The sequence below is a fragment of the Zwartia vadi genome, assembly GCF_030410375.1.
In the GTDB taxonomy this organism is placed as follows: Bacteria; Pseudomonadota; Gammaproteobacteria; order Burkholderiales; family Burkholderiaceae_B; genus Zwartia; species Zwartia vadi.
The window spans coordinates 1-115343 of sequence record NZ_JAUHHE010000003.1 but is presented as its reverse complement, the minus strand read 5'-3'; the positions used below and the strand labels follow the sequence as shown (position 1 = coordinate 115343).

The 115343-nt window shown below is 49.4% G+C and carries 107 protein-coding genes and 2 pseudogenes (1 of these 109 running past the window's edge); 52 read left to right on the top strand and 57 right to left on the bottom strand.

Annotated elements, in window-relative coordinates; genetic code table 11:
• Positions 1-594: the 5' portion of an NADH:flavin oxidoreductase/NADH oxidase gene (locus QWY27_RS03590; RefSeq protein ID WP_290194804.1), read on the bottom strand. It extends 519 nt beyond the left edge of the window; the window shows 594 of its 1113 coding nt (coding positions 1-594); it begins with the start codon at positions 592-594; its stop codon lies beyond the left edge, outside the window.
• Between the two features lie 50 nt (positions 595-644).
• Positions 645-1178, bottom strand: coding sequence for a methylated-DNA--[protein]-cysteine S-methyltransferase (locus QWY27_RS03585; RefSeq protein WP_290194801.1), 534 nt, complete (start codon positions 1176-1178; stop codon positions 645-647).
• Positions 1179-1364: 186 nt separating this feature from the next.
• On the opposite strand from QWY27_RS03585, the gene otnK reads away from it, so the two are divergent.
• From otnK to denD, 3 genes are read left to right on the top strand one after another with little or no spacing between them, the layout of a single operon-like run.
• Positions 1365-2651: a 3-oxo-tetronate kinase gene (otnK, locus tag QWY27_RS03580; RefSeq protein ID WP_290194800.1), complete on the top strand. Its 1287-nt coding sequence runs from the start codon at positions 1365-1367 to the stop codon at positions 2649-2651.
• A complete protein-coding gene (locus QWY27_RS03575) occupies positions 2648-3337 on the top strand; it encodes a class II aldolase/adducin family protein (RefSeq protein WP_290194798.1) in 690 nt (229 codons plus the stop codon). Before otnK ends, QWY27_RS03575 begins: the two co-directional genes overlap by 4 nt.
• Positions 3338-3348: 11 nt before the next feature.
• The gene (gene denD, locus QWY27_RS03570) at positions 3349-4332 is read left to right on the top strand and encodes a D-erythronate dehydrogenase (protein WP_290194795.1); all 984 of its coding nucleotides are present in this window, start codon (positions 3349-3351) and stop codon (positions 4330-4332) included.
• Positions 4333-4338: 6 nt separating this feature from the next.
• Here denD and QWY27_RS03565 read toward each other — a convergent pair whose 3' ends face one another.
• Both QWY27_RS03565 and QWY27_RS03560 read right to left on the bottom strand, forming a co-directional pair.
• Positions 4339-5139, bottom strand: coding sequence for an SDR family oxidoreductase (locus QWY27_RS03565; RefSeq protein WP_290194793.1), 801 nt, complete (start codon positions 5137-5139; stop codon positions 4339-4341).
• A gap of 2 nt (positions 5140-5141) precedes the next feature.
• A pseudogene (locus QWY27_RS03560) lies at positions 5142-6335 on the bottom strand (CaiB/BaiF CoA transferase family protein); the annotation flags it as partial.
• Between the two features lie 97 nt (positions 6336-6432).
• On the opposite strand from QWY27_RS03560, the gene QWY27_RS03555 reads away from it, so the two are divergent.
• From QWY27_RS03555 to QWY27_RS03530, 6 genes are all read left to right on the top strand, one after another.
• On the top strand, positions 6433-6924 hold the full coding sequence (locus tag QWY27_RS03555; RefSeq protein ID WP_290194790.1) for a GNAT family N-acetyltransferase: 492 nt from the start codon (positions 6433-6435) through the stop codon (positions 6922-6924).
• Positions 6925-6934: 10 nt separating this feature from the next.
• On the top strand, positions 6935-7315 hold the full coding sequence (locus tag QWY27_RS03550) for a thiol-disulfide oxidoreductase DCC family protein (RefSeq protein ID WP_290194788.1): 381 nt from the start codon (positions 6935-6937) through the stop codon (positions 7313-7315).
• Between the two features lie 87 nt (positions 7316-7402).
• Positions 7403-8104 (top strand): GTP cyclohydrolase I, encoded by a 702-nt coding sequence (gene folE, locus QWY27_RS03545; protein ID WP_290194786.1) that lies wholly within the window; start codon positions 7403-7405, stop codon positions 8102-8104.
• A gap of 2 nt (positions 8105-8106) precedes the next feature.
• A complete protein-coding gene (locus QWY27_RS03540; protein WP_290194784.1) occupies positions 8107-8532 on the top strand; it encodes a BLUF domain-containing protein in 426 nt (141 codons plus the stop codon).
• Positions 8533-8550: 18 nt separating this feature from the next.
• Positions 8551-9765, top strand: a complete 1215-nt coding sequence (locus QWY27_RS03535; RefSeq protein ID WP_290194783.1) for an MFS transporter — start codon at positions 8551-8553, stop codon at positions 9763-9765.
• 37 nt (positions 9766-9802) lie between these two features.
• Positions 9803-10102 carry a 4a-hydroxytetrahydrobiopterin dehydratase gene (locus tag QWY27_RS03530; protein ID WP_353958761.1) on the top strand — a complete coding sequence of 100 codons (300 nt, stop codon included), beginning with the start codon at positions 9803-9805 and terminating at the stop codon, positions 10100-10102.
• A 40-nt stretch (positions 10103-10142) separates the two neighbouring features.
• Here the strand turns inward: QWY27_RS03530 and QWY27_RS03525 are convergent, their stop codons facing one another.
• From QWY27_RS03525 to QWY27_RS03460, 14 genes are all read right to left on the bottom strand, one after another.
• Positions 10143-11672 carry a cryptochrome/photolyase family protein gene (locus QWY27_RS03525; protein WP_290194782.1) on the bottom strand — a complete coding sequence of 510 codons (1530 nt, stop codon included), beginning with the start codon at positions 11670-11672 and terminating at the stop codon, positions 10143-10145.
• A complete protein-coding gene (locus QWY27_RS03520; protein ID WP_290194779.1) occupies positions 11669-13015 on the bottom strand; it encodes a DASH family cryptochrome in 1347 nt (448 codons plus the stop codon). Before QWY27_RS03520 ends, QWY27_RS03525 begins: the two co-directional genes overlap by 4 nt.
• The gene (locus tag QWY27_RS03515; RefSeq protein ID WP_290195045.1) at positions 13012-13161 is read right to left on the bottom strand and encodes a DUF2256 domain-containing protein; all 150 of its coding nucleotides are present in this window, start codon (positions 13159-13161) and stop codon (positions 13012-13014) included. Before QWY27_RS03515 ends, QWY27_RS03520 begins: the two co-directional genes overlap by 4 nt.
• A 17-nt stretch (positions 13162-13178) precedes the next feature.
• On the bottom strand, positions 13179-14738 hold the full coding sequence (locus tag QWY27_RS03510) for an FAD-binding domain-containing protein (protein WP_290194777.1): 1560 nt from the start codon (positions 14736-14738) through the stop codon (positions 13179-13181).
• A 36-nt stretch (positions 14739-14774) separates the two neighbouring features.
• Positions 14775-16148: an MmgE/PrpD family protein gene (locus QWY27_RS03505; protein WP_290194774.1), complete on the bottom strand. Its 1374-nt coding sequence runs from the start codon at positions 16146-16148 to the stop codon at positions 14775-14777.
• Positions 16149-16222: 74 nt separating this feature from the next.
• A complete protein-coding gene (locus QWY27_RS03500) occupies positions 16223-17407 on the bottom strand; it encodes an acyl-CoA dehydrogenase family protein (protein ID WP_290194772.1) in 1185 nt (394 codons plus the stop codon).
• A gap of 12 nt (positions 17408-17419) precedes the next feature.
• Complete coding sequence (locus QWY27_RS03495; protein ID WP_290194770.1) at positions 17420-18220, bottom strand: enoyl-CoA hydratase/isomerase family protein; 801 nt, start codon at positions 18218-18220, stop codon at positions 17420-17422.
• Entirely contained in the window at positions 18217-19383 is a 1167-nt protein-coding gene (locus tag QWY27_RS03490; RefSeq protein ID WP_290194769.1) for a CaiB/BaiF CoA transferase family protein, read from the bottom strand. The genes QWY27_RS03495 and QWY27_RS03490 overlap by 4 nt, the downstream gene beginning before the upstream one ends.
• Positions 19384-19485: 102 nt before the next feature.
• Positions 19486-20175, bottom strand: a complete 690-nt coding sequence (locus tag QWY27_RS03485) for an MBL fold metallo-hydrolase (protein WP_290194767.1) — start codon at positions 20173-20175, stop codon at positions 19486-19488.
• Between the two features lie 25 nt (positions 20176-20200).
• Positions 20201-21271: a tartrate dehydrogenase gene (locus QWY27_RS03480; protein WP_290194765.1), complete on the bottom strand. Its 1071-nt coding sequence runs from the start codon at positions 21269-21271 to the stop codon at positions 20201-20203.
• A gap of 70 nt (positions 21272-21341) precedes the next feature.
• A complete protein-coding gene (locus QWY27_RS03475; RefSeq protein WP_290194763.1) occupies positions 21342-22217 on the bottom strand; it encodes an isocitrate lyase/PEP mutase family protein in 876 nt (291 codons plus the stop codon).
• Positions 22218-22229: 12 nt separating this feature from the next.
• Entirely contained in the window at positions 22230-23861 is a 1632-nt protein-coding gene (locus QWY27_RS03470) for an amidase (protein ID WP_290194761.1), read from the bottom strand.
• Positions 23858-24592, bottom strand: coding sequence for a molybdate ABC transporter substrate-binding protein (locus QWY27_RS03465; protein WP_290194759.1), 735 nt, complete (start codon positions 24590-24592; stop codon positions 23858-23860). The genes QWY27_RS03470 and QWY27_RS03465 overlap by 4 nt, the downstream gene beginning before the upstream one ends.
• Before the next feature lie 54 nt (positions 24593-24646).
• Positions 24647-25588, bottom strand: a complete 942-nt coding sequence (locus tag QWY27_RS03460) for a LysR family transcriptional regulator (protein WP_290194757.1) — start codon at positions 25586-25588, stop codon at positions 24647-24649.
• Between the two features lie 110 nt (positions 25589-25698).
• Between QWY27_RS03460 and QWY27_RS03455 the strand changes: the two genes are divergently transcribed.
• Genes QWY27_RS03455 through QWY27_RS03445 form a run of 3 tightly spaced genes read left to right on the top strand, consistent with a single transcriptional unit; the run spans position 25699 to position 28977 of the window.
• Positions 25699-27114, top strand: coding sequence for an MmgE/PrpD family protein (locus QWY27_RS03455; RefSeq protein ID WP_290194754.1), 1416 nt, complete (start codon positions 25699-25701; stop codon positions 27112-27114).
• Between the two features lie 46 nt (positions 27115-27160).
• Entirely contained in the window at positions 27161-27841 is a 681-nt protein-coding gene (locus tag QWY27_RS03450; RefSeq protein WP_290194752.1) for a DUF1007 family protein, read from the top strand.
• Positions 27838-28977 (top strand): nickel/cobalt transporter, encoded by a 1140-nt coding sequence (locus tag QWY27_RS03445; protein WP_290194750.1) that lies wholly within the window; start codon positions 27838-27840, stop codon positions 28975-28977. Before QWY27_RS03450 ends, QWY27_RS03445 begins: the two co-directional genes overlap by 4 nt.
• On the opposite strand, the gene QWY27_RS03440 is transcribed toward QWY27_RS03445, so the two are convergent.
• Positions 28978-29343, bottom strand: coding sequence for a Fur family transcriptional regulator (locus tag QWY27_RS03440; RefSeq protein WP_290194747.1), 366 nt, complete (start codon positions 29341-29343; stop codon positions 28978-28980).
• A 69-nt stretch (positions 29344-29412) separates the two neighbouring features.
• Between QWY27_RS03440 and QWY27_RS03435 the strand changes: the two genes are divergently transcribed.
• The 10 genes from QWY27_RS03435 (at position 29413) to QWY27_RS03390 (ending at position 38905) form a co-directional block, all read left to right on the top strand.
• Positions 29413-29676, top strand: a complete 264-nt coding sequence (locus QWY27_RS03435) for a hypothetical protein (RefSeq protein WP_290194746.1) — start codon at positions 29413-29415, stop codon at positions 29674-29676.
• Complete coding sequence (locus QWY27_RS03430; protein WP_290194744.1) at positions 29669-30475, top strand: metal ABC transporter ATP-binding protein; 807 nt, start codon at positions 29669-29671, stop codon at positions 30473-30475. Before QWY27_RS03435 ends, QWY27_RS03430 begins: the two co-directional genes overlap by 8 nt.
• Positions 30472-31365, top strand: a complete 894-nt coding sequence (locus QWY27_RS03425; protein WP_290194741.1) for a metal ABC transporter permease — start codon at positions 30472-30474, stop codon at positions 31363-31365. Before QWY27_RS03430 ends, QWY27_RS03425 begins: the two co-directional genes overlap by 4 nt.
• Positions 31362-32294: a metal ABC transporter substrate-binding protein gene (locus tag QWY27_RS03420; RefSeq protein ID WP_290194739.1), complete on the top strand. Its 933-nt coding sequence runs from the start codon at positions 31362-31364 to the stop codon at positions 32292-32294. Before QWY27_RS03425 ends, QWY27_RS03420 begins: the two co-directional genes overlap by 4 nt.
• An 81-nt stretch (positions 32295-32375) precedes the next feature.
• Entirely contained in the window at positions 32376-32597 is a 222-nt protein-coding gene (hemP, locus tag QWY27_RS03415) for a hemin uptake protein HemP (protein ID WP_290194738.1), read from the top strand.
• A 96-nt stretch (positions 32598-32693) separates the two neighbouring features.
• On the top strand, positions 32694-35000 hold the full coding sequence (locus tag QWY27_RS03410) for a TonB-dependent hemoglobin/transferrin/lactoferrin family receptor (RefSeq protein WP_290194736.1): 2307 nt from the start codon (positions 32694-32696) through the stop codon (positions 34998-35000).
• 44 nt (positions 35001-35044) lie between these two features.
• Entirely contained in the window at positions 35045-36142 is a 1098-nt protein-coding gene (locus QWY27_RS03405) for a hemin-degrading factor (RefSeq protein WP_290194734.1), read from the top strand.
• Positions 36130-37062: a heme/hemin ABC transporter substrate-binding protein gene (locus QWY27_RS03400; RefSeq protein WP_290194732.1), complete on the top strand. Its 933-nt coding sequence runs from the start codon at positions 36130-36132 to the stop codon at positions 37060-37062. The genes QWY27_RS03405 and QWY27_RS03400 overlap by 13 nt, the downstream gene beginning before the upstream one ends.
• Before the next feature lie 14 nt (positions 37063-37076).
• On the top strand, positions 37077-38099 hold the full coding sequence (locus tag QWY27_RS03395; protein WP_290194731.1) for a FecCD family ABC transporter permease: 1023 nt from the start codon (positions 37077-37079) through the stop codon (positions 38097-38099).
• 2 nt (positions 38100-38101) lie between these two features.
• Positions 38102-38905 (top strand): ATP-binding cassette domain-containing protein, encoded by an 804-nt coding sequence (locus tag QWY27_RS03390; RefSeq protein ID WP_290194728.1) that lies wholly within the window; start codon positions 38102-38104, stop codon positions 38903-38905.
• Between the two features lie 18 nt (positions 38906-38923).
• Here the strand turns inward: QWY27_RS03390 and QWY27_RS03385 are convergent, their stop codons facing one another.
• The 9 genes from QWY27_RS03385 to QWY27_RS03345 all read right to left on the bottom strand — a co-directional run bounded on the left by QWY27_RS03385 (position 38924) and on the right by QWY27_RS03345 (position 50344).
• A complete protein-coding gene (locus QWY27_RS03385) occupies positions 38924-39439 on the bottom strand; it encodes an anti-virulence regulator CigR family protein (protein WP_353958760.1) in 516 nt (171 codons plus the stop codon).
• A gap of 54 nt (positions 39440-39493) precedes the next feature.
• Positions 39494-39898, bottom strand: coding sequence for a ribonucleotide reductase subunit alpha (locus QWY27_RS03380; RefSeq protein ID WP_290194726.1), 405 nt, complete (start codon positions 39896-39898; stop codon positions 39494-39496).
• A gap of 17 nt (positions 39899-39915) precedes the next feature.
• Positions 39916-40710 (bottom strand): peptidylprolyl isomerase, encoded by a 795-nt coding sequence (locus QWY27_RS03375; RefSeq protein ID WP_290194724.1) that lies wholly within the window; start codon positions 40708-40710, stop codon positions 39916-39918.
• 6 nt (positions 40711-40716) lie between these two features.
• Positions 40717-41466: a respiratory nitrate reductase subunit gamma gene (gene narI, locus QWY27_RS03370; protein WP_290194722.1), complete on the bottom strand. Its 750-nt coding sequence runs from the start codon at positions 41464-41466 to the stop codon at positions 40717-40719.
• Between the two features lie 2 nt (positions 41467-41468).
• Entirely contained in the window at positions 41469-42170 is a 702-nt protein-coding gene (narJ, locus tag QWY27_RS03365) for a nitrate reductase molybdenum cofactor assembly chaperone (RefSeq protein ID WP_290195041.1), read from the bottom strand.
• Between the two features lie 7 nt (positions 42171-42177).
• On the bottom strand, positions 42178-43710 hold the full coding sequence (narH, locus tag QWY27_RS03360) for a nitrate reductase subunit beta (RefSeq protein WP_290194721.1): 1533 nt from the start codon (positions 43708-43710) through the stop codon (positions 42178-42180).
• A gap of 27 nt (positions 43711-43737) precedes the next feature.
• Complete coding sequence (locus tag QWY27_RS03355) at positions 43738-47547, bottom strand: nitrate reductase subunit alpha (RefSeq protein ID WP_290194719.1); 3810 nt, start codon at positions 47545-47547, stop codon at positions 43738-43740.
• A gap of 153 nt (positions 47548-47700) precedes the next feature.
• Complete coding sequence (locus tag QWY27_RS03350; RefSeq protein ID WP_290194717.1) at positions 47701-49089, bottom strand: NarK family nitrate/nitrite MFS transporter; 1389 nt, start codon at positions 49087-49089, stop codon at positions 47701-47703.
• Positions 49090-49111: 22 nt separating this feature from the next.
• On the bottom strand, positions 49112-50344 hold the full coding sequence (locus tag QWY27_RS03345; protein WP_290195039.1) for an MFS transporter: 1233 nt from the start codon (positions 50342-50344) through the stop codon (positions 49112-49114).
• 213 nt (positions 50345-50557) lie between these two features.
• On the opposite strand from QWY27_RS03345, the gene moaA reads away from it, so the two are divergent.
• The 4 genes from moaA to QWY27_RS03325 are packed head-to-tail and all read left to right on the top strand — an operon-like array spanning position 50558 to position 54919.
• Positions 50558-51550 carry a GTP 3',8-cyclase MoaA gene (moaA, locus tag QWY27_RS03340; protein WP_290194715.1) on the top strand — a complete coding sequence of 331 codons (993 nt, stop codon included), beginning with the start codon at positions 50558-50560 and terminating at the stop codon, positions 51548-51550.
• A gap of 15 nt (positions 51551-51565) precedes the next feature.
• On the top strand, positions 51566-52231 hold the full coding sequence (locus QWY27_RS03335; protein ID WP_290194713.1) for a carbonic anhydrase: 666 nt from the start codon (positions 51566-51568) through the stop codon (positions 52229-52231).
• Positions 52232-52272: 41 nt separating this feature from the next.
• The gene (locus tag QWY27_RS03330) at positions 52273-54261 is read left to right on the top strand and encodes a type IV pili methyl-accepting chemotaxis transducer N-terminal domain-containing protein (RefSeq protein ID WP_290194711.1); all 1989 of its coding nucleotides are present in this window, start codon (positions 52273-52275) and stop codon (positions 54259-54261) included.
• A 4-nt stretch (positions 54262-54265) separates the two neighbouring features.
• Positions 54266-54919 carry a response regulator gene (locus QWY27_RS03325; RefSeq protein ID WP_290194709.1) on the top strand — a complete coding sequence of 218 codons (654 nt, stop codon included), beginning with the start codon at positions 54266-54268 and terminating at the stop codon, positions 54917-54919.
• On the opposite strand, the gene QWY27_RS03320 is transcribed toward QWY27_RS03325, so the two are convergent.
• From QWY27_RS03320 to ytfE, 6 genes and pseudogenes are all read right to left on the bottom strand, one after another.
• A complete protein-coding gene (locus QWY27_RS03320) occupies positions 54819-55613 on the bottom strand; it encodes a Crp/Fnr family transcriptional regulator (protein ID WP_290194707.1) in 795 nt (264 codons plus the stop codon). The genes QWY27_RS03325 and QWY27_RS03320 overlap by 101 nt on opposite strands.
• A 4-nt stretch (positions 55614-55617) precedes the next feature.
• Positions 55618-56322 (bottom strand): anaerobic ribonucleoside-triphosphate reductase activating protein, encoded by a 705-nt coding sequence (locus tag QWY27_RS03315; RefSeq protein WP_290194705.1) that lies wholly within the window; start codon positions 56320-56322, stop codon positions 55618-55620.
• Positions 56285-56443, bottom strand: a complete 159-nt coding sequence (gene nrdD / locus QWY27_RS03310) for an anaerobic ribonucleoside-triphosphate reductase (protein WP_290195037.1) — start codon at positions 56441-56443, stop codon at positions 56285-56287. Before nrdD ends, QWY27_RS03315 begins: the two co-directional genes overlap by 38 nt.
• Positions 56444-56485: 42 nt before the next feature.
• A pseudogene (locus QWY27_RS03305) lies at positions 56486-58180 on the bottom strand (ribonucleoside triphosphate reductase); the annotation flags it as partial.
• Between the two features lie 123 nt (positions 58181-58303).
• Positions 58304-58867: a hemerythrin domain-containing protein gene (locus QWY27_RS03300; RefSeq protein WP_290194702.1), complete on the bottom strand. Its 564-nt coding sequence runs from the start codon at positions 58865-58867 to the stop codon at positions 58304-58306.
• Positions 58864-59562, bottom strand: a complete 699-nt coding sequence (gene ytfE, locus QWY27_RS03295) for an iron-sulfur cluster repair protein YtfE (RefSeq protein ID WP_290194699.1) — start codon at positions 59560-59562, stop codon at positions 58864-58866. Before ytfE ends, QWY27_RS03300 begins: the two co-directional genes overlap by 4 nt.
• A gap of 197 nt (positions 59563-59759) precedes the next feature.
• Here ytfE and norR point away from each other — a divergent pair, with 197 nt between their 5' ends.
• The gene (gene norR / locus QWY27_RS03290) at positions 59760-61322 is read left to right on the top strand and encodes a nitric oxide reductase transcriptional regulator NorR (protein ID WP_290194697.1); all 1563 of its coding nucleotides are present in this window, start codon (positions 59760-59762) and stop codon (positions 61320-61322) included.
• Here norR and QWY27_RS03285 read toward each other — a convergent pair.
• Positions 61309-62265 (bottom strand): LysR family transcriptional regulator, encoded by a 957-nt coding sequence (locus tag QWY27_RS03285; protein WP_290194695.1) that lies wholly within the window; start codon positions 62263-62265, stop codon positions 61309-61311. The genes norR and QWY27_RS03285 overlap by 14 nt on opposite strands.
• Positions 62266-62385: 120 nt before the next feature.
• On the opposite strand from QWY27_RS03285, the gene QWY27_RS03280 reads away from it, so the two are divergent.
• From QWY27_RS03280 to QWY27_RS03265, 4 genes are read left to right on the top strand one after another with little or no spacing between them, the layout of a single operon-like run.
• The gene (locus QWY27_RS03280; protein ID WP_290194693.1) at positions 62386-63324 is read left to right on the top strand and encodes a dihydrodipicolinate synthase family protein; all 939 of its coding nucleotides are present in this window, start codon (positions 62386-62388) and stop codon (positions 63322-63324) included.
• A 44-nt stretch (positions 63325-63368) separates the two neighbouring features.
• The gene (locus QWY27_RS03275) at positions 63369-64334 is read left to right on the top strand and encodes a Bug family tripartite tricarboxylate transporter substrate binding protein (RefSeq protein WP_290194691.1); all 966 of its coding nucleotides are present in this window, start codon (positions 63369-63371) and stop codon (positions 64332-64334) included.
• Positions 64324-65022 (top strand): SDR family NAD(P)-dependent oxidoreductase, encoded by a 699-nt coding sequence (locus QWY27_RS03270; RefSeq protein ID WP_290194690.1) that lies wholly within the window; start codon positions 64324-64326, stop codon positions 65020-65022. The genes QWY27_RS03275 and QWY27_RS03270 overlap by 11 nt, the downstream gene beginning before the upstream one ends.
• A 12-nt stretch (positions 65023-65034) precedes the next feature.
• Positions 65035-66201: a mandelate racemase/muconate lactonizing enzyme family protein gene (locus QWY27_RS03265; RefSeq protein WP_290194688.1), complete on the top strand. Its 1167-nt coding sequence runs from the start codon at positions 65035-65037 to the stop codon at positions 66199-66201.
• Position 66202: 1 nt separating this feature from the next.
• Here the strand turns inward: QWY27_RS03265 and QWY27_RS03260 are convergent, their stop codons facing one another.
• The 7 genes from QWY27_RS03260 to QWY27_RS03230 all read right to left on the bottom strand — a co-directional run bounded on the left by QWY27_RS03260 (position 66203) and on the right by QWY27_RS03230 (position 73458).
• Positions 66203-67027: a hypothetical protein gene (locus QWY27_RS03260; protein ID WP_290194686.1), complete on the bottom strand. Its 825-nt coding sequence runs from the start codon at positions 67025-67027 to the stop codon at positions 66203-66205.
• Between the two features lie 341 nt (positions 67028-67368).
• The gene (locus QWY27_RS03255) at positions 67369-68631 is read right to left on the bottom strand and encodes a threonine/serine exporter family protein (protein ID WP_290194684.1); all 1263 of its coding nucleotides are present in this window, start codon (positions 68629-68631) and stop codon (positions 67369-67371) included.
• The gene (locus QWY27_RS03250) at positions 68621-70249 is read right to left on the bottom strand and encodes an NAD-dependent malic enzyme (RefSeq protein ID WP_290194682.1); all 1629 of its coding nucleotides are present in this window, start codon (positions 70247-70249) and stop codon (positions 68621-68623) included. The genes QWY27_RS03255 and QWY27_RS03250 overlap by 11 nt, the downstream gene beginning before the upstream one ends.
• Positions 70250-70336: 87 nt before the next feature.
• A complete protein-coding gene (locus QWY27_RS03245; RefSeq protein WP_290194680.1) occupies positions 70337-71014 on the bottom strand; it encodes a cysteine hydrolase family protein in 678 nt (225 codons plus the stop codon).
• Between the two features lie 2 nt (positions 71015-71016).
• Entirely contained in the window at positions 71017-71634 is a 618-nt protein-coding gene (locus tag QWY27_RS03240) for a hypothetical protein (RefSeq protein ID WP_290194679.1), read from the bottom strand.
• Positions 71635-71663: 29 nt separating this feature from the next.
• Entirely contained in the window at positions 71664-72632 is a 969-nt protein-coding gene (locus QWY27_RS03235) for a Bug family tripartite tricarboxylate transporter substrate binding protein (RefSeq protein ID WP_290194677.1), read from the bottom strand.
• A gap of 25 nt (positions 72633-72657) precedes the next feature.
• Positions 72658-73458: an SDR family NAD(P)-dependent oxidoreductase gene (locus QWY27_RS03230; RefSeq protein ID WP_290194675.1), complete on the bottom strand. Its 801-nt coding sequence runs from the start codon at positions 73456-73458 to the stop codon at positions 72658-72660.
• 176 nt (positions 73459-73634) lie between these two features.
• Here QWY27_RS03230 and QWY27_RS03225 point away from each other — a divergent pair, with 176 nt between their 5' ends.
• From QWY27_RS03225 to QWY27_RS03170, 12 genes are all read left to right on the top strand, one after another.
• The gene (locus tag QWY27_RS03225; RefSeq protein ID WP_290194673.1) at positions 73635-74357 is read left to right on the top strand and encodes a FadR/GntR family transcriptional regulator; all 723 of its coding nucleotides are present in this window, start codon (positions 73635-73637) and stop codon (positions 74355-74357) included.
• A 133-nt stretch (positions 74358-74490) separates the two neighbouring features.
• Positions 74491-76083, top strand: coding sequence for an ABC transporter substrate-binding protein (locus QWY27_RS03220; RefSeq protein ID WP_290194671.1), 1593 nt, complete (start codon positions 74491-74493; stop codon positions 76081-76083).
• 89 nt (positions 76084-76172) lie between these two features.
• Entirely contained in the window at positions 76173-77162 is a 990-nt protein-coding gene (locus QWY27_RS03215) for an ABC transporter permease (protein WP_290194669.1), read from the top strand.
• Position 77163: 1 nt separating this feature from the next.
• Positions 77164-78003 carry an ABC transporter permease gene (locus tag QWY27_RS03210; protein WP_290194667.1) on the top strand — a complete coding sequence of 280 codons (840 nt, stop codon included), beginning with the start codon at positions 77164-77166 and terminating at the stop codon, positions 78001-78003.
• Between the two features lie 4 nt (positions 78004-78007).
• A complete protein-coding gene (locus QWY27_RS03205; protein WP_290194665.1) occupies positions 78008-79660 on the top strand; it encodes an ABC transporter ATP-binding protein in 1653 nt (550 codons plus the stop codon).
• Positions 79661-79667: 7 nt separating this feature from the next.
• Positions 79668-81374 (top strand): thiamine pyrophosphate-binding protein, encoded by a 1707-nt coding sequence (locus QWY27_RS03200; protein WP_290194663.1) that lies wholly within the window; start codon positions 79668-79670, stop codon positions 81372-81374.
• A gap of 10 nt (positions 81375-81384) precedes the next feature.
• Complete coding sequence (locus QWY27_RS03195) at positions 81385-82629, top strand: Zn-dependent hydrolase (RefSeq protein WP_290194662.1); 1245 nt, start codon at positions 81385-81387, stop codon at positions 82627-82629.
• A 13-nt stretch (positions 82630-82642) separates the two neighbouring features.
• Positions 82643-84157, top strand: a complete 1515-nt coding sequence (locus QWY27_RS03190; RefSeq protein WP_290194660.1) for an aldehyde dehydrogenase — start codon at positions 82643-82645, stop codon at positions 84155-84157.
• A gap of 11 nt (positions 84158-84168) precedes the next feature.
• A complete protein-coding gene (locus QWY27_RS03185) occupies positions 84169-85056 on the top strand; it encodes a DMT family transporter (protein WP_290194658.1) in 888 nt (295 codons plus the stop codon).
• 7 nt (positions 85057-85063) lie between these two features.
• A complete protein-coding gene (locus tag QWY27_RS03180; RefSeq protein ID WP_290194656.1) occupies positions 85064-86080 on the top strand; it encodes a histone deacetylase family protein in 1017 nt (338 codons plus the stop codon).
• A gap of 42 nt (positions 86081-86122) precedes the next feature.
• Complete coding sequence (gene gabT, locus QWY27_RS03175; RefSeq protein WP_290194655.1) at positions 86123-87412, top strand: 4-aminobutyrate--2-oxoglutarate transaminase; 1290 nt, start codon at positions 86123-86125, stop codon at positions 87410-87412.
• Positions 87413-87546: 134 nt separating this feature from the next.
• The gene (locus QWY27_RS03170; protein ID WP_290194653.1) at positions 87547-88425 is read left to right on the top strand and encodes a hypothetical protein; all 879 of its coding nucleotides are present in this window, start codon (positions 87547-87549) and stop codon (positions 88423-88425) included.
• A 119-nt stretch (positions 88426-88544) separates the two neighbouring features.
• Here QWY27_RS03170 and QWY27_RS03165 read toward each other — a convergent pair whose 3' ends face one another.
• The 6 genes from QWY27_RS03165 to QWY27_RS03140 form a co-directional block, all read right to left on the bottom strand.
• On the bottom strand, positions 88545-89006 hold the full coding sequence (locus QWY27_RS03165) for a MaoC family dehydratase (protein ID WP_290194651.1): 462 nt from the start codon (positions 89004-89006) through the stop codon (positions 88545-88547).
• Between the two features lie 26 nt (positions 89007-89032).
• Positions 89033-90223 carry a CaiB/BaiF CoA transferase family protein gene (locus QWY27_RS03160; RefSeq protein WP_290194649.1) on the bottom strand — a complete coding sequence of 397 codons (1191 nt, stop codon included), beginning with the start codon at positions 90221-90223 and terminating at the stop codon, positions 89033-89035.
• Between the two features lie 110 nt (positions 90224-90333).
• Complete coding sequence (locus QWY27_RS03155) at positions 90334-91320, bottom strand: FAD:protein FMN transferase (RefSeq protein WP_290194647.1); 987 nt, start codon at positions 91318-91320, stop codon at positions 90334-90336.
• Positions 91301-93508, bottom strand: a complete 2208-nt coding sequence (locus QWY27_RS03150) for a PepSY domain-containing protein (protein WP_290194645.1) — start codon at positions 93506-93508, stop codon at positions 91301-91303. The genes QWY27_RS03155 and QWY27_RS03150 overlap by 20 nt, the downstream gene beginning before the upstream one ends.
• Positions 93509-93530: 22 nt before the next feature.
• A complete protein-coding gene (locus tag QWY27_RS03145) occupies positions 93531-94001 on the bottom strand; it encodes a DUF2271 domain-containing protein (RefSeq protein WP_290194643.1) in 471 nt (156 codons plus the stop codon).
• Positions 94002-94059: 58 nt separating this feature from the next.
• Positions 94060-94377, bottom strand: coding sequence for a PepSY domain-containing protein (locus QWY27_RS03140; RefSeq protein WP_290194641.1), 318 nt, complete (start codon positions 94375-94377; stop codon positions 94060-94062).
• Between the two features lie 132 nt (positions 94378-94509).
• Here QWY27_RS03140 and QWY27_RS03135 point away from each other — a divergent pair, with 132 nt between their 5' ends.
• Together QWY27_RS03135 and QWY27_RS03130 are read left to right on the top strand one after the other, a co-directional pair.
• The gene (locus QWY27_RS03135) at positions 94510-95169 is read left to right on the top strand and encodes a response regulator transcription factor (protein ID WP_290194639.1); all 660 of its coding nucleotides are present in this window, start codon (positions 94510-94512) and stop codon (positions 95167-95169) included.
• On the top strand, positions 95169-96506 hold the full coding sequence (locus tag QWY27_RS03130; RefSeq protein ID WP_290194637.1) for an ATP-binding protein: 1338 nt from the start codon (positions 95169-95171) through the stop codon (positions 96504-96506). The genes QWY27_RS03135 and QWY27_RS03130 overlap by 1 nt, the downstream gene beginning before the upstream one ends.
• Positions 96507-96557: 51 nt before the next feature.
• On the opposite strand, the gene QWY27_RS03125 is transcribed toward QWY27_RS03130, so the two are convergent.
• The 7 genes from QWY27_RS03125 to QWY27_RS03095 all read right to left on the bottom strand — a co-directional run bounded on the left by QWY27_RS03125 (position 96558) and on the right by QWY27_RS03095 (position 105462).
• Positions 96558-97358: an FUSC family protein gene (locus QWY27_RS03125; RefSeq protein WP_290194635.1), complete on the bottom strand. Its 801-nt coding sequence runs from the start codon at positions 97356-97358 to the stop codon at positions 96558-96560.
• On the bottom strand, positions 97346-98242 hold the full coding sequence (locus tag QWY27_RS03120) for a hypothetical protein (protein WP_290194633.1): 897 nt from the start codon (positions 98240-98242) through the stop codon (positions 97346-97348). Before QWY27_RS03120 ends, QWY27_RS03125 begins: the two co-directional genes overlap by 13 nt.
• Complete coding sequence (locus tag QWY27_RS03115) at positions 98223-99233, bottom strand: HlyD family secretion protein (RefSeq protein ID WP_290194631.1); 1011 nt, start codon at positions 99231-99233, stop codon at positions 98223-98225. The genes QWY27_RS03120 and QWY27_RS03115 overlap by 20 nt, the downstream gene beginning before the upstream one ends.
• Positions 99220-100656, bottom strand: a complete 1437-nt coding sequence (locus QWY27_RS03110) for a TolC family protein (RefSeq protein WP_290194628.1) — start codon at positions 100654-100656, stop codon at positions 99220-99222. Before QWY27_RS03110 ends, QWY27_RS03115 begins: the two co-directional genes overlap by 14 nt.
• A gap of 273 nt (positions 100657-100929) precedes the next feature.
• Complete coding sequence (locus QWY27_RS03105; protein ID WP_290194626.1) at positions 100930-102207, bottom strand: MFS transporter; 1278 nt, start codon at positions 102205-102207, stop codon at positions 100930-100932.
• 5 nt (positions 102208-102212) lie between these two features.
• Positions 102213-103847, bottom strand: a complete 1635-nt coding sequence (locus tag QWY27_RS03100) for a thiamine pyrophosphate-binding protein (RefSeq protein WP_290194624.1) — start codon at positions 103845-103847, stop codon at positions 102213-102215.
• A gap of 25 nt (positions 103848-103872) precedes the next feature.
• On the bottom strand, positions 103873-105462 hold the full coding sequence (locus QWY27_RS03095; RefSeq protein WP_290194623.1) for an amidohydrolase family protein: 1590 nt from the start codon (positions 105460-105462) through the stop codon (positions 103873-103875).
• A gap of 199 nt (positions 105463-105661) precedes the next feature.
• Between QWY27_RS03095 and QWY27_RS03090 the strand changes: the two genes are divergently transcribed.
• Genes QWY27_RS03090 through QWY27_RS03080 form a run of 3 tightly spaced genes read left to right on the top strand, consistent with a single transcriptional unit; the run spans position 105662 to position 108558 of the window.
• Entirely contained in the window at positions 105662-107038 is a 1377-nt protein-coding gene (locus QWY27_RS03090; RefSeq protein ID WP_290194621.1) for a M20/M25/M40 family metallo-hydrolase, read from the top strand.
• A 50-nt stretch (positions 107039-107088) separates the two neighbouring features.
• Complete coding sequence (locus QWY27_RS03085; protein WP_494338393.1) at positions 107089-107850, top strand: bestrophin-like domain; 762 nt, start codon at positions 107089-107091, stop codon at positions 107848-107850.
• Between the two features lie 18 nt (positions 107851-107868).
• The gene (locus QWY27_RS03080) at positions 107869-108558 is read left to right on the top strand and encodes a response regulator transcription factor (protein WP_290194618.1); all 690 of its coding nucleotides are present in this window, start codon (positions 107869-107871) and stop codon (positions 108556-108558) included.
• A 29-nt stretch (positions 108559-108587) separates the two neighbouring features.
• Here QWY27_RS03080 and QWY27_RS03075 read toward each other — a convergent pair whose 3' ends face one another.
• On the bottom strand, positions 108588-110552 hold the full coding sequence (locus QWY27_RS03075) for a sensor histidine kinase (RefSeq protein ID WP_290194616.1): 1965 nt from the start codon (positions 110550-110552) through the stop codon (positions 108588-108590).
• Between the two features lie 179 nt (positions 110553-110731).
• Between QWY27_RS03075 and QWY27_RS03070 the strand changes: the two genes are divergently transcribed.
• The 3 genes from QWY27_RS03070 to QWY27_RS03060 all read left to right on the top strand — a co-directional run bounded on the left by QWY27_RS03070 (position 110732) and on the right by QWY27_RS03060 (position 114170).
• Positions 110732-111349 (top strand): carbonic anhydrase, encoded by a 618-nt coding sequence (locus QWY27_RS03070; RefSeq protein ID WP_290194614.1) that lies wholly within the window; start codon positions 110732-110734, stop codon positions 111347-111349.
• 129 nt (positions 111350-111478) lie between these two features.
• Positions 111479-112798 (top strand): TAXI family TRAP transporter solute-binding subunit, encoded by a 1320-nt coding sequence (locus tag QWY27_RS03065; protein ID WP_290194613.1) that lies wholly within the window; start codon positions 111479-111481, stop codon positions 112796-112798.
• Positions 112791-114170: a TAXI family TRAP transporter solute-binding subunit gene (locus QWY27_RS03060; protein ID WP_290194611.1), complete on the top strand. Its 1380-nt coding sequence runs from the start codon at positions 112791-112793 to the stop codon at positions 114168-114170. Before QWY27_RS03065 ends, QWY27_RS03060 begins: the two co-directional genes overlap by 8 nt.
• Here QWY27_RS03060 and QWY27_RS03055 read toward each other — a convergent pair.
• Positions 114165-114959, bottom strand: a complete 795-nt coding sequence (locus QWY27_RS03055; RefSeq protein ID WP_290194609.1) for a bestrophin-like domain — start codon at positions 114957-114959, stop codon at positions 114165-114167. The genes QWY27_RS03060 and QWY27_RS03055 overlap by 6 nt on opposite strands.
• A gap of 58 nt (positions 114960-115017) precedes the next feature.
• Between QWY27_RS03055 and QWY27_RS03050 the strand changes: the two genes are divergently transcribed.
• On the top strand, positions 115018-115248 hold the full coding sequence (locus QWY27_RS03050; RefSeq protein WP_290194607.1) for an HD domain-containing protein: 231 nt from the start codon (positions 115018-115020) through the stop codon (positions 115246-115248).
• The last annotated feature ends 95 nt before the right edge of the window (positions 115249-115343 follow it).

The following is a 115343-nucleotide window of genomic DNA, read 5'->3' as shown; positions in this document are numbered from 1 at the left end:
TTCATCTGTACGCTGATTGGCGACAGGTGACAGGAATTGATGTAACAGATAGCCATGCGCGCCATGCAATTCGATGCCATCGAAACCGATACGGATCGCGCGTTTGGCTGATTCGACAAAGGCCTCGCGAATACGAACCAAACCGGCTTTATCCAGGGCGAGAGGCGGAGTCTCTGTGGGCAGCTGCGGAATCGCAGAGGGTCCGACAGGCAGCCAGCCGCCATCTTTCTGAGCAATCAGTTGTCCCCCCTCCCAAGGACGAGCGCTTGAACCTTTGCGTCCAGCGTGAGCCAGCTGAATCATGATAGGCATTGATGCGTATTTTCGAACGGAATCAATCGTTTGTTGGAGTGAGCGTTCTGTTTCATCGGAATAGAGTCCGACACAGCCATGTGTAATGCGCCCGATGGCTTCCACCGCAGTCGCTTCGATGATGAGCAAACCCGCACCAGACAGGGCCATATGTCCCAGATGGATCGTATGCCAGTCAGTGGTGTTGCCGTTTTCAGCTGAATATTGACACATCGGCGCAATCACGATCCGGTTGGGAAGTGAGAGCGGGCCGATTTTGATGGGCGTAAACAGCTGACTCATGAGTCTGTATCCTTGTTCTGCGATATTGTTTGATAAAAAGTGACCAAATGCTAACAGTCGGCGTTCGAGTCTGCAAGTTGCTGTGCCTCCCAAGCAAGCATGCGCGTTTTTTGGTCGGCTCCCCAGCGGTACTGGCCACTTTCTCCCGTGGCGCGAACGACGCGATGACAGGGAACGACAAAAGCCAGTTTGTTGGCGGCGATGGCAGTACCGACCGCACGCGCGGCACCTGGATGGCCCAGAGAGTTGGCAAGCGCCCCGTAGGTGCGTACTTGACCAAAGGGGATCTCCAGGAGTCCTTGCCAGACCTTTAGCTGAAAGGGGGTGCCCACGAGGAGGAAGGGGCAGCGCTGTTTAAAAGCTTGATCGAGTAACGCCTGCGCTTCTCGATCCCGGTGCTCCAAGGGGTTGTCCGGAAATGACGCGGCAATGATGTGCGCGCATTCAGGTTCCCCGCGTTGCTGCAAGTGCAGCATGACGATGCCTTTTGGGGACCAGACAATCAGGCCCGGCCCAAAAGGCGTTGCACCCATACCGTAGGAAAGGGGCTCACGAGACGAGAGTGATGAGTGTGTGGAGAACATGTGCATGGCGTTCTACCCAGCTAAAAAGAGGTATGCCCGAAACGGGATGATGATCGAGTGTATTAGCTCGGGCACCAGAGGAAAAGTCTTTAATGTAGCAAACGGTGGGATGGGCGGGCATATAATTTCCCGTGCAGCCAGCGGGCTGGAAGAAATGGGCTGGTGCGGCCTCGAGGCGGATAAATAATGAAGCAGGTCTTGTTAGGATGTATAGCGGATGACTTTACCGGCGCAACGGATTTGGCCAATAACCTTGTCCGCGCCGGCATGCGGGTACTGCAGACGATTGGCGTGCCCCAAACGCCTGTTGATACTGAGGTCGATGCGATCGTGGTGTCGCTGAAAAGTCGGACGATCGCACCCGCCGAGGCGATTGCGCAGTCCCTGACTGCATGCGATTGGTTGAAAGCGCAAGGCGCCCGACAGATTTATTTCAAATATTGCTCAACCTTCGATTCGACCCCGCAAGGCAATATCGGCCCAGTGATTGATGCGTTGATGGCGCGCTTGGAAACTAAGTTTACGATCGCAACCCCTGCTTTCCCCGATGTGGGGCGTGCCGTATTCAAAGGGCATTTGTTTGTCGGGGATGTGCTGCTCAACGAGAGCGGTATGCAAAATCATCCTCTGACGCCGATGCGGGATCCGAACCTCTTGCGTGTACTGACTCCTCAAACCCAAAATCGTGTGGGACTCATTGACTATTCAGTCGTGGCGCAAGGGTCGACTGCGATCCGCGCGCGCATGGCCGACCTGCAAGAGCAGGGCATCGGGATCGCAATCGTTGATGCGATCAGCAATGACGATTTATATCGACTGGCACCCGCTTTGGCGGATCTGCCACTCGTGACGGCAGGCTCGGGCGTGGCGATCGGATTACCTGCCAATTTTTCGATTCAACCGAACGCACTCGCCGCGGTGTTGCCGCCCGCTTCAGGTGCGATGGCCATCTTGTCGGGCAGCTGCTCGCGCGCAACAAACGCGCAGGTGGTTGACTTTATCAGCAAGGGTGGTGAGAGTCTTCAGCTCGATCCGTTAGCGTGTGTCGACGGCTCGTCCGCAATACAGGCAGTCGTGCAAGGCGCGCTTTCCTGGGCGCGTCCCAGGCTGGGCAAGAAACCGATCCTGATTTATTCGACCGCTACACCTGAGGCCTTGAAAGCGGTTCAAGAACGCCTGGGTGTTGAGCAAGCGGGCGTATTGGTCGAGATGCTACTCGCTAACATTGCTCAAGGTTTAGTGGAGGCGGGGGTTGGACAGCTGATCGTCGCAGGGGGAGAAACCTCCGGCGCAGTGGTTCAGGCCTTGGGTATTTCACAGCTGCAGATTGGTGCGCAGATTGATCCCGGCGTACCCTGGTGCGCTGGTCGTATTGTTCCCTCTGGCAGATTGCTTCACCTCACACTTAAATCTGGCAACTTCGGAAGCGTGGATTTTTTCACTAAAGCATTCGACAGGATCAAGCTGTCATGACGGATTCACTTCAGACCGCCGAGGAAAAATTGCGTCAGGATATCTGTCGGATCGGGCGTAGCCTGTTTGAGCGGGGCTATGTTCATGGCTCTACTGGCAACATCAGTGTCAAACTCTCTGATGCAGGACAAGGTTCCAGGTTTTTGATTACGCCTACCGATGCGTGTTTGGGTTTTCTCGAACCAGACAAGTTAGCGTTGGTGAACGATCGTGGCGAACAGCTTTCCGGTGAGCGCGCCAGTAAGACCTTAACTCTACACCGACGGATTTACCAGTGTGCACCTGAGGCGCAAGGTGTCATTCATACGCACTCTTCCTGGTTGGTGGATTTAACGCTCAGAGGAGTGTGGAGCACACAGGATATTGTGCCCCCGCTGACACCTTATTACGTGATGAAAGTCGGTCATGTGCCGTTGATCCCGTATTTCAGGCCAGGTGATGTGCGCGTGGCAGACCACGTTGCACAACTGATCGATACGCATCGTCAGCGTGGTCTGAGTTTACGCGCAGTTATGTGCGATCGCTTGGGCCCCCAGGTGTGGGGAACCAGTCTTACTGCAGCCATGGCCGTGCTAGAGGAGTTGGAGGAAACTGCCCGACTCTGGTTGCGCAGTGGATGCACGGTGGCACCGCTTTCCGAAGAAGCGATAGAAGAACTCAGACAACACTTTAAAGCCTCTTGGTAACGCTTGGTCATATGAATATTCTCATCACAGGTGGTGCTGGTTTTCTTGGAAGCTTGCTTGCACGCGAGCTGTTAAAGCGTGAAAGATTGCGCGGTCAAACGCTGACACGTCTATTGCTTACGGATCAATCAGCTTGTACCAACCCTGAGATCGTCAATCATCCTAAAGTACAAATTGACACAGGTGACTTGCTCGAGCGTCTGCCTGAGTTGCTCAAGCAGGATTATGATGCGGTCTTTCATTTGGCCTCAGCCGTGTCGGGAGAGTGTGAGATCGACTTCGGGCTGGGCTTGCGCTCCAACCTTGACACGACACGTGCCTTGCTGGAGGGCCTGCGCGCGCAGCATGGACGAACCGGACTGGCACCGATTTTTTTCTTTTCCAGTTCTGTAGCCGTGTTTGGATCGGACCCCGCGATCTCATTGCCCTCAGTCGTGACAGACACTTGCTTGCCCACCCCTCAGTCAAGCTATGGGATTCACAAATTTATTTGCGAGCAACTCGTTGCCGATTACACCCGCAAAGGTTTTATCGATGGTCGGGTGGCTCGGCTCATGACCGTCTCGGTGCGTCCGGGAAAACCGAATGGCGCCGCCTCCAGCTTTTTATCAGGCATTATTCGCGAACCGCTCGCAGGGCTTGAAGCGCGTTGCCCCGTGAGTTTGGATACCGCCGTTGCGCTTTCATCCCCCTTGACTTCGATTGCCGGTGTGCTGGCTGTCGTCGAGGCCTCACGCGAAAGCTTCGGAGGACGCACGGCGCTTAATCTCCCCGCACTCACCGTCACGGTTGGCCAAATGCTGCAAGCGCTGCGCGAAGTGGCAGGCGATCAGGTGGCAGAGCGCGTGCGAGTCGAGCCCGAAGAGCAAATCATGCGCATTGTGGGTGGCTGGCCTTCGCGTTTTAACTGTCAGCGCACCCAGAGGTTGGGCCTCAAAGCAGATGCATGTTATCGGGATATCATCATCCAATATCTAGAGATGACGCGGGCTTGACTGCCGCTACACCACAACGGGGTGAGCCGCTCCGTCCATCGTGATCACTGTGCCGGTGACATAGCTTGCCCGGCTGGAGGCGAGATACACCACGGTATCGGCGACTTCTTCCGGGCTGGCGAGTCTGCCCATCGGAACTTGTGCGGTCATGCGCTGGAGGACTTCTTCCGGACTGATTTTTTCATGCTCGGCATTGACTGCCAGTCCCTCCACCAGGCGGTCAGTCAGCGTGCCAGAGGGATTGACAGCATTGATACGTACCCCACGCGCTCCGTATGCGACGGCTAAACCAGCTGTTGTCAGCATCAGTGCGGCATTAGCACTACCACCTGCGATATGCACGGTGCTGGGGACTTTGCCGCCTGCGCCGACAACGTTCACGATCACGCCCGCGCCTCTGGCACCCATGCGCTTGATCACCGGGTCGATCATGTTGATATAGGTAAAAAATTTGGCCTCCATCGCATCGCGAAAGAAGGCCGGACTGAGGTTTTCGGCCGGCGTGCGCTTTGCCGCACCTGCTGAATTCACGAGTACATCCAGCGCACCAAATTTTTTCTCAGCTTCGTTGAGCGCATGTTCGGCTGCGTCTGCATGTTGCAGCTCCGCAGAAAATGAAGCGATGCGGGCTTCACTGTCAGGCACTTGGGTGCCGAGCAGCGTCTTGGCTTTTGCAAGGTTGATCGGGTCGCGAGAGACCAGACTGACTTTGCAGCCCTCCTCGAGGAAGACTTTCGCGCAGGCCAGGCCAATCCCGCGGCTGCCGCCAGTAATCAGGACATGTTTGTTTGCGAGATTTAATTCCATGTGATGACTCCGGTGTCTTTGAGAGCTGAAATTTCGTCTTGGGAATAACCAATGCTTTTTAAGAGTTCAATCGTGTCAGCACCGATTTTCGGAGGCGCTTTACGCACTTGCAGACGTTCGCCTTCGAGTGCGATGGGGAGCAAGGCGACACGGGTTTCAATTTCACGTCCGGCGCCCGTGTTATCTGCCGCGATGGTCACTGGGGCCAGACCGCCGGTCGCAAGCAAATGCGGATCATCAAACAAGTCGTGTGGACGGGTGATTGGCGCATAGGGCAGACCACACTTCTCAAAGCGACTGCTCAGTTCTTGCGCACTCATGTCGCCAAACCGTTCCCGCAAGATGGGGATCAGCCAGCTACGTGCTTTGACGCGATCGTTGTTGGTCACAAGCCTGTCATCGGCTTTTAAATCATCAAAACTGAATTCTTTACACAAAATCGCCCATTGCGTGTCGCTGACCGCCGAGAGGAATATTTGCTCACCATCTTTGACAGTAAACACATCGTAGACAGCCCAGGCACTCAGTCGGTTGGGCATCGGATTGGCGGCCACTCCCGTGACGGCAAATTGCATCATGTGCTGCGCGACTAAAAAAACGTTGTTTTCAAACAAGGCGCTTGCGACTTCCTGACCCTTGCCGGTGCGATGACGTTTTTGCAACGAGGCCAGAACCCCAATCGCACCAAACATTCCTCCCATGATGTCGTTGACGCTCGCGCCTGCTCGCAAGGGTTGTCCGACAGGGCCGGTCATGTAGGCTAATCCACCCATCATCTGCACGACTTCATCGAGCGCAGTGCGGTGCTCATAGGGCCCGGGCAAAAAGCCTTTGTGCGAAACATAAATGAGGGCAGGGTTGAGTTTGGAGAGTGCTTCATAGCCAAAGCCAAGCTTTTCCATCGTACCGCTTTTGAAATTTTCACTGAATACGTCCGCGGTACCCAGAAGCTTGAGCACAATTTCTTTACCCGCTGGATGTTTGACATCCACTGCGATGCTTTTTTTGTTGCGATTAAACATCGGAAAAAACCCCGAACCCGAGCCCAACAGTTTGCGCGTGTTATCGCCCGCCAGAGGTTCTACTTTAATGACTTCTGCGCCAAGATCTCCAAGGATCATGCCACAGGTCGGGCCCATGACCATATGAGTGAATTCAACTACGCGTATGCCTTCAAGTGGCAGGGAGTCTGACATCGTGCACCTTTGATTTGGGTCTGCAAACGAGTTGTTATACCATCGACCAAGTGGTCGCAGGCTTGTCAGTCAGCACCAACACTCAGGAGTAGTTTTTATGCAGTGCAACATTTTTGTAAAAGTCGTGGATTATCTTGATCCGTCCGACCGTTTGGCGCTGATTACGATGTTGGATATGTACGCCCGTGACCCAATGGGGGGAGGAGAGCCCTTGTCAGAGGATACGCGACAGCGTTTATGCGATGACCTGGCTAAAGTACCCGGTGCGATCAGTTGGTTGGCGTATCAGGACGGTCAGCCGGTGGGCTTGCTCAATGCCTTGCCCGGGTATTCAACCTTCAAGGCCCGCCCATTGATGAATGTGCACGATATCGCGGTGGTTCCGGCTTGTCGCGGTCAAGGGATCGGACAGGCGTTACTGGGCGCGCTTGAAAACCATGCCCGCGCGCAAGGCTGTTGCAAAATCACCCTTGAAGTCCTCAGTGGTAATAGACAGGCCATGCGCGCATACGAGCATAATGGCTTTGAGCAATATGCGCTCAGCCCGGAGACGGGTCAAGCGCTCTTCATGCAGAAGTGGTTGTCATAATGTGGTCTTTATGGACAAAGCATTTGTGAACACAAATAATCAGGTCACTGTTTACTTTGATGGGTCATGCCCGCTTTGCAGGCGAGAGATTGGTTTTTATAAAAAGAGTGCTGGAGCGGATCAGATTATTTGGCATGATGTCAGCCTTGCGCAGCATGGCTTGGTTGCGGCTGATTTAAACTGTCAGCAAGCGATGGCACGGTTTCATGTGCGCGCTTCCGATGGGTCACTTAAAAGTGGCGCCGCAGCTTTTGTCGAACTGTGGTTAAGCCTGCGGAATTGGCGATGGTTTGGAAAAATCTTTGCCCATCCCCCCGGTGTCTGGTTGTTAGAAAAGTGTTATGTTGGGTTTCTTCGTATACGCCCAGCCATTCAGCGTCGGATCAAGTAGTACTTAATTAAAAAACGTTTAATTCATAACGTTTAAGTTTGATCCTTTCATTTTTTCAGAGCTTACAACGCGATTAAACTTTCATTTATGAACTCATCAGATCAAGACAAAGGCACACCGGTTTCGGTCGTGATCCGCAACCGCTTAAAAGAAGCGCGCAAACGCTTTCATGCAAACGATAATATTTCTGATTTCATTGAGCCAGGTGAACTGGCTTTGCTACTTGACGAGGTCGAGGGCAAAATGAAAGGTGTATTGGAAAGTCTTGTCATCGATACGGTTTCGGACCATAACACCAACGATACCGCTCGTCGTGTGGCCAAAATGTACCTCCAAGAGGTCTTTGGAGGGCGCTATCGCCCCCAGCCACCTATTACCGAGTTTCCCAACGTCGAGCATTTGAGTGAACTGATGATTGTGGGACCGATTACAGTCCGTAGCGCCTGCAGCCATCATTTCTGCCCTGTGATCGGCAAGGTCTGGATCGGCGTGATGCCCAACGAGCATACCAACGTCATCGGCCTGTCCAAATATGTCCGTTTGGCGGACTGGATCATGAGTCGTCCCCAAATTCAAGAAGAAGCGGTGGTTCAGCTCGCTGATCTGATTCAGGACAAAACTCAGCCCGATGGCCTGGCAGTCGTGATGAGTGCGACGCACTATTGCATGTCATGGCGTGGCGTTAAGGACATGGATAGTCGTATGATTAACTCCGTTATGCGTGGCGCCTTTTTGAAAGATTCAAATTTGCGTCGTGAATTTCTGTCCCTGATACCCCGAGAGGCTTGATCATGCTGGTTCGTTTGTTATATGTCAGTCGCGCGCTTGATCCAAGCGCAAACGATGTGACTGAATCCATTTTGGACTCGGCACGCAAATTCAATATGGCCAATGGCATCACCGGCATTCTTTGCTACGGTGGAGGTATTTATCTGCAGGCGATCGAAGGTGGCCGCAAACAGGTGAACGAGCTTTACGGTCACATAGTGCGTGATACGCGCCACAAGGATGTCGCACTGCTTCACTATTCAGAGATCAGGGAGCGACGGTTTGGCGGCTGGACGATGGGTCAGGTGAATCTTTCAAAATTAAACACCTCAATTGTTTTAAAGTACTCCGAGCAGCCTGAGCTTGACCCGTATGCTGTGTCTGGCGAAGTTTCACTTGCTTTGCTCGAAGAGCTCATGCTGACTGCCTCGATTATTGGCCGAGCCTGATAGGACAAACAAAATAATATGAATGCGGACACTGCATCACTTGAGACAAAAGACCACTCTCTGGTCGTCAGACTATTACTGAACGTGGGGCATGGACTTGATCACATGTTCCTCCTGATTTTTGCGGCATCGGTCGGAGTGATCGCGATTGATTTCGGGTTTGATAGCTGGGAGGACCTGATGCCTTATGGCGTCGGTGCTTTTGTGCTGTTTGGCCTGGGCTCAATTCCGTCAGGGCGTCTGGGTGACCTTTGGGGTCGCCGCCGCATGATGATCGTGTTTTTTGTTGGTATGGGTGTATCGACCTTGCTCGCCGCGTTGAGCCAAAATGCTTGGCAAATGGCGGCCGCACTCACCTTGGTGGGAGCGTTTGCTTCGATCTACCATCCTGTGGGGATTCCCTTTCTGGTACAAAAATCGACGAATCCCGGCTATGCGATTGGTGTGAATGGTTTGGCAGGTAATCTCGGCGTGGCGCTTGCCGCAGTGTTGAGCGGATTTTTGATCAAATGGCTGGGTTGGCGTGCTGCCTTCGCGATTCCCGCATTCATGTCCATCGCTTTAGGCATCTGGTTTGCCTATGTGTGCCCCGCGGAGACAGAGGTGCCTGCCAAGCGCAAGGCCAAAGCCGCAGTCAATTTCCCTCCTGGCTTGGTTGCACGCGCACTCGCCGTGATGACCGTAAGTGCAGCAACCGGCAGCGTGCTTTTTAACTTCACAACCAATGGCAATGGCCAGTTATTGCTAGAGCGCTTTAAAGGGATTGTTGAAGATCCTGCGACTTTGGGCATCATGCTGGCCGTGATCTACACTGTCGCCTCCTTGATGCAGGTTGTTGTTGGAAAGCTGCTGGATCGTTTCGCTGTCCGCCCCCTGTTTCTTGGTATTGTTTTATTGCAAATCCCTCTTTTCTTGCTGGCTTCCTATGCGCAGGGCTGGTGGTTGTTCGCCGCGCTGTTGGGAGTGATGGTGTTTATTTTCGGCGCGATCCCTTTTGTCGATGTCATGGTAGTGCGCTACGTCGATGACAGGATGCGATCGCGTGTAGCCGGGATTCGTTTGGCGATTTCGCTAGGTTTGAGCTCGCTGGCAGTTTGGGCGCTTGGCCCCTCAGTGAAAAGTTTGGGCTTTGAGGTGATGTTGATGGTGATGGCTGGCTTTGCCGCATGCACGGCTTTGGTGGTGATGTTGTTGCCGCGAGAACCTGCCGCCCCCAACTCGCAAATTTCTTAGCATCTTCAGCGATGTATATCGAAGGGAATATCATGTCATGCGTGTGATGAAACTGCAGGACGATGAAATTGCTGCTGCTTGCGCGCGTTGCCCAAATTGGCAATACGAGCCTCAAAATGGTGGTGCTTTACTCAGGAATTGGGTATTTAAAGACTTCAGCGAGGCTTTTGCTTTTATGGCGCGTGTGGCCCTTCTCGCTGAGAAGCATGATCATCACCCTGAGTGGTCCAATGTCTATCACAAGGTATCCATCAAGCTGACGACTCACGATGCTGATGGTTTGTCTTTGAGGGATATTGAGTTGGCTTGCGCCATCGATCAACTCTTGCCGGCATGACAAGGCCTTCGCCAGGTTGACACTCTGGGCAAGTCGTCACTTAGTATTCATTCAATGCGCGCTTGATGTCCTGGGCTCTTTGTTGCAGGGCATTGACTGCGCTTTCATCCATTTTTTCTATATTTCGGTACACCATTCCCAGACGATGATTGTTTGAGAGTGTCGATTCGTGCCGGATAAAAAAATCCCAATACAAAGCATTAAAAGGGCATGCCCGTTCGCCTTCCCGTTGCTTCTTGTCGTAATGACAACCCTTGCAGTAATCGCTCATACGATCCACATAGGCCGCGCTCGAGACATAGGGTTTGGTGGCGAGCAACCCGCCGTCGGCAAACTGACTCATACCGACTGTGTTTGGCAGCTCTACCCATTCAAATGCGTCGATATATATCCCAAGATACCAGCGATGCAGGGCCCCGGGATCGAGCCCGGCAAGCAGGGAAAAGTTACCGATGATCATCAGTCGCTGAATGTGATGGGCGTAAGCGTGCTCAAGTGATTGACCGATCGAACGAGAGAGGCATTGCATCTTGGTCTTGCCAGTCCAGAACCAATCGGGCAGAGGGGTCGTGTGATCAAACTTGTTGTGTGAGGCGTACTCGGGCATGTGATGCCAATACATTCCCCGAATGTATTCGCGCCAACCCAGAATTTGCCTGATAAAACCTTCAGCCGTGGCAATCGAGACTTTGCCGTCTCGCCATGCCTGCTCGGCGCGCGCGACAACCTCCCGGGGGTTAAGCATCTTGGTGTTTAAGGCAAATGACAGTAGAGAATGAAACAGCCTCCAATGTCCGGTACTCATGGCATCCTGATAGTCTCCGAAGTACGGCAAGATGTCTTCGATGAAACGATCCAGATCGCGGAGTGCTTCCTGGCGATTCAGGGGCCAGGCAAAGGAGGCAGCCTGCGGGGCACCAAAAGTTTCAACGCCGCAACGCTCAATAGTCTCCCACAGCTCAGTGTGATCATGTCTGGCGCGTTGGTCGGAGGGCTCTGGAGGTTTGCCACTCCAGCGCTTACGATTCTCGTGATCGAAATTCCATTGCCCTTCAACAGGGCGTTTACTGTCCAGCATTAATACCTGATGTTTGGTGCGCATCTGCCGATAAAAACGCTCCATCAACCAGCTTTTCTGTCCCTTGAATAGTTCACCCGCCTCAGTCCGGGTCGTATAAAAATGTTCGCTCTCGCACATCTCGACATCAATCGTCAGACCTTGTCCATAGATTTTGAGTTGCGAATCCAGACGCCATTCGTCAGGTTGTTGATATTCGAAACGCGAACAGCCATAGCGCTTGAGTAACTGATCGATATTGCCCGTCAGCGATTGCGTATTGTCTGGATCATCAATGGCTAGATAGTGCACGCGGTGACCTTGGGCAGTCAGATAGGCCGCCAGATCGCGCAGACCTGCAAAAATACCCAGTACTTTTTGGGCATGATGCAAGACATAGTCTGTCTCCTGACGCATCTCCATCAAGGTGTAAATGATCGTGTCATCGCGCTGTTCAAACCAGCTATGTGTCGGGTTGAGTTGGTCACCCAGTACCAGGCGAAGTGTTGTCATCGGTGTGCCCATTGTTTGCGATACAGACCTTCGGGGTCGTGGTCTTGCGTTTGTTTTTCCATATTCATTCGGCGACCGCCTCTGGGATCCGTCCCTCTGCCTGCGATATAAAGCCAATTACCCTGGTTACTGTAGATATCAAAATCCAGGAGTTGAGATTCAAACCAGGCAGCACCGGCGCGCCAGTCAATTTTCAGGTCGTAAATTAAATAACTCGCCACAATTTGACGCATGCGATTTGACAGCATGCCCGTGTTGCGAAGTTCGTTCATCCCTGCATTGACTAGGGTATTTTTTGTCTGCCCTTGCGTCCATTGCTGAAAGAGCTTTTGTGCAATACCTTTGTTCGGTATCGCGAGTGTGGGCAGGGCAGCAAGTTGATCGCCATGTTTCAAGCCATCACGTAGGTAAAGCGAGCGTCCATATTTCAAGTGTAAAAACCGAAAATAATCGCGCCAGACAAGTTCAAACCAGATCCAGTAGGTACTCTCATTCGCACCCCTCTCAGACTCATATTGAGAGAGGCGCGCAACGATCATTGGAGCGGAGAGCGCACCGCTTGCAAGCCAGATCGAAAAGCCAGTAGAGAAATGCTCACCTGAAAGCTGATTGCGTGTCTGTTTGTATGTATGCGGATGTTCGCTGGAGAAATAATCGTCCAAATGACGCAGTCCTTGAGCCGTTCCTGCAGGACAAGGAGGATTGTTGGTCGCGCTCATGGTTGCACTGACGTTCACTTGAGCGACTTGTTCAAGCCGTTCAAGTGACAAGCCTTCGAAACGCAGACTAGCAGACAGGGCAGACATATCAGGCAGTACAGGCAGTTCAGGCAGCCTCAGAGGTGGCTCTAGGGGCAGGCGTGCGCGTAGCCCTTTGACTTCAATCTTTTGTCTAAACTGAGTAAACATATCGGGCATCGATTGTGGAGTGAAGGGCAAGGTTTTTGGATCCAGCATGGTCGATTGCCATTGTTCCCGCACGTCAATACCAAGGGCTTTGAGCTGTGCAACGTCTTCCTGTTCCTCGGGCGCAGCGATTTGCTCGCAAACAATTGCGTATGCATGCGTAGACTTGACTAGTGCAGCCAGGGTTTGCACGGGATTTCCCTCCAACACAAGGAGTTGGCTGCCGAGTGCTCGCAGTTCATGATCAAGAGCAACGAGTGTATGAATCAAGTGTTGCCTGCGCAGTGCGCTCATGCGTATGAAGCCCCAGCACGTCTCGACCTTCTCTGGCGGGAGTACATACACAGCAAGCAAGTATTTCGCTTCACAGACTTGTCTCAGCGCGGGGGAGTCGATCAATCTCAGATCATTGCGAAACCAGTAAATCAAGGTGCTCACTTGATCGCTCCCGAGGATGCTCTGCATTTATCAGAACAAAATTTCACGCTTTCCCAGTCACGCTCCCATTTTTTACGCCATGTAAAAGGGCGGCCGCAGCGCAGACAGATTTTGCTGGGTAAATCTGTTTTCTTGCGTCCGCGCATGGGGGAAGGTATTGTCATCAGAAGTCCAAAGTGAATTGAGTGGGTGGGCTGGCCTGCGCGTCCCGGGTCTTTCGCGTGGCGCGCGCTGTAAGCGTATTTCGGCGCTGATGAGTCTGCTTGCGAGAAGCATGCTTTTCAATGATTTCTTTTTTTGCAGCCTGAACGCTAGCTTGCCCGCGTCGATCATAGAGTTTTCTTTTCGCTTCGCGTGTAGCGCTTTCCAAATCAACGATCGGGACAGGAAGTGCTTCAGATTCCAACATACCAAACTGCTGTTTGAGATCGGCTGTCAGGCGCCAAGGCTCAAACAGCCATGTGTTCGGCACCTTTCGAAGCGCAGGAATCCAGCGTCGAACGAACACACCATTAGGATCGTGGTCTCTCGCTTGTTTGATGGGGTTATAGATGCGCGGGATATTGATCCCGGTCGTGCCCGATTGCATCTGCATTTGACTCCAGTGGATACCGGGCTCGTAGTCTAAAAAATGTCGTGCCAGCCATTGACCAACCTCACGCCAGTGCAGCCAGAGCGGATATGCTGCCGTCGAGACCAGCATGGCGCGCATCCGAAAATTGATCCAGCCCATATCTTTGAGCATCAAGACACAAGCATCCACCAAGGGCCAGCCGGTCCGCGCTTGACTAAGCGCAGCAAAATATTCTGCGTTCCAATCGTTTTCTCTCAGGCCGTCATAGCCACGATGCAGGTTTTGCCACTCGAGTTCAGGCTCTGACTCCAGTTTTTGAATGAAATGACAATGCCAGTACAGCCTGCTCATGAAGGCGCGCAAGCCTTTTGCCTGGCGACTCTCTGCCGGGATCTGTTCAAGCACAGAAATGATGGCATGCACAACCTCGCGCATACTCAGGCAGCCATAGGTCAGATACGCTGAAATCCTCGAACATGCGGTGGGTGCGGACAATGGCGAGGAAATGCCTCCACGATATTGCTCGCTACGGTTTTCCAGAAAGTCTTCGAGAGTAGCCAGAGCGGCTTGGCGACCTCCTTTTTGGCGATGAGGGGGATCCAGAGGATCGATTCCCAGCTCTTGTGCGCTTGGCGGACGCGGCTCGGACCAAGGTAAGGCGAGTGCTTCAATTTGGGAGGGAGCAGGTATGCAGTCTTGTTGCATGTGCGCCTCCCAGGCGGGTTGCCAGAGATTTCGATTAGTCAGTCGTCTGACGACACCGAATTGCAGAGGTTCGTGCCATGCGATGCCTTGTTGGCGACACCATTTTCCTACTGCGAGATCGCGCGCGTAGCTGAGTGCGTGGCCGGTTTCCTGATGAGAAAACAACGCATCGAAAGGCATGCTGGCGTGCAGCCTTTGCAGGACGTCGAGTGCCTCGCCCGTCACGACATGTAATTGTCCACCTAGGCGTTTGATGGCGACATACAGGTCTCTCAAACATTCAAGGGTGAACGTGTAATGCTGTGTCGAGGCGTCCGGGCTACGCCAAAGGCTTGGCTCGATGATGTAGAGGCAACAGACACGACCACGTTTGGCCGCGGCAGTCAGCGCGGCGTGATCGTAGACTCGAAAGTCCTTTTTAAACCACACCACGCTGTGATTCATCGCGCGTTGATCTCTACATGTTTAGACTAGGCGGGTCTATCTGCCAAAAAGGGTCTTCACGCTGGGGAGCGTTTCAAGACTTGCGATTCGATCGTAAAGTCCATCGTCTGCACCGTGCAGGGATGGATTTATAGCTTTGCCTGTGGCGACACAATCCATAAATTTCGCCTTCAAGCCAGCGGCATCGATTGGATTTTTCGCATTGCCCAATGGAAAGCGGATTTCTCCGGAGTCAAATTTTTGTCCACTTTTGGTTTCGATGACGACACGATCTGTCAGCGCAAAAGCCGGCTCCAAGGGGCATGCTGTATCAACGGTCGTGATGGTGACCTTGCCATAGAGCTCCGAGACATCCGGACGCGTCGCAAATTCGTCTGTGAGTTGAGAGAGCCCGACTTGGCGTGCCACGACGGCTGACGCTACCGCAAACTGTGCACTGAATTTCGCTTCAAGCCCCGTTACGGGATGCTTGTTTCTCAACATTGAGGCTTGAGCGGGTCCGATGGTGAGATGGACTTGACTGATGTCTTCGGCCTTGAGATTTTCGCGTTCAACAATTGCCAGCACGCCATCGATCGTGCGATGACTCGAGTAGCAAACAGGATAACGCTTAATTGACAGGCCACTGTCAAGAATGCGCAAGGTTTTACCAAGCGTGTCGGCAGGGCGTTTGAGGTCGGCACGGCCAGACAAGGACAAGGCAAACAAATAGCCTGCCGGGTGTTCAAACACGTCAGGCGCGGAGGTCAGACCGAGTTTGGATAGGCGCACAGCATCAATGCCGTGCGAAGCGGCACGTCCAGCATGGAAAGGCTTTGTCATCGTGCCAAAATTTGCCACGAGTCCGCTAGCCAGGCTAGCGGAAATTGCAAGAGCCTGACGGGCATCATCTTCAGAAAGCTTGTTGAGATAGGCGACAGCGGCAGCGGCGCCCACTGCACCAAAGACGCCTGTTGGGTGCCATCCCTTTAAATGGTATTGATCGGGCTCCCGGCTGACGAGTTCAGCCCAGACTTCGTAACCCACAATATAGGCTCGTACTGCATCAAGCCCGGAGCTGTTGAGTCTGTGGCCTTCGGCGAGGATGGCTGGCACTAGTACGGTGCTTGGATGCCCCGAGATCGCGACGTCGTCGTAGTCGAGAGCATGACCGGCGACCGCATTGATAAATGCCGCCTGAGCGGCGGGATGCATAGTGCCCAAAAAGGGGACGGGGGCTTCAGCGGGTGTCGTGGCTTGCGCAAAGAATTGGCGCACAATATCAACGACAGGTTCGCGATGACCGGCCATCATGGTCGCGATCGTATCGATAAAACCCGTTTTAGCGACAGCGTAGGCTGCCTGCTCTTGACCCCCAAAAGTGGGGTTTGCCACAAATGCGGCGAGCGCCTTGGTTAATCCAGTTGTCATGTCTGTCTCCTGCTAATTGTTAGGTATTGAGTACATGTGCTGATGCGGATGGCTGGTGTGAGAATCCGCGACCTTTAGAAAGAGCGAGGCATGCCAAGCATGTGTTCGCCAATGTAGGAAAGCACTAAGTTCGTTGAAATCGGCGCGATCTGGAACAGGCGGGTTTCACGCCACTTGCGTTCGACGTCATATTCCTTGGCATAACCAAAGCCACCATGGCACTGGAGGCAGGCTTCTGCCGCATGCCAGGTCGCATCTGAAGCGAGTAGCTTACCCATGTTCGCTTCGTCACCACAAGGCAGACCCGCATCAAAGAGCGCAGCGGCACGTCGCAGGACCAAGTCCGCCGCTTCTGTTTCAGCGTGCGCCCGCGCGATGGGGAATTGAACGGCCTGGTTTTGACCAATGGGGCGGTCAAACACGCGACGTTCGTTGACATAGGCGACAGCCGTTTTCGCGAACCAGCGCGCATCGCCAATCGCCTCGGCCGAGACCAGAATACGCTCGGCATTCATGCCATCGAGAATATATTTGAATCCTTTACCTTCCTCGCCAATCAAGTTGTCGGCAGGGATTGTCAGATTATCAAAAAACACCTCGGTAGCATGGTGGTTGACCATTGCTTTAAGAGGGCGGATGTCCAGACCTTTACCCAGTCCATCACGGATATCAAGCAAAAAGACTGACAGGCCGTCACTTTTTTTCTTGCATTCCTCGATGGGTGTCGTGCGTGCCAGCAGCAACATCAAATCAGAGTGCAATGCCCGCGAGGTCCAGACCTTCTGGCCGTTGATAATGTAGTGATCGCCTTGACGTTGAGCGCGCGTTTTGAGTTTTGTTGTGTCTGTTCCTGACGTGGGTTCAGTGACGCCAAAAGCCTGGAGACGCACTTTTCCTGATGCAATGTCAGGCAGGTATTTTTTCTTTTGTGCTTCACTGCCATGCCGCAGAACTGTGCCCATCGTGTACATCTGCGCATGGCAGGCACCCGCATTGCAGCCGGAGGCGTGAATCGTTTCCAGTATCACTGCGGCGGCACGCAAAGGCATGCCGCTCCCACCATATTCTTCGGGGATCAGTGCGCCCAAGTAGCCTGAAGCGGTCAGGGCCTGAACGAACTCAGTCGGATACGCCAGATTTTCCTCCAGACCACGCCAGTATGAGCCAGGAAAGTCCGCGCATACTCGTTTGACGCCTTCGCGGATTTCGGGATAGTCCTCACCTGTTTCGATGGTGATACTTTGCTTTGGATTTGCCATGTGATGCTCCGCTTAACAGCCTTTGAAGTTCGCTTTACGCTTTTCGTTAAATGCCGCGACACCTTCCATACGGTCTTCGGTATCGATCAGGTGGTTGTACGCTTCGATTTCAAAACGGAAGGCTGTCCGTAATTCCATTTGACCGCCATAACGCACGGATTTTTTGATTTGACGCACAGAAAGTGGGGCATTCGCTGCAATCACCTCTGCTGTTTCGATCGCCTTGGCCAAAACCTCTCCAGGTTCCAGGATGGCATTGATTAATCCGTACTCGCTTGCTTGTTGAGCAGTAAAGGGTTTTCCTGTCATCAAAATTTCTTTGGCGCGACGCTCACCAATCGCGCGGGGCAGATTCTGCGTGCCACCGGCACCTGGCATGATGCCAAGTGTGACTTCGGTCAGCGCAAAGCGGGCGGCATTGCTTGCATAGATGAAATCACACGACAGCGCCATTTCCAGACCACCCGCGTAGGCGTGTCCATTTACAGCGGCAATGACAGGAACAGGCAAATCCACAAGGGTCCAGTACATGCGTTCAAACAACTCGTGCTGCAGTGTCCACTGACGCTTTGTCATGCCATTGCGTTCCTTGAGGTCACCCCCTGCGCAGAAAATCTTTTCACCTGCACCGGTCAACACAATGCAACGCACCTCTCCAGCATCTGCAGTCAGACGATTCCAAAGATCCAGCAAGTCATGACCAGTCTGGGTATTGATGGCATTGCCGACTTGTGGACGATTGAGTGTGACTTTAAGTACGTGGGGGCTCACCATCTCTGTGGCAATCGTTTCGTAAGCGGGAAAAGTACTCATTTTGTCTTCCTTTTAGAGAGCAGTTCGGTATGTTCGCCGAGTTTGGGTGGCGCGGCATAGGGTTTTGGTCTGATGCCATTAAAGCTGATAGGGAGTCCGATAAAGCGCATACCCGTACCTGGTACGTTTTGCATCAAACCCAGCGCTTCCGTTTGAGGGTGCGCGACCATTTGAGCCAGATTGTTCACGGGCGCACACGGAACGCCAGCAGCTTCGAGTCGGCTGACCCAATAATCAGTGGGTTGCGTGGCAATAATGGCGTCGAGCATGCCGTAGAGTTCGGTTTGATGTTCGACCCGATGCGGATTATCAATAAAGCGTGAATCTGTTGCCCACTCGGGATGACCGACTGTATTGGATAAGGCTTTAAACAGCGCATCACTTCCCGCGGCGATCACCAACTCGCCATCGCTGGTGAGATATCCTTTGTAGGGCACAATGCCCGACGCGCCGGAGCCCTGTTTGGCGGCTACCTCTCCGTTTGAAAGGTATTGTGCGGCAAGTAGCGATACCCAGGTTGTCGCAGTCTCGTAGAGGGAGACATCGATGACTTTGCCCGCACCAGATTGTTGACGTTCGAGCAAAGCGCTCAAAATCCCAATGACCCCCCACATCCCGGTGCCCATGTCAACGATCGATGCACCCACACGTACGGCAGGACGGCCAGGCTCGCCGGTCGTGCTCATAATGCCACCAAATGCCTGCATGAGCGGGTCATAACCCGGACGATCCTTGAGCGGACCAACTTTGCCAAAGGCACCCAGATTGCAATAGATGAGTCGAGGCTGTTTAGCCATGAGGCTTTCAGCGTCGAGTCCGAGCTTTTCCACATGACCCGGCCGCAGATTTTGAATCACGATATCAGCATGATCACAGATGAACTGACGCAGCTCCTCAAGCTGCTGTGGGTCGCGCAAATCACAGACAACGGACTTTTTGTTGCGATTCAAAGCCTGAAAAAAGGGGGAGGCGCCTTCCCAGAAAGGAGGGCCCCAACGACGTGCGTCATCGCCATCTGATTTTTCGATTTTGATCACTCGCGCACCGAATTCGCCAAGAATTTGTCCGGCAAAAGGGGCGGCAACACTATTTCCTAATTCGATCACCACCAGACCGGCAAACGGTCCGGTAGGGGCATTTTCCTGCTGCGTAGACTCAGACATTTTTGGTTTGCTTTTTGAGTGGTTTGTCCTCCCAAAATTATGTCATGAATTCATCCACCCCATGTCCCTGACGAAGGTGTCCTTGCCTAAATCTATTTCAATCTATCTCAATATCAGTTCGATCGAAGGAGGTTCGTCCCAGATCCAGCTGCCGTTTCGTCGAAAAATTTCAGAAAAGTGTCCGGGCACCACGATATCCGTCCCTTCGCAGATCTCTGCTATGGAGCGTCGCGAGTCGTCGGTCGAGCCAAAGCACATATCGCCGACCTGAGCGAGTACTTCCTTCGGATACTTGATGGCATCCCCGGCCAGGACAACCCGACGACCATCCTCCTGCGTAAAACGCAAGGCCTGGCAGCCTGTGGTATGGCCCGGAACCTCAAAGTGCTCGATGCCGGGGGCGATCACCCCTCGCTTGGGAAGGGTGCGCAGGTCAAAGTCAGCAAGTAGTTCGTGGATTTTCCATGGGATAAAGAGATCATCCGGGTGTGGATGCTTGGCATAGCCCAATTCGGTCTCGCCCACAGCAACTGGGACGCCTTTAAATAAGTCCAGATTTTGACAATGATCAAAGTGCAGATGCGAAAGAAACACCAGATCAATGTCCCCTGGTGTCAGACCACGCTCTTTTAAGCCGTTGATGAGGCCTTTTCGAACACAGTAATGGCCGGTATCGAACAAAATGCGCGTGCCGTCTTGTGCGGTGACCAGTGCAACGTTGCACAGACCAAAAAATCCGCCCCGAAAGCTCAAACTGTTACCTTTAATTAGTAATTCATAACGCGCAGGCATTGCGTACTCCTTATTTAAGTCGCACTCAGGCTGTGTTCAAGTGATCGCAAATCGCCGCCGTGACTTGCGCAGTGGTGGCCAAGCCGCCTAAGTCGCGTGTATGCAAGCGAGAATTGGCTGTGACGGCTTCGATCGCTTTCATCAGTCGATCGGCGGCAGCCTGTTCGCCGAGGTGTTCCAGCATCATGACCACGGACCAGAAGGTGCCTATAGGATTGGCGAGTCCCTTTCCCATGATGTCGAACGCAGACCCGTGAATCGGCTCAAACATGGAGGGATAACGGCGCTCAGGATCGATGTTGCCGGTTGGTGCAATCCCCAGACTGCCTGCCAGAGCGGCGGCAAGATCGCTCAAAATGTCCGCATGCAGGTTTGTTGCAACAATCGTGTCAAGTGTGGCGGGTCGGTTGACCATACGAGCCGTCGCGGCATCCACCAGCTCTTTGTCCCACTTCACATCGGGAAATTCTTTGCTGATCTGAACGGCGATCTCGTCCCACATCACCATGGCATGACGCTGAGCATTAGACTTGGTCACGACAGTCAGTAGCTTGCGAGGGCGGGAGCGGGCAAGTGTGAAGGCGTAGCGCATGATGCGTTCGACCCCCGCGCGTGTCATCATGCTGACATCGGTCGCGACCTCGATTGGATGGCCTTGGTGCGCACGTCCGCCCACACCCGAGTATTCGCCTTCAGAATTTTCACGCACGATAACCCAGTCGAGTTGCTCAGGCGTGCATCGCTTGAGCGGGGCATCGATGCCGGGCAGGATGCGCGTCGGGCGGACATTGGCGTATTGGTCAAAACCCTGGCAAATCTTCAGGCGTAGCCCCCATAACGTGATGTGATCGGGAATGTGCGGATCACCTGCGGAGCCGAACAGGATCGCGTCTTTGTTTCGCAGCGCCTCAAGACCATCGTGGGGCATCATGACGCCGTGCTGGCGATAGTAATCACCGCCCCAGTCAAAGCTTTCAAATTCGAATTTGAGCGACTGGTCTTTTGCCGCAATTGCTTGGAGGACCTTTTGACCCTCGGGAATCACTTCTTTCCCGATGCCATCACCGGGAATTGCGGCAATACGATATGTTTTCATGAATGGATCCTTTGCGTGACTCGATCAGTGCTATTGAGAAAATTAGAGTTAGTGATAGAAATCAGACTTTTTATTCATTGGTTTCGTATCGCTTGCCGCGGGCGAGCAACTCGGGCGTGCCAATCACCGCATTCAGTCCGTCAAAATCAAGCATGGCGCCCTGAAAAGCACGCGTGCTGCCCGTCGCCTTGAGGCTGGCGTAATAGTTTTGCAACAGGTGAGCGACCGCACGCACGGTACCGCCGGGAAAAATGGCAATTGAATAACCAAGCGCCTGCAATTCTTCCGCGGATTTAACAGGAGTCTTGCCCCCCTCGACCATGTTGGCAAGCAGAGGCACGCGGGCCGCAAAGCGTTTGTTGACAATTTGCATTTGATCATCGCTGCGCACAGCTTCGACAAACAAAATATCCGCACCCGCTTCAAGGTAACGCTCGGCGCGCTCAAGCGCGGCGTCGAAACCCTCGACAGCCACTGCATCGGTCCGCGCCATGATCAATGTGTCCGCTGAATGGCGCGCTGAAGTGGCGGCTTTGATCTTTCCCACCATTTCCTGGCTGGAGACCAGGCTTTTGCCTTCAAGATGACCGCAGCGCTTGGGAAAGGATTGGTCTTCGAGTTGAATGATGTTGGCACCGTTGCGTTCAAAACCCCGTACAGTACGTTCAGTATTGAGTGCATTGCCAAAACCTGTGTCCGCATCAACGATCAGCGGGATCTGCACCCGATCCCGGATCTGCGCCACTTTTTCACTGACCTCTGTGTAGGTGGTCAGTCCAATATCCGAACGTCCCAGAGATGTGTAGGCGATGGAGGCACCCGACAGGTATAACGCCTCAAAACCAGCCTGTTCAGCCAAGCTTGCCGAGAGGGCATCATATACTCCGGGCGCCAGCAAAATCTCCGGACGCGCGAGCCGCGCCTTAACTGTGTTCATGGTGTGCATTCCTTTGCAATACTATTGTCCCGAACGAAAAACATTCGCGGGCTCATCAAACCAGTTTCTGTTTTTACGTAAACGACGGGTCATTTCAAGAGCATGGGGCGCGGCTTCGCATAAGACCTCCATCAGTGCATCATCGAGTTTGAGACCCGCGTTGCTGGCCATGCGAGCAGCGAAATCGCGCGTCTGCGCATCGCAGTGTGAGGTGTCAGGAGTCAAGTCCGGCGCAACCAACTTGGGCGCAGCTTCACCTGGCTTCAGTGTGGGGCGCCTGCCGTGCAAGCCGATTGCTTGTTCAAAAGCATGCCCGGCTTTCAGGACCAGCGCGTCTGCTTGCGGTGCCCCCACAATCTGCAAGCCCATGGGCAATCCGGCTGAGTTAAAACCACAATTGACCGATACCGCGGGGCCTCCGGTAATATTGGCCAGGACTTGAGCATTCGGTTTGCGCCAGAAAGTGATCGGCCGATGCGCAGTGATAGGCTGTGCAGGTCCAAACCCCGGCATCAGCAGCAGATCAAATTTTTCATAGATCGGCTTCATTTCCTCGAGCATGCGTTTGTGCTCGCGGGTAGCGGCCAGAAAGTCGAGCGATTGAAACATGACGGCCGGCAAAATGCGTGTCAGAAAATCGCGACCATAGTCGTGCGGGCGTTCGGTCAAGCCTTGTTGTTGCACGCCAAAAATCTCGGTCTCTGCAAGTACGACTTTGACATCCATGTAGTCTTGCATCGGACGTAAGCGACAGTCTTGAACCGTGGCACCGAGGTTTTTGAAAATGGAGACGGCCTGATCGAGCGCCTGACGATGCTCCTCGTTGGCCACGAGATCCTCTTCCCACACATAACGCAAGACACCGACACGCAAGCCCTTGAGATCATGACCGAGGCTGGCAGCATAGTCAGGGATCGGCTGTGTAAAACTATTGCCGTCGGCGGCATCGTGCCCGGCCATGGCTTGCAGCATTAGCGCGCAGTCTTCAACGGTCCATGCCATCGGACCACAGTGATCGAGTGTGAACGAGTTTGGCATCACGCCTACCCGACTGACTAAGCCCGAGCTCGGCATAAATCCAGCGATTCCGCACAAAGATGCCGGCCCGCGGATGGATCCGCCCGTGTCTGTCCCTAACGCTGCGCCGACAAGGCCGGCGGCCACGGCTGCGCCTGACCCACTCGAGGAGCCGCCGCTAAAGCGTGTCAGGTCCCATGGATTGCGCGCGGGTGGCCAGGGAAGATCCAGCGAAGGACCGCCATGTGCGAACTCGTGCGTGTTCAGCTTGCCGAGCAGCACGGCACCTGCCTGGTACAGTTTGGTCACAACGGCGCAGTCACGTGTGGGAACGTGTTTCTGACCGATGCGTGAACCGCCAGTCGTCAGGATGCCCGCTGTCTCATAAATATCCTTGGCACCGAAGGGAATGCCGTGCATTGGCCCGAGGTAGCGTCCTGCCATGATTTCACTTTCGGCTGCCTTGGCTTGCAGTCTGGCCAGCCCAAAGGTCGGGGTAATGAAAGCACTCAGTTGGTCGTCCAGGGAGTCAACACGTGCGCTCAGATGATCGACGTATTCAACGGGGGACAGTTTTTTAGCCTTGATTTGTCTGCCTGCCTCGGCGATGGTCAGGTAGTGGAGATCTGTCGTCATACCGGGTCGAGTCCTTGTTGCTGAAAGGCGTGCTGCGCAGCGGGTGTTTGTAAAAAAGCAAGAAAGTTCTGAATCGCAGAACGCTGAACACTTTGTTTAAAAACACCTGCGGAAAAAATAGTTGATTCCTGCACGGCGGGCGGAAGTTTCCCGAAAATATTGATGCCGGAAACCTGCATGAGCTCGCTCATTTGTTGAACGGCAATTTCGACTTCACCTTTAGCAACCAACTCGCCCGTGAGGCCTTCCGCAAGAACGATCGCCTTGGCACGGACTTCTTCATCTAGACCCAGTCGTTTAATCAGACTGGCAAAATACATTCCGCTCGCGCCTTGTTTGGAAAAGGCGATCGAGCGCGCTGCTTTCAGGGTGGCAACAAAAGTGTCTTGCGTTGAAATATCGGGAACAGGCGCATTGGTGGCGACCGCCATGGCCACGTCCGAGCTCACCAGATCCAGGCGCGTCCCGGCTTCCAAAATGTTTTCTTCAATCAGCGCATCAACCGAACCTGCGACAGCCAGCAGGAGGTCTCCACGCGAGCCGCCGCGAATGCGTTCCGTGAGGTGGGCTGTCGCACCAAAGTCGATATCGATGTGGATCCCGGATGTCTGCGTAAAAACTGGAATCAGTTCTTTCAGGGCGTTTCGCAAAGCCATGGTTGAAAGAACCTTGAGTGTGTGTGGAGGAGCAGGGGTATTGGATTGAGTAGCGGAAAGCTGCGCGGTCGCCATGTAGTCTTTGTCTCTTATGTTGGTTATTGAGTGATTTGTTGAATCTTATCGCTTTTAGGGTTCTGTTTTGCTCAAGGTCTGAGGGTCAATGTCCTGGATGAGCGCTTGAAGGTAGTCGACCAACACGCGGACTTTTGCCGATAGGGTACTGCGAGGGAGGTGGACAACCGACACTTCGGGTCCCGCGACAACATAGTCCGACAGAATGCGCTGCAGTTTGCCCGAGCGCAAGGCGTTGCCAGCAATAAAGTCACTGACCATCACGATGCCCGCGCCAGCGATAGCCGCTTCAATGAGTGATTCAGCGTTATTGATATTGAGCGCACCGGAAACGACTTTTGAAAAATCTTGACCGTTTTTGGTGAATCGCCATTCCCGATGCTCTCCCGTCATGGGCAAAAGATAGGCCAGACATTGGTGTTGATCAAGCTCGTCCGGAGATTGCGGGGTGCCATGTTGTGACAAATAATCAGGGGAAGCATAGGCGGCAAAACTGAGATTACACAGCCTGTGGGAAACGACGCGTTCATCGGTAACCGGACCGATTTGAATCACTGCATCAACGGCCTCGTAGGTCAAGTCAACTTGACGGTCGCTCAACTCGATATCAACACTAAGCTCAGGATAGCGTTGGGTGAACTCCCACATTCTGGGAACAATGACTCGACGTCCAAACCCGACAGGCATCTGGATGCGCAGGCGACCTTTTGGTGTCGCAGTGGCCGCGGTCACTGCGGTTTCCGCTTCCTCGATTTCATTGAGGATCTGACGACAACGCTCAAAAAAACTTGCTCCTTCGCCAGTGAGACTGACCAAACGCGTGGAGCGAGTCAGGAGTTTGACGCCAAGCTCCTGTTCCAGTCTGGCTATAGATTTACTAATCGCAGAGGAGGTGAGCCCCAATCGCTGGGCTGCAAGGGTAAAGCTACGTGTTTCAGCAACTTTGACAAAAACAAGTAAAGCATTGAGGTTTCGCATACTATTCAGTGTACTCATGAATTCGAGTCAGCAATAGATTTTTATTCTAGCGAATTGACCCAAAAATAATCAGTCGTTAGCATCGGGAGTTCCCTAATCTGCCCTAATCTGCCTAATTTGTTGAAACGATGGAAAATCATCCTGCCCCCTTGCTACCCGGTGCAACACGCGCACTGGCGGAATTTGCTGCATCAATTGAATATGGTGACATCCCTGATGAGGTGATCCAGCGGATGAAGACAAGTTTTCTCGATAGCGTCGGATGCTGTTTGTTCGGTGCTACATTGCCTTGGACACAGCGTGTTCAGGCCATGATCGAAGAAGAAGGCGCGCGCGGGGTGGCCTCTATTTTCGGGGCAGGCGTGAAAACTTCAGTTGCCGGGGCAGTGTTAGTCAACGCAACGGCAGGCCATGCTTTTGAGCTGGATGATATTCACAAAGAATCAATTGTGCACGCAGGTTCGATTGCAACACCGGTCGTTGTGGCGCTTGCTGAGCAGATGGGCTGCTTGAGTGGTAGAAAGCTTTTGACTGCAATGACTACGGGCTATGAAATCGGGACCCGCGTGGGGAATGCGGCAACCATGGGCTTGTTTTTCAGGGGTTTTCATCCCCAGGGCGCCTCTGGGGTTTTTGTCGCCGCGGCGAGCGCAGGAAAAATGCTCGAACTTGATGCCTCCAGAATGCAGCATGCGCTGGGCATTACAGGTTCACAAGCTGGCGGCTTGATGTCAGCGCAAGAGGGGGCGATGGTCAAGCGCTTTCATTCAGGACGTGCCGCTCAAAGCGGTGTGTACTCAGCCTATCTTGCTAAAAAAGACTTTACCGGCATAACGGATGTGCTGGAAGCTGGCTATGGGGGCTATCTCAGTTCGTATTCCAACTCGCCTAATGCAGCGAGACTCACAGATGGTTTAGGTCAGGTGTGGGAAACGGCCAAGGTCGGCTACAAGCCTCATGCTTGCGTGACCAGCATTCATTCCGCACTCGACGCGTTCGCCTACTTATTAAGAGAGCATCGACTGACTCCCGCTGAAGTGAAGTTTGTCGATATCGGTATGAGTCCGATGACTTACACGCATTGCGCCTGGGAGTACAAAGCCCAGGGGGTCACGGCGGCGCAGATGAATCTTTACTACGGCATCGCGGTGATTGGTTTCGATGGAAAGGCCTTTGTTGCACAATATGCAGAAGACCGTCTGGCAGACTCGAAGATCATGGATTTCATCAAAAGAATTCGCGCCAGCATTGATCCCGAGATCGAAGCGATGGGGCCCGCTTATCGTCATGCGGCGCGTGTCACGGTCACCACGCATGATGGTCGACAGTTCAAACACGAGATACTGAATCGTCGCGGCAGCCCTGAAAACCCTCTTTCGCATGAGGAAGTGGTGTACAAGTTTCGAAATGTCGTGGAATCTTGTTTGTCGGGAGCGGAGATTGAACGCGTGATCGCGTTGACCGAGCAACTTGACACGAGCATCGATACTACTGAACTGTTTGGCCTGTTGTCTGCAGCGCGCCGAGAGATTGAACTTAAATAATGATCAAACACAAAACATGCCGATGCTAAAAAGAATGAATCACGCGATGACAATCCTCAAAAAAATATACTTGGGCGGGCTGCTCCTGTTGGCCCAAGGTTTGATGAGCCCAGTTGCCCAAGCGCATCCACATATCTTTATTGAAGGGGGGATCGAGTTGGTTTTCAACGCTGAGGGAAAGGCCTCAAACGTGCGCCAGTCGTGGTTGTTTGATGAATTGTTTTCGACCTATGCTTTGCAAGGCATGCCGCGCGATCAAGCCGGTCAAGTCCCTGTTGCTGAGCTTGAAAAAATAACCAGCGAGTGGATGACTGCACTTGCTGACCCAGAGTCACATTTTTTTTCGAAAATCACGTTGGCAGGTGTGCCCTTGAAGTTTGGTGCGCCCCAGCAGGCCCGCACCACCTGGGATCCCAAAGCCAGTCAGCTTGTTTTGTCTTTTGATCTACCAATCGAGCCGCCGGTCAAAGTCGATGCGAAAGGTCTTGAAGTGGATATTCAGGATCCAAGTTATTTCGTTGCATTTAATTACAAGGGTGGTGCCCGAGCCTTCAAGAGCTTGAATGCTCCCGAGCGCTGCAAGTTCGGTTATATGCCACCGAGACCCCTTGATCCCAAAACTGAGAGATTACTTTGGTCGATTCCACCCAGTCAAAAAGAGTTACCTGAAAATCTTCGCGAAGCGGTACGCCAGCTATCCCATCAGTTCACCGTGAAATGTCCATGAACAAGGGTATTGACGTCATGAGCAATATATATGGTTCCCGCAGAATGGGATTGCTTTTGATCTTATTGATCGTGATGTGCTTGTTCGGCAGCATGAACATGGCATGGGCTCAATCCGCACATCCGTTTGCGACCCCTGAGCAACGCTTGAGTGTGCCCACAACAGGATGGTTTGCAGAATTCAGTGGACAAATGGCTGCTTGGCAAGGACATTTTTATCGGCAGTTGACCGGTGCCGTGCGGGCCTGGAAGCAAGACGGATGGGCTGCGTGGCTATTGCTGGCACTTTCATTCGGTTATGGCGTATTCCACGCTCTAGGGCCCGGACACGGCAAGGCTGTTCTAACGGCTTACGTGTTGGCCAACAGGGAAACGATTCGCAATGGTGCGATATTGGCGATGCTTTCCGCTTTTTTACAGGCTTTAGTCGCCATTGGTCTGGTCGCGATTGCGGCGGGTGTTTTGCAGGTCTCTGGTGTCGCCATGAATCGTGCAACCTGGTGGCTGGAGCTCGCGTCCTACGCAATGATGGTGGCTCTGGGTGGCTGGCTTGTGTACAAACATGTGCTCAGACCTGTCGTTCGATCCCTTCGCTCAGGTGCGCATACTGACAAGACTCACCTTGCACATACTCACGCTCACCATCATGGTCACCATCACGCTCACGCACACGGGCAAGCCTGCACACACGATCATGCCCATGCCCACGATCATTCCCATGCGCATTCTGAAGCCCATGTTCATGATGAAAGTTGTGGTCATCTTCACGTTCCAGATCCGGCGCTCATTTCAGGACCGCTGACCAGTTCCAAGGCGATTTCCGCCATATTGGCAGTGGGTCTAAGACCCTGCTCGGGCGCGATCTTTGTACTGGTTTTTTCCCTTGCACAAGGATTTTTTATTGCAGGGATTGCGGCCGCACTTGCAATGGGCTTGGGGACAGGCTTGACGGTCGCAGTACTGGCCTCCGCCTCTCTCTGGATTAGTCAGGCGACCGTGAGTGCGACCGGAGGGCCTCAACGTATCTGGGGCAAAGTTTTCATCGCAAGCCTTCAGGCGCTGGCCTCATTCGCAGTCTTGGCCTTTGGCTTATTGTTGCTGAGCGCAGCACTGACGAGTGGCGTCTCCGGAAATTGATCAACAATCTTTGCAGCGGCCGTACAGAGTGAGATCATGATCTTCCACTCGAAATCCTTTGGGGGCGAGCATGGCAAGATCTGATGGACAAGAGTGGATATCAAACACTCTCTGGCATTGATTGCATTGAAAGTGGTGATGGTGACCGTGATTGCCAAGTTCAAAGCGCGGATTTTCTCCGGGTAAAACGACTTGTCGGAGTGTGCCATCTTCGACCATGGCTTTTAAGTTGCGATAGACAGTCGCGATACCTAAATGCGGGACCGTCTGGCCCGCGAGCTCCAGGACTTCTTGTGCCAATAAAGGACGAGCCGCTGTGTGCAGGGCGGCTTTGATAGCTGAGCGTTGTCGCGTTGAACGTTCCATATTCTTTAATGATAGTGTATTATCATTATCATTGCTAGTCTTTAAATTTTCACCCGTTTCGAGCTCCGCATGCAATCCAACAAACCCCAAGCGCCGCAGCATCTGCATGCCCCCGTGTCTGCGCATGGGCATGGCCATTACCACGATCATGGCCACGAACATGGACACGCACATGAACATGTAAACGACCAGTCGCTTCAGCCTGTTCAAGCGCAAGTAGCGGATTTGAAAAGTCCCGTCCTGATGGGGTTGATTCAAAGGCTGCTCTGGATTGTTTCGTTGCTTCTGGCGCTCTGGCTGGTCGTTTTCTGGGCTTTGCGTACAAATGTCTGACCTGAGCGTGAAGCAGATCCACTCAGCAGCGATTCAGGTGCGAAACCTGACGCTTGCCTACCAAGGCCATCCTGCCGTCCACCATTTAAGCGGTTCCTTTGAGGCGGGTTCTCTCACCGCAATTGTGGGGCCCAACGGAGCGGGTAAGAGCACCTTGCTTGCAGCCTTGTCAGGGCAAAAGACAGGTACTGAAGGCTCCATTGACTTTGCGCCTGCCATCCAGTCAGTCAAAGCGCGCGCCTCAAAGCTTGCTTATTTGCCGCAACAGTCCGCCATTGATCGTGAGTTTCCCGTTCGAGTGCTTGATGTGGTGGCGCTCGGCGCCTGGCAAGAGCTTGGGAGCTTTCGTTCAGTGTCCACCGAGATTCGTGCTCGAGCCACCGAGGTGTTAGCGGCTGTCGGTCTGATTGGCTTTGAGCGACGATACATTGGTGAGCTCTCAGTTGGACAGTTACAGCGCGTTCTGTTCGCTCGATTACTCATGCAAGATGCGCAGATTATTTTGCTCGATGAGCCATTCAATGCCCTGGATACTCGGACAGCCGAAGACTTGCTGGCAGTGGTGTTGAATTGGCACCGCCAATCGCGCACGGTCATTGCAGTGCTGCATGATCTCGAGATGGTGCGTCAGCATTTTCCCCAGACCTTATTGCTGGCACGAGAAGTGATTGCCTGGGGAAATAGTGCGGAGGTTTTGACCGCTGAAAATTTAAAGCGTGCGCGCCAAACTGCCGAATACTGGGACGATCGCGCGCCTTGGTGTGTCCGACCCGCCGAAAGCATTGGCAGGAGTCAATGATGCTCGAATGGTGGACGTTGCTATACAGCTGGGTCATTGCGCCGTTTGCCGAGTACGGTTTCATGAAGCGTGCCCTGATTGCGTGCGTCGCGATTGGTCTGGCGTGCGGACCGATTGGCACGATATTAGTGTTGAGGCGTATGAGCCTGGCTGGTGATGCGATTGCGCATGCGGTTCTGCCCGGCGCGGCAGTCGGCTTTATCTTTTTTGGTTTGTCTCTACCCGCTATGACCGTTGGCAGTTTTGTTGCGGCTGCGCTCATGGCGCTGGTGGCAAGTTTTGTCTCAAGGTGGACCAGTCAGAAAGAGGATGCGAGTTTTGCTTCTTTTTATTTGATTGCGCTGGCGTTAGGTGTCTTGTTGATTTCAACGTCAGGTAGCAAGGTTGACTTGCTGCACTTTTTATTTGGCAGTGTGCTTGCGGTTGACTCGGAGTCTCTTGTCATGATTGCCGGCGCATCGACCGCTTCGTTGATATTACTAACAATCATCTGGCGTCCTTTGATGCTGGAGTGTTTTGATCCGGGATTTCTGCGCTCCGTCGGCGGTAAGGGTGCTTGGATGCATCAGCTTTTCATGCTGATGGTGGTGCTCAACCTTGTGTCGGCATTTCAGGCTCTCGGCACCTTGATGGCGGTTGGATTACTGATGTTGCCAGCGACTGCAGCCAAGTTTTGGTGCTACGGCGTGGTGGCGCGCTCCTTGCTTGCTGCAGCTTTTGGTGCACTGAGTGGCACATTTGGTTTGTTGGTTTCCTATCATGCCAACTTTCCTTCCGGTCCATCTATCGTATTAGTCGCGGGGGTGTTTTATCTCCTATCACTCTGCTTGGGACGTCGCGACAGCTTTAGATTGATTTTGTTTCCTACCCCCCAACACAAGGAATCATGATGAAACGCATGTTGATGACAAGATTGAGACTGTGGCTTGCCGCACTGTGTCTTGGCTGTGCAGCACCTGTGTTGGCTGTCGAGCCTCTACCCGTGGTGGCGAGCTTTTCAATTCTTGCGGATCTGGTCAAACAGGTCGGTGGACCGCATGTCGCCGTCACCAGTCTTGTTGGACCGAACGCTGACGCGCATGTCTTCGATCCAACGCCTGCCGATGCCAAGCGCCTGGCATCCGCCAAACTTGTGATCATCAACGGGCTTGGTTTTGAGGGCTGGATGAGTCGTCTGATCAAATCTTCTGGTTATAAAGGTCCTGTTGTGACCGCCAGCAAAGGCATCAAAACGATTCCAATGGCCAATCACGATCACGATCACGGTCACAAGCATGCCCACTCGGCCCCGGATCCTCATGCTTGGCAGAGTATGTTGAATGTTCCTCAATATGTTGAAAATATCAGAGTAGCGTTAGCTGCTGCGATGCCCGCTCAGGCCGCTGATTTTCAAGCGCGTGCTTCTGATTATTTGAAGCAAATCGATACCCTGGAAAAAAGCACACAGGCTCGTATCGCTGCTGTGCCAATTGAGCGTCGGCGCGTGATTACTTCCCACGATGCATTTGGTTATTTCGCGCGTGCGTACAAGATCAATTTTTATCCATTACAAGGGCTCTCGACTGGAAGCGAGCCCTCAGCAGCCGATGTTGCACGCATTGTGAACGAGATTAAAAAGAACAAAGTCACTGCGATTTTCGCTGAAAACATTTCAGATCCCCGTGTATTGGAGCGTGTGGCCAAAGACACGGGTGCAACAATAGGTGGCATACTCTATGCAGACGCTTTGTCTCAACCGGGCACGTCTGCGGACACATTTCTAAAAATGTTTGCACATAACGTTGACACAATTTTGGCGGGTATTGCTCCAAAGCCTTAACTAACAGTCAGGGTTTTTTTGTTAGCATTTTGTTTCAATTATTCCTGACAAATGAGAATCGTTATCGTTTAGAATCCTTCTATGGATAAACGAATTTCTCCCTTAACGTTAGCGACCCAGCCAACGTTCGTTCACGTAGATATCTGCTCGCCGGATCGATCGTTTCGGCATACTTCTCCCACCGTGCGCCGCGTGACCAGTCACTCCATGTTCTGCGGCGCAGACGAGCTTGAAATTGTTCATCAGGGGGCGCTTTACCGTTTGCGTCAGACTTCGTTAGGGAAGCTCATTTTGACCAAGTAGTTTGCATCTGATCTCTCCTCAGATCTCGCACCATATTTTTTTAATGCACAAGCCAGCCATCGCCAGCCAGTGCCTAGATTCATTTAGGACACCGTTATGCTGCGCAAGAAATTTGCTGGATACATTCATCGTGGCCCCGCCAAACCATCTTTCACCGTCAAACAATCGTTGATCCTAGGCTTGTCCTATGGTCTTGTCGCCGGTTTATATGTTGGTGGCGCCACGGCTCAGGAAATTGCTTTGCCTGAGTCACCACAGCCTTCACAATTTCCACCACATTCTCTGACTCAACTCAAAGAGATGACGGTCAGTGCAACCCGAACCGAACGTTATATAGATGAGGTGCCAGCCTCTGTGACTGTGATCACTGCAGAAACGATCGAACGAGAGGGTGCGCGAGACCTGAAGGATCTTTTCCGTCAGGAGCTGGATGTCACAGTGCCATCGGGTCCCACCCGTTTCAGCAATGCAGGAACTTCAGCTGGTCGCGCTGGAAATGAGGGTGTGAATATTCGCGGACTGGGTGGCAATCAGGTCTTAATGCTGATTGATGGCATCAGAGTGCCAAACGGATTCTCCTTTGGTTCGTTTCAGACCGGACGTGGAGACTATATTGATGTTGATGGTATCCAATCTGTCGAAGTCCTGCGTGGTCCCGCTTCCACACAGTACGGTAGCGATGGTCTAGCGGGTGCAGTAAGTTTTAAGACGCTTGATCCTTCAGACCTATACAAAAAAAATGCAGTCGGAGGCGGTTTCGCACGGACGGGTTATATGAGCATTGATCGCTCTTGGGCCAGCACCTTGGGAGTTGGCGGGAAAAGCGGGTCATGGCAGGGGATGATTCTCGGTAGTTTTCGTCTAGGACATGAAACAATCAATCAGGGCTCTGATCGGGCTTTGAATGCCGAGCGTACGGCACCCAATCCCGTTGATTACAACAACAAATATCTATTAGCCAAGGCGATACTTGCAATCGATGCGCGTCAGCGTTTGGGACTCACGCTAGAGTCGCAAAGACGGACGCAGGCGACTGAGGTGTATTCCGCTCGGGCTGTTGCGCCGCTCCGACCATTCAATACCTTGAGTTTTTCTACCAATGATCACATTAATCGGGACAGAATCTCACTCGAGCATCGCTACAGCGATTTGAATGCGTCTTTTATTCAACAGTCAGAAACGCGCATTTATTGGCAAGACGCAAAGATCAATCAATTTGCGTCGGAGGATCGTTATCGGGCTTCGAGTCGAACACGTGACAACACTTACCAGACTCAGGTATTCGGTCTTGCAACCCAATTCGAAAGTCATATTTCTAGAGGTTTAGAACAAAAATTGACATATGGTCTTGACTGGAGCCAATCCAAAATTACGGGCTTAAGGGATGGAACAGTCCCTCCTTATGGAGGCGTCTTTCCAGACAAGCCCTTTCCCGACACTGACTACACCATGGCAGGCGCTTTTCTGCAAAGTGAAATCGAAGTTGGAGACTTCGTGATAACACCTGGTGTGCGGGTTGATTATTATCGTCTTGAGCCGACAGGTAAAAGTGGTCCTGTAGGTGGTCGCCAGAGACATCACTCCAATCAAGCAACAACTACAGATGGGTATGCAGTGACCCCTCGAATTGGATTCGTTTGGTCACTTCACCCGATGTTTGCGCCTTATGCGCAATATGCTCAGGGATTCAGAGCACCCACGCCAGATCAAGTCAATAATGGCTTCAAAAATTTAGCCTCGGGCTATACCAGCATCGGTAATCCAAATCTCAAGCCTGAGTATGCGGACAGCGTAGAGATTGGACTGAGGGGCTATAACCGATCCCTCAGTTATTCACTCTCGGCGTTCGCCAATCGATATAAAAATTTTATCAGTCAGCAAGTTGTCGGTGGGGCGGGTAGACCCTCAAACCCGACCATCTATCAATATGTGAATCTAACCGATGCCAATATTCAAGGTGTAGTCGCACGCATGGATTTGCGCGTTGCCAAGCACTGGGGACTTGAGACTGGTTTTGCCTATTTAAAAGGGGACTCGACTCTCAATGGTCGTAAACAGCCGCTTAATTCCATACAACCCTTCAAAGCCTTGTTGGGCGTTCGCTATGACGAGGCGACTTGGGGGACACGTGCCGATTGGATCTGGAATGCAGGAAAAAGTAGTTCCCGGATTGCGCAAGCCAGTCCAGAACAATACGCACCTCCAGCCTATGGCACGCTTGATCTAGGACTGTATTGGAAGCCTGCGCCAAACTTCACCTTGAATGCCAACATCAACAACGTTTTTGATACCAAATATTGGCGCTGGTCTGACGTGAATGGACTGGCAAGCAATAGCCCTATTCAAGACGCCTATACCGCGCCTGGTCGCAACATCCAATTATCTATTCGTTACGAATTTTGAGTGTTTTCGCAAAGAAACACACAGAGCATTAACAGGAGAATTTCATGACTGACTCATTACGGGCAGTGCGTACAGCCTTTGCTGCGATGCGCCGTGACGGACCACGCAGACATCGTGATATCGCAAAAATCTTATCGATTTCTGAGGCTGAATTATTGGCGGCACATTGCGATCCGATCCAGACAGATGAAGAGACGAATGCGCAGCAAGTGACACTTCATGTCACGCGATTGAATACTAATTGGGCTGAGCAAATATCGAGTCTTGAGCAGCTTGGGCCAGTCATGGCGTTGACCCGAAACGCCTCATGCGTCCATGAAAAAATTGGCGTGTATTCACCTGTGAGTCAAACGGGAGAGATCGGGATTGTCCAAGGGGAGGCGATTGATTTACGCATCTTTTATCAACATTGGCAGTCGGGATTCCTAGTCAAAGAAAAAACATCGCGTGGCGTACAACGCAGTCTTCAGTATTTTGATCACTCAGGAGAGGCAGTTCATAAAATATTTTTACGCGCGGAAAGTGAGACAAAGGCGTTAGATTGGATTCAAGAGCGTTTTGCGCATGAGGTGCAAGAGCCTTATTTGAATGTCCAGCCTCGTTCTTTGGTCAGTCCTGAGCGAAGCGATTGCGAAATTGATGTTTCGGGGTTGATGCAAGACTGGACCGCTATGCGAGATACTCACGATTTTTACCTGCTGCTTAAAAAGTATTCAGCTTCGAGGTTACAAGCTTTCAGGTTGATTGGCGCTGACTATGCCCAAGCGGTTCGTCCAATGGAGTGTCGGCGAATACTGAGTATCGCCTCAGATAAAAAAATCCCGATCATGGTTTTTGTATCCAACCCTGGAGTGATTCAGATTCATACGGGTGTGGTGACGAATATATCGGTCGCAAACGGCTGGATCAATGTGCTCGATTCGGATTTCAATTTACATCTTCGACAAGATCAGATCGCGAGTGCGTGGGTCGTTCGCAAACCGACTGTCGATGGCGTGGTGACTTCCCTTGAGCTGTTTGATCACTCTGGCGAGTTAATTCTTATGCTGTTCGGTCAGCGTAAACCTGGCATCCCTGAAAATATCCAGTGGCGAGCCATGCTGGATAATGTGAGTGCAGGAGGACGACTATGCGCCGTATAACTCCCGCCAGACTACCCGAGACGCTCGCCTTTTTGATGCGCAGAAGAGCCTTGAGTCGTCTCGGCACATTGGGCGCGCTCGCTGTCAGTCAAACGCTCCAGGCCAAGGCTTTGACAACGCGCACCTCGCGCTTGGTTTGTGTGGGAGGTGCGCTCACGGAAATCGTTTATGCGCTGGGTGGGCAGTCTTATCTTGTGGGGGTGGACACTACTTCAACGTTTCCTAAGCAAGCATCACAGTTGCCACAGGTAGGCTATGCGCGCAGCTTGTCTGCAGAGGGCATCCTTGCCCTTGCCCCAACGACTGTTCTCGTCACCGAAGAAGCAGGACCCGCGACAGTGCTGAGTCAGCTTGAGGCCGCAGGCGTTCCCGTCGAGCTGTTGGACTCGGCTTATTGTTTTGACGGTTTACTCAAGCGTGTCATACGTCTTGGACAAATACTAGGATGCGAGACGCAGGCCGATACCTTGGTGGACCAACTTAAAAGCGAGTGGACGCAATATCAGGCTTTGCCTTCCATGATACGTCCTGTCCCTCTGCGTGTCCTGTTTCTTTTTGCCCATAGCACCAACCGTCTCATGGCGGCAGGCGCCTCGACTGGTGCGCATGCCATGATTGAGTATGCAGGAGCTGTCAATGCAGTGACTGAATTTTCTGGCTACAAACCGATTTCGCCAGAGTCACTGGTGCTATCGCGGCCCGATATTCTGCTTCTGACAGAACAGAGTTTCAGAGCGCTAGGGGATGTCTCGTCGGTCTTGAACCTAAAAGGAATGAGCCAAACACCTGCTGGTCAAGCACGGCGCATTGTCGTCATGGAGGCAAGCTTACTCCTCGGATTTGGTCCCCGCATGCCACAGGCTGTCAGGAGACTGCACAATCAATTCAATCTACTGACCACGATGTCGACCGCAACATGATGAGCAGAATATTGATGATTTTATTGTTAGTCATGTCTTTAGTGATCACACTGCAAATAGGGGCAGTGAGAATCGCGTGGTTTGACTGGCAGGCATTGTTTGATGGGGTGTTTACCCGACTGTTATCAAATGCTCCGCCACCGCCTTTCGACGGTAACGCTTATGTGCTCTGGCACCTCAGGATTCCACGCGTACTGTTAGCCATCTTTGTTGGTGGATCTCTAGGCTTAGCTGGCTCGATGGTCCAAGGCTTGTTTCGTAATCCCCTCGCGGATCCAAGTTTGCTCGGCATCACAAGTGGCGCTGCCTGTGCGGCTGCCTTGACCATCGTTGTGTTGACTGACATCAACTTGGCCGTACCGCGAGATGTCCGCATCTGGCTCCTTCCTATTGCCTCATTTTTAGGCGCCTTTATCACTTGTATGTCACTCAACGCAGGATCGAGGTGGCTGACGTCTGGCTCAATGGCGGGCTTGCTATTACTGGGTATTGCATTTAATGCACTCGGCGTCGCGGTGATCGGACTGTGCACGTATCTTGCGACAGATGAGCAATTAAGAAGCTTGTCTTTCTGGACGCTTGGTTCCTTGGCAGGTGCAAGCTGGACAATGGTGTTACTCGTCGGTAGTGTCCTTTTAGGGGGTTATGCGTGGTCGCGCAACATGGCCGATCGTTTGAATGCCATGAGTCTTGGCGAAACGACAGCCGTCCATCTGGGTGTGGCGATTAACCGAATGCGCTGGACGACTTCGGTACTCGTAGCCTTGTTGGCTGGAATGTCCGTTGCCTTTTGTGGCGTAATCGGCTTTGTAGGACTCATTGCCCCGCATCTTGCACGCATGCTTGTCGGTGCTGACCAAAATATCCTGATGCCAGTCTCGGTGCTACTCGGTGCGGTGCTGTTGCTTGTGGCGGATACATTTGCTCGAGTCCTGGTCATTCCGGCTGAAATACCTGTGGGGATATTTACAGCGCTTTTAGGTGGGCCCTTTTTAATGTTGCTCTTGCGTTCGAGCAGATTCAGTACAGGAGGATAATCATGCTCTCCATGCATGCTGTGATTAAAAATTTAGGCAATCGAAGTTTTGGACCCTATAACTTGCAAATTCGGCATGCAGAGTGCGTTGCGATTGTCGGTCCAAACGGTGCTGGGAAATCTACCTTGCTTAAACTTCTTTCAGGCTCAAGCAAACCAAGTGCAGGATTTGTCTTATTACATTCGCGTTCATTAGATGACTGGACGGTCGAGTCTCTCAGTCAGTGTCGGGCTGTATTAAGTCAGTCACAGGAGATTGCCTTTGCACTGACGACGCGAATAGTCATTGGCTTGGGGCGCGTGGCCAGAGTGCACGCTGAAGAGAGCAATGAGATTGTGTCTCGCGCAGCGGCTTTGTTGGGCCTGAACCATCTGCTGGACAGAAAGGTTGATACCTTGTCAGGCGGGGAGTGGGCACGGGTACAGCTTGCCAGAGTCTTTGCCCAACTTTGGGATGTGGAGGATGGATTTATTTTGATGGATGAACCGATCGCCGCAGTCGATCCAGGTCAGCAAGATATTTTGCTTGAGATCTTAATGCGATTTGCGCGCATCCGTCGGTTGGCGGTCATTGCCGTTCTGCACGATTTGAATCATGCACTGAGATATTTTGGTCGAATGATTTTGGTGCATCCAGCGGGCGGGTTAGAGTCAGTGGAGTGCGGTTACGAAGCCAAAGAGGCACTAGAACGCTTGTATGGTGTTCGTTTTTCTTGCATGCTGGACGAGCAAGACGATCTCGTGATGTTACCTTTGAGGGAAAAAGCACGAGACCGCTGGACAGATATGTTTGATGCTGCAGACTGAAGCTAGACGGATAAATTGTTAACGGAATACATTCCGCAGAACATCCGCCACAATCGCCGTACCGACTGCAACCAAAATCAGATCAGAACCTGCCATTCGCCATTCATAACCGGGATGGATGGGCAGTTGAGCGAGCATTGGACCCGGAGGGTATTTTTTTGCAATGCCGGGAGGCAAAGGTTTGCCACGCGCGAGATTCTTTGCAATACCTGGAGGGAGTGGCTGGTAACCAATAACGCCATATTTGAGTGCCAGGTTTTGCGCGGCTATCGCTGTAATGCCCGCGGCGACAAGGTTGAGCGTTAGATCAGAGCCAGATTGCGGATTTCCTTGAACTTGAGCGTCATTGTTATTCCCATTGTTACCTTTGTTGCTACTATTGCCTTGATTGCCACTATTGCCATTATTTCCGCTGTTTCCCTGGCTACTCTTGTTAGAGTTGCCTTTGCCGGGCGGCGGGTCGGCAAGCACTGGATTCAATGCCAATAGTGCGCAAAGTAAGCCTGCATGGGTCAAGCGATGAATCTTCATCATTTGAAACTCCTCTCATTGGCTTTAGAAGTTTCAGTTTTAACATCAAAAACTATTTCATATCAGAATGACTGCCTCACCTTCGCGGTTAAAGCTTGCAAATGGACTGATCTGACCAAGCTTGATGGATTCCACCATCGTGCCAATTTTTTCTTCAATGGCCTTATCTCTCAGTGTTTGTCCTGCTTGAGCACTCAGGGCTGCGGCAAAGACGATATCCCAATCAGAAACAAATTCAGATGCCTCATCGCATAGTGTTTTAAAAGAATGAAGCTCTGCTGCCTGTTTGTCGACACAGGCTACGGGAATTAAGGCGCCGCCTGCACCCGCGGCATAGTCAGCGTATTGTTGTTCCGTATGATTCTCTGGCAGCTCGGCCTTGGTAAAAACCAGTAATAGTTGTTGCTGAGTTTTTTGTGTCTTTGCAGCGAGGATTAATTCATCAAACGTCGAGATATCCATTATTGGGCTGTACCTAATCAGTTTTGAACAAGAGGCGTATCCGCACCATCGAGTTCGATATTTTCAAGCTCGGCTGCCCCGACCAGAAGCATCATATATTGACGTAGCGCCGTCGCACGTGACTGCATGGAGAGATGCATATCAATATTGTCTTTGACTTGATCGAAACTAAGTTGCGTCCCTTTATTTCGTTCAAGCACTTCAATAATATGCAATCCATGACGCGAATGAATCAGTCTAGGATGTAGGCCGTTGCCAAGTTGCGCTTCGCCATCAAAAAATAGTGCGCGAGCCAATTCAGGTGCACACTCCTCGGGTGCGAGCCATCCTAGATACCCACCATCCTTTCCTGAAGGGCAGTTGGACAACTCTTTGGCTTTTTTATCAAATATTCCTGCCTCTTCTTTTTTATTCATTAACTCGAGAAGCGTTGTTTCAGCTATCTCAGCGAGAGCCTGGATAGGTACCCCTGGTGTAACAGCAAAAAGAATGTGTCTGAGATTGATTGCTTGCCCAATAACATACTTCTTTTTGTTTGCCTCATAGTACCGAGCGCATTCTTCATGCGTGGGTAAAGGGGTGATCACCTGATCATCAAGCATTTGATCAATTTTTTCTCGTTCATCTTCCTGAATTGCATCGAAGGATGAAAACTCCAGAGGATCTAGTAACTGGAGCCGAACGGCTTCTTGTCGAAGCAATTCTGTATAGGCACGCTCGGTTAAGGCCTCGCTCGTCAGCTTTTCGCCATCTAACATTAATGGAACACCATTGATTTTTGGCACTGATGACTGAATGCTGATTGTCATCATTTTCTCCTAAGTTGAGTGAGGAGTTGACGTTGTTCTGCCATGGGGCTGCTTTAAGTCAGAGTGTTTCTTCATGCCCAGACGACGACTACGGACAAGTTGCGCCGGCCTGAAAAGATAAGAAACCGTTGCAAACCCACTCCAGACATGGACGAGTCGAGAAAATGGAAACAGGAGAAAAATCGTCATGCCTAGCACCAGGTGAACTTTATAGGGCCAATCGAGATTGACGATGCCGCTAGCGTCTGGTCTAAAGGTCAGGATTCGTTGGGCCCAGTCTGAAAGCGAGAGCATGACAGAGCCGTCTGAGTGACCCAATGAAAAGGGTAATGTGATCAATCCCAAAACCAGTTGAATCCATAAAATCACCAGGATAAATAGATCCGTCCGGTGGCTTGTCAAACGTATGCGTGGGTCAAAGATGCGACGATGTAGCAGCAGGCTCAGGCCGATAAAGCAGACAATGCCTGCAACACCGCCTGCATAGACGGCTACTAACTGTTTTTGTGCTGGTGTAATGAATGGCTCGTAAATAAAGTGAGGTGTTAACAGCCCTACAGTATGACCAAAGAATAAAAATAGGATACCTGCATGGAAAAGGTTGCTACCCCAGCGTAATTGCCGGGCACGCAGAATTTGTGATGAATCGCTTTTCCAGGTGTATTGGTCTCGATCAAAACGAGCCAGACTACCCATTAAGAAAACGGTCAGACAAATGTATGGGTAAACATTGAAAAGGAAATTATGTAGCGTGCTCATGCTTACGCTCCTTGTTGATGCAACGTCGTTTCAGTCGCTGTTCGTTTGACGATACGGATTGGCTGAGGTTGACCCGGTTTGTTTTGCCCCTCTGTTGAGCAACCCCCAAAAACTTCTGGCTCTGCCCAGCTTTCGTCAAGCGCTTGCTCAGTACGTATGACAACGGGTTCTGCCTTTTCGCCCGAAAGTTCGATCATTGCGGCTAGAACACTTGCGTAGTCACTTTGACGCTCATGTAGAGCGGTGAATATCGCTCTTGCTATATGGACCAATTCACTTAAAAATTCTCGAGCCTGTTGCGCAGGCTGAGTAGACGCAAATTCAAGAATGACAGGCAGATAGTCAGGGAGATCATCTGGGGCGAGTAGCAAGCCCGCGCGATGATAAGTCTGGATCAGGTCAACCATTGCCGGACCACGGTCTCTCGAGTCACCGTGCACATGTTCAAACATCAATAACGATGTCCGACGACCCCTGTCAAAAATGTCAACATACTCGGACTCGACCTCCAGACAGGGTCTCTTGCTGAGCCGATGAATTAGATTGACGAGCTCTTGAGTCCTCGAGGGACTCAGAGCGGATTCGGTTTTTACTGCCTCAATCAACTCCTTGCTATGGGCTCTAAAGGATGAATCAGGATACCGTAATAGATAAGCCAGTACGCGTAAGGTTAGACTGATACTGACGGGACGTTTTTCGAAAATATTCATCTCAAGCCTCTACCTTGATTGGAATCGTGCGTTTTTTCTCGCTGCCGAACAAGCTTGTTTCAGTGACCCCTTCGGAACATCCATTTCCAAAACTAAAGCCGCATCCACCTCGAACGTTAAAGGTATTTTCTGCATATTCACGGTGTGTAGTGGGAATGACGAAGCGGTCTTCGTAATTCGCGATTGCCATGTAGCGATACATGTCTTCGACTTCGTGCTGGGTGATTCCGACTAGTTTTAGAACGGCTGTATCAATGACGCCATCGACATGCTTCGCTCGCTGATAGGTTCGCATAGCGAGCATTCTTTCAAGAGCACGCACAACAGGAGCGGTGTCACCCGCAGTCAGCAAGTTTGCAAGATATTTCAGTGGAATTCGTAATTGACTGACATCTGGGATGGCACCTTTTGCTTCGATATGACCTGCTTGAGCGGCAGCGGTGATGGGAGAAAGAGGCGGCACATACCAGACCATTGGCAATGTCCGGTATTCCGGGTGAAGCGGGAGTGCAACCTTCCATTCAACAGCCATCTTGTAGACCGGACTTTGTCGGGCAGCGTTCATCCAAGCATCGGGTATGCCGTCCGCACGCGCCTGTTCGATGACTGAAGGATCATTCGGATCTAAAAAGATATCGAGTTGGGCCTGATAAAGATCCTTTTCGTCCTTGACGCTTGCTGCTTCTGCAATGCGATCTGCGTCGTAAAGAAGCACACCCAGATAACGGATACGACCGACGCAAGTTTCTGAGCAAACTGTTGGTTGACCGGCTTCGATCCGTGGATAACAGAATATGCATTTCTCTGCCTTGCCACTTTTCCAGTTGTAGTAAATTTTTTTATATGGACAGCCACTGACGCACATACGCCATCCGCGGCATTTGTCCTGATCGATCAGCACAATACCGTCTTCTTCTCGCTTGTAGATTGATCCTGATGGGCAAGACGCCACACAAGCGGGATTCAAGCAGTGCTCGCACAAGCGAGGAAGATACATCATAAAGGTGTTTTCAAACTGACCCATCATTTCTTTCTGGGCTGCTTCAAAACCAACCAGATTGGCATCTTTGCTGCGTTTACTGAACTCGCCGCCTAGAATTTCCTCCCAGTTAGGTCCCCACTCGATCTTTTCCATTCTGAGCCCTGTTATTAGGGATCGTGGACGTGCGGTCGGAGCATGCTTCATTTCCGGCGCGCTTTGTAAGTGGTCGTAATCAAAGGTAAATGGTTCGTAATATTCGTCAATTTCAGGCAGGTGTGGATTGGCAAATATTTTCATCAGTAATTGCCATTTGCCTCCTTGTTTTGGTGCGATGGATCCATTTGCCTTTCGGACCCAGCCACCTTTCCATTTTTCCTGATTTTCCCATTCTTTTGGGTAGCCAATTCCGGGCTTTGTTTCAACGTTGTTAAACCATGCGTACTCCACGCCGGGACGACTGGTCCAGACATTCTTGCAAGTAACAGAGCAGGTATGACAACCGATACACTTGTCTAAATTGAGCACCATTCCGATCTGTGCGCGTACTTTCATTTGAAACTCCTTTGATCTGGCGTGGGCTCAGGGGTTTTCGCCCTGGGACTGATAAACATGCGCGAGGTGATCATCTCGGGGGGTATCTAGCCAGTCGACATTTTTCATTTTCCGCACTACGACAAATTCGTCACGATTGGTGCCGATCGTGCCGTAGTAGTTGAAGCCGTAGCTGTATTGAGCGTAGCCACCAATCATATGAGTGGGCTTCGTCACAATCCGAGTGACCGAGTTGTGAATGCCGCCACGAACGCCAGTTATCTCAGATCCCGGAGTGTTGATCGTTTTTTCCTGTGCGTGGTACATCATGACCATTCCAGGATTCACACGTTGACTGACAACTGCGCGTGCTGCGATCGCACCATTAATATTGAAAAGCTCGACCCAGTCGTTATCAACAATTCCTGCAGACTTTGCATCATCCTCGCTTAACCAGATCACGGGACCGCCTCTATTCAGAGTCAGCATCATCAGATTGTCGCTATAGGTGGAGTGAATCCCCCATTTTTGATGTGGTGTGATGAAATTGAGCAGAATTTCGGTATTTCCATTTGACTTAATACCATGTATGCCATCAGTAGTTTTCAAGTCAACGGGCGGACGGTAGGACGTAAAGCCTTCGCCAAAAGCTATCATCCATGGATGATCTTGATAAAACTGTTGACGACCAGTGAGTGTGCGCCAAGGAATCAACTCATGCACATTTGTATACCCAGCGTTGTAGCTGACGGTTTCACTTTCAATACCGCTCCAGGTTGGTGAACTGATGATTTTGCGCGGTTGAGCTTGAATATCTCGATAGCGTATTTTTTCATCTTCGCGATATATCGCCAGATGGGTGTGATCCCGACCAGTCTGTTTACCGAGAGCTTTCCACGCCTTGACGGCTACATGTCCGTTGGTTTCAGGCGCAAGTTGCAGAACGACTTCGCATGCATCAATGTCACTCACGATTTTTGGCATACCTTTTGTCACGCCTTCTTCCTGGGTCAAACCGTTTAGTTGACCGAGTTGCGTGACTTCGAGCTCTGTATTCCAGCCGATGCCTTTGCCTCCGTTTCCAACCTTGTTCATCAGTGGACCCAGAGCGGTGAAGCGCTTATACACGTTTGGATAGTCCCGCTCAACGACTGCAATTTGAGGGGCTGTTTTACCCGGAATCAGTTCACATTCGCCTTTTTTCCATTCCTTGACCTCGAAAGCTTGGGCCAACTCGGCAGGGGTGTCGTGCATGAGGGGTGTCATGACGATTTCCTTTTCAACGCCGAGGTGACCTACGCAGACTTCACTAAAGGCTTTGGCAAAGCCTTTGTAAATTTCCCAGTCCGAACGGGATTGAAAGACAGGATCAACCGCCGCGGACAGAGGATGGATAAAGGGGTGCATATCGCTGGTATTGAGGTCGTTTTTTTCATACCAGCTAGCGGTTGGTAATACGATGTCAGAGTAGAGACAAGTGGTTGACATCCGGAAGTCCAGAGTGACTAGCAAATCCAGTTTGCCTTCAGGGGCATTTTGATGCCATTTGACCTCTGAGGGTTTGGCATCGTCGACACCAAGATCTTTGCCTTGAATACCATTTTCTGTACCAAGCAAGTGTTTGCAAAAATACTCGTGTCCCTTGCCGCTTGATCCCAGGATATTCGAGCGCCAAACGAACATGTTGCGCGGCCAGTTTTCAACGGCATCCGGATCCTCGCAACTCATCTCTAGCGTTCCATCTTTGAGACCATTGACGACAAAGTCTTTGGGATCTACACCTGCCGCATTTGCCTGCTTGGCTACTTCGAGAGGATTGGTTTTAAGTTGTGGCGCGCTAGGCAACCAGCCCATCCTTTCGGCCCGAATGTTGTAGTCAATCATGCTGCCGCCGTAGACTTTTTTGTCCGCAAGTGGCGATACGATCTCCTCCATTGTCAACTTTTCATAACGCCACTGATCTGTGTGCGCATAGAAAAAGCTAGTGCTGTTCATTTGACGGGGAGGACGCATCCAGTCCAGTGCGAATGCCAGGGCAGTCCATCCCGTTTGAGGTCTGAGTTTTTCCTGCCCGACGTAGTGTGCCCAGCCACCGCCACTTTTACCAATGCAGCCACACAGCATCAATAAATTGATCACTCCACGATAGTTCATGTCCGAGTGGTACCAGTGGTTCATTGCGGCCCCGATGATAACCATGGAGCGGCCTTCGGTCTTGTGAGCATTTTCGGCAAACTCTCGCGCGACCGTAATAACTTGTTGACGAGGCACGCCAGTAATGCTCTCTTGCCAGGCGGGTGTATAGGCTGCATTGTCGTCGAAGTTCTTGGCGCCACTACCAAAGCCGCGATCTATACCGTATTGTGCGACTTGCAGGTCAAACACGGTTGCAACCATCACTTCCTGACCGTCAGATAACTTCAACTTGACCGCAGGTACCTTTGCATTGTTAATCTCTTGAGTCGTTTTGTTATGTGTAAAGTGCGGCGTGGCATTGCCACCAAAATAGGGGAAGCTGACTTGAACAAGCTGGTGTGATTGTTCACCATCTTCGATAATCGAGAGCTTTAGTTCAATTTCCTTTCCGGTCTTTGCGTCTTTGGACTCCAGGTTCCATTTGCCTTGATCACTGCGTCCCTCTGCACCCCAACGAAAACCGATCGATCCTTGAGGCAAGACGACTTGACCACTTTTATCGAAGGCCAGGGTTTTCCACTCTGGATTATTGTCCTGCTCTAGATCGCTTTGCAGATCACTTGCGCGGACATATCGGTCGGGTACCATCGTAACCGTGCCGTCCTCAAGTATTTTTTCCTTGAGCATGACGAGTAAGGGCAGGTCGGTATACCGTCTTGCATATTGATCAAAATACGGACTGCGCTTTTTTCCATTGTCGGGAAAATAAAACTCTTTCAACACAACGTGGCCCATCGCCATTGCAAGGGCGGCATCCGTCCCTTGTTTAGGGTGTAACCACAGGTCTGCGAGTTTGGCGACTTCCGAGTAGTCAGGTGTGACGGCAACAGTTTTTGTGCCTTTGTATCTGACTTCAGTAAAAAAGTGCGCATCAGGTGTGCGAGTCTGGGGAACGTTAGAGCCCCACGCAATAATGTAGTTGCTGTTGTACCAGTCTGCAGACTCAGGCACGTCTGTCTGTTCACCCCATACTTGTGGGCTAGATGGAGGGAGATCGCAATACCAGTCATAAAAACTCATGCATACGCCACCAATCAGGGATAGGTAGCGACTACCGGCTGCATAACTAATCATGGACATGGCCGGAATCGGTGAAAAGCCGATAATGCGATCAGGTCCGTATTTTTTAATGGTGTAAACGTTTGCGCTTGCAATGAGTTGGTTCACCTCATCCCAAGAGCTGCGAACAAAACCACCCATGCCGCGTAGCTGTTGATAGTCTCGTCTTGCATCAGGATCGTCGGCAATCAAGGCCCAGGCGTCCACAGGCGTTTTGGCGACTTTTAAAGCCGTGCGCCATCGTTCGAGCAAACGACCCCGCACCATAGGGTGTTTAACGCGGTTTGCGCTGTAGAGATACCAAGAATAAGACGCGCCGCGGGCACAGCCTCGTGGTTCATGGTTGGGCATATCCCAGCGTGTGCGAGGATAGTCTGTTTGTTGGGTTTCCCAAGTGACGATGCCGCCTTTGACGTATATTTTCCACGAGCAGGAGCCTGTACAGTTCACGCCATGGGTGCTACGGACAATTTTGTCGTGCGCCCAGCGGTTGCGATAGGCATCTTCCCAAGTACGGTCTTCGCTGGTGACGCGACCGTGATCACCTGAAAATGATTCCACGGGAAGCTTAAAGTGCGTTAATCGATCTAAAAAATGACTCATTACTCTTTCTCCAATTCTGCTTGCCTCGAGAGGCCCGAGTCCTGACGTCATCCTACGGATGCAAGGCGATGCCGCCAATTCTCCAAACGTACTGATCAATCAGTGCATTGTGAGGAGGGGACTAGTTCTTTGTGATTAGTTTGTGTGTATCGGTCAGCATGGCATCTGTGAGTTTCTCCGGGAGTAGCACCACCAGGTCACGAATAGACAACTTACATAAAACGCGATAAATACAATCAGAGCCGCATGTGGGGTGCCAGTGATGTCAATCGAGGTTCCAAAACTTTTTGGAATGAAGAAGCCACCATAGGCACCCACTGCGCCCGAAAACCCGAGAACAGCCGCTGCTTCTTTGGCGCCATCGAGAGCGGCGCGCCTCTGTGACGCTTCATCTTTCTCGGCGGCGTGCTGACGTTCTTGGAGAAAGATGACGGGGATCATTCTGAATGTTGAGCCATTACCAATACCAGTCAAGGCAAACAGGATGATGAACATCGTCAAAAACCCAACGAAATTACCTGCGTTTCCATTGCCGGGCAGGAAGTACATCACGCCTAGGACAGAGAAGATCATGAGTAAAAATGTCCAGAACGTCACCCGTGCCCCACCAATCTTGTCTGAGACCCAGCCCCCGAGCGGACGTACAGCCGCACCCACTAAAGGACCGAGGAATGCGTATTGAGTTGGATTTACATCTGGAAACTGTGACTGAGTCAGCAGTGCGAGCCCTGCTGAAAATCCAATGAACGAACCGAAAGTGCCTATATACAGCCAGCACATCAGCCAGTTATGCTTGCGACGAAATATCACTGCCTGATCGACAAAGGATGCTTTCGCGTCAGCGATATCGTTCATCCCAAACCAAGCGGCCAGAGACGCAACCAGGATAAATGGCACCCAGATAAAACCGGCATTTTGTAGCCAGATGGTTTGTGTGCCGCCTGTGACAGTTGTTGTCGAATGACCGTCCCCACCGATTGCACCGAACATGCCGATAGAAATCACCAGAGGCGTGACAAACTGGACAACTGAGACGCCCAGATTTCCCACACCCGCATTCAGACCCGTTGCCAGCCCTTTCTTTGCTTTTGGAAAGAAAAAACTGATGTTAGACATTGAGGAGCTAAAGTTACCTCCGCCAAAGCCGCAAAGAAGAGCAAGCATGAGTAACGTGGGGTAGCTTGTGCTGGTGTCTCTAAGGGCGAAACCCATCCCAAATGCGGGAATCAACAAACTCGCAGTCGAAATGGCGGTCCATCTGCGCCCACCGAATATTGGTACGAGAAATGAGTAAAAGATACGCAAGGTTGCGCCCGACAAGGCAGGAAGTGCAGTTAGCCAGAACATTTGATTTTTGCTAAAGCTGAATCCTGCTTTATTCAAATTGACAACCACGACTGACCACAACATCCAGACACTGAAAGCGAGCATCAGAGCCGGTATGGAGATCAGAAGATTTCTATTGGCAATCTTCTTGCCTTCTGTATTCCAAAACTCTGGTTGTTCAGGTTCCCAGCGCTTAAGTACATAAGGTGTTGACATGTTGTGTGCTCCGGGTGATCGATTAATGTTGCGAGGCGAGGGCCGCCTGACCTTTTGCGACCGTTTCTTTTCTGAAACTGAAGTGCATCCAGATCAGCGAGATGCAGACAGTGCCGTACAAAAGCATGAAGGCTGAAGTCCTGACACCTGTGATGTCCACCAGAGCGCCAAACATAATGGGTAATACAAAACCTCCCATTCCACCAGCGAGACCGACGATGCCTGACACGGCTCCGATATTGCCGCTGAAGTCATCAGAAATGAATTTAAAAACAGAGGCTTTACCAATCGCCGTTGCAATGCCTACGATGAATAGCAGAATGGTGAAGATTGTTGGTGAAAGCGCGATACGGAAAGTGCGTGAACCATCAACGGTCAGGATGGTGAAGTCTGTCTGTGGATAGCTCAAGAGAAAAAAGGCAACCCAGCACACCCACATGACCCACCAGGTTGTTTGGTAGGCGCCGTATTTATCAGAGATCCAGCCCCCGAAAGCCCGCAAAATACCGCCCGGGAGAGAAAAGCACGCCGCCAAGAGAGCCGCAGTCTGAATGCTGAAACCATATTCGCCGACGTAATACCTTGTCATCCAGAGCGCCAAGGCAACGTAGCCTCCAAATACGACTGAGTAGTATTGGCAATAGCGCCACACTCTCGGATCTTTGAGCATCTTGAGTTGCTCTTTCAAACTGACTGAGTTTGAGGCGTTGTGGGCTGGGTCTGTTGAGGTAAATATCCAGAAAAGAATCGCCGTGACCAGCATGGCGACTGAGTAAACTTGTGGAACGATTGTCCAGGATCCACCCGCCAGTACGATGAGTCCGGGGGCTACAAATTTAGTGAGTGCTGATCCAGAGTTTCCCGCACCAAAAATACCCATTGCCAAGCCTTGTCGGTTTTTAGGAAACCAGCGTGCGACATAAGGAGTCCCTACGGAAAATGACCCACCTGCCAGACCTACGAACATACCGATGACTAAAAAGTGCCAGTACTGGGTAGCATAGGACATCATCCAGATGGGTAGCACTGTGCTGAGCATGAGCAAAAAGAAAACGATCCTCCCGCCGAACCGATCGGTCCAGAGCCCTAAAGGCACTCGTACGAGTGATCCCGTCAGAACAGGCATCGCGGCCAGCAGACCAAACTGCGTTTCACTGAGATCGAGTTGTTTTTTGATCGGTATGCCGATGACCGCAAACATCATCCAGACAGCAAAGCAGATCGTGAAGGCAAGCGTACTTGACGTCAAAACCATGATCGATTTTTTTTGAGTTGATTCCACGGTAGTGGTCTCCTGAGTCGTTCGTGTTTGATACTGAACAGACTACGAGAACAGAGGAGCGTTGCCCATTCTCCAATGGCGGGAGGATGCCGAAGCAATGGACCTAGACTCCCCCTACTAAAGGACTAGGTTCATTTAGCCGAATGACGCATGGTTAAATTCATCATAGAAGGTGAAAATATGCCCATGGATACACAACTCGCTCCCTTGGCAGACCGGTTCGGTCGAAAAATCGACTATTTGCGCTTGAGCGTGACGGATCGTTGCGACTTGCGCTGCAGTTATTGCATGCCTAAAAGCTTCAAAGGGTTTGAAGAGCCAGGTGACTGGCTGACCTTTGATGAAATTGAGCGCGTCGTTGGAATTTTTGTGCGCATGGGTACATCCCGCGTGCGTTTAACCGGCGGTGAGCCTTTGTTGAGACGCCATCTGCCCGACTTGGCGGGGCGTTTGAACAAACTGCCGGGCTTGTCTGATCTTTCGTTGTCGACCAATGGAACGCAACTCGTCAAACATGCAGAAGCCTTGTACGAAGCCGGCGTGCGAAGACTCAATATCAGCATGGATACTTTATCGCGGGATTGCATGATCCAGATCACCGGACGTGATTCCATGAGTGATGTGATGGCTGGTCTAGATATCGCGCAAGCCGTTGGCTTCTCGCCTATCAAGCTGAATATGGTGGTGATGCCTGAGGTCAATTTGTCAGAGGTCCAGTCCATGGCTGAGTTTTGTATCAGCCGCGGGTTGATCCTTAGACTTATTGAAACAATGCCAGTCGGAAGTACAGGTTTGGCGAGTGGATACACGCCGCTTGGTCCTGTGATCGACACGTTGCGTAAAAATCTCGACTTGATTCCTGAAATCAAAGTGATGGGCGGCGGTCCGGCACGCTACTGGAGGACAAGAGATGGAAAAGGTCAAATCGGATTCATTACGCCGATGAGTCAGCACTTTTGCGAAACGTGCAATCGCTTGCGGATGTCTGTGGATGGCACGATATATCTTTGTCTTGGCGAGGATGAGAAAGTCGAGCTCAGACCTCATTTGCGCAACGGCGCGACAGATGAAGATATCGAGGAAATCTTACGTCAGGCGATTGAGCTCAAGCCAGAGCGCCATCACTTTAATGAAATTCCCGAAAAAATCGTGCGATTTATGTCGCAAACAGGTGGCTAGTTCTAGGAAAACGCGATGCCCAAACACGATCTCGAAAAATTCATCAATGGTTTTGAGCAGTTTCAAAAAACGTATTATGGAGAAGATCACGAGTTTATCGAGGAGCTTACTCAGGCTCAGCATCCTCGCACTTTTTTGATCGGTTGCTGCGATTCACGGGTTGACCCAGCGCATTTGATCGGGGCAGAACTCGGTGAGCTATTCGTTTCTAGGAATGTTGCGAATTTAGTGCCGCCTTGCGAGCCGAACGAGGGAAGCCATCACGGCGTGAGCGCGGCGATCCAGTTTGCCGTCCAAAATTTGCAAGTGGAAAGGATTATTGTGCTGGGGCACGCCAGATGCGGAGGGATCCGGGCGTTGATGGATGACAGTAGAGTCAAAGAGCCGGTTGATTTCATTTCCATGTGGGTCAGCATTGCTGAGTCAGCCAGACGAGAAACATTAGCGGCATTTGGTAATGCTCCATTCGAGGTGAAGTGCAAGGTGTGTGAACAGTCATCTATCCTGAACTCTTTGAATAATCTGATGAGCTTTCCCTGGATAAAAGAGGCGGTGGAGGAGAAGCGCTTGACACTGCACGGTTGGTATTTTGATCTTGAGGCTGGCGAGTTGCTGGCTTACTCCAAGCGAGCAGGTACATTTTTACCAATGGTATGCGCGTTGAATCCCTCTATCGAATAAGAAAGATTAAACTCAACCATCTGCTGCCAAATATTCAAACAATGACCGCGACCGCGAACCAAACAAACCTGCGAAATATCGAGGAGTCCCCGCGGGAGTCTGCGTCCGTTGGGACGCGGATTGCGATCGGCCGCAATTATCGTCTTGGCGTGAGGCTTGTTTCAGTTGCGTTGACAACGTTAATCTTTGGGCTAACCATGGTGATGGTCACGCTGTGGTTATCTTGGGCGCTCGAAGGTGCTGCTGCGGCGATTAACGACACTGGTAGTCTACGTATGCAGTCAATACGAATTGGTTTGTTGATGACGGAGCAGCCTGTCTCTCAAAAAGAAATCGTTGAGCGCGCAAGTCTATTCAATAAAACTTTACTCGCCTTGCGCGAGGGGGATCCTCAGCGACCGCTGCGTTTGCCTAAATCGGAAGGTGTTCAAGAGCAGTTTGAGCGCGTGCGCTACATGTGGATCGAACAATTACAACCTGCACTCATGCGTGTCGAATCGACATTAGGTCAGGATCGATTCGCGATTAAGTCCTATCTTGATGATTTACCGGAGTTTGTTAAGCAATCCGATGCCCTCGTTTCCTTGATAGAAGCGCAAAATGCCAAGGATACCGCGTTGCTTCGCGGCTCCCAAATGGTCGTGATAGTTTTGATGATTGCGGGTTGCGTGGGTATCGTTTATTTATTGTACGGGTGGGTCATCAGGCCTGTCGAATCTCTTCGCCTGGGGATTGCTCAAATGTCCACGCGGAATTTTTCCTATAGAGTACCTGTCGAGGGTGGTGACGAGCTCGGCGAGCTGGCGCAAGGCTTCAATGACATGGCATCCCAGCTCAGTCATTTGTATCGCGATCTTGAGCAGCGGGTAGAGGAAAAGACTCAGCAACTAGCTCAGCAAAACCGTGAAATTTCGACGTTGTATGAGTTCTCTGCCTACCTAAGTCAAGCCGGTGATCTCGAACAGCGCTGTCGGGGATTCTTGGCGCGTCTCATTGAGTATTTTTCAGCAGACGGCGGAACTGTCCGGATTCTTGATCCGCGTCAAAAAAACTTGCATTTGACTGTGCATCAGGGGCTCTCGCTTGAGTTTGTCAAACAGGAACAATGCTTGCATGCTGGTGATTGTCTGTGTGGAGAAGCCTCTGAAAAGGGTGTCATGGTTTTGCACGATTTTCGAAATTTGCCTCAGGAGTTTAGCTTGCGTTGCCGAGAGGAGGGGTTTACGGCGATTGCTATTGCACAGATTGTTCATGCAGGACATCAGTTGGGGAGCTACACCCTGCACTTTCAGGAGCCTAGGGAGTTTTCCTCAGATGACAGAAGACTCTTTAATACCTTGGGGCAGCACTTGGGCGTCGCGATCGAAAATCAGCGTCTGCTCGCTCGTACACGGGAACTTGCAATCGCCGAGGAACGTAATCTCATGGCACAGGGTTTGCATGACTCGATTGCCCAGGGACTGAATTTTTTGAAGTTACAGGTTCAGATGCTGGAAGATTCGATTGCGAGAGGCAAGCAAGATGAAGTCAAAGAGGTGATCAAGCTGATTGAACTGGGTGTGCGTGAAAGTTACGACGATGTTCGAGAACTGTTGACTAATTTTCGAATCAAACTTGACGAAGGCGATATTGTTGATGCGATTCGAGCTTCTGCTGAGCGATTTAAAAAGCAAACGGGTATTGCCGTTTCTGTCCAAGTGCTTCATCAAGGTCCTCCTTTGCCACCAGAGCATCAACTGCAAATACTCTTTATTGTCCAAGAGGCACTCTCTAACATTCGCAAACATGCGAATGCGGATCAAGTGAAAATCATTCTGGATGATCAAGATGATTTTAATTTGACCATTTCTGACAATGGGCAAGGGTTTGATGCGGATGGATCCAAGACAAATGAAGAGCACCACATTGGTTTGAAAATCATGCGGGAACGCGCCGTTAGATTGCAAGCTTCTCTTTCCGTCGTATCCAAGCCTTTGTCTGGAACTTCGGTATCCCTGTACCTGCCTAAAGAAAATCGTTCAACCGGTTAATGTGATGATCTCTCCCATTAGAGTTTTGCTTGTTGACGATCATGCGCTATTTCGCAGCGGCATCAAGTTGTTGTTGCAAAGGCATGATGATTTTGATGTCGTTGGAGAGGCTTCCGACGGTATTGAAGGTGTCAAGCGTGCGAAAGCGTTACAACCAGATGTGGTCTTGCTTGATCTGCATATGCCCGGGCTTTCTGGCCTTGACGCGATCAAACTTATTCAAGAGGAGGTGCCCGCATGCCGCATTATTCTTTTGACGGTCTCCGAGGAGGGGGAGGACCTCACGACTGCTCTGAAAAATGGCGCTGTTGGCTATCTGCTTAAAAATATTGATGCGGATTTTTTTCTCGGGGCGATAAGACGCGCCATGCAAGGTGATTCTGTTATTTCCAATGAAATGACTGCGAAACTCGTGGCTAATTTGCGTAGAGGGTACGAACCGACACCTTCCGAAACAAGCAAGCTTACTCCTAGGGAAGGGGATATCCTTGCCCAGCTTGCCTCTGGTTTAAGTAACAAGGAAATTGCCCGCGAACTGAATTTGGCCGAAAGTACAGTCAAAATCCACATTCAGAGTATTTTAAAGAAACTGGGTTTGACCAATCGGGTACAGGCAGCGATTTATGCTGTTGAGAGAGGCTTTGGTGTTCAACACTGAGTATCTTGTCTGCCATGTCAAGCTGAGGCGCATGGCGCATAAGAGCTTCGCGATTGATGATGGTGATCTTTGCCTTGTCCACTACGATGCATTTCTCGTCACTGAGTTGATGCAAGGCTCTGGAAAACGTCTCGGGCTGTAACCCGAGCTTTGATGCGATCGTTCTTTTAGGAATAGACAGATCGATCTCATGATGCATAGTCGAGTTTCGAAGCAGGTAGTCGGCCACTCGAGCTGCAGCAGAGGGTAGGTTCACAACTTCGATATCGTGTAGTAATGTTTCAAATCGCAATGCCAGCCCATCCAATATTTTCTTCATGAAGAGCGCATTCGAGGCCATGACACTCAAAAGGGCATCGCGTCCGATCAAAACGAGAAGCGTATCTTCTAGCGCCTGCGCATCGATCAGGTACGGGTGATCTAGAAACATGACGGCTTCGCCGAAGTGTTGGCCTGCCCGAAAAAATTCAATCACTTTGTCATGCTCCTGAACACCAGGAATCACGATTTTTATTTGTCCTGTGATCACAACGTAAAGACCTGTCGCTCGATCCCCACGTTTGAAAACATGGCTGCCTTTAGGCTGTCGGACAAGTTTTGAGGCATCTGCCAGGTATTGCCTTTCTTTGCAGCTGATTGCTTCAACAAGCGGTATGTGTTTGAGCAGCTGATCAAGTGATATCTGTTGTCCCATTTCCTCACCTATAAGAAAAGGTTTCAAACAGATCCTTCAAATGACTGAGAGAGCGAGGACTGAGTGAAACATGGCTTGTGTGCGCTCCCGGGGCTCTGAAACGCTGTATGGCATATTCCCTCACACCTTGGCGAGATAAGTCTTGCGCTAAATCAAGTAATTCATTTTCAGGCAGCCATTCAGGCGACCATGTTGTTCTGCATTCAAAATTTCCGTCCCATGACAATAATATCTCGAGAGATTTTGCCGTTTGCTGAAAGCTCTTGGCTTGCCCTGTCAGTTTTTCATAGCGTCGCTGAGTCGTTTTTATGTCTAGTGCGACCCATTCAATACAGTGAAGAATTTTTTCCAGACGTCCCGGATACATCCCCGCCGTGTGTAGTGCGAGCTCAAATCCTTGCTGGCGGATGTCGTCAGTCATCTGTTCATAAAACGGATCGCTGAGGGGTTCGCCGCCAGACAGGACAACACCGTCCAGACAATTGACGCGAGACTTCAGAAAGGAGAGTATGTCAGGCCAGGACTCACCTTGGTAGCGCTTTTGGAGGTGAGGATTATGACAGTAGTGGCACCGCCAGGGGCAACCCGAGACAAAGATGGTACTCGCAAGTTTCCCTGGCCAGTCTACGGTCGAAAAGGCGGTGAAGCCTCCGATAGAGGGCCCGTTTCTTTCATGCTTTGTTAAATTCACTGAAGAACTTACGTTCATTGAATTCGCCTTTTTTCCCGATGTTGAACGAGCTCACCGGACGGTGATAGCCCATGACACGTGTCCAGACTTCGCAACGTGTTCTTTGATGGTCGGGCGGCAAGGTATTTTTATGCATCATTGGCGGGGTGGTGTTTGGTACCATGATTGAATACTCCTTTAGTTAGGCTGCTTGAGAATGTGCTTCCCGGACGATGATCTCCATATCGCACGTTGGACAAAACTCATGATGTCCGGATAAATATCCGTGTTTAGGACAGATTGAAAATGTGGGTGTGATAGTCAGGTAAGGCACTCTGAAGTTGCTCAAAGCACGTCTGACGAGTTGTTTGCAGGCTTGTGCGCTTGATATCGCATCATTCATGTAGAGATGAAGAACAGTTCCTCCTGTGTACTTCGATTGCAAGCTCTCTTGCAAACTGAGTGCCTCAAATGGATCGTCTGTATAGCCAACAGGAAGTTGACTGGAGTTGGTGTAGTAGGGCTGGTCCTGAGTGCCTGCTTGCAAAATATCGGGCCAGCGCTTCTTGTCCTCCTTTGCGAAACGGTAGGTTGTGCCTTCTGCAGGGGTGGCCTCGAGGTTATAAAGATGACCGGTCGTTTCTTGAAACTCAGTCATCCGAGTTCTGACGTGGTCCAGGCATCGCAGGGCAAAATCTTGACCTTTGGGCGAGGAAATATCAAAGTCGTCGTGACTGAAGTTTCTGAGCATCTCGTTTAGACCATTGATCCCCAGCGTGCTGAAGTGATTTCTTAATGTCCCCAGATAACGTTTTGTATAAGGATAGAGTCCTTCATCTATGTACTTTTGAACCGTTGTTCTTTTGCGTTCTAAAACATCACATCCCATGTTCAAGAGTTCGTCCAGGCGAGCCATCAGTGCGTCTTCGTCTCCTGCAAAGAGATATCCCAGCCTTGCGCAGTTGATCGTGACCACGCCCACGCTGCCCGTTTGTTCGGCTGAACCAAAGAGTCCATTACCTCGCTTGAGCAGTTCGCGCAGATCGAGTTGAAGACGGCAGCACATTGAACGCACCATATGAGGCTCAAGATCTGAATTCAGGAAGTTTTGAAAGTACGGTAAACCGTACTTGGCCGTCATTTCAAAGAGCGGAGTGGTATTTGGATGTTCCCAGGGGAAATCTTGAGTGATGTTGTAGGTGGGGATGGGAAAGGTAAAAGCTCGACCTAGCGCGTCTCCGGCCATCATCACATCGATATAGGCACGGTTGATCATATCCATTTCTTCTTGCAAATCACCATAAGAAAAGGGCATCTCAATACCACCTACATAGGGGATTTGCTCTTTGAGATCTGCCGGACATGTCCAGTCAAAGGTGAGGTTGGTGAAAGGAGTTTGCGTCCCCCAGCGGCTCGGAACGTTCAGGTTGTAGATCAGCTCCTGCATGCATTGCCTGACTTGTCGATACGTCATTTCATCTTTGCGTATGAACGGCGCCATATAGGTATCAAAGGAACTGAAGGCTTGCGCGCCAGCCCATTCATTTTGGAGCGTGCCCAGAAAATTAACAATCTGACCAATTGCGGCAGACATGTGCCTTGCGGGCGAGGCTTCAACTTTTCCTGGCACGCCGTTGAATCCCTCTCTGAGTAGTTGGCGCAGTGACCAGCCTGCGCAGTACCCTGAAAGCATATCCAGATCGTGTATGTGGAGATCGCCATTGCGGTGTGCGGCACCCGACTCGGGACTGAAAATATGTGACAGCCAGTAGTTTGCTGTGACTTTGCCCGCGACGTTCAGAATCAGGCCGCCCAGACTGTATCCCTGATTGGCGTTGGCATTGACGCGCCAGTCGCGTTGCTCGAGATACTCTTCCATCGCTTGTTCAACATTGATACTGATGGGAAATGGTGTGGTGATTGAGGGATTCATTTGACACCCTATGTTGTGTTGTTTGATGAATCCTAACACTACATATTGTGTTTTTTGTGAGAGGGGCAGAGCTTTTTAGAACATCTTTCAAATTGCTTGATTGAGGTCAAGCATTCTGTGCCCTCTGCGCTCGGCCATCTTTAAACCGAGTCTGCTAAGTGTCTCTGGAGCAAGCAAACGGGCGTGTGGATATAGGGTCTGTTCTTCAAGATCGGCATGTTGAATGTATTTTTCTGTAAATTCATTCAGACATTTTGGTGGTGTGCTCGTATTATTTCCCGCGATAACTTTGAGCCAGTTTTCTATTTCACGCCACAAGCGACCTAGCGTTTCATGCTCCGCTTCAAGCTCTTGAATGCTGTTGTTGAGGTTCTTAAATGCTTCTTCACCAATCGTTGCAGGAGATAAGCTTTTGAGGGCAGGAAAAAGGTCATCCTCTTCATCCTGATGATGCAGCGGGACGGCGATAGTGAAGTATCTGAGGACGGATTGGGCGGCCTCTCGTGTTTTGCTATCGATGCCCGTTGTTTCGATATGCTGAGCAATTCTCTGAGTGAGTTTTGCGAATCGTCTGACTTTTTCATGGCAGGCTTCAAGTAGCTCGATGGGCGAGTCGAAGCCTGCACTGTGTGGAGTAAAAAAGTCCGTCACGCGAGTTGAGCCTGTGTTTGAGTCTTTGATCGATCACTTGCGAACAAAATATTGTTCTCGAGATGAATGTGCTGCATTAAATCTTCCCTCAACTGGCGTAAACCTGCGAATAACGCTCGCCATGTATTGCATGCATCTGCCGGAGCGGTGATGTCGTTTGTCAGATGCTCGATGCGCGCAAGCGCTTCGCCATGTTGATCGTGTTCATAACGCATCATTGAAATCGGCGCACTGACTTGCGAAGCCGACACGCGCCGTAACATCGGAAAGAGAATTTGCTCTTCCTTCATCATATGACTTTCAAGTTCTTGCTGCATGTCCGAGAGATGGTCAGCTAGTCCCTTTGGACAGTCTTGACGCTCGCCATGGACTTGCTCGACACGCCTGGCGAGTCGAATCAATTCAGGCAGTTCCTCTCTGTGCCGTTGGTGGTACCGCATCAATATATGGTCAATAAGCGCATCATTGCTTTGCTCAGTCCAAAGCGAGTTGTGAGTATCGGCCTGTGATGCCATGAGCGTGGTCAGTCGCTCGATAATAGGCTGCGGATCTGTGATTTTCCGGCGCTCGAGCGTTTCTCGCAGGCTGCGATGTCCACCGCAGCAAAAATCGAGTTTGTTCTCATGAAAAACTTGAGTGGCACCTGGAACGTCGCATGCAATTGAGCCGATAGAACGATCAAGTAGTGCTGTCATGGTATTTCCTTTATTAAGAGTGTTCCTTTTCTTAAGCAATTCCGATGCCAGATCTTAACTATATGAAATCATTGTAATTTATATAAATATGGTTAAAAGTACACTGACAAATTATGGTTAAATAAACCGTTAAATGGTTATTATCACCACTATTGTTTTTATTTCAATTCCATCGTTTTTATAGGTCATTGATTGCGATGAATGCAGAGCTCTCTCTCATCACGGACATGATTGCAGATTTACCTCGCGCCGTGCGTGCGCAGCGAATGGTGCGTGTGATTCGTGATCAATTCAACTGTCATGCAGTCGGTTTGTTACGAATTGAAGGCGATACTCTCGCGCCAGTCGCCTTCGAGGGTCTGGCGCGGGAGGCGATCGGTCGACGTTTCGTGATCGCGCAGCACCCAAGGCTGGCGAGTATTTTGTCCACGCGAACCCCCGTTCATTTTGTACCGGGTAATCCTCTGCCCGATCCCTACGATGGTCTACTCGACGACCAATTAGGTCAACCACTGCCTGTGCATGATTGTTTGGGCATCAGTCTCCATCTTGAAGGCATATTGTGGGGTGCGCTGACACTCGATGCCTTTGAAGGCAAGTCGTTCAAACTCACGGATATTGAAAGACTGAGTGCCTTTGCTTTGGTTGTTGAAGCCGCAGTGCGCGTGTCGCGCCTCGAAGAAGAGAATCGAAGTTTGCGCTTGTTTAGAGGCAGCGATTTGATCGAGCGTCCCATGCAGGGCTTTTCAGATGAAATTTTGGGTCAAAGCGCTGTGATTCTTGCCGTGCTTCGCGAACTCGATGTCGCAGCAGAATCAGATCTTCCCATTTTGTTGCTTGGCGAGACTGGTGTCGGTAAGGACCTGTTTGCACAACGCGTACATCGTCAGTCACTTAGACACCGCGGCACATTGGTTCAAGTCAATTGCGCCGCTTTGCCCGAGACTTTAGCTGAGAGCGAGTTATTCGGACACCGTAAAGGAAGCTTTTCTGGAGCAACGACAGATCGCATTGGTCGTATCGAAGCAGCTGAAGGCGGGACCTTGTTTTTGGATGAGGTGGGCGAATTACCGCTTTCCATCCAGGCTAAATTGTTACGTACATTACAAAACGGAGAGGTGCAGCGTCTCGGCGAAGACATGCCCAGAAAAGTGAATGTGCGATTTGTCTCTGCAACGAATCGCAAGCTGCAAGAGAGCGTCAGGGCGGGGCGATTTAGGGCTGATCTCTACCATCGACTCTCTGTTTACCCTGTTCATATCCCGCCTCTTCGTGAACGTGAAACAGACGTGTTGATTCTCGCAGGCCGATTTCTTGAGATCAATCGTTCGAGACTGGGTCTTCGCAGTCTGCGCTTGTCAGAGCGTTCAGAAATTGCTTTGTGTCGATATGACTGGCCCGGCAATGTCAGAGAGCTTGAGCATGTGATCAGTCGGGCGGCGTTACGCGCCGTCAGTCGTGGTGCCAGTCGCGATGAGATTTTGACACTTGAGCCAGAGTTGCTCATGTTGGAAAATTCGAACCAAATTTCGGTTGATTCTCAACGAGTGATGGATTCGGAGTTGATTGATATTTTGCAGGACGCTCAGGCTAACGAAGCACTGTCATTGCGTCAGGCAACTGACCTGTTTCAACGACAGCACATCAGGCGAGCGCTCTCGCAGTCAGATGGAAATTGGGCCAAGGCCGCTCGATGTTTGGATATTGATACAAGTAATTTTCACAAACTCGCCAAGCGCTTGGGGCTTAAATCGACGTGACGCGTGACGCGCTCTCAAGAAGAGTTTTCCAAACAGCTTCGGCGGGTTGACTCATCTCGGCTTTTTGTCGATACAGTTTGATGTCAATTGGAATTTGCCAGGTCGAATCACCGACAAGAGCAAGCTTTTGGCTTGTTAACTCCTCTTGGACTAATGAGAGGGGAATCCATGCGATACCTCGACCACTAATGGCCATGGTTTTGAGCAGCATGGCATTGTGCGCTGTAAAAACGACAGAAATGTTCAGAGCTTGACTACTCTGATTTTGACTGGAGAGCAGAGGTTTGAGTTTGGTTGACGCGATCAGACCAAGAGCAGAGCTTTGATTGTATTCAAGCACTGGAATCACAGAAGATGAATCAAGATGATACTGAGGTCCTTTATCTTTTTTGATTCCCGTTACCGGTACCAGCATATCGCGATCAAGGGTGAGTACAGGGTAGTTATCCTGATCAAGTCGAGAGGGAATGTCCGGGTGTCCATAAGACAACATGAATTGGACTTTTCTCATGCTCATCATCTCGGCACATGCCTGAAAGCTGTCAGAAAAAGTCTGTACCGCTCCGAAGCGATGACTATTTTCAAGCGACGCCAGCCAGCCTGGGAAGAAGGTCAAGGAAAGAGAGTGCGTCACTGCAAAACGCAAACTTGCAGATTCCGCGTCATGTGCGGCTCGAGCTTTAATTCTTGATGCTTCCAATGCAGCCAAGATAATTTCAACTTGAACCTTGAATTTTTGTCCTGCCGCAGTCGGCTGAATGGGATGTGCAGCGCGATCAATGAGTTCGACGCCAACCCACTCCTCCAGAGAACGGATATGACGACTTAGCGCAGGTTGTGCAACGCAGCGAATAGCAGCCGCACGCGAAAAATTTTCTGTTTCACACAGCACGGCAAAATCTTCAAGCCAGTCTAAGTCCAAGGGTCGATTGCCGGGTCCCATATTGATCTTCGAAGTGAGTGATTCAGAGAATGAATAGTTCTATGCGTTTTAAGTATTGGCCTGCCTGGGCAGAAGTAAGCAGAATGAATAGGTCTCAATTCAACAAAGAGTATAACGACTATGCCACAAATCAAAAATTACAAAGGAATTATTCCAGCCATTTCCTGCCCATTTACCTCTGACTTCAGAATTGATGAGCCCGCTCTCAGAAAACTCGCCTCATGGCTGGCTAGCCACGATGGTGTCGTGGCTGTCATGACGAACGGACACACGGGGGAGGTGTTTTCCCTAACGCCGGAGGAGCGCGTGGAGGTCACGCGAATCGTTGCCGACGAACTTAAAGGAAAAACGCCTGTTATTTCGTCAATCGTGTGCGAGGGTCTTTCAGATGCAGCGGCTCACGCCAAAGCCGCAAAAGCTGCAGGTGCTGTAGCGCTTGATGTGATGCCTCCGCATCACTGGCTTAGATTTGGATTTACAAGAGATCACGCTCTTCAGTATTTTGATGCCATTCATCAGGCCACACCTGATCTTGATCTGGTTTGCCATGTCTATCCTGCCTGGACGCGCGCCTCTTACTCTTCGCAATTATTAGCGGAGTTAGCCAAGCTTCCCTATCTGCAGGCTTTTAAAGTCGGACAGCGCGACATGAACAAGTACGCTCGGGATATTCAGGCGATTCGTGAGGCCGATTCAAGTAAATCTATTCTGACCTGCCACGATGAGTATTTGCTGGCTTCAATGGTCCAGGGCGTGGATGGGGCATTAGTCGGCTTTGCGACCTTTATACCCCAACTGATTATCGATCTGTGGAATGCAGTCAAGGCCGGAGATCTCAAACAGGCTATGGCAATACAAGCAGTCATCACGCCTTTAAAGGATGCTGTCTACGGCGGAGGCGAGCCGACAGGCGAAGCGCATGCCCGCATGAAAAGTGGAATGTATCTGGCAGGAGTATTGGACAGCGCCACCGTTCGTCCACCAACTGAATTGCCTAATGCGCAGGAAATGGCTGCTTTGCGTGCGGCAGTTTCACAGGCTGGTTTATTGAAACGCTAAATTTGAAATCATTGAATTAAAAAATCCATTACGGAGAATGACAAATGAACACACGACGTATTGTATTGACAGCCTTTGCTGCCTTATTAGCGACGACTTCTCTGACTGCGGCCGCACAAAATTTTCCAAGCAAAGCTGTACGCGTGATTATTCCTTTCCCTCCCGGAGGAACGCTAGATTCAGTGGGTCGAACACTTGCCGCTAAATTAAGCGAGCAAACAGGTCAGCAGTTTGTCGTTGAAAACAGGCCGGGAGGTAATGGGACGATTGGTGCAGACGCTGTTGCAAAAGCACCGGCAGACGGATATACCTTGTTATTTAACGCTTCGACGTTCACAACGGCACCGATGACGATGTCCAAGGTTCCATACTCTGTCGTGAGTGATTTTGCCCCTGTTGCATTGGTAGCAAAGGCGCCTCTTTCCATCGCAATCAACAAGGATTTGCCAGTGACGGATATCAAGTCTTTGGTTGCTTATGCCAAATCAAAGCCAGAAAAAGTCAACTTTGCTGTAGGTTCGATTGGTTCGGCAGGACATTTGGCGACTGAGCAGTTAAAAAAGGCGGGTGGTTATGATGTCAATATCATTCCTTACAAGGGAACATCGCCGGCTCTGAATGATCTGGTTGGTGGTCGAATTGATGGATTCATCGATCCGATTTTGGGCTCGCTTCAATTTCACAAGAGCGGGATGGTTCGCGTGATTGCTGTGACCTCGGCGAGCCGCACCCCTAATCTTCCTGACGTACCTACAGTCTCAGAGTCGATCCCCGGCTTTGAAGCCTACAGTTGGTACGGCTTATGGGCGCCAATCAAAACACCGAAAGCCATACAAGAAAAATTGAATGCTGAGGTAAACAAGGCGCTCGCCTCCAATATCCGTGAAAACTTGATCAAACAAGGTTTGTTGGTCACAGATGGCTCGATAGCTGATTTCATCAAGTTCCAGAAAGAGGATATGGATAGATCTCAAAAAATAGTTACCGAGGGAAAGATTCGTGTCGAGTAAGTCAGCCAAAGTCATTCTCGTTTCCGGCAGCAGCTCTGGTATTGGACGAGCCATCTCAGAGCATCTGCTTGCAGCGGGATGGTTTGTGCTGGGGTGGGATAGGGCGGAGTCAAGCATTGACCATCCGTCTTATTCACACACCCAAATCGATCTTACTGATTTTGACTCTCTAAAGCGTGAATTATCTGAAATTAGAGTGTATGGCTTTGTCCATGCAGCAGGCTTGATGCGTGTTGGCAGGCTAGGCAATCTTGATTGTTCAGACGGGCTATTGATGTGGTCCATTCACGATCAATGCGCCACAGTTATGTCAAATGCCTTGAGTCCTTCCATGGTGAGTCAAGGTGGTGGACGGATTGTTTACATCGGTAGTCGCGTTGCTCAAGGTATGGCTGGCCGTGGCCAATATGCTGCGACTAAAGCCGCGCTTGTTGCAATGGCCCGAAGTTGGGCCGCAGAACTTGCACCGACAGGCGTGACTGTGAATGTAGTTTCTCCGGCAGCGACAGCGACAGCGATGTTGTCGGACCCTGATCGCGTTCAAAGTCAGCCACGTTTACCGCCAATCGGGCGGCTCATCGAGCCTAGTGAGATCGCGGCTCTGGTCTGTTTTTTGCTCTCTGAGTCGGCCGCAGCGATCACAGGTCAAGAACTCATCATATGCGGTGGTTCATCCCTTCATTCATAAAGTATCAGCAACATGAAAATCGTCAATATTCTAGAGTCCACACGTCCAATCAAATCAGATATCCGTAACGCTTATATCGATTTTTCCAAAATGACATTAAGTTTGGTTGCAGTCGTAACCGATGTCATTCGAGAAGGTAAGCCCGTCATTGGTTACGGCTTCAACTCAAATGGCCGCTATGGCCAAGGAAGTCTCATCCGCGAGCGTTTCGCACCTCGTGTGCTTGAGGCGGATCCTCTCACATTGCTCAACGAAGAGGGCTCCAACCTAGATCCGCATAAAATCTGGGCCCGCATGATGACTAACGAAAAGCCGGGAGGTCATGGAGAGCGTTCAGTTGCAGTCGGTACGATTGATATGGCGATTTGGGATGCGGTAGCGAAAATCGCGGAAAAGCCTCTTTTTCAGCTTTTGGCAGAGCAATACGGAAATGGAGTGGCTCAGCCTAGGGTATTTGTGTATGCGGCGGGTGGCTACTACTATCCGGGAAAAGGCCTTGAAAAGCTCGGTCAGGAAATGCGAAGCTATTTAGATCGAGGTTATTCGGTCGTAAAAATGAAAATCGGAGGCGCATCGCTTGCTGAAGACTGTCAGCGAATCGAATATGTTTTAAAAATGCTTCAGCCTGGACAACAGCTGGCTGTCGATGCCAATGGACGCTTCGATCTTGCGACTGCAGTCAGTTACGCAAAAGCTTTGTCCCAATATCCACTTTTCTGGTACGAAGAGCCAGGTGATCCGCTTGACTATGCGTTGCAAGCCAGACTGTCCGAGGTGTATCAGGGCTCGATGGCGACGGGTGAAAACCTGTTTTCGATGCAGGATGCTCGCAATCTCATCCGCTATGGCGGTATGCGAAAAGATCGCGATTGGTTGCAATTTGACTGTGCCCTGAGCTATGGGTTGGTGGAGTATCTCCGTACATTGGAAATGCTCAAGGAACATGGCTGGTCTGCAAGCCGTTGTATTCCCCATGGTGGCCATCAAATGTCTCTTGCCATCGCGGCAGGTTTGGGGCTTGGAGGGAATGAAAGTTATCCTGACTTATTCCAGCCGTATGGCGGATTTCCTGATGGCGTTCAAGTGAAAGATGGCTACATCGACTTACCACCGCTACCCGGGATTGGCTTTGAGGGCAAGTCTGATTTGATCGCAGCAATGCGTCTATTGGCTGAGTAAATTAAAACTGCCAAGTGACGCCAGTCATAATCGACCAGTTATATTCTCGACTGGGACTACCCAAGGCGCGATTACCCAGTAGACCCAAACCTAGTTGAAGGTTTTTAACGGGTGCATAGACCGCTCCGATTTGTGCGAAGGCGGCCTGGGAGCTCGTAGCGTTGGGATTAGTTTCTAATCCCGCATCAAGCCCCAGTTTCCATTGCTGATTTAACACCCAGACGGGCGAAACCGAGACGCCCCAGAGGTGTTTTGCCTGATTTTCCTCAGCACCGCTGTAGGATAGATTGCTGGTGTATCGGGCATTCAAATGGACTTCGTACTTTGGTTGAACGTAGGAGCTGATCAATGCGACGGTGCCATTTGTTTTGGCATTACCAAGGCCAGAGGCCTCCATGCTGCGTGAAACGGGAGTCAACAGTGCAGGCTTGATGGCAAAGCTCCAGCCCTCTTCGCCATTTCCCGCAAATCTCCATTTGACGCCTATCTCGGCATTCATCCAGCCATTGGTTGGAGAGGTTTGGCGAACAATGCCAACGAACATATCGAGATCGTCAGTCAGTCCACGTGTATAGGTCATAGGAAAGGCGTTGCTTGTGCCGTATTCGCCTTTGAAATAAGTACCATCTTCAGCAATCCCGATGCCTCGTTCTTTGATAAAGACATATTGAAGCTCAAGCTGATTGCCACCTTCACCTTGCGTGCCTGTGTCATCCGTGATGAATGGAAAGAAAGCATGACTCGCAGCAGAGATCGTGACGGCCGCTGTACAAAAAAAACGAAGCACTAAGCTTCGCAGTAGTTGATGATTTAAACGAATAGTCATGATTCAACTCAAGTTGATTTTAATATTGTGAATCATGCATTCTAAATCATATTTAGCGAGACTTTTTCCTACCTGATCCAATATCTATACGCGTTTTGATGTTCGGTCGCTGGTTAGGGTCGAAGATCTCCAGCAGGAAATCGATAAAAGCCCGGATTTTAGGTGAGGTAAAGCGCGATTTGACCGTTACGGCATGAAAAGTCCGTACGGAGGTATTCCAGTCTCTGTATAGATTAGATTGGAATCATTGTGGTCAACATTGGAGGCAAAATGAACAGTGACTTGGCGAAAGGACTATTCAATATATTTGAAGAAATCAAATAAGAAATCAAATTAACTGTCTAGCGTTCTCGAGCTTCAATCCAGCCATCGATCAGCATTTTGGGTGCAATCAGACCAAAGGTCATTGCCATGACAATGAGAAATGTCGCTGTGCCGTTGGCAACTACCTCGGCGAGCATGGACAGCGTTGCCGCACTTCCCGCCAGATACACTTCGACCAGACCGCTTGCGAGCTTAAACACAAAGATACCCGGCATCATCGAGACCACTGCGCTAAAGGCCAGCGCGGCAAAGGGAAGTTTGAGGTAGCGTGCGAGGATCGCTGTGACCGTGCCGGCGATCAGGCAGGCGACAAAAGCTCCCAGGACAACACCGCCGCCGTTTTCTAAAATCAGCCAACGGCTGGCATGACAAATCATTCCCACTATTATTGGTGCAAGCAGTATGCGCCAAGGCAGTGAAAAGAAAGCACCAAACGCAGCAACCGCTAAACCTGCAGAGAGGATGTCGAGCCAAAGAGGGACTTGCGTGGATAGCATGCCATCGGTCAACGAACCTTTTGTCATAGTGAGGCCCACCAACAGTCCTGCGCAGATTGCCAACAGGATCATGAGGCAGTAGGTAAGACGCGCGACACCCAGGCTGATCCGGCCCCTTGTGAGGTCAAGTGAGGCATTCAAAATATGCGCACCCGGTACGAGAATCATGCAAGGTGTAATGTCGACAAATTGCAGCTGCGTGTCGGAGAAAAAATATTGCGCGCCTCCGCCTACCAGACCCGCTACCCAGGCGGCAACGAGCGGTTGAACAAAAAGGTTTTCACCCGCGAGGCTGCGACGACATATCGCACCGAGTGCTGCGGCAAAAAAGATCAGCGCAAGTGTCAGGTGACTCGTCACACCAAAAATCAATCCGAGCGCAGACGCACCGAGACCCGCCATCAACACAAACCGAAGATTGCTGCTTGGTTTGAGTGCGGCAATGGCCCGCAACTCTTGTTCCGAGCGCAACACCTCTGTTTCGGTCAAAGGCATGGGACTGGCAGACAGACGATCAATCATGTGGGTGGTTTGCGCCACCTTGTTCATATCGACGCCTGTCGGTCGAATATGCACCATCTCATCGCGCCACAGGGTATGAACGTCCGCGCCAAGCGGTCGAAAGCGCAAGATAATCACATCCCACTGAGGCAGGACGATGGCTTCATACCCATAGGCACGGGCCAGTCGAGTGGTCGCCTCGATGACCCGCTGTGTCGTCTGGCCGTTTGCATGAAGCAGTGCCGCGGCCTGGGCGACATTTGCGATGCGGTCAGTCACCATAGACTGGCTTGTAGGCCATTTCCTGAATGTGTGCAGCAATATCCTTTGGTCGCTCGATACGCGCTAAACCGTTATCAAAGACATAGGTGGCGACTTTTGCTGCGGTATGCAGTGAAGCGGCCAGGATCTGTGACTGAGGCGGATAAATGAGCCCCGAGTTCAGATCTTCTTGTGTGACTTGTTCGGCAACGGCTTTAGCTGCGACGATAAACATTTGCTGCGTGACGCGTTTGGATTGAGTCGCCAGAACGGCCATGCCCATGGCGGGGAAAATATAAACGTTATTGCCTTGGCCTGGAACGAAGGTCTTTGGACCGAGCGTCACAGGATCAAAGGGGCTGCCGCTAGCAAAAATTGCCTGACCGTTAGACCATTTATAGGCTTCTTCAGCAGTGCATTCCGAGCGGGAGGTGGGATTAGAGTAGGGGAAAATAATAGGCTGTGCATTGATCTTGGACATTGCCTCGATCACAGGCTGATTAAAGAGCTTGGGAACGGTACTGACCCCAATGATGCCATTAGGTTTGATGGCGTTGATCGCATCCACGAATGACTTGCAGGGTGAATGCTGATGTGCAAAAGGTTTTTGAAAATCCGCCAGATCCGTGCGAGTCGATTCGACAAGTCCGTTGATATCAAATAACCAGTTACGCGCACGGGCCTGTTCGATCGTCAGACCTTCCATAACCATTGCTTCGCTGATTAGTTCAGCGATGCCTGTTGCAGCGGAACCTGCGCCCATAAAGAGAAATCGTTGGTCGGTTAGTTTCTGCCCGGTAATTCGCAACGCTGCATAGAGACCGGCGAGCGCAACGCCTGCAGTGCCTTGTATGTCATCGTTATACGTACAGATTTTATCTTTGTAGGTATTAAGAATCGAGACAGCATTGAAGTTGGCAAAATCTTCCCATTGCAAACAACATTTTGGATAAAGTGTTTGGACAGCATCGACAAATTCCGCAATAAATGCGTGATAGTTGTCGTCTCGAACACGCTTTTGGCGCAAGCCTAAATAAAGGGGGTCATCCAACAGAGTCTGATTGTTCGTACCAACATCCAGCGTGATCGGTAGAGTGAGTTCGGGGGGGACGCCAGCAACCGCAGTGTAAAGAGCGAGCTTGCCGATGGGGATGCCCATGCCGCCAACGCCTAGATCGCCTAGTCCGAGGATGCGCTCCCCATCCGTGACAACGATGAACCGGATATCTTTCTGAGGCCAGTTCGACATCAGCTCTTTTAGGCGTCCCTTGGCACTGATTGGCAGGTATAGCCCGCGTGTCGAGCGGAAAATATGATCGAATTTTTGGCAGGCCTCGCCCACAGTCGGCGTGTAGACCAGCGGCATGAATTTAGCTGGGTCTCCCATCAACACTGCGTAAAACAATGTTTGATTACGACTTTGCAAATCCATCAAAAACAAATATCGCTGCAGATCAGAGTCGAGAAGATCGAGTTGAGTGTGAACGCGCGCGATTTGCAACTCGAGAGTATCAACGCCGGGTGGCAAAAGACCCTCGAGGCCGGCGGCTTTTCGCTGCGCCTCAGTAAAGGCAGTCCCACGATTGACAAGTGAGTTGTGCAGGACCGTATAGCCTTTGTTTTCGATGGACGTCGACATCTCGAATGCTCCAAGTGCAAAGTGATTATTTTTAACGAAATGTTAAATAAAAACCTCGCTCATGCTAGCAGACTTTGATGAAGATTTTTATCGAATAAACTCCAGAGTTTCTTGGGTGCTTGCTACCTGACAGTAAATCCAATTGATTGTTTTGAGTTCGTTCTCATGCAACGCGTCGGTGGCGGCTGCGCAGGCATCATGGCAGACCACGACATCAAAACTTTCATCTGCGAGACTGCGCACGGTACTTGAGACACACTGGTCGGTGAAAATACCCACACAGATCACGTGGTGGATGCCGATGTTGTGAAGCATCAGTCTCAGGTTTGTTCCGGTCAGGGCGCTATCGGTTGTTTTTGTGACGACGATCTCGTCTGGTTTCGGGGCAAGCGCATCGATAATTTGGCTTGCATGCTCATCTTTTGGCAAGAGCAGATTATTAAAGCCCGGTTTACGTTGCGAAAGCGAGCGGTCTCGGCCATCTTTAGTCTGGCAGGCGATGCGTGCGAACATCACGTTCATTGAGCGATCTCGAAAACTCTTAATCAGTCGTTGAATATTTGGTATCACCAGGCCGTGCATGCGGTCCATAAAGGGTGACCATCGCGCACGTTCCTGGGGGTCGGATGATTCGGCCAGATAGGCGTTTTGCACATCGATGACAAGCAGCGCAGTCTTGGCAGGGTCCAGCATCAGTTCCGAAGGAATCGGCGCATGCTCGTAATAGAACGAGCGATAGGCGGTTTTCCAGCTTTCATGTGCCAAGATTAACTCTCCAGACACTCAAACATGTTGCGTTTGGTTTGGGTAAAGTGAGGACGGCAACGATCGCTCCATTCGGTATGTCTAATTTTGAGCCACTCTGGGGAGCCCATGACAGATCTGTCGACTAGGTCATAACAGGCAATGAAGCGCGGTCCATGATCAAGATTGATCATTCTCACAGCATGAATACAACCTGGAACAGCAGCGAGCCCGGGCATATGCTCCTTGTCGTACCATTTGCTGAGCTCTTTGCGCCAACCCTTTTCAGGCGTTGTTTCAACCGCATAGTGAAATCGAGGCGTTTGACCGATGGCTGCACCCGTTTGTTCAAAGACTTTCCGCAACCTTGAAGCAAAAGCCTGGCTCGCTTGACTGATTTTTTGCCATCGTCGTTCAATTTTTTGAATGTCTTTCTTACCCAAACGGCGCGGCTGTTCGAGCTTTAGATACAGGTGAAGTAGGCCAGACTGAGCATGATCAGGCTCCGCTGGCGCCCAGGCAGGGTAGATCACCGCGATTTTCTTGATCAAGTCTTTTACTTTGAGCCTACCCAGAAGTGCGCGGGCCTCGTCTTTTTTGACGTTGGCTTGCAATAAGATCAAATCTGTTTTTTGGCTCATGAAAAGACCTCAAGAATACGTGGATGGATTCACTGCGGTTGAATATTTTTTGTGCGAATAATCCGTTCCCATTTCGCCGTGTCTTTTTCTAAAAGATCTGCCAATTGTTGAGGGGTGGATGCGGCGGGTTGGGCGCCAGAGTTTGCCAGACGAGTTTTGACTGCATCATTGGCAAGAACCTTGGCGATCGCTTTGTTGATCCGCTCAATATCTGCTGGTGGTGTACCTTTAGACGTAAAAATAGCGTACCAGTTATCTGAGTCGACGCCTTTAATTCCCATTTCTTCAAAGGTTTTGACGTCGGGCAGGAGTGGATGGCGTTGCGTGGCGGCCAGTCCAACAGGTTTGAGCTTGCCGGCTTTGACGTTGTTGATCAAACCTGGAATATCACCGAAAAAACCATCCACATGCCCCGCCATGACATCTGTGATAGCAGGCGCCGCGCCTTTATATGGCACATGAACGAGGTTTGCACCCGTTGCGTCTGCGACTTGTTCCATCGCTAAATGAGGAACGCTACCCGCTCCAGAGGAGGCCATCGTGGTTCGCTGTTTTTTTGCGTTTGCCACAAACTCGGCAGGGTTGTTGGCAGGATTCTTTGGATTGACAACCAATAACTCGACGTTATTGACAACCAGAGAAACAGGTGCGAGGTCTTGTTTTGGGTTGTATGACAGCTTGGGGTAGAGGCTTGGATTGATCGCCACTGCTCCAACGCTTGTTAGCCAGAGCGTGTTGCCATCGGGCGCTGACTTGATCACGTAGTCGGCAGCAATGGCACCGTTTGCACCAGCTTTGTTTTCAACAATGACGAGTTGTCCAAGCTCTTTGGAGAGTGCGTCGCTGATGCTTCGCGCGACAAAATCTACAGGACCGCCTGGCGGGAAGGCTACGATCAGCTTAGTGGTTTTGGCTTGCGCCATGGCAATTTGTGGCATAGCTGCGGCCATCAGCGTGCCCAGCAACGCGCAAGCATATTTTTTGATTTTTAAATTCATCTTATGTCTCCAGAGTATCTCTAATTTATCCACAGCGCACGGACATGCCGCCATCGACGACTATTTCAGTGCCTGTTATAAAGCGTGCTTCGTCCGAGGCAAGAAAAACGGCCGCATTCGCCGTGTCTCGCCCATCGCCCATGAAGGGTAGTGGAATACGCGCTTGTCGTTGCTCAAGGAGCTTTTCCACATCACCACCTGAGCGCTGTCCTGCCAGTCTGACTTCCACCATTGGAGTGTGAAGCTGTCCGGGCACGATGGTGTTGACGCGGATGCCTTTCTTTGCGTATTGAATCGCCACGACCTTAGATAGCTGGATCACGCCGGCTTTGGTCGCGGCATATGCGACTTGTGCAGAACCCGTCCATCGGATACCAGATGTCGACGACATGTTGATGATGACGCCACTGCCTTGTTTTTCCATGATCGGGAGTACGTGCTTGCAGCTCAAAAAGACACTTTTGAGGTTGCTGTCCACCTGAGCGTCCCAGACATCCTCCTCTAGCTCGACGGGTCCACCTGCTGCTGAGCCACCGACGTTATTGATCAAAATATCAATTCGTCCCCATTTTTCAACGCATTGGCGGACAACCTCAGCAATTTGCGTGCTTTGCGTCACATCACAGGGCGCGGTATCAATTTCTCCCCCAGCCGCCTGGACACGCTCGATGGTTTCCTTCATCCGGGCCATGTCCTTGTCCACGCCAAACACTTTCGAGCCTTCTTCGGCGAATCGTACCGCCATGGCGCGGCCGTTTCCCCAGCCGGGCCCCACTGATCCTGCGCCCAAAATCAGGGCGATTTTTCCTTCTAAACGAGCGGTCATGCAGACTCCCAATTTTGTATTTGCAGCGTGTGGATTTTTTAAATTCCTTTAATGTAAATATAGGTGACTTAAGTCCTACTACAGGGGAGGGGTAATCCCTAGGCGCAAAACTTATTAATTAGATGTATCTTTCAAATTGGCCTGACCACTTGTCCACCTGACCAAAAGAGTTGATATTGAATTTTCCAAGCACGTTTAATCCAGTCAGCGTTCCAAGGCTGTTTCGGATGATCGCAGACCAGATCAAATTAAAGATTCAAGCTGGCGAGTACGGACCGGGTGCACGCCTACCATCGGAGCGCGACTTGGCCGAGGCACTCAGAGTGAGTCGACCGACGGTGCGGGAGGCATTAATTGCTCTGGAGATCGAGGGATTTGTGGATGTTCGTGTGGGGGCGGGCATATTTGTATCGAATCATCCCGGTCAGCCACATTCAGTCTCATCCATAGCGCAGGATAAAAATATATCCGGATATGGAGAAGTGGGTCCGTTTGAATTGATGGAGGCCCGGTTGATGCTGGAACCCCAGATTGCTGCCTTGGCTGCAGCAAATGCCACACCAGCACAGTGTGAGGAAATCCGTCTGACAGCGCTGAGTCTGCACAATGCTGAGAAGCCCGGTCATGCAGACCGAGAGTTTCATTTGGCGATCGCGCGTGCCTCAGGCAATACGGCTTTACCTGTCATGGTCAGGGATCTTTGGGCCCTGCATGATAACAGTGAGGTGTTCACTCGTTTGGATGAGCACATTGCGACAGAGTCGGTCTGGAAAATCGCACAAAACGAACATGATGAGATTGTTCACGCCATCCTCGCAGCGGATGCTCAGGCAGCCGAAGAAATGATGCGTAAACACTTGAGCAGTATCTATAACCGACTCAAAAAAGATTTGCTGTGATGGAAAAAACTTCCAACTCGCAAAGTAGCAAGGAAATGACGACATTCTGCCGGAACGTCATTTCTGGAGTAAAGATTCCGGCTAGTCGGGTCGTGGAAATCCGCCCCGTTTTGTCCACCACATGAGGGCTAAGATGAAGTATTTCACAACAAGTTCAAACTTCAAAAAGGCTGGTCTCGCTGCCGCGATGGCATTGACACTTTTGTCTGCGGGTACAGCTGCGACTGCGCAAACGCGCGGCGGGACACTGACTGCGATTGTGCAGCCAGAGCCTCCCATTCTGATGCTTGGTCTCAACCAGCAAGGACCAACACAATATGTCGCCGGCAAAATTTATCAAGGTCTGTTGACTTATGATGAAAAACTCAAGCCCTTACCCTCGTTGGCCAAGGCCTGGCGTGTTTCAGAAGATGGTTTGACTTATACCTTCGATCTGCAAACAGGCGTCAAGTGGCATGATGGCAAGCCTTTCAGCTCTGCGGATGTTGTATTCAGCATGGACAAGTTTCTACGTGAAACACATCCTAGAGGGCGACTGGTTATCAACAAATATGTAGAGACCATTACAGCCCCCGATGCGAATACTGTCGTGATCAAGCTCAAAGAGCCCTTTGCGCCGTTCTTAAGCATCTTTGTTGTAGATAATATGCCAATGGTGCCCAAGCATATCTATGAGGGGACAGACTATCGGAACAATCCAGCTAATCAGACACCGATTGGCACAGGTCCATTCAAATTTGGTGAATGGAAAAAAGGTTCCTACATCAAACTAGTTCGCAACGATGACTATTGGAAACCAGGGATGCCGTATCTTGATGAGATCGTCTTCCGTGTCATCCCTGATGCAGCCTCGCGTGCGGTGGCGTTTGAGAAAGGTGACGCGCAAGTTTTGCGTGGAGGAGATGTGGATAACGTTGAGGTCAAACGCCTCAAAGCCCTGCCTAATGTTGAAATGACAACAAAGGGCTGGGAAATGTATTCACCACTTTCATTCATGTTCATGAATCAAAGAACGGCACCTTTTGATAATCTCAAAGTGCGCCAGGCTGTGATGCATGCACTCAACCGAAAATTCATCGTCGACAACATTTTCTTTGGATTGGGAAAAGTGGCAATCAGCCCCTTGGCCTCCACAACGCTTTTTTTTGAACCCAAAGTCGCACAATATGACTATAGTTTGAAAAAAGCCCGTGAGCTTGTCAAAGAGTCGGGTGTGAATGTCGGTGCCCGCACCATCAATCTGGTCAGTTTTCCTTATGGATCGGGTTGGGATCGCTTGGCTGAATACACCAAGCAAAGTCTTGAGCAGATCGGTTTCAAGGTCAATATCGTAGCAACGGACGCAGGTGGCTGGGCTAAGCGCATTGGTGACTTTGACTTTGATCTCACGTTTAACTTCACCTACCAGTATGGTGATCCAGCGATCGGTGTCGCCCGTCATTACCTTTCAAGCAACATCGTCAAGGGTTCGCCTTTCGTCAATAATCAGGGCTATAAAAACGCCAAGGTTGACGAATTGTTGAATAAAGGTGCCTCGACAATCGATCCTGCCCAACGTCAAAAGCTTTACAGCGAAGCACAAAATATTCTGGTCAATGAGGTTGCCAACGGCTTCCTGTTTGAAATCGAATATCCAACTTTCTATCGCAAAAATGTCAAAAATCTTGTGACGACCGCAATTGGGTTGAATGAGAGTTTTGATAATGTCTGGATCGAGAAGAAGTGATTTAACTCGAACGTGTGTTTAAAGGACACGGGTGGATCTCCACCTGTGTCCGGTGCGCGAGAGGCACCTCGCTGGTAAGGCCAAATATCTTGAAATTTCTTTCTTTTCTAATATCACGCTTGGGCAAGGCAGTCTTTGTCGTGCTAGGTGTTGTGGTGCTTAATTTTTTTCTCATACGCATGGCGCCGGGAGACCCCGCAGCGATCATGGCTGGAGAGGCTGCGTCCTCAGATCCTGCGTATGTCGAACAATTGCGACAGCAATTCGGCTTTGATCGACCTGTTTATGAACAGCTTTGGATCTATCTAAAAGGTGTTCTTCATCTTGATTTAGGCTACTCCTATCGCAATCGGTTGCCCGTGCTGGATCTCATCCTTGAGCGCTTGCCTGCAACATTGCTCCTGATGGGATGCGCGTTTGTATTTTCAATTGTGATAGGTGTTTTGCTCGGCGTGCTGGCTTCGCGTTCGCGATACACCAGTCGTCATAAATGGCTGGATTCGACCATCATGTCCGCAGCCTTGCTCTTGTATGCAACGCCGCTTTTTTGGTTGTCCTTGCTCATGATTATTTTATTTTCAGTCACGCTCGGCTGGTTGCCCGCTTTTGGCATGGAGTCTGTGAGCGCGAATTTAACAGGTTGGGCTCGCGCGACAGATATCGCATCCCATCTGGTTTTGCCGGTGATTTCATTAGGATGCTTTTTTATGGCGGTCTATGCGCGACTGACGCGTGCCGCCATGCTTGAAGTCATGGGAATGGATTTCATTAAAACGGCTCGCGCAAAAGGCGTTCCGGCTGGAGACGTGATCAGAAAGCATGTCTTGCGAAATGCCTTGCTTCCTGTTGTGACATTCGCAGGTATTCAGCTGGGACAGATGGCGGGTGGAGCGGTCTTGACTGAAACAGTGTTTGCCTGGCCAGGGATTGGACGTCTGATGTTCGACGCACTCTTGCAAAGAGACTATCAACTGTTGCTTGGGGTGTTTTTGGTCACAGCAACGATGGTTGTGATCTTTAACCTCATCACGGACTTGATCTATAGGTTCATTGATCCACGCATTGAATTCGGGACTTGATATGAGTCAGTTTATTAGGCATTTTGCTTCTAACCGTGGCGCTGTTTTTGGTTCGTTCATCCTTTTAATTGTGATTTTGGCTGGAGTGTTTTGCTCGTTTGTCTTTGAAGAGTCTCCTTGGATGATGGTTGCGCAGCCACTGATTTTGCCCTTCCATGACTCTGAGTATCTCCTGGGTACGGACATGCTTGGGCGCGATATTGCTTCAGGCTTGGCGTATGGTGCACGCGTCTCTCTTTTTGTCGGAATTGTCTCGACCTTGGTCGCAGTGATCGTGGGCGTTTTGATTGGTGCGCTCGCAGGCTTTTATGGCGGCTGGATCGATGATGTGATGATGCGGTTCACAGAGTTTTTTCAAACCATCCCGCAGCTCGCCATGGCGGTTGTATTGGTGGCGATCTTGAGTCCCTCGATGTATTCGATTGTTGGGGCGATCGCGATTGTGTCTTGGCCACCTGTCGCACGTTTAGTCAGAGGTGAATTTCTGTCACTGAAGCAACGCGAGTTTGTGCAGGCCGCTGTAGTGATCGGACAGCGTCCCATTCGAATCATTTTCACTCAAATTTTACCCAATGCGATTTCTCCAATTATCGTGACGGCCTCTCTCATGATCGCTACGGCTATCTTGACTGAATCAGCCTTGTCCTTTTTAGGTCTGGGCGATCGCAACATGATGAGTTGGGGTTTCATGATCGGTGCGTCGCGTACCATGTTGCGTGAAGCGCCATGGATGAGCATCATGCCGGGCTTGGCGATTTTGTTTACCGTGCTCGCGATTAATCTGATCGGAGAGGGGCTGAATGACGCGATGAATCCTCAATTACGCAAGCGGGGAGAATAAGGTCATGTCAACCACCATTGAAAAAAATACCGATTCGCTTTTGAGCGTTCAGGGCCTGTGTGTCCGACTGCCAAAGGGAGGCGATCGCGCCCACGCCATCAAAGATGTGTCATTTGTTTTGAATCCAAATGAAATCCTTTGCATCGTTGGTGAATCGGGCTCTGGCAAGTCTATCAGCGCAAACGCGATTATGGGACTCTTACCCACCTATTTGAAGCCAGAGGCTGGCAACATTATTTTTCGCGGCGAAGACCTGCTGACACTTTCAGAAGATTCTCTCTTGAAACTGCGCGGTCGAGATATCGGCATGATTTTTCAAGAGCCGATGTCAGCCCTCAATCCGCTCATGACCGTCGGTGATCAGATTGCAGAAGTCATGGCTGTCCATCAAGCCTATCCTGGTGTGCTCAGACAAAAGCGCGTGCTTGAGCTCTTAGAGTTGGTGGGCTTGCCCGATCCAGAATCCATACAGTACGCCTATCCCTTTCGTTTGTCTGGCGGACAACGACAACGTGTCATGATCGCGATGGCACTTGCCCTTGAGCCCGCAATATTGATTGCGGATGAGCCCACCACAGCGCTGGATGTGACGACTCAAGCGCAGATCCTCGCGCTGATTAAAAAGATTCAACAATCCATGCAAATGGCTGTGATGTTCATCACCCATGATTTTGGCGTGGTCGCGGATATCGCTGATCGTGTCATGGTGATGGAGAAGGGGCTCGTGGTTGAGCAAGGACCTGCAGATCAGGTGTTGAATGATCCAAAGCATCCTTACACACAGCGTTTGATCGCCGCTATTCCTCATGGCAATTCACAGCCGGAAAACTCCGATCAATCTGATGATGTCGTTTTAGATGTGCAAAAGCTTAGTAAGACCTACGTGACAGCCCGCGGTTTGTTTGTCAAGAAACGAGTGGTGCACGCGGTGGATGAGGTGAGTTTTACAGTTAGAAAAGGACAGACTTTAGGGATCGTCGGCGAATCTGGCTCGGGCAAATCCACGATTGGTCGATGTTTATTAAAACTTGTCGCCATCGATGGCGGAAAGATGATGTTTCACGGCAAGGATATCGCGCCTCTGGCTGAGTCGCAATTCAGGCCATTCCGTCAAAAAATACAGATGATTTTTCAGGATCCTTTTGCGTCCTTGAATCCAAGGCACACAGTTGGCCGGATTATTACAGACGGTCCGATTGCCAATGGTGTTAGTCGCGATGAAGCCAATCAACGCGCTCGCGAACTTCTGAGACTGGTTGAGCTCGATGAATCAGCTTTTGATCGTTATCCAAATGAATTTTCAGGGGGGCAGCGTCAGCGTATCGGTATCGCCCGTGCACTCGCCCTACAACCTGAATTACTGGTTGCGGACGAGTCTGTTTCTGCTTTGGATGTTTCCGTTCAGGCGCAAGTCTTGAGCTTGCTGCAAAATATTCAAAAAAAGCTGAACGTTGCCATGATTTTTATCACGCACGACTTGCGCGTCGCTGCCCAGATCTGCCATGAAATCGCGGTGATGCATCGAGGGAAAATTGTTGAGCACGGCACACCGCAGCAAGTATTTGACCGACCGCTGAACGAGTACACACGCACATTGATTTCCGCTATTCCTGGTCAGCGTTGGAAGCCATTGGCCGCCAGCGATTCTTACAATTAGGTCTCACATGACGCTTCAGACAGACGCTAAAGATTTGCGAAATGGCGGGCAAATTCTTGTTCAGCAGCTCAAAATACACGGAACCAAAAGAGTTTTTATGGTTGCCGGGGAGAGCTACTTGCCATGTATCGATGCTTTTTATGACCATCAAGGTGTCATAGATCCCATCGTTTGTCGTCAGGAGAGCGGTGCGGTCTATATGGCCGAGGCTTATGGAAAACTGACGGGCGAGCCTGGTGTGTGTTTCGTCACCCGAGGTCCGGGTGCGACCAATGCGAGTGTGGGCGTTCATACAGCATTTCAGGATTCAACCCCCTTGATCTTATTTGTCGGTCAGGTTGGTAACGATCATATCGAGCGTGAAGCATTTCAAGAAATAGACTATCGCAAGATGTTTGGCAGTTTGTGTAAATGGGTGGCACAGATCGATCGAACAGAGCGTATTCCAGAATTTGTTGCGCGTGCTTTTGCTGTTGCAACAAGTGGTCGTCCGGGCCCTGTCGTATTGGCTCTGCCTGAGGATACCTTGTGGGGGCGATCGAACGTACCTGACTTGCCACGCTATGTTCGTACTCAAATCTCGCCAAGTTCCCAAGATATTTCTGCCTTGGTCAGCCTGATAACACAGGCCAAAAGACCGATGATGGTCTTAGGCGGGAGCGGGTGGACGCAGGAGTCTAGAGAGCAGATTGGACTTTTTGCGCTGGCATTTGAGATTCCGGTTGGTGTTTCCTGGCGCCGGCTCGAGTGTATGGACTGGGACCATCCGAATTTCGTTGGACATATCGGCTGGGGGATGACCCATGAGCTACGTGAGCAATTAACGCAAGCCGATTTAATTATCAGTGTCTGTGCGCATTTGAATGAACCCACCAGTGAAGGCTATAGCTGGATTGAAAGTCCCATGCCACGACAGAGATTGATTCATATATATCCTGATCCATCTGAACTCGGGAGACTCTATCATCCCAGCCTAGCCATTACAGCGACGCCAGTGGGTTTTGCGCAAGCGTTACAAGGTTTGTCACCGAGTTATGCGCCCGGACGAGGGGAGTGGGTCAAGTCTTGCCATCAAGACTATTTAAATAGTCTCGTTCCACTTGACGCACCCGGCACGCTCAATCTCAACGCAGTGTCCGCTCAAGTCGATGCTTTGCTGCCCAGGGATGCATGCGTGACGGTTGGTGCAGGAAATTATGCGCTATTTCCACATCGTTATCGACGATTTTCAGGTATTGGTACAAGCTTGGCTCCTGTTGTTGGGACGATGGGTTATGGCTTGCCTGCAGCGATTTCAGCAAAGTTAGAGTCTCCCGAGCGAACGGTAGTGTGTTTCGCTGGTGATGGCTGCTTTCAGATGACATGCCAGGAGCTTGGCGTCGCGATGCAATACCGCTTGGGTATTGTTGTGCTGGTATTTAATAACAGCATGTGGGGCACCATACGCGCGCATCAGGAGCGTGAGTTTCCTGGTCGAACGATTGCGCTCGGTTTTGACAATCCAAACTTTTCGCAACTTATTCAGGCCTACAAAGGTTTTGGCCAGACTGTGACACGGACTGAGGATTTTGCAGCTGCGTTCAAAACAGCGCTTGAGTTTGCACACACACAAAGGCTTCCGGCTTTGATTGAGTTGCAATACGACGCGGATGGCATTGCTCCGGGCGATACCTTGACGCAAATTCGTGCACGCGCACTTGCGAAAGTCTCTTGAGGAAATATTCATGAATGAATTAATTGAAAAAATATCAATCAATGGTCCACGTCTTTACAGCTCGCTGATGGAGCTTGCAAAAATTGGTGCAACGGATAAAGGCGGAAATTGCCGTTTGGCCTTGACCAAGCTCGATGGCGAGGGACGTGATTTAGTCGTTGGCTGGATGAAAAGCGCAGGTTTAAAGGTCAGTGTCGATCAGATTGGAAATATTTTTGGCCGTCTTGAAGGCCGTAATCCGGCACTGCCGCCTGTCATGACCGGAAGTCATATCGATACCCAACCCACTGGCGGTAAGTTTGATGGTTGTTTCGGTGTTTTGGCTGGTCTTGAAGTGATGCGTACACTCCGGGAAAAGGGCATACAGACTGAGGCCCCACTTGAGCTTGCAATTTGGACAAATGAGGAGGGGACGCGTTTTGTCCCTGTCCTAATGGGCTCTGGTGTGTTTGCAGGGAAGTTTTCCCTAGAGACTGCATTGAGCGCGAAAGACCAAGATGGCAAGGTCGTTGCCGAAGAGCTCAAGGCAATTGGTTACGCAGGGGAAGCGCCTGCAAAAGGCAGGGCACTGAAAGCCTATTTCGAAGCGCATATCGAACAGGGACCCATTCTCGAACATGAAAAGAAAACCATTGGCGTTGTGACCGGCGGATTGGGTCTGCGATGGTATGACGTGACAGTCACCGGAATGGAAATGCATGCTGGTCCCACTCCAATGCAGGTTCGTCAAGATGCGCTGTATGCGGCTACATATCTGATGCAGTCTGTGATTGATATCGCCCGGGAAAATCAACCACACGGTCGCGGCACGGTTGGTGTAGTGAATGCATACCCAGGGTCTCGAAACGTGATTCCGGGTCGCGTTACTTTTACAGCGGATTTGCGTCATGAAAATGTTGAGACGCTTGCAGAGATGGATTTGAAGTTTCGCAAAGTCTGTCAAGAGATTGAAACTCTTCATTCAGTAAAGGTCAGCATTCAGGATATCCAATATTGGCCACCCACACCCTTTACTCCTTCTTTAGTCAATACTGTTCGGCATGCCGCACAGCATTGCGGCTATTCACACATGGATATCGTCACGGGCGCCGGACATGATGCTGTCTATATATCGAGTGTCGCTCCGACCGCAATGATTTTTATTCCTTGTAAAGATGGCATCAGTCACAACGAAATCGAAGATGCGACTCCCGAAGACATCGAAGCGGGTGCGCAGGTCCTTCTGCAAGCCATGCTTGAAACGGCTGGTCTCTAATGGGAGATAGAAGATGAGTTTGCATGATCTCGCTTACTGGAAAGAAAAAGCAAGTACACTATCTTTGCCACATCAAGCATTTATTGGCGGAAGATTTGTAGATGCCGTCAATGGTCAGACGATGCAGATAGTGAATCCATCGAATGGTGAATTGCTTGTCAATGTTTCCGCTTGCCAGGCAAATGATGTGGATGTCGCTGTCAAGATTGCCAAAGCGTCATTTGAAAGCGCTGTTTGGTCAGGCTTGTCACCGCGTGAACGAAAAACTGTTTTACTCAAACTCGCAACCCTGATAGAAGCGCATACCGAAGAGCTTGCCTTGCTTGAAACACTCTGCATGGGAAAGCCAATAGCAGACGCTGTGATGTATGACATTCCTGAGTCGGCAAAATGCTTTGCCTGGTATGGCGAGGCGATTGATAAGCAGTACGATGAGATCGCACCCACAGGTCAAGACGCTTTAGCAACAATCACAAGAGAGCCGGTCGGTGTGGTTGCAGCCGTTGTCCCGTGGAACTACCCCTTGATGATGGCCTCATGGAAAGTTGCGCCCGCTCTGGCTGCTGGAAATAGCGTGATATTGAAACCAGCCGAACAAACACCGTTAAGTGTTCTCAAATTAGCCGAGTTAGCTTTGCAAGCTGGAATTCCGCCAGGTGTTTTAAATGTCCTGCCTGGAACAGGGGTCGATGCAGGTCAAGCACTCGGTATGCACCCTCAAGTGGATTGCTTAGCCTTTACGGGATCAACCGCCACAGGTAAACGGTTTATGCAGTACTCAGGCATGTCGAATCTTAAGCGGATATGGTTGGAGTGTGGTGGTAAATCCCCCCACATCATTTTTGAAGACTGTCCTGATCTTGACGCGGCAGCTCAGGCGGCCGCAGTCGGTATCTTCGCCAACCAAGGTGAGGTTTGTATTGCCGGATCAAGGCTTTATGTTCATGACAGTATCTATGACATATTCATGGATAAGGTCTCTCAGGCTGCTGCCAAGATGCAACCCGGCGATCCTTTGGATCCAGCGACTGTGATGGGGGCCATCGTCGACGAGCGTCAGTTTAATAAGGTATTGAGCTATATCGAGTCTGGTCAGTCGCAAGGTGCTCAGTTGCGAACGGGAGGTAAGAAAATCAGGGCTGAAAGTGGTGGCTACTTTATTGAGCCAACCATATTTGATTGCACAAGACCTGGTTTGACTCAGTCCGATTTGTCGATCGTTCAAGAAGAAATTTTTGGACCAGTTCTTGCCGCCCAGCGTTTTTCAGATGAAGAAGAGGTGATCAAGCTGGCCAATGACTCTATTTATGGCTTAGGGGCGGGTCTGTGGACCGCAAATTTGTCACGTGCCCATCGCGTTAGCCGAAAACTTCGTGCTGGTTTGGTTTGGGTGAACTGTTATTTTGATGGAGATATCACTGTTCCATTTGGCGGGGTCAAGCAGTCGGGTTTTGGTCGTGATAAGTCACTTCACGCTCTCGATAAATATTGTGATTTAAAAACTACTTGGTTCAATCTTAAAGCGTGATGCTGTCCCAAATGAAAACAGAGGACCAGACAAACTGGCTAAGAGGATTTGGTATTTTTTTAACGGCATTGTTTGCGCTGGCTGTTCTGGATGTGATGGCCAAAGATCTGGTTCAACGCAACTCGGCTCCACTGGTCAATCTCACACGCTACATTGTTGTTCTGGCGATGGCGCTTGGCGTGATGTTTAAAAACAAAATTCCTTTCGTTGTGGCAGCACCGCAACGCAGACTGTTATGGATACGTGGTGCAATGCTAGGGATGGTGGGTATTTGTTTTATGCCAGCGCTTCAATACATGCCTTTGGCAGAAGCGACAGCGATATATTTTTCAGCACCTCTGATGATCGTTGCGCTCGCTCCTTTGATGCTCAAAGAAACTGTCAGGTTTAAACAGATCGCTGCGGTTGTGGTTGGAATGATTGGGATGCTCTTGATTGTTCATCCAAGTGGTCAGCTTTCCCTTCTGGGGAGCGCGTTGATGCTGATGGCGGCAATAAGTTTTGCGATGGTGCAGTTATTGACGCGCAAGCTCTCTGGACAGGTGACAAGCGAGCAACAGTTTCTATATGCGGCTGTGATCTGCACGGTGATGGGGACAATCGTGTTGTTGTCGTTTTGGCCGACCCGTTGGCCTGACGCTCACGATATGATTGAAATGCTTTTAGTCGGATTTCTGAGTGGGATTGGACAGTATTTGTTGATACGCGCTTTTCAATATGTGCCGGCTTCCGTGTTGGCGCCATTTAATTACTTTCATCTCCTGTTGGCCGTGATCTTTAGTATGCTTGTTTTTGATCATTTTCCCAAGTCCTTGGCTGTCATCGGAATGTTGCTCATTACGCTCGCAGGTTTGTCGATCTCGCTCCCGACTCTTATCTCAAATTTTCAAAGAAAGTGAGTCTCTCATGAAATCTTTTTATCATCCAAACGTCAAACTTCATCATCCACAGACTTATCTTTCTCGCGGTCAGATGAGAAAACCACAAGAAATTCCTGATCGCGTCGATGGCATTTTGGAGGGTTTATCAAAAATGAACCTCTCTGTGGTGGAACCGAAAGATTATGGCCGCACTCCTTTGTTGGCTGTTCATGCTCCTGAGTATCTGAATTTTCTTGAGCATGCACATCGTCGCTGGAAAGAAATTCCCCAAGACTGGGGTGATGAGGTGATGTCAAACGTCTATGTCCGGCACCCCAATCCTTTGCGCGGGATCCTTGCCGAAGCCGCCCGTTATCTTGCCGACGGCAGCTGCCCGATTGGCCCGCATACTTGGACTTCGTCCTATTGGGCGGCCCAATCGGCGGTCGCCGCCGCAGAGGAGATCTTGGCGGGTGAGCGCAAGGCCTACGCTTTGTGTCGTCCACCTGGCCACCATGCGCGCCGCGATGCGGCGGGTGGCTTTTGTTATATCAACAATGCTGCCGTCGCCGCGCAACATCTCAGACAAAAATTTGGGAAAGTTGTTGTACTTGATACGGATATGCATCATGGGCAGGGTGTTCAAGAAATTTTTTACGGCAGAGATGACGTCATGTATGTTTCCGTTCACGGTGACCCCACGAATTTCTACCCTGTTGTTGCCGGCTTTGACGATGAGCAAGGGGAGGGTCAGGGTGAGGGCTTTAACTTGAACTTGCCTATGCCGCACGGGTCAACCGAGAAAGTGTTCTTTGACAAGGTGCAGGTCGCGATCGAGACCATCCAGAGGTTCAAGCCCGATGCGATCGTTCTTGCCTTGGGGTTTGATGTCTATAAAGATGATCCCCAGGCTCAAGTTGCGGTTACGACAGAGGGATTCGCGCGATTGGGAAAAATTGTCTCGGATTTGAATCTTCCCACGGTGGTCGTGCAAGAGGGTGGGTATCACCTCGGAGCGATGTCTGATAACACACATAGTTTTTTCACTGGATTTTTGAAATAAATTTGAAAGTTTTCTCTCTTTTTGATGAGGCAGGGACAAAAAATGAATAATTCGGATATTACAAAGCGCCGTAAAGCGATAGCTCCACGCGGAGTTGGCATTATGTGTGATTTTTATGCAGACCGTGCTGAAAACGCAACCCTTTGGGATGTTGAAGGCAACAAGTACACCGACTTTGCTTGCGGTATTGCTGTCATGAATACTGGCCACCGTCATCCTGCATTAGTCCGTGCGATGCAGGAACAGCTTGAACGTTTTACGCATACGGCCTATCAAGTCATTCCTTATGAAAGTTATGTATCGCTGGCTGAGCGTGTTGCCGAGATCACACCCATTTCAGGTCCAAAGAAAACTGCATTTTTTACAACAGGTGCTGAGGCTGTTGAAAATGCAGTTAAAATCGCACGGGCCTATACCGGGCGTCATGGCGTGATTGCTTTTTCCGGTGCGTTTCATGGTCGTACAAATCTGGGGATGGCGTTGACTGGCAAGGTTGTTCCTTACAAGACTGCCTTCGGACCTTTCCCTAGCGACATTTATCACGTTCCATTTCCGAGCGAAATGTTGCATGTTTCAGTCGCGGAGTCGATCGCTGCGATTGAAAGATTGTTCAAAGCTGATATTGAAGCAAGTCGCGTGGCTGCGATTATTTTCGAACCTGTGCAAGGTGAGGGAGGCTTCTATATCATCCCTAAGGAACTTGTTATTGCTCTGCGCAAAATTTGTGACAAGCATGGCATTTTGCTAATCGCTGACGAAGTGCAATCAGGCTTTGCGCGCACGGGAAAGATGTTTGCAATGGAGCACTATGGTGTCGAAGCGGATATTGTGACGATGGCCAAGAGTTTGGCGGGTGGCATGCCTCTGTCCGGTGTCTGCGGTCGTGCCGATGTGATGGATGGTCCCGCTCCGGGTGGTTTAGGCGGCACATACGCAGGTAATCCGTTGGCGATTGCGGCTTCGCATGCGGTGATCGATACGATCCAGGCAGAGGGCTTGTGTGAGCGTTCCGCACAGTTGGGTCAGCAACTGATGACGACTCTTGAGGCTGAAAGGAAATCAAATCCTGCTATTGCGGAGGTAAGGGGACTGGGTTCGATGGTTGCCGCGGAGTTTTGTGATCCTAAAACGGGTGAACCTTCACCTGAAATCACAAACGAAGTTCAAAGAATAGCGATGTCTCATGGATTAATTCTTTTGACTTGCGGCGTTTATGCCAACGTGATTCGTTTCCTGTATCCTTTGACTATTCCCCAAGAGCAGTTTGATGCCGCTCTTGAAATCATCAAACTTTCTATTCGCGAAGCAAGCAGAATGCGCCTTGCTGCGTAATGAGTGATCTGCGATCACAGTTTTGGTATGTTGAACTGTGATCGCAAACGATAAGATTGCCAAACCCGCATGGTTTAAATGCATTGACCAGAATACACTGGCGTATTTGAAGTACACCTTCAAAGGCCATCGCAATGAAAAAAGCATTTATTCTCAGCATGGCAATGCCTCTTTTGACCGTCTTGTCGACAGTCTCCAGCGCACAATCTACTTCGACTTCACTTGTTCCAAATTCAGGCGCTTATCTCGGCTTGGGTATGGGACTGAATTCGACAAAATTCAAAGGCCAGATGCTTGAAGCGACTGGTACCTCGACTGTAACGAATACCTCTACAGGCGCCTTTGAGTCCTCAGGGACTGCAGGAGGACCACCTGTCGGGATTGATATGCCCACTGCGAATGGCGTATCCCCATCTATTCAGGCTGGATATTTTCAAAAATTTAAAGATTCTGATTACTTGTGGGGCGTAAAGTTTTCCTATGGTTACTTAGGGGGGACAACAGCGACAAACGACTACATTCGAATCCCGCAGTATGGCTCTTATTCAAATGGCACCCCCTTTACTGGGAATGCTATTGCTAGCTCATATCAGAAAACAATTAACCATCAGTTTTCATTGATTCCATATTTCGGTCAGTCTTTTGAAAGAGGTACTGTTTATTTTGGCGTGGGTCCAACCCTGTCGCAAGTCGATACCAAGATAAACAACCTTGTTGGTTTTGCCGATTTAAACGGTGCGAGAACCGATATTTCGGGTGCGCCGCAAAACTTTTCTGCAAGCCAATGGGTCTGGGGTGGTGCGCTGGTTGTGGGCGGAACGTATTACCTCGACAAGTCCTGGTTTCTCGATCTGAGCTATACGATCAGCATGACACAGAATAAAACCGCAAGTTATTACTCTACATTCAACAATCCAAGCACTCCCAGCACTTATAGCGGCTCGTTGATCGGTAGCAGTACAGGCACTGCTACCACCCAGTCTATCCTGTTAACAATCAACAAGGTTTTTTAAGTTAGTCGAGTTTGATCCCTACATGCATAACCTTGCTCCAGCTTCAGAGCCAGGGGTATTGTGTAAGGTGTAGGTTGAGTAAGTGAATGTCTCGTGAGTCGATTAAATTTCTCTGATCATCATGCACAAAGGCTGGGATGGCGTTTAATTAAATATTTTTGTTCACCTTGCATCACCAATTCATTTCGCTGGTTAAGAATGGTCGATGCGAGTGTGACGACACCCGTCGTCTTGCCGCAATCCAATTTTGATATCTTTAAGCTTGGATAGAGAGTGTCGCCAACGTAGACAGGTTTGAGAAAATGACTGGATTGTTCAATGAAGCCTTTCATTGAGTCTTCGACGTAATGGGGAAACCAGCCAGCGCCTGCAGCACTTTGAATCAATATCTGAAATCCGTGCGCCCCTAAATTGGGCATGCCTCGTTTACGACAGTACTCAACATCGTAGTGACTTGGGTGGTTATCCGCGCTTGCCAACTGGAAGGCCGCGAAAAGAGCCTCAGTCATCGTGCGAGAAGGTATTGGAAATTCTTCACCGATCGTAAAATCGTCAAAGTAATACTGCTTGAATGTAAACATAAAATCCAACTTTTTTATCGGTCTAATTATGCCTGTTCAACGACACCATGCTTAAGTAGTTCATCGATGCGCTCATGTGACAGACCCATTTCAGTAAGTACCTCTTTTGTATGCTCACCTAATAAGGGTGCATGGCGAGAGGCTTGCCTGGGTTGATTGTTAAATTTGACTGGGTAGCCGACATTTTTCATCGGCCCTAAAACTGGATGATCTGTTTCAACAAAGAGTGAACGAGATTGAACCTGAGGATGTTCAAGCGCTTGATCAAGGGTATTGATCGGTGAGCAGGGCACACCAGCTGATCTGAGTAAATCCAACCATTCATCAGTTGAGCGAGTACGCATGATTTTGCCGACAGTTTGAACTGTTTCATTAAAATTGGATACGCGCGCAGCGTTGGTGATAAAGCGTGGGTCATTCATTAAGGCTTCGGATTGGATGGCTCCACAAAATCGTCTCCATTGCGCATCGTTGCCCACACCAAGCATGAGATAACCATCTGATGTTTCAAATGCTTGATATGGTGACATGGCAGGATGAGCTGTTCCCATCCGACGAGGCGGTGCGCCCGTACGCCAGTAGTTTTGGGCCATATACCCCATTTGAGAAATCGAAGTATCTAGAAGAGAGACTTCAACGTATACGCCTTTTCCTGTTTGTTGTCGCTCCAGTAATGCTGCCAAAATTCCGCTCAGTGCAAATGATCCAGTGCCAAGGTCGACAGGTGAAAAACTTGCGCGTGAAAATCCTCCATCAGGGTCACCCATTGAACTGAGCATTCCACTAAAGGCCTGGAGCATGACGTCATAACCTGGCTCTTTGCCTAATGGGCCATCGCGACCATAGCCGGAAATTTCAAGATAAATGATCCTGGGATTAATTTTTTCGATGGTTTCATAATCGACTGCGAGCTTTTTGGCGGTTCCAGATCCAAACCCCTGGAGAATAATATCGGCACTGGCGACAAGCTCATGAATAATTTTTTGACCGTCAGGAGATTTAAGATCTAAGGCGATACTACGTTTATTATGATTGACCGCAAGGAACATAGCGGATTGACCTTTTTCTTTGGGTAGCCAAGCCCGTGTATCGTCTCCGGAGCCGACTGGCTCAATCTTAATGACATTTGCCCCGAGCTCCCCTAGAAATTGGGCACACAGTGGACCTGCCAGCACTTTACTCAAATCGATGACTTTGATATTTTTTAATGGTTTCATTTAAGCTTTGATGTGACTGATTTATTTATATCAGTCTATTATGCAGTGCAAAATCCCTCAAGTGTGAGTGATCTCCACCCTAAGTAAGGAAAGATTATTTCTTTTTTGAGTTATGAGGTTCGCAATGGTATTGCTGAAATCATGCTTTTTTGTTTACTAAAAATTTGACCGAATCCTACGGATTTGACGCCATTTGTTTCATCTCGTAGTAAGAAGAGAGCGCTTAATCCTTGTTTTAACAAAAGAGTAGAGCCCTTGTCAGGTCCAAGCACCATGAGGGCGGTCGCCCATGCGTCTGCCTCTGCGCAAGTCCGAGCGACTACTGTGACAGAAGCGGGTGAAGTGGTCAGTGGCGCGCCGCGCATAGGATTCATCGTGTGTGACAGACGACGACCCTCAACCATCACATAGTGACGATAGTCACCCGAAGTTGCGACGGCTCCATCGTGCAGTGTCAGTATCGAGTGTGGCTTTCGACAATCAGATTCGGGCGCTTCGATAGCGATAGACCAAGGCTCACCATCTGGCCGTAGCCCCAGTGCACGCATTTCCCCATCAATCCCCACCAGTCCTGAGCGGATTCCGTGGTTTAACAGAACTTCAGCTAAACGATCCACGCCATAGCCTTTCGCAATACCATTTAGATCTATTGTGATCATGTCACGTTTACATACGCGTGTTCCTTTGACTTCAAGCAACTCATATGCAGGGCGACGTGGCCAATTTAGCGCCGTCATTATGTGGTCTTGATGAGCATCTTCTGCAGCAAAACCCCAGGCACGTACTGCGTCACCCATTCCGATATCGAATGCTCCACCCGAGGCACGACCAATTGTCAGGCCCAAGTTAAGTACGTGAATCAACTGGACAGGTAATTCGATTGGCGCACCTACGGGCGCATTATTTAAACGCATTAGGTCACTCTCTGGCTTCCAAGTTGACATTTGCGCATCAACTTCGTCGACAGCACGTTGTAACGCATTTTTTAATGATGCTGAATCAAACTCCGATGATGCGAAAAATAAGGCTGACCATCGCGTACCCATCGTTGAGCCGTTTAGGGTGTTCCGGATCATTTCAGTAGACGTCTTCGACATAGCGTTTTTTTTCTCTAAGTATCGCAGGTGTGATGCCTGAAGGTTTCAGAATTTCTGTCAGTACCTCGGCTACGCCATGCGCCATCTCGCGTCCTCCGCACACCATCACCTTTGCACCTTGACGGATAGCTTCAAGCACTTCTTGTGATTCCTGACGCAGTGCATCCTGCACATAATTTGGCGGTGAGGCCCTTGATGTCGCGATCGAAAGACGAGACAGCCTGCCTTCGATTTTCCAGCGTGAGAATTCTTCCTGATATAAAAAGTCGCTATCAGGGTTTCGAATGCCAAAAAATAGGTGAATCGGTCGATGTTGCTGATTGCCTCGGATGAAGCCAGCTAATGGTCCTATCCCTGTGCCTGCTCCAATCAAAATCAAGGGTGTCATCGCTTGTTCTGCATGAAAGTTTGGATTGCGCTGCAAAAATGCTTGAATAGACTGCCCGGGTTCGAGATTGACCAATTGTCCCGATGACAAGCCGCATTTGTGTTGACGAACAACTATTTCGATGAAATTATCTTTGGAACCTGAAGCTAGGGAATAGAGCCGCGGTACCGAAGATCCATTTGGCAATATGCCTAACAGGTCGCCTGCCTCGTAATCAGAAAAACCTTGTTTTATTAGTTTTCGCCACCAAGACGCTTTAGGCAAGGCAAATCTTAAGATCACCATCGGCACCTGAACGGCTTGCCCGTAATTGCGTCGCTCCAGAAGTGTGAGCGATTCGGTAGCGGGAGGGACAGGCTGATGGGAAAGCTCAAGCTGAAGTCCAAGTGCCTCGCCAAGCAAGTGTCCCCAACGGGTAAAGTCTTGTGCCGATTGACGATCAATCGTGTCAAGAGCAAGTAGCTTTTTCCAACCTATTTCACTGGCGGTTTGATCGACGCTTTCAGCGAAGGCGCAAAATTCGGGAAAACTGCGGTCACCAAATCCCAATACCGCGACCGGAGCAGCGGGTGGTTCCTTTAGCAAGCGAATTTGTTCAAGAAACCTTACAGCCGAGGAGGGAGAGTCACCGTTGCCATATGTCGCGGCTAGGATTAAATAACGCTTTGCATTTCGATAACGCGCAGGATTAAAGCCATCCATGGGTGCGATGTGGACTAACTGCCCTGCCTTGCGAAGGGAGTCGGCGAGTGTTCCGGCAAACCCCCAGGTGCTGCCCCCCTCGGAGCCAACTAAAATAACTGTGTGCGCTGCACCACTTGGATCATTATTCATCAGTTTTGGACGTTTGCGAATGCCAACAAGCCAAACAATACCTCCCGTCACTGCCAACACAGGAACTGAGAGCGCGATTAATCCAAGTAATATTCCAAATACCGCAGTACCCTGGCCTGTATGCAACATGTTGATCGTCTCTGATATTCGTTGGCTCATACTCAAGCCTTGCCACGAAAGGAGTGTGCCAGTTCCTTGGTCGATATGTCCTACCCCACGATCCGTCTTTAGCGTGTAAACGTCTTGTGAGTCGCCAAGTGCGGGAAAGCTTAGTTCACGAATCTCTGTCACCGATATTGCCCGCAGAGCTGAAATCTCTGCTACGCGCAGGCCCTTCTTTCCGCTTGCAGGTGCGATGACTTGAGTCTGCATGGGTTCGACGTTGATGATTTCGAAAGTTTCAGCGGACATCCACAGGGCAGTGAGTGCGGAAAATCCCAAGCCAAACACTGCAATACGCGAGATGTCGGTGTGTAAACGTCCAGCGAGTGGTCCCTTTAGACCAATAAACCACTTTCGCCAACCGCCTGTTCGACGTGCAACCAGTACTGCTCCCGAAATCACCAATAGGATCATGGTCAGTGCGCTAACTACAACAATCAGTCGTCCGAGATCCCCAAGAAAAAGAGAACGATGAAAATTTGTCAACCAACGTTGCACTGGATCGGGATCAGCTGGGGCCAGATCTTGGCCTGATTGTGGATGGATGATGGCTGAACCAGGCTGATCCCCATCAAACCACCAGGCTGTCAATTTTCCTGAGGGTGAACGCTTGAGTTGTTCGAGACCAGGGTGATTTGCTTGCACGCGTTCGACCAGCTCGGCAACTGTTATTGTGCGCTGAGTCGATGGGGTTTGCTTCGATTCAATGAGAGGAAACAAAGATAGAGCAGAACCGCTTAAGGCAGTCAAGACTAGTAATACGCCGAGCACAAGCCCAAACCATCTGTGCAGGATGCGGTGCATGAAACACTCTCCGATGCTGAGCTTAAGGAGTGTATGTGAACCCGGCAACAAAGCGCCGTCCCACATTCGGCTGACCAGCGCCGGCCTTTGTAAGAGGTATCGAAATATCTCGAGGGCTATCTCGCAAGTCTTCGGCTGCGGCATCAATGTTTATTTTGTAACCGGCATCAAACAATGCATCAGCTAAATCTACAGTGATCTTTAGTTCGCGTCCTGCGCCTACGCTCGCTCCGGTAATGCCGTTAATCGCTGAAGATTTCCCCCCCGTTGCGCGATACCATTCAGTCAAGTGTTTGTAATACTTTGATTTTTCGCCTGCAACCCAAATTGTGCGAACGAAAGCGCCTGAGGCATCAGTTAAATACACAGCAAGATAGGCGCCATCGCCACCGTACTTCTTGAGTGTAGTGGTCAGTGTGACCGGTCGTGCCGCAGCCAAGCCTGGTATTAATAGTGCAGTAGATAATGCAAGACAAGAAAATATATTCTTCATAGAGGTACCTTGTGCACGTAGCGATGAAAATAGAGATTGAGTGATTGATCCGTCAATCTCAGCGGACACTTTGATTTTGCAAGTATCGAGAGGGGTTGTTACCAGCTAGAAAGCGAACTTCCAGCTTCAGGATGGAGAGTGTCGAGGGGTCGATCTTCAACCGTACCTGATTACCCTCAGCATCTCGCGCTCGGATTTCGTAACAACCATCGTCGATGCGTAAGCGTTCCGACTCCAGGCCTAGTTTGCTTACATAGGCCGTAACAGCTTCACGAGACTGCCAGTCGGTCATGGCTCGGCGACAGTCTTCGCTTGCATATGCCAAGAGAGGACTGCAGAGAGAAATTATGATGCCAAGACGTAAAAATTTTTTCATTCCAGATCTCCTATATTCTTGATGAATGAATCATGCCCTGCTAATGTGACCAAATCCTGAAGCAAGATCAAAAATTTCTTCAGCTTCCCTTCAGGTTGTTGTGTATTTGACGCTATCGCGAGGAATTGATTGATGCGTATCCTACTTATTGAAGATGACGCGGTCTTGGGGACTGCTCTGCGTGATCAACTTGTGGACGACGGTCATCCAGTGGACTGGGTGCAACGTCTTGACGAAGCTCAGAGTGCACTCGCTGGAATTTCATATGATCTTATTTTGCTTGATCTCATGCTGCCTGATGGCAAAGGCATTCCGTTTCTGAAACGCTTGCGTGTTAGAGGGGATAAGATTCCTGTCATCATCTTGACTGCACTGGACCAAGTGTCTGACCGTATTGAGGGTCTGAATGCCGGTGCAGACGATTATCTGGTGAAACCGTTTGATTTGGCAGAGTTATCTGCCAGGATAGGTTCTGTGGTGCGTCGTTATGGAGGTAATCCAAATCCAATCCTGAATATTGGATCGCTTCAAGTTGATCTGGCAGCACGTCGTATACGACTTGGGGATCACCTTGTCACATTGACAGCGCGCGAATGGGCCGTGTTGGAGGCGTTGATGTCCAGACCTGGACAATTATTCTCTAAAGCGCAGTTGGAAGAAAAATTATATTCTTTTGAAAATGATGTCGAGAGTAATACGATTGAAGTTCACATCAGTCGATTGCGTAAGAAGTTAGGCGCTCAAATCATCGAGACTGAGCGAGGTATGGGCTATAGATTGGGACAAGTTTGATGCAAGCATGGAGTCTGCAGCGAAGGTTGGGCGTGACGCTGGGCGTCCTTCTTTCGATCCTTTGGATCGTAGCGGCAACAGTAACTGCTCTCCTGGCGCGTCATGCTATCGAGGATGTTTTCGATTCTGCTTTGCAAGAGACTGCTCAGCGGATCATGCCACTTGTCGTAACGGATATTCTTGGGCGTGAGCCAAATGATACGATTCAGCGTTTGTCCGTTGTTCGAAATCACGACGAACTGCTAACCTACATCGTGCGCGATAAAGAAGGGAGCCTACTCCTTCTTTCACATGATGCAGATCCGGAAATCTTTCCGAGTTGGAGCGGAACTGGATTTAGCCAGTCTTTGACTCATCGATTTTACAGTGAGGAAGCGTTGCAGGGATCAGTTCGCCTGACGATTGCAGAACCGCTGGCTCATCTCAACAATGTTGCGCGTAATATACAAATGGGTTTGGGACTTCCATTATTGATTTTTTTACCATTTGCGCTCTTGGTTGTCGTTCTTGCTGTACGCTCAAGTCTAGCTCCTTTGCATCAGTTCAGAAAGCTCTTATCGATCCGCAGTGTGCGAGATTTTTCGCCTCTATCTTCTGCCGGCTTGCCCAGTGAGGTCGCTCCGGTGACCGAGACCTTAAACAATTTGCTCAATAGGTTGGGAGCAGCTTTTGAGGCTGAGCGAAATTTTGCGGCTAATGCTGCGCATGAATTGCGAACGCCGCTCGCTGGTGCGATTGCTCAAGCACAAAGATTGCAAAGCGAGACAGAGGATCAGAGAGCTCAAGCACGTGCTGCGGATATCGAGTTGACACTCAAACGCTTGGCAGGTCTTTCAGAGCGCTTGATGCAGCTCGCTCGAGCCGAAGGCGGACGATTGAGACTGGAACAAATCTCTGACTTGAGACTTGTGGCTGAGATCCTAACTGAGGACTTCAGGCGTTTAGTTGGACGATCGGGGGTCCTCATGGATTTACCAACTTCTCCAGTAATGTCTGACCTAGATCCTGATGTATTCGCGATCATATATCGCAATCTTGTTGAGAATGCGTTGCGCCATGGAACAGAAGGTAAGTCAATACATGTTTCGCTTTCAAGAGATGGACTCCTCAGCGTTGCAAATGATTGTCCCACAGTGCCTGAAGAAACTTTGACTAGATTGACTGATCGATTCGAACGGGCAGATAATGCTTCAGAGGGTAGTGGTTTGGGTCTGGCTATAGTGAATGCCATCGCAGAACGGATAGGCAGCAAGCTTTCTCTTCATTCACCCATACCAGGCAAAGAAAGTGGATTTGAAGTGTCTCTTAAGCTTCCAGTCTCTTCATTGATCAAATAGTTTGTATGGCATATGTCTTAGACGAGTCAGCTTGCGGAATCGCGCACAAGCTTATTGATCGAGCTTGATGTTGACGATATGCAGCAGTCGATCAATCTTAGCCATATTTACTGTTGACTCATCGATCAGCAGTTTGATCGCTCGATTATTTAGCATCAGTACTTTTTTTCCGTAGCGCGTCTCAGGGTTGATTTTTTTTTCGGAAAACACTAGTGGGGCTGCTTCCAAGTAGGTCGCAAGATCCCGAGTATGGGAAAAAATATCGGCGGAGCATTCATACGCAGTGCTCAAGCTAGGATTAGCTTTGTATGCAAGCAAGGATTTTTGTAGATTTGTGAGCGCATTATGACCTTCCTCTAAAAGCTCAAGTTTAGAATTTCCATCACCAAACACGAATCGCTGTATAGCAAAGAAAATCAATACGCCAAAAAAAATGCCAATGCCGCGGTCTATCAAAAAAGAAACAGGTGTGAATGATGTGTAAGGAGCATTCACATACAAGAAACCCATGCACGTAGCCATGGTGACCATGATGACAAAATATTTATAAGGTCGAGTCACCATGAATCCACCAACAAAAGCCATGATGACCGCGACAACAGGCAAGTGGGATGGATTAAATCGGAGGTAGTACTCAAGGCCGGCGGCAAATACCAAGCCCACAAGTGTGCCTAAAAAGCGGTCTTTGGCTTTTTCAAAGGTGAGAAAGTTACTGAAAGGTCCTGCAACGACCACTGTGGACAAAACGACCCAAACACCTTCCACCCAGTTGGCCAAGGCATAGAAAAGAAATGATACAGCCACCAAAATGGTGACTTGATTGACTCTTGTGCGAGTCGCTACGCTTTGCATGCGTTGTAACTCTCAATCAATTTTTTCAAGCCTGTGTAGGCGCCGATATTCTGTTTTTCAAGAAGGCAAAGGCTTTCACTGTTCATCACATACATCTGGTTCTTATTGATGGCCTCAATCAGTTCAGACAAAACAGACATTGTGAGTGTTTGGTCTTGGCTATTTAGGCCGGTCGCTTTGATGAACGTGTGTTGAAACACTATGATATTTTGATAAAGATCGTGGTAGTCCTCGCTCAAAAAGGGAAGTTTGGCACGGATGATATTGAGCGCAGACAGAAATGCCGTATCGTTGCTGTGTAGTTTTGCATGCTTCAGGCTTGCAATGTCCGCTTCGAGAATGCGGATAAAGGCGCTTTTTACGATGTTTAAAGTGAAGTCGGGAAAAAATAAAATGGTGATGACACCCATCAGACCAAACTCAGCGTAGTACAGGTAGTTATTTAAAATTTCAGTTAGATTGGTTGTGCTGCCTTCCAATTGCAAAATACCCCACATGATCATTAGGCTCGGCAGGACAGCTGCCTTGGCGTTGACTGCCATAAACCTTAATGACAAGTAGGTAAAAATAACGGTAAATAAAAATAAACTTGTTCTGAAATATGAAAATAATCCAAACAGTACGCCTGTTGTTGATAGCAAGAGAATGACGGCAATCAAGATTAGGACTTTTTTGAGTCTGGTTTTGGCAGGCAGAATCTCCGAGGCAGCCGTGGCGATGAAGGTCACAAGCATGAACTCGACAGGCATGCCCGGCGAATTCAGAAAGGCGTTGCAGAGGCACATGAGGATCATCAATGTGCCTAGCTTGAGAGAAAGCAATCTACAAATCCAATAAGGATCGTAGGGATCCAGGAAACTGTTCCTAATCGTGTATACGGACATAGGTGCTCATGCCGTTAACGAGGGGGTAGTCTTTATCAGGATTCGTGATCTTGATGATCACAGGTAAACGTTGGGGCAGCATGAGCCATTTATTCTCGGTTTGCACAATGGGCGCTCCGGAAAACGGATTGTTAGTCTGTCGAGAGACACCGAATGGGTTAGCAACCACTACGCCTTCGAAGCTCTTTTTGCCAAAATAGATTCTTGGGTAAACACTGGCTTTATCACCGGCTTTCACGCCGCTCAGATTCGTTTCTTCAAAGTTAGCCTGCACATACACATCACCATCGTTGATGAGAGTGAACATGCCAGCTGAAGGGGAGACGTGACTGCCAATACCGAGAAATACGTTCTCAACACGGCCATCCACGGGTGCGGTCACTTTGGTGTATTTGAGAGATGTCTGCGCGGATTCAACCGCTGCTTTCAAGGCGAGCACTGCTTGCTTTTCTACTTCTATCTTCAACTTATCGGCCTCTATCTGTAACCTCGTAGAGTCGATCGTGTTTTTTTGAACCTTGATTTGGTTGCCGAGTTCAGTCATTTGAATCTGTGGAACACCCGCGCGAACATCCGGATGATTCTTGGCTCTGAATTGTGCATTCAATGTATCGAGCGTCGCTAAATCTGCTTTTAATTTTTGCTCAGCAACTTCAATTTGTTTCTCCATCACGGGAATGGCAAGGCGCGCCTTTTCGTATTGCGCAACCGCTCCTTGGAGACGCTCCTGGTATTCGATCGGATCTAAAGTGACCAGAATATCGCCGGTTTTGATTAATTGACCATTTTGAACATGCACCTCTTTGATGACGCCGCTTACGCGAGGTGCGAGCGGAGTAGAGACCTGTACGACAAAACCATTATCCGTGAATTGATAGGCCCCCAGAAGGTAGTATCCAATCGCGACGATAGCGCCAATTAGAAACATCAAGGTCGTGAACTTTGGTTTTTGGGACAACTCTTTTTTAGGGCTGATCTTAGCTGTTGTCACGGTCTTTCCCTTCGATAGTTTGATCCTTCAACATGTAGTTCTCATCGCCGTAGGTTGAGCCGCCACCCATGCTTTGGTAGAGCTTGGAAAGCGAAATAATCGACTGTACTTTTGTTTGAAGAATAGACATTCGTGCCATGTTGAACTGAATAGCGTTGTCAAGGTATTGCATCTTTGACAATAGCCCGCTCTTGAACATAGCTTGAGTGGTGCGCAAGTTTTTATCTGAATTGGATAGACTTTTTTCTTCTTTAATTAATTTGATCTGGTTGCTATCAAAATTAGCCAATGCATCGTCAACTTCTTTTAAAGCATCATCGACTACCTTCAGATAGTTGAGGACCGCAGAATCATAGCGTTTGTTCTGCGTATTGATTTTTCCAATGAACTGGGGGTCGAGTGTCATGAAAAGAGCCCCGGCCTGAATACTAGCAGTCACTGTGTTAGAAGTGCCTTCATTCGAGCCTGCGGCCTTGACATTAGCAGTCATGAATGTCGCAGTTGGCGCAAACAGACTTGCCGTAGCTGAAATCCCATAATCAGCCGCCTGAATTTTCGCCCTGGCCGCCACAACATCTGGCCGAGTTGCAAGCACGGATGTAGGCGTATTGCCTGGGGCAAGATGGTTTAGCTTAAGAGAACTGAACTTATCCTTAGGAGTGAAGGCGGATAGCTGACGGCCAAGCAGTGTCAGAAGAGCATTTTTTGCTGAAATCATGTTGGACCGATTGGTCGCGATTTGCACCTCGAGTTTTTGGAGGCCTGAATCAAGGTCATTAAGTGAAATCTGCGTATCGAGGCCCTGGCGGGTCATTGCTCGAACGGTCTTGATACGTTCGTTCAGATTAAGTTTCATTTCGGCCAAAATAGCTTGTTCCTCTATGGAGGCTGTCAAGACAGCGTAAGAGGATACAACCTGAGCAGCAATGGACGTTCTGAGCGCTAAATAGTCCGAGGCCGTTGCATCGAGTCTTTTCTGGGCTTCTTTACTCAGATTGGGAAGCTGGATGATGTTGGCGATCCAAATCGGTAAAAATGCTGAAAAACCCCCTGTGCTTGACAATGGAGTCGGGAGATTGGGTAAAAGAACAACTCCATCACCATGTAAGCGACCCGTCATCAGGCCAATAGAGGGCAACCAACCCAGACGGATGGTGTCGAGTGAGCTTTGTGCGATTTCAATGTTTTTGGTTGCCAGCGATACGGATTTATTATTTTCCAGCGCTTCGATAACCAGCGCATTTAGTTCATCGCTACCAATATCTTTCCACCACGGAAACTCCGGCAGCTTCTTTTCAGGTGCGCTTCTAGTGTCTGTGGAAAAAGAGTCTGGTGCGGTGGCGAGAGGCGTATCTCCATGAAACATGCAGCCTGTCATCAGCGCGGAAATAGCTAGGAAAATAAAACCAGATTTAAAAGACATTGTTTTTTACGAGCGCAATACCGATCGAAACCTTGAAGTTGATAGACATGTCGTGATGAAAAATAGGCACCTTTGTATCAAGATGTCTAAACATGCTTTAAATCTTTTCTTGAGGAGCGGAGCGCAAAGGGATCAGCATCGAAGGCTAGTTTAATCTTGATTTAGGCAATCGCACATTAAATAGGGTTTAGGGGAGCATTGCCAATCAAATTTGATGCCTAAAAGGCGTACGCTAAATGACAAAAGGACTGGAGCGTCAAAATCAGTTAAAGATCATCTTCCTGCATCTTCGGGGAAAGACTCGTCTTGATTACGCCACAAAGGATCGAAAATCAAGGCTGCGAGAGCGATACTTGCCGCAGCCATAATGACGATCGCGGGGGCCATCACAATATGCATTTTCCCCACAAAGTACTCCGTGATCATTGGTGCTAGGCCACCTATGATTCCGACAGAAAAACTATAGCCAAATGCGATGACTGTGACGCGTACACTTTTGGGAACAATACTCGCCATACATGCGCAGTAGGGCCCGCAATAAAGGCCATGTGCAGTACCGATTATTAGGGATCCTAAGAGCATCAATGGCAAGGATCCCGTTTTGAATAACATGAAAGCCGGCCAGGCCCCGCAAAGAGCTATGAGCGCTCCAAGCGCTACGGTTTTAACGCGTCCAAATTTGTCGCCAATCAGGCCGCCAACGATTGTCATTGTGCAGCATAGCGCGAGGCTGACAATATTAACGCTAAACGCAATGTTGCTGTGGATGCCTCCTTGATCGATCATCCATGGCACTGCATACATAAAACCAATAAAGGACATTGCGCCTGTCATTGCATTACCCAAGCCAATTGACAGCATTTGACGCCAGTATTTTCTGAATGCATCGATTATGGGTGACTCAGAAGATTCGGATTTCAATATACTGTCTGGAGCGATTTTAGATCTGAGGTACATTCCAAACACCATGAGTACAATGCTTGAAATAAAAGGTATGCGCCATCCCCAATCTTGCATCAATTCCTGACCTAGACTGAATGTACAAAGGAAGGTTGTGAGCGAACCGAGCAACAATCCAAATATTGCGCCAAGTGGACTAAAGCTTCCAAAAAATCCCCGCTCCCGAGGGGATGCGCGTTCAACCAAAAATACAATCGCTGCAGAGTATTCTCCACCAACAGAAAGACCTTGAACGAGTCGCATCAGTAATAATAAGATGGGTGCCCAGATCCCGATTGACTCATAAGTCGGCAGAAAACCAATGATAAAAGTTGGTAGCGAAATCATTAGCACAGAAATTTGAAGTGCCATTTTTCGGCCGATCTTGTCGCCAATTGATCCAATCAAGACACCGCCCAGCGGACGCATTAGCATGCCGGCAGCAAAACCGCCATAGCTTGCGATTAAGCCTGTAACAGGATCATCCGAAGGAAAAAACTGAGTTGCAAAATAATGGGCCAGGTATGCGTAAACGAGAAAGTCATAAAACTCGATTGCGTTACCGATGGCGCCAGCAATTAAATTGCGTCTATCGTTGGATGTGAGCGACATATTAATTAAATTCGTTTTTTAACTGCGTCTGTTAGCCTGACAAGTGCTGGGCTGAAGCCGTCTATAGGCACGCAAGCCCGGATGATGTGAAGTTCATTACTCTCGACTGCTTGAGTGAATGCTGTGTTGAACTGAATTTCAGTTTCACACAAAGATCCAGTGCCAATGCCGAATGCTTTGGTGAGCTCTTCGCCTTTCAAGAGTGGAATGTCATTAAACGGACCATCCAGCATGGGGCGTTGGGTTCCATACCCCTTATTATCAATAATGATGATGATAGGATTGACCCCGTGAAATGTGGCACTGAGCGCCTCAAGTGCAGTCATCAAAAATGCGCCGTCCCCAACAAGCACGATCGGACGGCATTGGGGAGTTGCTCGGCCAGCACCTAGTGCTGCTGGAACTGCATACCCCATCGTTGCATAATAGGCGCTTGATAAACTGAAGTTGGGTGCTGGTAAATCGACTGAGCCAAAAAGACAATCACCTGGGTCAATCATCAATCGATGTCGATCGTCAATGATCGAAGCTAAGCAGGCCATTATTCTTTCAACAGAAAGCGATGATTTCTCAATAACGTGAAATGATGGTCTCTTTGGCAGTTTTTTTGGATATTCACGATATTTTCTGGATTTTGCAGCTTTGATCAATTCAGGTAAAAAAGCCCAAAGCGGAACGTCTTGGTAAGTTCTGTATCCGATATTGACATGCGTATCAGTACACTCGATGACTTGGCCTCTATCTAAATGATCGGTAAAACCACCCATCACTAAATCAGCATAAAGTACACCAAACGCAATGAGAGGCTTTGCACTTTCTACTCTTTTAACAACGCTTGCCGAACTGATAGCGCCCATATACACACCGACGGCTAGGGGGTGCGTTTCAGGAATCACTCCTTTAGATAAAGAGGTGGATGCGATCGGCACACCAAAAAACTCAGTAAAATTCAATAAGTCCTTACTCAGACCACGCCTAACAGCCATTGATCCGGCGATCGCCACTGAATCACCTGAAGCCTCAAGCCAATTTAATGCCTCTTGAACCGCTAGCTCTAGCCTCTTTTGATGTACTTTTGGTAATTCAATCAAGAGCGCCTGCTCTACATCAAGGATATCGACATCAACCATGTCGCGAGGCACTTCAATATACCCCGGTCGCTGGTAAGCAATCATTTCACTGATGACACGATCTATCTCTTGTGCCGCAGTCAAAGGATTACTCAGAACGGACTGTGCGACGGTAATATCGGCAAATACTTCGAGCTGAGTGTTAAAAGTTTTGATTTTGTGATGAAGAAGCGGATCGTTTTTTCTCTCTGCAATACCAGGTGATCCGCTCAAAATTAGCAGAGGAACATTTTCAGCCCATGCCCCGGCAGTCGCATTCGCGACTTTTAGTCCACCAACAGAATAAGTCACCGCACACACACCAAAATGACGAAGGCGGGCATATGCATCCGCAGCAAATGCGGCACCTTGTTCGTCAGCAGTAACCAAAATGGGGAAATTAAGTTGATGGAGCCTGTCGAATAATTTGAGAGCAAAGTCACCAACAATTCCAAATCCCTCGTCGACTCCGAGTTCTTTAAATCGACGGACTAAATGATGGGCAATTGTTGTGGTCTTGGAAGTATTCAAAGACTGCTCCGTATTGAAGATAAGATTAATCTTGAATTTTTTTCAAGGTGCTCATTAACGCTTCACCTGGACGAGAATCCTTGAGTAAATTTCCGTCTCGAATCACAAACTGACCATTTACCATGACATATTCCATCCCCTGAGATGGTTGACGAGGGTTTTCATAATTGGCGCGAGGTTCTATTTTGCTCAGATCGAACACAATGATGTCGGCATCCATTCCTGGTTGGATTCTTCCCTTGAATTTCGCTTGGCTTGAGGCTGTTGCAACGAGATTAGCGGGTAATAAACTGGCCCGTCTGAATACGTCGATCAGGCTCATTGATTGTTGCTCTCTGACATAGCGAGCAAGCACCGTTGTGAAGGTCGCAGCCGTTCTTGGATGAGAATACGCTGCGTCCGGCAGAGGCCATTGCTCCTCTTTTACTTCCCGGCCATTGATCGCAAATGGCATGGCATCAGAGGCGATCATTGTGTCTTGAAACAAAATCGCAGAATCGATGTATTTCATTTCTTCTGGATTTTTTTCGTCCAGATAATGCACCACAATATGTCCGCCGGGATCTTTTGCGCGAATCTCATTTAGACGTTCATTGTTTGCGACACGCTCTTTTGTTTTCAGATAATAGATATTGGATGATTTGATTCCGACTTGAGGTAGATTAGAGGGATGTAAAAATGGCGCACCAATCACAGTGGATCCAGCTCCGAATGGATACGCTTCGGTCGTGACAAGTAGTTTTTTTCCTTGCGCTTTTTCAATCAGTGGAATGACATCGACAATCTTTTTCAATGAGGTGCTGTTGATATGACAGATGTGCATTCTCGCGCCAGTGCCCGCAGCAACGCCAAGCAACTCCACGAAACCTTCAACCGCACCGCTTGGTTCAAAAGTATTTTTGGCACGCAAATGCGTGTAAGTTGGTACATCATATTTTGCAGCAAGCGTCGCTAATGCAACATATTCTTCTCGGTTCGTTTCCGGTGCATATCCCGTAACTACGCCTATGCCAATCCCTCCATCGAGTATTTCTTGCTCGATGAGTTGGACGACTTGTGCTGATTTTTCTGGTGGTAATAGTTTTGACCATTTAGGCCAGCCAAAATATTTTGTGGCTGTTTCAAGCGTTCCGTCTAATTCTTTGATTCCGTCTGCGACTGCCAGTCTTGCGCCAGCCCAAGAGGCGCTAAATCCGTAATTCAGCGGGAGACGGAGTTTTTCGGCATTTGCATAGGCTTTCTTGATTGGAAATCCGCCAGCCTCTAACTCAAGCGCAGTGGTCACACCATCGAAAGCCTGCATCCAGAACGTTGGAACATTGACGCCATGAACATGCAAATCAATAAATCCTGGTCCAAGTACTTTCCCTTTGGCATCAATTTCAACTTTGCCCTTGAGTGGTTCAGTCGATACGGCCGCAATTTTTTTTCCGTTGATCCCCACATCGCGAATCGCGTCTAATTTTGTTTCTGGATCAATGACCCGACTTTGCTTGAAGACAACGTCGAACACAGTCTGTTGCGCTTGGGCCAGTTGACTGCTTAGGCAAATTAATAATCCAGCCATCGCTACAAAAACCGAAGAAATTCTTAACTTGTTTTCGATTTTTTCCATATGCTCACCGTAATATAGAAAATGTGATCAGAAACGCATCAAACGCGGGTGGGTCATTATGAATCAAGCATGTAAAGATGAGGCTTCTGACGATATGAATGTCGGAATTGGTCAGATTCAGACGGGGCAATAATCGATAGAATAAATGTGGAAAGTAGGTCAATCTGGATCTGTGCACAAATAATGAATGGGTAATGTCATGAAGAACAGCTTAAGCTCAAGAATATTGAGGTCGGTACTGACTGCGATGAGCCTTTCTTTATTTAGTAGTTGGACGCTCGCCCATCCTGGGGACAATAATCTACCAGAATGGGCAAAGTCTGTCGCGCCCTGGCCGGCTGTCAGTGAAACAGTCAAACAAAGCATACAAAGCATTCTTGCTGATCCAAAAATCAAGCAAACAATGGATGCATTAAAGAATGACGAGGATTTGACCCTAAAACAAAATATCACGTTGAGTGAAATTCCGGCTCCTCCCTTTCATGAAGAGAAAAAAGCAAAGGCTTTTCTCGAGATGATGAAGGCGGCGGGACTCACCGATGCTTACATCGACAAAGAAGGTAATGCGATCGGTATTCGTAAAGGTACTGGAAATGGTCCTCTTGTTGTCTTGGACGCGCACCTTGACACAGTCTTTCCCCTTGGCACAGATTTAAAGGTGGTTAAGAAAAACGGGAAGTATTACGGCCCTGGTATCACAGATGATTCGCGTGGTCTCGCTGTCTTGTTATCATGGATTCGAGCTTTAAATGGCAGTGACATCAAAACAGTCGGTGATTTGATGTTTGTGGGCAGTGTCGGTGAAGAGGGCAATGGTGACTTACGGGGTGTAAAAGCTTTGTTCAAAGAGCACAGTAATGTCGATGCTTTCATCGGCCTTGAGTCCATACCCATGGGGGCGATCGTGTTGATGAATACTGGATCTGTTCGATACGAGGTTAATTTTTCTGCCCCCGGAGGCCACAGCTTCGGAGCCTTTGGCGAAGTACCAAGCGCAATTCATGCAATGGGACGAGCGATTTCAAAAATATCTGATTTAAAAGTTCCACAAGTTCCGCGAACGACTTTTAACGTCGGTATCGTTAAAGGAGGAACTTCCGTTAATACAATATCGCCTGATGCAAGTATGGAAATCGACATGCGCAGTGATGGCGGTAAGGAGCTCGAGGATCTTCATAAGAAAGTTTTAGACTTAATTCGACAAGCCGTTGATGAGGAAAATAAGTCGATCGGGAAAAACTTAGTTAAAGTGACATTCAAGAAAATCGGTGAGCGACCCGGTGGAATGACGCCTTACCAGTCCCCGATCATTCAGGCCTCGCTTCAGTCGCTTCGTGCGCTCGGACAAAAAGAGTTGTTGCTTGCGGGATCAAGCACGAATGCAGGCGTTCCTATTTCATTAGGGATCCCGACCGTCATTCTTCCTCCAGGCGGAGTTTTTGAAGGTTTTCACTCTCTCGACGAAGCGATGGATCCAACAGATGGCTATAAGGGGTCACAGGTAGCGTTACTGACAGCATTGTCAGTGGCGGGTGTACAAGGTGTCAGTCAACCGCTCGTCAACAAAAAACGGTAATCTGCATGGTGAGATTAGCTTTTCGTGTCTGCATTCGGATCAAAGAGTAGATGGCAAGTCTGATTGTCGCAGCAACATTTTTTGTAACCACTTTCAGTGTCTCGATTTTTTGCATGTACTGTATCGCTAAATTGAGGCGTAAACCTCTAGGAGGGGATACTGTCAGATCCATGACCATGACTGTTGGGATCGTTGCGACACTCACTGCTGTCGTGTTGGGTTTATTGATAAATTCCACCAAAGAGTCATTTGATCATACCGAGCGAGCAATCAAGCACTCTGCAATACAGATCTTAACTTTGCATCGTCTTCTTAAAAAATATGAGACTGAGCAGGCACGGGTAATAGACTTATCTTTGCTAAGCATCGTGAAGGACAGCCTTTCATCAAATGGATACAAAAATCAAACTGAGGAGCAAATCAGTCAGTCGATTATTTTTTCCAAATTAGAAGACTTAGTCGATCAAATCCGATCGCTGCAGCCAACAGATGCATATCATCGCGTCCTGTTTGAACAAATGATTCGACTAACAGATGATTTGCTTCAATCGAGATGGTTTGCGGTGACGAGTATAGGAAGCTCTATTCCTGATTTTTTTCTGATTGTTTTATGGTTTTGGTTAGTCATTACGTTTGGCTGTTTTGGACTTATGTCGCCGCTCAATAAGCATACGGTAATAATCAAAGCACTCTGTTCATTGTCTGTCTCTTCAGCAATATTCTTAATGCTTGAATTGGATGGCGCCTTTGATGGTTTGATCTATGCCTCTCTTGAGCCGCTTCATGTGACATACAGGCTTTTACAAGAATAATTTTCCTGAGGAAAAGCCATGCCCCCTAAAGTTTTGATTGTTGAGGATGAAGTTGAATTTCGTGATGGCTTGGTTGAGCTCTTAACACTTGAAAATTTTGATGCTAACGGGGTAGGAAGTATTCAAGAGTATCTTGATTGGATTCAGTCTAATCAATACGATATTTTAATTTTGGATAGAAACCTTCCTGATGGCGACGGATTGGATATCCTGAGAAAATACCCCAAACAATCAGGCACAGACTCAATTGTCTTGAGTTGTGAGGGTCAGCCTCATGATCGAATCCTGGGCATGAATGTTGACGCAGATTATTATCTAGTCAAACCCTTTCCCAGTGACGAGTTGCTCGCAATTTTGCATCGAATAGAGAGAAGACAAAGCGCTGCGCTATCTACCGATTCTGAAACCTGGCGCTTGAACGCAGTCAGATGGGAACTGAAGACCCCAAATAATCTCGAGATAGAACTGACAAGAAGCGAATTTGCACTGTTGAATTGTTTCGTTCAAAAATCTGGTCAAGTCATCGCGCGGGACGATATCATCAAAGGTCTCGGTTTTAATCCACTGGTGTACGATAATCGTCGTCTCGAAGTCATGTTGCGTAGATTGAGAAAAAAAATTGAGGACGCCGGTGTGGTGAAATTTCCACTTCAAACTGTTTACGGTGTCGGTCTGGCATTCAATGGAATCATGAAGGCCTCTGACTGAGCGCAAGTCAGTAGACTTCGTTTAGTCTGTCAAGTGGATGGTGTGAGAGTTGTTTCTGGAAACCATGCAATGAATTCAGCGCCTTGCCCAAGAGCGCTATTCACCTCGATTTCTCCACCATAAAATTCCATCACCTTTTTAACAAAAGACAGTCCCAAACCATACCCTTTCTTATTTTTTCCAGAATCTACTTGCACATACTCTTCGAATATTTTTTCGTGATTCGCCGGATCAATGCCTAAGCCTGAGTCTGCAATCGAAATCCCGACTCTATTTTTGTCAACAAGTAATCTGATGTTGATTTTGGATTGAGGTTCTGAGTACTTGCATGCATTATCAATGATGTTGAGTACCACCACCTCAAGCATTTTTTCGTCCAACATCAGGGTCGGCGATTGTATCGGGGAGTGGTAGATAAAAATATGATTAGGATGATAGCCCCTACATTTATCGATAGTTCCCTTTAGCCAAGAGTCAATTTCGATGATCTGGGGTCTGTCTGTGTCGATATGACTCTCAAGTCGGTCGCCTTGGAGCCATCTGTCAAATAACAATGCGAGTCTATGTGTTGCTGAACTAATGATAGATAGACGTTTTTTTTGATTATCGTTTTCTGTTTGACGACTCAGTAAAGCTGTCTGATTTTCGATAATCCCCAAGGGACTTCTAAATTCGTGCGAGATCAGCGAACCAAAGCGTATGTATTGTTCCCGTAGTTTTTTCTCATTTTCAAGCATCGTTCTCAGATCGTTTGTACGATTAAAAACTTGCTTTTCTAACCTTTCTTCAGAGGCGCGTAAAGTTTGTACAAGTGTTTCTTTTGAAATGAGGGCTTCCTGTTGTGCTTTTTCTCTAAGGAGGCGTTCGTGCTGGATGCGGCTGGCTAGAGCGAAGGATAATAACAACATTTCGATTGATGAAGAGATTTGTAAAGCATAGGAGGTGAACCAGTTCGTGGGAATGAGATCAAGTTGACGCAAACTAGCCAAGACACCACCTACGCACAACGTCCCCCAAGAAATTAGAAAAAACTTTGCGCTGTATTGTCCATGACGATAAGCGCGAAATCCCCCGAGTAAAACCATGACGATGACCGGTAAAACAATCAGAGGAAAAATTTGAAAAAGGAAATTTTTTGATATGCCAAAGCTGTCAGCCAAGACGATGAGTACGGCATATGACAGAAGAATACAAATCAGAATATTAAAAATGACGTTAATCAGTGGTTGTTCATTTTTTGTATTCAAAAATTTTGTTGAAAAAACGAGCGCCATCGTCGTACCCAGGGTCAGCAACACAACTTGTGAAATTTGATCCCAGAGTGGGGAATTGGGCCATAAAAAAAGACGTCCAAAACCATTACCAGCAAAAATTCCGAGTCCAAACAGAATCGCGAAAGCTGAATAATAAAGATGAGATCGATCTCTCAAGTAGAGAAAGATCAGAAAATTAAAGGCCGCGAGTATCCCCAGGCCACCATAATAAAATGCCTGAATCAATGTGTCTGTCTGGATATGTCTGTCAAAGGCCGACTGCTCCCATAGATTCAGAGGGACAGAAATATTTTGCTTTGAATCGATACGCAGATAGTAGTGACTCGTTTGTGCACCTAGCTCGATTGGAAAGGCGTAGTACCGATAAAATATTCTTCTTGTATCGACTGACATAAGATTGCCAGTTCGCAAGACTTCGCCTTGAGGCGAGTAAAAATCGATATGATCCAGTCCAAAATAAGGTATTTCCAAAATCCAGTTCGTCAGATTGGGATCAGGGCTTGAAAGTGAAAGTTTGATCCAATACGCGGCAGAGCTAAAACCAAAATTGAGCTCATTTCCCCAATTCACCGCAGGTTTAAATTTTTCTTGATTTGCTGGTGACTGGATGTCTTGAAAACTGAGCGAACCTGATGGGTCGATCATTACGCTTATGTTTGAGTTGAGAATCGGTGGCGCAGAGTATTGTGTGATGCTTGGAGTCGTTGCGTGAGTGTGCATGCCTAAAAAAAACAATAGGCAAAATAAGACGCATAAGAATGGCTTTTTAGTCATCACGGTGGAGTATTGAATTCCGACGAATTCTGACAAATCAAAATTTGTGGCTCATCAAACCTTGGGGCGGATTTACAGTTTTGACTGAGAGTTTGATCTTTACTCAACAACTGCACCCTAATTTTATGAGTCAATCAGATACTAACATTACCGTCCCTCCCGACGAAGCTTTGAATCGCCTGATCGCCGGCAACAAACGCTACATCGCTGGTTTTGATTCACCGGATTCATTTAAATATCAAGACCCCGGGATAAAAAACCATCAGTATCCTTATGCTTGTATTTTGGGATGCGCAGACTCCAGAGTGAGCCCCGAACACACCTTCGACGAGAGTCATGGCAATCTGTTCGTGACGCGGGTAGCTGGAAATTTTGTCACGCCTGAAATTCTCGGTAGCCTTGAGTATGGAACAGAGGTGCTTGGAGCTTCAGTGATCTTGGTTTTAGGTCACTCTGGCTGTGGTGCGGTCAACGCAGCAATAAAAGCGGTTTCATCCAACGCAGTTTTTGATGGTCATATTGCGCAATTAATTGACTCGCTTGTGCCAACCGTTGAGCAAGTCAGACACGATGATGATGAGCATTGGCAAAATGAAGCTGTCATTAATAATGTGAAAAAAAACGTTTCGATTTTGAAGTCCGCTGAACCCATACTTAAAAAACGAGTAGAGAGCGGTCTATTGAAAGTTGTAGGTGGTGTCTATCATTTGCACAGCGGCAAAGTTTCTATTATTGAATCATGATGAATTGTGATGGATATGACTCGAGAAGAGTGAATGAAATCCAATCGGTTTAATAGCAACCTCGTTACGAGCATAGCCTACTATTTTAGGTTCGGTTACAGAAACGAATATCGAACCTGGCGCTGGGTCATGAATTACTATCTCACAGCATTTTGTGCGCTGGTGATCTTGTCCGTTATTTTGTTTTACTACTTTCAAATACTACCGCCTGGCAATACAACCATTGCATCCGGGCAAAAGGGCTCAACGACTGAAAAAATGTCGGAGTCCTTTCAACAAACATTTTCCAAGTATGGACTTAAACTCACCGTCCTTCCTGGTGAAGGCAGACAAGAGGGATTTGTAAAACTGGAAGATACGAATTCACCGGTGAATGCGAGTTTCTATATGGCGGGTCATATCGAGGCATCAAATCATCCGGATATTATGTCGCTTGGAAGCGTTAGTCGGGCACCACTATGGCTTTTCTACCGCGGACAAGTTTTAAAAAGCGATGATCCGATGGAGGCTTTTAAAAATAAAAAAATTGCGATCGGATTGCCTGGCACTGCTACAAACAGCATGTTCAGGCGCCTATTTAGCAGTGTGCATTTCAACATTGATGAACAGTTTGATCTGAAAGAACTTTCTTATGGTGATGCGGAACGTGAACTGTTGGAGGGTAAGATTGATGCCATGTTCATTACTTATGCATACAACACTGAAGTCGTACAAAATTTGATTAAAAGTCCTGAAATTCACGTGTTTGATTTTAAGCTCGCTGATGCTTACATAAAAAAATATCCAAATTTAGAAAAAGTTGTCATCCCACGTGGATCGTTTGATATCGTGAGTGTGCTACCTCGTCACGATGTGACGATTCTGAGCACTTCAGTCACCTTGCTTACTGAAAAAAATCTACATCCAGCCATTCAATGGGCATTTTTATTAGCAGCCAGGCAATACAATCGTCAAGAGCAACTGTTTTTTTCGAAACCAGGAGAGTTTCCTAAAGATCTCGACTATGATTCTCTACCCTTAAGCCCTGTTGCAGAGAGATACTACGCCACAGGCGTCCCGCAGATTTTCTCAACTTTTCCCTTATGGCTCGCCACGTTAATTGATGAAATGTGGCTAAAGACTCTTGCATTTTTTGTATTGATTTATCCGGTTTTGATCAAGATTTTGAGTTTGAGATCCTATGCTTCATCCAAAATTAAAAATGATAGTTTTGCCTATCTTAGGTTTCTCAAAACAGAAGGTTTGAAATGCACAAAAGTTGATCCGTTGCAGTCAATATTGCTTCAGGTTGCCGGTATTAACAATCGGATATCGACAATGTGGTGCAGCGCAGAGGATGCTAAAGACTACATAGAGCTTTCTTATCTTGCCCAAGAAGTAAATCAAAGTTTGGAAAGTCATTTAAACGAATTACAGAAGGTTCAAATGCAAGAGAAATACCATGATTAAAAATATTGATAGATTTTTTAATAATTGTCGACGGTATTACAAACGTTATGCATTAAGGGAAGCCAATGCATGGCTGTGGCTCGTGCGCTACTTCGCAGTTTTATTACCCTTCATTGTGATCGCTGTAGTCTCGATCGTGATATATGTGAATCCTTTCGCACCCAAAAATGCTTATCTTGCAATTGGTCAAGCTGGATCCTCTTATGGTTTGATTGGAGAAAAATTTCAGTCAATTTTTAAAAAATATGGGATTGATTTACAGCTCATTCGTACAGACGGACTCGCGCAAGGCCTTCGAAATCTTGAAGACCCCAAGTCAGTCGTCAATGCAAGCTTCATCACCGCTGGAGCTTCTCTTGAAAGTGACTATCCTGGTCTGGTTTCTTTAGGTAGTGTGCAGTTTGCGCCGATATGGATATTCTATAAAGGTGAAAAATTAGATATCGATGATCCGTTCGATTACTTTGCGAAAAGAAAAATTGGAATCGGCTTGCCTGATACCAACTCAAATAAAATGTTCAGGCGTGCATTGCTTGCAAATCAGCAAGATGCAGTCAACTCACAGGGCTTGATAGAGCTTCCACACCTTGTGTCTGCTGAAAAACTCAAGGCTGGCGAGCTGGATGCTGTATTTATTATTGATAGTTTTAATGCACCAGTCGTGCAATCTTTGTTGCAGGATCCAAAAATTCATGTGCTAAGCATGAATCTGGCAGATGCGTACGTGAAAAAATATCCATTTTTACATAAGCTTGTCATTCCGCGGGGATCCTTAAACCTTGAAAAAATACTACCGCGTGAAGACATTGTCGTGCTTGGTTCCACAACGAATCTGTTGGTCGAGTCGACGACTCATCCCGCCGTTCAGTGGGCATTCATGCTTGCGGCAAGTGAGTATGGCAAGTTTACCGAGGACTTTTTTTCAAAACCCGGAGATTTCCCTAAATTTCAAGAGACGGGATTCCCATTGAGCCCTGTCGCCAAGAGGTTCTATACACAAGGGCAGCCCGTAGTCTTTGATTACCTCCCTTTGTGGCTGGGCAGTATTGTTGAAAGCGCATGGGTCGTATTCCTCGCTTTTTTCGCTCTGATTTATCCAATCATGAAGTGGATAATGGGTATTCGGGCATACCCCTCAAAAAAATATATGTATAAGAATTTCATCAATATGCGGGATCTTGATGAAGATATCGAGAAAGCTCAATCGAAAGACGACGTCATGGCGCTGTTTGACCGACTCAACTATTTAATTCAGCTGAATGAAAGTAGTTGGTTGAGTGAAACAGAAGTTCGTTTTTATTTTGTTAAGAAAAACTTATTGCAGGGTATGCAAAAGAAATTAAACGAGAAGTTAAAGTCATGTGAATCATAATTTTTTCATTGACTCAATAGCCTGAATGATTGGTGCTGCGGATACTTTAGTTTGACCGGTGTAGGGGTGGTCAATAATCATGACTGCTGAAAAAATGAGACTGAGCATCGTAACTTGTATGCTAAGTGCAACAAACCTCATTGGTGTCGCATGACTCAATCGCAATGCACAAATGATGGCTACACCGAATAGGTAAAGATAGCTGATTGTCCAAAATAGGGTGGGTAAGCCTCCGGAGGCATTGAGTAATCTTATTTCTCTTGAAAGGATGACAAGGTCTGTTTTGCGAACGATCTCTGTATACAAAGCAATTTGCTTCTCTGTCTGTGGCTTGAACTGCAATAAGTTTTTACTTAATTGTTGCATCAAATTCTCTGTCGAGGCATTCCCGCCATTACGTAATTTTGGCCACTCATCATTGACAATGGAAGTTGAATATTGAATTAAGTCCTTTCGCATAGCCAGTGCTTGAGGGCTGCCATCCAGCATTAGCATGCGATCGAGACTTTCAATATTTGTGCCTTCATTCATGACATTTGTTTCATAGGTATCGGCGGAACCCATTACTAAAACAAGCGTAAAACCCATGATGACATAGGCGGCGCTCAAGGTATTTTGAGTAGCAGTGTCGACAACGTCTGTATCGTTATCGTAGAGACTTTCAGTGGTGATGAATTTTCTGAAAAGTAATGAAAGTGCGGCCATCACAGAAAGTGTGACGAGTGGATATATCCACAGCACGACCCATTCAGGCATGATTTCAAACATTTTTAAATGAAAGTCATACATATTGTGATTCCTGAAAGAGGCAGTACAAGGAATAGTTAAGAATTATTGGAGAATTTAAATGATTCAAAGTGAAATGGCAAAAATAGTCAGGGCTGCATACTTCGCAGGTGAGAAACACAAGGACCAACGAAGAAGTGACAAGGAAGAAACACCCTATATCAATCATCCTCTTGAGTTGGCATCAATTTTGGTGGATGAAGGTCATATCGAAGATGTGGACGTAATCTGTGCGGCATTGTTACACGATACGATCGAAGTGACCTGTCCGGGAATTTCCTACCAGTGGTAACTAGAAATTCTGGCCTGGGTTGTTAATTCATTAGTCAGTGTTCCCACGAATTCTCGAGGGGTCAGGTAGTTCAAACTGGAATGGGGTCGGATTTC

What these genes read in the sequence shown, in the direction of transcription:
- QWY27_RS03585 (WP_290194801.1), bottom strand. Translation starts at nt 1,178, where the DNA reads ATGTTCTCCACACACTCATCACTCTCGTCTCGTGAGCCCCTTTCCTAC.
- otnK (WP_290194800.1), top strand. Translation starts at nt 1,365, where the DNA reads ATGAAGCAGGTCTTGTTAGGATGTATAGCGGATGACTTTACCGGCGCA.
- QWY27_RS03575 (WP_290194798.1), top strand. Translation starts at nt 2,648, where the DNA reads ATGACGGATTCACTTCAGACCGCCGAGGAAAAATTGCGTCAGGATATC.
- denD (WP_290194795.1), top strand. Translation starts at nt 3,349, where the DNA reads ATGAATATTCTCATCACAGGTGGTGCTGGTTTTCTTGGAAGCTTGCTT.
- QWY27_RS03565 (WP_290194793.1), bottom strand. Translation starts at nt 5,139, where the DNA reads ATGGAATTAAATCTCGCAAACAAACATGTCCTGATTACTGGCGGCAGC.
- QWY27_RS03555 (WP_290194790.1), top strand. Translation starts at nt 6,433, where the DNA reads ATGCAGTGCAACATTTTTGTAAAAGTCGTGGATTATCTTGATCCGTCC.
- QWY27_RS03550 (WP_290194788.1), top strand. Translation starts at nt 6,935, where the DNA reads ATGGACAAAGCATTTGTGAACACAAATAATCAGGTCACTGTTTACTTT.
- folE (WP_290194786.1), top strand. Translation starts at nt 7,403, where the DNA reads ATGAACTCATCAGATCAAGACAAAGGCACACCGGTTTCGGTCGTGATC.
- QWY27_RS03540 (WP_290194784.1), top strand. Translation starts at nt 8,107, where the DNA reads ATGCTGGTTCGTTTGTTATATGTCAGTCGCGCGCTTGATCCAAGCGCA.
- QWY27_RS03535 (WP_290194783.1), top strand. Translation starts at nt 8,551, where the DNA reads ATGAATGCGGACACTGCATCACTTGAGACAAAAGACCACTCTCTGGTC.
- QWY27_RS03530 (WP_353958761.1), top strand. Translation starts at nt 9,803, where the DNA reads ATGCGTGTGATGAAACTGCAGGACGATGAAATTGCTGCTGCTTGCGCG.
- QWY27_RS03525 (WP_290194782.1), bottom strand. Translation starts at nt 11,672, where the DNA reads ATGACAACACTTCGCCTGGTACTGGGTGACCAACTCAACCCGACACAT.
- QWY27_RS03515 (WP_290195045.1), bottom strand. Translation starts at nt 13,161, where the DNA reads ATGCGCGGACGCAAGAAAACAGATTTACCCAGCAAAATCTGTCTGCGC.
- QWY27_RS03510 (WP_290194777.1), bottom strand. Translation starts at nt 14,738, where the DNA reads ATGAATCACAGCGTGGTGTGGTTTAAAAAGGACTTTCGAGTCTACGAT.
- QWY27_RS03505 (WP_290194774.1), bottom strand. Translation starts at nt 16,148, where the DNA reads ATGACAACTGGATTAACCAAGGCGCTCGCCGCATTTGTGGCAAACCCC.
- QWY27_RS03500 (WP_290194772.1), bottom strand. Translation starts at nt 17,407, where the DNA reads ATGGCAAATCCAAAGCAAAGTATCACCATCGAAACAGGTGAGGACTAT.
- QWY27_RS03495 (WP_290194770.1), bottom strand. Translation starts at nt 18,220, where the DNA reads ATGAGTACTTTTCCCGCTTACGAAACGATTGCCACAGAGATGGTGAGC.
- QWY27_RS03490 (WP_290194769.1), bottom strand. Translation starts at nt 19,383, where the DNA reads ATGTCTGAGTCTACGCAGCAGGAAAATGCCCCTACCGGACCGTTTGCC.
- QWY27_RS03485 (WP_290194767.1), bottom strand. Translation starts at nt 20,175, where the DNA reads ATGCCTGCGCGTTATGAATTACTAATTAAAGGTAACAGTTTGAGCTTT.
- QWY27_RS03480 (WP_290194765.1), bottom strand. Translation starts at nt 21,271, where the DNA reads ATGAAAACATATCGTATTGCCGCAATTCCCGGTGATGGCATCGGGAAA.
- QWY27_RS03475 (WP_290194763.1), bottom strand. Translation starts at nt 22,217, where the DNA reads ATGCACACCATGAACACAGTTAAGGCGCGGCTCGCGCGTCCGGAGATT.
- QWY27_RS03470 (WP_290194761.1), bottom strand. Translation starts at nt 23,861, where the DNA reads ATGACGACAGATCTCCACTACCTGACCATCGCCGAGGCAGGCAGACAA.
- QWY27_RS03465 (WP_290194759.1), bottom strand. Translation starts at nt 24,592, where the DNA reads ATGGCGACCGCGCAGCTTTCCGCTACTCAATCCAATACCCCTGCTCCT.
- QWY27_RS03460 (WP_290194757.1), bottom strand. Translation starts at nt 25,588, where the DNA reads ATGAGTACACTGAATAGTATGCGAAACCTCAATGCTTTACTTGTTTTT.
- QWY27_RS03455 (WP_290194754.1), top strand. Translation starts at nt 25,699, where the DNA reads ATGGAAAATCATCCTGCCCCCTTGCTACCCGGTGCAACACGCGCACTG.
- QWY27_RS03450 (WP_290194752.1), top strand. Translation starts at nt 27,161, where the DNA reads ATGACAATCCTCAAAAAAATATACTTGGGCGGGCTGCTCCTGTTGGCC.
- QWY27_RS03445 (WP_290194750.1), top strand. Translation starts at nt 27,838, where the DNA reads ATGAACAAGGGTATTGACGTCATGAGCAATATATATGGTTCCCGCAGA.
- QWY27_RS03440 (WP_290194747.1), bottom strand. Translation starts at nt 29,343, where the DNA reads ATGGAACGTTCAACGCGACAACGCTCAGCTATCAAAGCCGCCCTGCAC.
- QWY27_RS03435 (WP_290194746.1), top strand. Translation starts at nt 29,413, where the DNA reads ATGCAATCCAACAAACCCCAAGCGCCGCAGCATCTGCATGCCCCCGTG.
- QWY27_RS03430 (WP_290194744.1), top strand. Translation starts at nt 29,669, where the DNA reads ATGTCTGACCTGAGCGTGAAGCAGATCCACTCAGCAGCGATTCAGGTG.
- QWY27_RS03425 (WP_290194741.1), top strand. Translation starts at nt 30,472, where the DNA reads ATGATGCTCGAATGGTGGACGTTGCTATACAGCTGGGTCATTGCGCCG.
- QWY27_RS03420 (WP_290194739.1), top strand. Translation starts at nt 31,362, where the DNA reads ATGATGAAACGCATGTTGATGACAAGATTGAGACTGTGGCTTGCCGCA.
- hemP (WP_290194738.1), top strand. Translation starts at nt 32,376, where the DNA reads ATGGATAAACGAATTTCTCCCTTAACGTTAGCGACCCAGCCAACGTTC.
- QWY27_RS03410 (WP_290194736.1), top strand. Translation starts at nt 32,694, where the DNA reads ATGCTGCGCAAGAAATTTGCTGGATACATTCATCGTGGCCCCGCCAAA.
- QWY27_RS03405 (WP_290194734.1), top strand. Translation starts at nt 35,045, where the DNA reads ATGACTGACTCATTACGGGCAGTGCGTACAGCCTTTGCTGCGATGCGC.
- QWY27_RS03400 (WP_290194732.1), top strand. Translation starts at nt 36,130, where the DNA reads ATGCGCCGTATAACTCCCGCCAGACTACCCGAGACGCTCGCCTTTTTG.
- QWY27_RS03395 (WP_290194731.1), top strand. Translation starts at nt 37,077, where the DNA reads ATGATTTTATTGTTAGTCATGTCTTTAGTGATCACACTGCAAATAGGG.
- QWY27_RS03390 (WP_290194728.1), top strand. Translation starts at nt 38,102, where the DNA reads ATGCTCTCCATGCATGCTGTGATTAAAAATTTAGGCAATCGAAGTTTT.
- QWY27_RS03385 (WP_353958760.1), bottom strand. Translation starts at nt 39,439, where the DNA reads ATGATGAAGATTCATCGCTTGACCCATGCAGGCTTACTTTGCGCACTA.
- QWY27_RS03380 (WP_290194726.1), bottom strand. Translation starts at nt 39,898, where the DNA reads ATGGATATCTCGACGTTTGATGAATTAATCCTCGCTGCAAAGACACAA.
- QWY27_RS03375 (WP_290194724.1), bottom strand. Translation starts at nt 40,710, where the DNA reads ATGATGACAATCAGCATTCAGTCATCAGTGCCAAAAATCAATGGTGTT.
- narI (WP_290194722.1), bottom strand. Translation starts at nt 41,466, where the DNA reads ATGAGCACGCTACATAATTTCCTTTTCAATGTTTACCCATACATTTGT.
- narH (WP_290194721.1), bottom strand. Translation starts at nt 43,710, where the DNA reads ATGAAAGTACGCGCACAGATCGGAATGGTGCTCAATTTAGACAAGTGT.
- QWY27_RS03355 (WP_290194719.1), bottom strand. Translation starts at nt 47,547, where the DNA reads ATGAGTCATTTTTTAGATCGATTAACGCACTTTAAGCTTCCCGTGGAA.
- QWY27_RS03350 (WP_290194717.1), bottom strand. Translation starts at nt 49,089, where the DNA reads ATGTCAACACCTTATGTACTTAAGCGCTGGGAACCTGAACAACCAGAG.
- QWY27_RS03345 (WP_290195039.1), bottom strand. Translation starts at nt 50,344, where the DNA reads ATGGTTTTGACGTCAAGTACGCTTGCCTTCACGATCTGCTTTGCTGTC.
- moaA (WP_290194715.1), top strand. Translation starts at nt 50,558, where the DNA reads ATGGATACACAACTCGCTCCCTTGGCAGACCGGTTCGGTCGAAAAATC.
- QWY27_RS03335 (WP_290194713.1), top strand. Translation starts at nt 51,566, where the DNA reads ATGCCCAAACACGATCTCGAAAAATTCATCAATGGTTTTGAGCAGTTT.
- QWY27_RS03330 (WP_290194711.1), top strand. Translation starts at nt 52,273, where the DNA reads ATGACCGCGACCGCGAACCAAACAAACCTGCGAAATATCGAGGAGTCC.
- QWY27_RS03325 (WP_290194709.1), top strand. Translation starts at nt 54,266, where the DNA reads ATGATCTCTCCCATTAGAGTTTTGCTTGTTGACGATCATGCGCTATTT.
- QWY27_RS03320 (WP_290194707.1), bottom strand. Translation starts at nt 55,613, where the DNA reads ATGGGACAACAGATATCACTTGATCAGCTGCTCAAACACATACCGCTT.
- QWY27_RS03315 (WP_290194705.1), bottom strand. Translation starts at nt 56,322, where the DNA reads ATGAACGTAAGTTCTTCAGTGAATTTAACAAAGCATGAAAGAAACGGG.
- nrdD (WP_290195037.1), bottom strand. Translation starts at nt 56,443, where the DNA reads ATGATGCATAAAAATACCTTGCCGCCCGACCATCAAAGAACACGTTGC.
- ytfE (WP_290194699.1), bottom strand. Translation starts at nt 59,562, where the DNA reads ATGACAGCACTACTTGATCGTTCTATCGGCTCAATTGCATGCGACGTT.
- norR (WP_290194697.1), top strand. Translation starts at nt 59,760, where the DNA reads ATGAATGCAGAGCTCTCTCTCATCACGGACATGATTGCAGATTTACCT.
- QWY27_RS03285 (WP_290194695.1), bottom strand. Translation starts at nt 62,265, where the DNA reads ATGGGACCCGGCAATCGACCCTTGGACTTAGACTGGCTTGAAGATTTT.
- QWY27_RS03280 (WP_290194693.1), top strand. Translation starts at nt 62,386, where the DNA reads ATGCCACAAATCAAAAATTACAAAGGAATTATTCCAGCCATTTCCTGC.
- QWY27_RS03275 (WP_290194691.1), top strand. Translation starts at nt 63,369, where the DNA reads ATGAACACACGACGTATTGTATTGACAGCCTTTGCTGCCTTATTAGCG.
- QWY27_RS03265 (WP_290194688.1), top strand. Translation starts at nt 65,035, where the DNA reads ATGAAAATCGTCAATATTCTAGAGTCCACACGTCCAATCAAATCAGAT.
- QWY27_RS03260 (WP_290194686.1), bottom strand. Translation starts at nt 67,027, where the DNA reads ATGACTATTCGTTTAAATCATCAACTACTGCGAAGCTTAGTGCTTCGT.
- QWY27_RS03255 (WP_290194684.1), bottom strand. Translation starts at nt 68,631, where the DNA reads ATGGTGACTGACCGCATCGCAAATGTCGCCCAGGCCGCGGCACTGCTT.
- QWY27_RS03250 (WP_290194682.1), bottom strand. Translation starts at nt 70,249, where the DNA reads ATGTCGACGTCCATCGAAAACAAAGGCTATACGGTCCTGCACAACTCA.
- QWY27_RS03240 (WP_290194679.1), bottom strand. Translation starts at nt 71,634, where the DNA reads ATGAGCCAAAAAACAGATTTGATCTTATTGCAAGCCAACGTCAAAAAA.
- QWY27_RS03235 (WP_290194677.1), bottom strand. Translation starts at nt 72,632, where the DNA reads ATGAATTTAAAAATCAAAAAATATGCTTGCGCGTTGCTGGGCACGCTG.
- QWY27_RS03230 (WP_290194675.1), bottom strand. Translation starts at nt 73,458, where the DNA reads ATGACCGCTCGTTTAGAAGGAAAAATCGCCCTGATTTTGGGCGCAGGA.
- QWY27_RS03220 (WP_290194671.1), top strand. Translation starts at nt 74,491, where the DNA reads ATGAAGTATTTCACAACAAGTTCAAACTTCAAAAAGGCTGGTCTCGCT.
- QWY27_RS03210 (WP_290194667.1), top strand. Translation starts at nt 77,164, where the DNA reads ATGAGTCAGTTTATTAGGCATTTTGCTTCTAACCGTGGCGCTGTTTTT.
- QWY27_RS03205 (WP_290194665.1), top strand. Translation starts at nt 78,008, where the DNA reads ATGTCAACCACCATTGAAAAAAATACCGATTCGCTTTTGAGCGTTCAG.
- QWY27_RS03200 (WP_290194663.1), top strand. Translation starts at nt 79,668, where the DNA reads ATGACGCTTCAGACAGACGCTAAAGATTTGCGAAATGGCGGGCAAATT.
- QWY27_RS03195 (WP_290194662.1), top strand. Translation starts at nt 81,385, where the DNA reads ATGAATGAATTAATTGAAAAAATATCAATCAATGGTCCACGTCTTTAC.
- QWY27_RS03190 (WP_290194660.1), top strand. Translation starts at nt 82,643, where the DNA reads ATGAGTTTGCATGATCTCGCTTACTGGAAAGAAAAAGCAAGTACACTA.
- QWY27_RS03185 (WP_290194658.1), top strand. Translation starts at nt 84,169, where the DNA reads ATGAAAACAGAGGACCAGACAAACTGGCTAAGAGGATTTGGTATTTTT.
- QWY27_RS03180 (WP_290194656.1), top strand. Translation starts at nt 85,064, where the DNA reads ATGAAATCTTTTTATCATCCAAACGTCAAACTTCATCATCCACAGACT.
- gabT (WP_290194655.1), top strand. Translation starts at nt 86,123, where the DNA reads ATGAATAATTCGGATATTACAAAGCGCCGTAAAGCGATAGCTCCACGC.
- QWY27_RS03170 (WP_290194653.1), top strand. Translation starts at nt 87,547, where the DNA reads ATGAAAAAAGCATTTATTCTCAGCATGGCAATGCCTCTTTTGACCGTC.
- QWY27_RS03165 (WP_290194651.1), bottom strand. Translation starts at nt 89,006, where the DNA reads ATGTTTACATTCAAGCAGTATTACTTTGACGATTTTACGATCGGTGAA.
- QWY27_RS03160 (WP_290194649.1), bottom strand. Translation starts at nt 90,223, where the DNA reads ATGAAACCATTAAAAAATATCAAAGTCATCGATTTGAGTAAAGTGCTG.
- QWY27_RS03155 (WP_290194647.1), bottom strand. Translation starts at nt 91,320, where the DNA reads ATGTCGAAGACGTCTACTGAAATGATCCGGAACACCCTAAACGGCTCA.
- QWY27_RS03150 (WP_290194645.1), bottom strand. Translation starts at nt 93,508, where the DNA reads ATGCACCGCATCCTGCACAGATGGTTTGGGCTTGTGCTCGGCGTATTA.
- QWY27_RS03145 (WP_290194643.1), bottom strand. Translation starts at nt 94,001, where the DNA reads ATGAAGAATATATTTTCTTGTCTTGCATTATCTACTGCACTATTAATA.
- QWY27_RS03140 (WP_290194641.1), bottom strand. Translation starts at nt 94,377, where the DNA reads ATGAAAAAATTTTTACGTCTTGGCATCATAATTTCTCTCTGCAGTCCT.
- QWY27_RS03135 (WP_290194639.1), top strand. Translation starts at nt 94,510, where the DNA reads ATGCGTATCCTACTTATTGAAGATGACGCGGTCTTGGGGACTGCTCTG.
- QWY27_RS03130 (WP_290194637.1), top strand. Translation starts at nt 95,169, where the DNA reads ATGCAAGCATGGAGTCTGCAGCGAAGGTTGGGCGTGACGCTGGGCGTC.
- QWY27_RS03125 (WP_290194635.1), bottom strand. Translation starts at nt 97,358, where the DNA reads ATGCAAAGCGTAGCGACTCGCACAAGAGTCAATCAAGTCACCATTTTG.
- QWY27_RS03120 (WP_290194633.1), bottom strand. Translation starts at nt 98,242, where the DNA reads ATGTCCGTATACACGATTAGGAACAGTTTCCTGGATCCCTACGATCCT.
- QWY27_RS03110 (WP_290194628.1), bottom strand. Translation starts at nt 100,656, where the DNA reads ATGTCTTTTAAATCTGGTTTTATTTTCCTAGCTATTTCCGCGCTGATG.
- QWY27_RS03105 (WP_290194626.1), bottom strand. Translation starts at nt 102,207, where the DNA reads ATGTCGCTCACATCCAACGATAGACGCAATTTAATTGCTGGCGCCATC.
- QWY27_RS03095 (WP_290194623.1), bottom strand. Translation starts at nt 105,462, where the DNA reads ATGGAAAAAATCGAAAACAAGTTAAGAATTTCTTCGGTTTTTGTAGCG.
- QWY27_RS03090 (WP_290194621.1), top strand. Translation starts at nt 105,662, where the DNA reads ATGAAGAACAGCTTAAGCTCAAGAATATTGAGGTCGGTACTGACTGCG.
- QWY27_RS03085 (WP_494338393.1), top strand. Translation starts at nt 107,089, where the DNA reads ATGGCAAGTCTGATTGTCGCAGCAACATTTTTTGTAACCACTTTCAGT.
- QWY27_RS03080 (WP_290194618.1), top strand. Translation starts at nt 107,869, where the DNA reads ATGCCCCCTAAAGTTTTGATTGTTGAGGATGAAGTTGAATTTCGTGAT.
- QWY27_RS03075 (WP_290194616.1), bottom strand. Translation starts at nt 110,552, where the DNA reads ATGCACACTCACGCAACGACTCCAAGCATCACACAATACTCTGCGCCA.
- QWY27_RS03070 (WP_290194614.1), top strand. Translation starts at nt 110,732, where the DNA reads ATGAGTCAATCAGATACTAACATTACCGTCCCTCCCGACGAAGCTTTG.
- QWY27_RS03065 (WP_290194613.1), top strand. Translation starts at nt 111,479, where the DNA reads ATGAATTACTATCTCACAGCATTTTGTGCGCTGGTGATCTTGTCCGTT.
- QWY27_RS03060 (WP_290194611.1), top strand. Translation starts at nt 112,791, where the DNA reads ATGATTAAAAATATTGATAGATTTTTTAATAATTGTCGACGGTATTAC.
- QWY27_RS03055 (WP_290194609.1), bottom strand. Translation starts at nt 114,959, where the DNA reads ATGTATGACTTTCATTTAAAAATGTTTGAAATCATGCCTGAATGGGTC.
- QWY27_RS03050 (WP_290194607.1), top strand. Translation starts at nt 115,018, where the DNA reads ATGATTCAAAGTGAAATGGCAAAAATAGTCAGGGCTGCATACTTCGCA.